The sequence below is a fragment of the Kiloniellales bacterium genome, assembly GCA_030066685.1.
Classification (GTDB): Bacteria; Pseudomonadota; Alphaproteobacteria; order Kiloniellales; family JAKSBE01; genus JAKSBE01.
The window spans coordinates 1-109,592 of record JASJBF010000040.1 but is presented as its reverse complement, the minus strand read 5'-3'; the positions used below and the strand labels follow the sequence as shown (position 1 = coordinate 109,592).

At 68.7% G+C, this 109,592-nt stretch carries 107 protein-coding genes; 43 read left to right on the top strand and 64 right to left on the bottom strand.

The window, feature by feature from the left end; genetic code table 11:
* On the bottom strand, positions 1 to 416 hold a 416-nt coding region (locus QNJ30_22775; GenBank protein ID MDJ0946285.1), incomplete at its 3' end, for a cytochrome P460 family protein.
* A gap of 123 nt (positions 417 to 539) precedes the next feature.
* Here QNJ30_22775 and QNJ30_22770 point away from each other — a divergent pair.
* The 7 genes from QNJ30_22770 to QNJ30_22740 all read left to right on the top strand — a co-directional run bounded on the left by QNJ30_22770 (position 540) and on the right by QNJ30_22740 (position 6,936).
* A complete protein-coding gene (locus QNJ30_22770) occupies positions 540 to 1,421 on the top strand; it encodes a LysR family transcriptional regulator (protein ID MDJ0946284.1) in 882 nt (293 codons plus the stop codon).
* A gap of 111 nt (positions 1,422 to 1,532) precedes the next feature.
* On the top strand, positions 1,533 to 2,237 hold the full coding sequence (locus QNJ30_22765) for an SDR family oxidoreductase (protein MDJ0946283.1): 705 nt from the start codon (positions 1,533 to 1,535) through the stop codon (positions 2,235 to 2,237).
* 119 nt (positions 2,238 to 2,356) lie between these two features.
* Positions 2,357 to 3,238 (top strand): methylated-DNA--[protein]-cysteine S-methyltransferase, encoded by an 882-nt coding sequence (locus QNJ30_22760; protein ID MDJ0946282.1) that lies wholly within the window; start codon positions 2,357 to 2,359, stop codon positions 3,236 to 3,238.
* 9 nt (positions 3,239 to 3,247) lie between these two features.
* Positions 3,248 to 3,850, top strand: a complete 603-nt coding sequence (locus QNJ30_22755) for a gamma carbonic anhydrase family protein (GenBank protein ID MDJ0946281.1) — start codon at positions 3,248 to 3,250, stop codon at positions 3,848 to 3,850.
* 51 nt (positions 3,851 to 3,901) lie between these two features.
* Positions 3,902 to 4,402 carry a GNAT family N-acetyltransferase gene (locus tag QNJ30_22750; GenBank protein MDJ0946280.1) on the top strand — a complete coding sequence of 167 codons (501 nt, stop codon included), beginning with the start codon at positions 3,902 to 3,904 and terminating at the stop codon, positions 4,400 to 4,402.
* Positions 4,403 to 4,513: 111 nt separating this feature from the next.
* Entirely contained in the window at positions 4,514 to 5,158 is a 645-nt protein-coding gene (locus tag QNJ30_22745) for a SprT family zinc-dependent metalloprotease (GenBank protein ID MDJ0946279.1), read from the top strand.
* Between the two features lie 20 nt (positions 5,159 to 5,178).
* Positions 5,179 to 6,936: a monovalent cation:proton antiporter-2 (CPA2) family protein gene (locus tag QNJ30_22740; protein MDJ0946278.1), complete on the top strand. Its 1,758-nt coding sequence runs from the start codon at positions 5,179 to 5,181 to the stop codon at positions 6,934 to 6,936.
* A gap of 21 nt (positions 6,937 to 6,957) precedes the next feature.
* Here the strand turns inward: QNJ30_22740 and QNJ30_22735 are convergent, their stop codons facing one another.
* The 9 genes from QNJ30_22735 to mutM form a co-directional block, all read right to left on the bottom strand.
* The gene (locus QNJ30_22735; protein MDJ0946277.1) at positions 6,958 to 8,967 is read right to left on the bottom strand and encodes a PBP1A family penicillin-binding protein; all 2,010 of its coding nucleotides are present in this window, start codon (positions 8,965 to 8,967) and stop codon (positions 6,958 to 6,960) included.
* A gap of 150 nt (positions 8,968 to 9,117) precedes the next feature.
* Positions 9,118 to 11,556, bottom strand: a complete 2,439-nt coding sequence (gyrB, locus tag QNJ30_22730; protein ID MDJ0946276.1) for a DNA topoisomerase (ATP-hydrolyzing) subunit B — start codon at positions 11,554 to 11,556, stop codon at positions 9,118 to 9,120.
* A gap of 49 nt (positions 11,557 to 11,605) precedes the next feature.
* On the bottom strand, positions 11,606 to 12,832 hold the full coding sequence (recF, locus tag QNJ30_22725) for a DNA replication/repair protein RecF (GenBank protein MDJ0946275.1): 1,227 nt from the start codon (positions 12,830 to 12,832) through the stop codon (positions 11,606 to 11,608).
* Positions 12,833 to 12,861: 29 nt separating this feature from the next.
* The gene (gene dnaN / locus QNJ30_22720) at positions 12,862 to 13,980 is read right to left on the bottom strand and encodes a DNA polymerase III subunit beta (GenBank protein MDJ0946274.1); all 1,119 of its coding nucleotides are present in this window, start codon (positions 13,978 to 13,980) and stop codon (positions 12,862 to 12,864) included.
* Positions 13,981 to 14,252: 272 nt separating this feature from the next.
* Complete coding sequence (dnaA, locus tag QNJ30_22715; GenBank protein ID MDJ0946273.1) at positions 14,253 to 15,656, bottom strand: chromosomal replication initiator protein DnaA; 1,404 nt, start codon at positions 15,654 to 15,656, stop codon at positions 14,253 to 14,255.
* Positions 15,657 to 16,239: 583 nt separating this feature from the next.
* Positions 16,240 to 16,503 (bottom strand): 30S ribosomal protein S20, encoded by a 264-nt coding sequence (rpsT, locus tag QNJ30_22710; protein MDJ0946272.1) that lies wholly within the window; start codon positions 16,501 to 16,503, stop codon positions 16,240 to 16,242.
* A 117-nt stretch (positions 16,504 to 16,620) separates the two neighbouring features.
* Positions 16,621 to 17,397: an enoyl-CoA hydratase gene (locus QNJ30_22705; protein MDJ0946271.1), complete on the bottom strand. Its 777-nt coding sequence runs from the start codon at positions 17,395 to 17,397 to the stop codon at positions 16,621 to 16,623.
* Between the two features lie 44 nt (positions 17,398 to 17,441).
* Entirely contained in the window at positions 17,442 to 17,822 is a 381-nt protein-coding gene (locus QNJ30_22700) for a hypothetical protein (protein ID MDJ0946270.1), read from the bottom strand.
* A gap of 13 nt (positions 17,823 to 17,835) precedes the next feature.
* A complete protein-coding gene (gene mutM / locus QNJ30_22695) occupies positions 17,836 to 18,690 on the bottom strand; it encodes a bifunctional DNA-formamidopyrimidine glycosylase/DNA-(apurinic or apyrimidinic site) lyase (GenBank protein MDJ0946269.1) in 855 nt (284 codons plus the stop codon).
* An 89-nt stretch (positions 18,691 to 18,779) separates the two neighbouring features.
* On the opposite strand from mutM, the gene QNJ30_22690 reads away from it, so the two are divergent.
* Positions 18,780 to 19,559, top strand: a complete 780-nt coding sequence (locus tag QNJ30_22690; GenBank protein MDJ0946268.1) for a class I SAM-dependent methyltransferase — start codon at positions 18,780 to 18,782, stop codon at positions 19,557 to 19,559.
* A 10-nt stretch (positions 19,560 to 19,569) separates the two neighbouring features.
* Positions 19,570 to 21,105 (top strand): 2-polyprenylphenol 6-hydroxylase, encoded by a 1,536-nt coding sequence (ubiB, locus tag QNJ30_22685; protein MDJ0946267.1) that lies wholly within the window; start codon positions 19,570 to 19,572, stop codon positions 21,103 to 21,105.
* Between the two features lie 3 nt (positions 21,106 to 21,108).
* Here the strand turns inward: ubiB and QNJ30_22680 are convergent, their stop codons facing one another.
* Positions 21,109 to 21,804, bottom strand: a complete 696-nt coding sequence (locus tag QNJ30_22680; GenBank protein ID MDJ0946266.1) for a hypothetical protein — start codon at positions 21,802 to 21,804, stop codon at positions 21,109 to 21,111.
* A gap of 208 nt (positions 21,805 to 22,012) precedes the next feature.
* Between QNJ30_22680 and coaBC the strand changes: the two genes are divergently transcribed.
* The 5 genes from coaBC to moeB are packed head-to-tail and all read left to right on the top strand — an operon-like array spanning position 22,013 to position 26,080.
* Positions 22,013 to 23,218 (top strand): bifunctional phosphopantothenoylcysteine decarboxylase/phosphopantothenate--cysteine ligase CoaBC, encoded by a 1,206-nt coding sequence (gene coaBC, locus QNJ30_22675; protein ID MDJ0946265.1) that lies wholly within the window; start codon positions 22,013 to 22,015, stop codon positions 23,216 to 23,218.
* A gap of 6 nt (positions 23,219 to 23,224) precedes the next feature.
* Complete coding sequence (gene dut, locus QNJ30_22670; protein MDJ0946264.1) at positions 23,225 to 23,704, top strand: dUTP diphosphatase; 480 nt, start codon at positions 23,225 to 23,227, stop codon at positions 23,702 to 23,704.
* Complete coding sequence (locus tag QNJ30_22665) at positions 23,704 to 24,159, top strand: Rrf2 family transcriptional regulator (protein ID MDJ0946263.1); 456 nt, start codon at positions 23,704 to 23,706, stop codon at positions 24,157 to 24,159. Before dut ends, QNJ30_22665 begins: the two co-directional genes overlap by 1 nt.
* 41 nt (positions 24,160 to 24,200) lie before the next feature.
* On the top strand, positions 24,201 to 25,196 hold the full coding sequence (cysK, locus tag QNJ30_22660) for a cysteine synthase A (GenBank protein MDJ0946262.1): 996 nt from the start codon (positions 24,201 to 24,203) through the stop codon (positions 25,194 to 25,196).
* A gap of 50 nt (positions 25,197 to 25,246) precedes the next feature.
* Positions 25,247 to 26,080, top strand: coding sequence for a molybdopterin-synthase adenylyltransferase MoeB (gene moeB, locus QNJ30_22655; GenBank protein MDJ0946261.1), 834 nt, complete (start codon positions 25,247 to 25,249; stop codon positions 26,078 to 26,080).
* 24 nt (positions 26,081 to 26,104) lie between these two features.
* Here moeB and QNJ30_22650 read toward each other — a convergent pair whose 3' ends face one another.
* A complete protein-coding gene (locus QNJ30_22650) occupies positions 26,105 to 26,536 on the bottom strand; it encodes a response regulator (protein MDJ0946260.1) in 432 nt (143 codons plus the stop codon).
* Between the two features lie 251 nt (positions 26,537 to 26,787).
* On the opposite strand from QNJ30_22650, the gene QNJ30_22645 reads away from it, so the two are divergent.
* Positions 26,788 to 27,087, top strand: a complete 300-nt coding sequence (locus QNJ30_22645; GenBank protein MDJ0946259.1) for a hypothetical protein — start codon at positions 26,788 to 26,790, stop codon at positions 27,085 to 27,087.
* 121 nt (positions 27,088 to 27,208) lie between these two features.
* Positions 27,209 to 28,612, top strand: a complete 1,404-nt coding sequence (secY, locus tag QNJ30_22640) for a preprotein translocase subunit SecY (GenBank protein ID MDJ0946258.1) — start codon at positions 27,209 to 27,211, stop codon at positions 28,610 to 28,612.
* A gap of 14 nt (positions 28,613 to 28,626) precedes the next feature.
* On the opposite strand, the gene QNJ30_22635 is transcribed toward secY, so the two are convergent.
* The gene (locus QNJ30_22635; protein MDJ0946257.1) at positions 28,627 to 29,613 is read right to left on the bottom strand and encodes a D-glycerate dehydrogenase; all 987 of its coding nucleotides are present in this window, start codon (positions 29,611 to 29,613) and stop codon (positions 28,627 to 28,629) included.
* 165 nt (positions 29,614 to 29,778) lie between these two features.
* Here QNJ30_22635 and QNJ30_22630 point away from each other — a divergent pair, with 165 nt between their 5' ends.
* Entirely contained in the window at positions 29,779 to 30,330 is a 552-nt protein-coding gene (locus QNJ30_22630; protein MDJ0946256.1) for an SH3 domain-containing protein, read from the top strand.
* A gap of 83 nt (positions 30,331 to 30,413) precedes the next feature.
* On the opposite strand, the gene QNJ30_22625 is transcribed toward QNJ30_22630, so the two are convergent.
* Positions 30,414 to 31,448: an AraC family transcriptional regulator gene (locus QNJ30_22625; GenBank protein ID MDJ0946255.1), complete on the bottom strand. Its 1,035-nt coding sequence runs from the start codon at positions 31,446 to 31,448 to the stop codon at positions 30,414 to 30,416.
* 282 nt (positions 31,449 to 31,730) lie between these two features.
* Between QNJ30_22625 and QNJ30_22620 the strand changes: the two genes are divergently transcribed.
* Together QNJ30_22620 and QNJ30_22615 are read left to right on the top strand one after the other, a co-directional pair.
* Positions 31,731 to 32,174, top strand: a complete 444-nt coding sequence (locus QNJ30_22620) for a response regulator (GenBank protein ID MDJ0946254.1) — start codon at positions 31,731 to 31,733, stop codon at positions 32,172 to 32,174.
* A complete protein-coding gene (locus QNJ30_22615; protein ID MDJ0946253.1) occupies positions 32,137 to 32,532 on the top strand; it encodes a hypothetical protein in 396 nt (131 codons plus the stop codon). Before QNJ30_22620 ends, QNJ30_22615 begins: the two co-directional genes overlap by 38 nt.
* Positions 32,533 to 32,681: 149 nt before the next feature.
* Here the strand turns inward: QNJ30_22615 and QNJ30_22610 are convergent, their stop codons facing one another.
* From QNJ30_22610 to QNJ30_22590, 5 genes are all read right to left on the bottom strand, one after another.
* Entirely contained in the window at positions 32,682 to 33,695 is a 1,014-nt protein-coding gene (locus QNJ30_22610; protein ID MDJ0946252.1) for an AraC family transcriptional regulator, read from the bottom strand.
* A gap of 447 nt (positions 33,696 to 34,142) precedes the next feature.
* Positions 34,143 to 34,733 (bottom strand): DUF3501 family protein, encoded by a 591-nt coding sequence (locus QNJ30_22605; protein ID MDJ0946251.1) that lies wholly within the window; start codon positions 34,731 to 34,733, stop codon positions 34,143 to 34,145.
* 35 nt (positions 34,734 to 34,768) lie between these two features.
* On the bottom strand, positions 34,769 to 36,112 hold the full coding sequence (locus QNJ30_22600) for a heterodisulfide reductase-related iron-sulfur binding cluster (protein ID MDJ0946250.1): 1,344 nt from the start codon (positions 36,110 to 36,112) through the stop codon (positions 34,769 to 34,771).
* A gap of 140 nt (positions 36,113 to 36,252) precedes the next feature.
* Complete coding sequence (locus QNJ30_22595) at positions 36,253 to 36,672, bottom strand: rubrerythrin family protein (protein MDJ0946249.1); 420 nt, start codon at positions 36,670 to 36,672, stop codon at positions 36,253 to 36,255.
* Positions 36,673 to 36,856: 184 nt separating this feature from the next.
* Complete coding sequence (locus tag QNJ30_22590; GenBank protein ID MDJ0946248.1) at positions 36,857 to 37,279, bottom strand: Fur family transcriptional regulator; 423 nt, start codon at positions 37,277 to 37,279, stop codon at positions 36,857 to 36,859.
* 308 nt (positions 37,280 to 37,587) lie between these two features.
* Here QNJ30_22590 and fabA point away from each other — a divergent pair, with 308 nt between their 5' ends.
* The 3 genes from fabA (at position 37,588) to QNJ30_22575 (ending at position 40,212) form a co-directional block, all read left to right on the top strand.
* The gene (fabA, locus tag QNJ30_22585; protein ID MDJ0946247.1) at positions 37,588 to 38,106 is read left to right on the top strand and encodes a 3-hydroxyacyl-[acyl-carrier-protein] dehydratase FabA; all 519 of its coding nucleotides are present in this window, start codon (positions 37,588 to 37,590) and stop codon (positions 38,104 to 38,106) included.
* Between the two features lie 13 nt (positions 38,107 to 38,119).
* Positions 38,120 to 39,343: a beta-ketoacyl-ACP synthase I gene (fabB, locus tag QNJ30_22580; GenBank protein ID MDJ0946246.1), complete on the top strand. Its 1,224-nt coding sequence runs from the start codon at positions 38,120 to 38,122 to the stop codon at positions 39,341 to 39,343.
* A 101-nt stretch (positions 39,344 to 39,444) separates the two neighbouring features.
* Positions 39,445 to 40,212, top strand: a complete 768-nt coding sequence (locus QNJ30_22575) for an SDR family oxidoreductase (protein ID MDJ0946245.1) — start codon at positions 39,445 to 39,447, stop codon at positions 40,210 to 40,212.
* Between the two features lie 10 nt (positions 40,213 to 40,222).
* On the opposite strand, the gene QNJ30_22570 is transcribed toward QNJ30_22575, so the two are convergent.
* From QNJ30_22570 to murJ, 30 genes are all read right to left on the bottom strand, one after another.
* Positions 40,223 to 40,993, bottom strand: a complete 771-nt coding sequence (locus QNJ30_22570; GenBank protein MDJ0946244.1) for a glycerophosphodiester phosphodiesterase family protein — start codon at positions 40,991 to 40,993, stop codon at positions 40,223 to 40,225.
* Positions 40,994 to 41,020: 27 nt separating this feature from the next.
* Complete coding sequence (pnp, locus tag QNJ30_22565) at positions 41,021 to 43,162, bottom strand: polyribonucleotide nucleotidyltransferase (GenBank protein MDJ0946243.1); 2,142 nt, start codon at positions 43,160 to 43,162, stop codon at positions 41,021 to 41,023.
* Positions 43,163 to 43,385: 223 nt separating this feature from the next.
* On the bottom strand, positions 43,386 to 43,655 hold the full coding sequence (gene rpsO, locus QNJ30_22560) for a 30S ribosomal protein S15 (GenBank protein MDJ0946242.1): 270 nt from the start codon (positions 43,653 to 43,655) through the stop codon (positions 43,386 to 43,388).
* A 34-nt stretch (positions 43,656 to 43,689) separates the two neighbouring features.
* On the bottom strand, positions 43,690 to 44,616 hold the full coding sequence (gene truB / locus QNJ30_22555) for a tRNA pseudouridine(55) synthase TruB (GenBank protein ID MDJ0946241.1): 927 nt from the start codon (positions 44,614 to 44,616) through the stop codon (positions 43,690 to 43,692).
* Complete coding sequence (gene rbfA / locus QNJ30_22550; protein MDJ0946240.1) at positions 44,606 to 45,058, bottom strand: 30S ribosome-binding factor RbfA; 453 nt, start codon at positions 45,056 to 45,058, stop codon at positions 44,606 to 44,608. Before rbfA ends, truB begins: the two co-directional genes overlap by 11 nt.
* Before the next feature lie 63 nt (positions 45,059 to 45,121).
* Positions 45,122 to 47,710, bottom strand: a complete 2,589-nt coding sequence (gene infB / locus QNJ30_22545) for a translation initiation factor IF-2 (protein MDJ0946239.1) — start codon at positions 47,708 to 47,710, stop codon at positions 45,122 to 45,124.
* 30 nt (positions 47,711 to 47,740) lie between these two features.
* A complete protein-coding gene (locus tag QNJ30_22540; protein MDJ0946238.1) occupies positions 47,741 to 48,367 on the bottom strand; it encodes an RNA-binding protein in 627 nt (208 codons plus the stop codon).
* Positions 48,368 to 48,410: 43 nt separating this feature from the next.
* Positions 48,411 to 49,985, bottom strand: coding sequence for a transcription termination factor NusA (nusA, locus tag QNJ30_22535; protein ID MDJ0946237.1), 1,575 nt, complete (start codon positions 49,983 to 49,985; stop codon positions 48,411 to 48,413).
* A gap of 3 nt (positions 49,986 to 49,988) precedes the next feature.
* Positions 49,989 to 50,516: a ribosome maturation factor RimP gene (rimP, locus tag QNJ30_22530; protein MDJ0946236.1), complete on the bottom strand. Its 528-nt coding sequence runs from the start codon at positions 50,514 to 50,516 to the stop codon at positions 49,989 to 49,991.
* Between the two features lie 200 nt (positions 50,517 to 50,716).
* Positions 50,717 to 51,478 carry a tRNA (guanosine(46)-N7)-methyltransferase TrmB gene (gene trmB / locus QNJ30_22525; protein ID MDJ0946235.1) on the bottom strand — a complete coding sequence of 254 codons (762 nt, stop codon included), beginning with the start codon at positions 51,476 to 51,478 and terminating at the stop codon, positions 50,717 to 50,719.
* A gap of 91 nt (positions 51,479 to 51,569) precedes the next feature.
* Positions 51,570 to 52,742 (bottom strand): methionine adenosyltransferase, encoded by a 1,173-nt coding sequence (gene metK / locus QNJ30_22520; protein MDJ0946234.1) that lies wholly within the window; start codon positions 52,740 to 52,742, stop codon positions 51,570 to 51,572.
* 268 nt (positions 52,743 to 53,010) lie between these two features.
* On the bottom strand, positions 53,011 to 53,493 hold the full coding sequence (locus QNJ30_22515) for a helix-turn-helix transcriptional regulator (protein ID MDJ0946233.1): 483 nt from the start codon (positions 53,491 to 53,493) through the stop codon (positions 53,011 to 53,013).
* Between the two features lie 105 nt (positions 53,494 to 53,598).
* A complete protein-coding gene (gene lnt, locus QNJ30_22510; GenBank protein MDJ0946232.1) occupies positions 53,599 to 55,215 on the bottom strand; it encodes an apolipoprotein N-acyltransferase in 1,617 nt (538 codons plus the stop codon).
* 32 nt (positions 55,216 to 55,247) lie between these two features.
* Positions 55,248 to 56,252 (bottom strand): hemolysin family protein, encoded by a 1,005-nt coding sequence (locus tag QNJ30_22505; protein ID MDJ0946231.1) that lies wholly within the window; start codon positions 56,250 to 56,252, stop codon positions 55,248 to 55,250.
* Between the two features lie 6 nt (positions 56,253 to 56,258).
* Positions 56,259 to 56,819 carry an rRNA maturation RNase YbeY gene (ybeY, locus tag QNJ30_22500; protein ID MDJ0946230.1) on the bottom strand — a complete coding sequence of 187 codons (561 nt, stop codon included), beginning with the start codon at positions 56,817 to 56,819 and terminating at the stop codon, positions 56,259 to 56,261.
* Between the two features lie 74 nt (positions 56,820 to 56,893).
* A complete protein-coding gene (locus tag QNJ30_22495) occupies positions 56,894 to 57,910 on the bottom strand; it encodes a PhoH family protein (GenBank protein ID MDJ0946229.1) in 1,017 nt (338 codons plus the stop codon).
* The gene (gene miaB, locus QNJ30_22490) at positions 57,904 to 59,292 is read right to left on the bottom strand and encodes a tRNA (N6-isopentenyl adenosine(37)-C2)-methylthiotransferase MiaB (GenBank protein ID MDJ0946228.1); all 1,389 of its coding nucleotides are present in this window, start codon (positions 59,290 to 59,292) and stop codon (positions 57,904 to 57,906) included. The genes QNJ30_22495 and miaB overlap by 7 nt, the downstream gene beginning before the upstream one ends.
* 55 nt (positions 59,293 to 59,347) lie before the next feature.
* Positions 59,348 to 60,178, bottom strand: a complete 831-nt coding sequence (locus QNJ30_22485) for a lysophospholipid acyltransferase family protein (GenBank protein MDJ0946227.1) — start codon at positions 60,176 to 60,178, stop codon at positions 59,348 to 59,350.
* A gap of 26 nt (positions 60,179 to 60,204) precedes the next feature.
* Entirely contained in the window at positions 60,205 to 61,026 is an 822-nt protein-coding gene (locus QNJ30_22480; GenBank protein MDJ0946226.1) for a GNAT family N-acyltransferase, read from the bottom strand.
* A 175-nt stretch (positions 61,027 to 61,201) separates the two neighbouring features.
* Entirely contained in the window at positions 61,202 to 61,636 is a 435-nt protein-coding gene (locus tag QNJ30_22475) for a Fur family transcriptional regulator (GenBank protein ID MDJ0946225.1), read from the bottom strand.
* Positions 61,637 to 61,856: 220 nt separating this feature from the next.
* A complete protein-coding gene (locus QNJ30_22470; protein MDJ0946224.1) occupies positions 61,857 to 62,273 on the bottom strand; it encodes a MucR family transcriptional regulator in 417 nt (138 codons plus the stop codon).
* Between the two features lie 274 nt (positions 62,274 to 62,547).
* A complete protein-coding gene (locus tag QNJ30_22465; protein ID MDJ0946223.1) occupies positions 62,548 to 63,033 on the bottom strand; it encodes a GNAT family N-acetyltransferase in 486 nt (161 codons plus the stop codon).
* Positions 63,030 to 63,719 carry a tRNA (adenosine(37)-N6)-threonylcarbamoyltransferase complex dimerization subunit type 1 TsaB gene (gene tsaB / locus QNJ30_22460; GenBank protein ID MDJ0946222.1) on the bottom strand — a complete coding sequence of 230 codons (690 nt, stop codon included), beginning with the start codon at positions 63,717 to 63,719 and terminating at the stop codon, positions 63,030 to 63,032. Before tsaB ends, QNJ30_22465 begins: the two co-directional genes overlap by 4 nt.
* A gap of 37 nt (positions 63,720 to 63,756) precedes the next feature.
* Positions 63,757 to 64,347 (bottom strand): malonic semialdehyde reductase, encoded by a 591-nt coding sequence (locus tag QNJ30_22455; GenBank protein ID MDJ0946221.1) that lies wholly within the window; start codon positions 64,345 to 64,347, stop codon positions 63,757 to 63,759.
* 169 nt (positions 64,348 to 64,516) lie between these two features.
* On the bottom strand, positions 64,517 to 65,071 hold the full coding sequence (locus QNJ30_22450; protein MDJ0946220.1) for a NifU family protein: 555 nt from the start codon (positions 65,069 to 65,071) through the stop codon (positions 64,517 to 64,519).
* Positions 65,072 to 65,197: 126 nt separating this feature from the next.
* Positions 65,198 to 65,683 (bottom strand): universal stress protein, encoded by a 486-nt coding sequence (locus tag QNJ30_22445; protein ID MDJ0946219.1) that lies wholly within the window; start codon positions 65,681 to 65,683, stop codon positions 65,198 to 65,200.
* An 11-nt stretch (positions 65,684 to 65,694) separates the two neighbouring features.
* Positions 65,695 to 66,432, bottom strand: a complete 738-nt coding sequence (locus QNJ30_22440; GenBank protein ID MDJ0946218.1) for a TIGR02186 family protein — start codon at positions 66,430 to 66,432, stop codon at positions 65,695 to 65,697.
* Entirely contained in the window at positions 66,429 to 67,343 is a 915-nt protein-coding gene (locus tag QNJ30_22435) for a sulfite exporter TauE/SafE family protein (protein ID MDJ0946217.1), read from the bottom strand. Before QNJ30_22435 ends, QNJ30_22440 begins: the two co-directional genes overlap by 4 nt.
* 249 nt (positions 67,344 to 67,592) lie before the next feature.
* Complete coding sequence (trpS, locus tag QNJ30_22430; protein MDJ0946216.1) at positions 67,593 to 68,633, bottom strand: tryptophan--tRNA ligase; 1,041 nt, start codon at positions 68,631 to 68,633, stop codon at positions 67,593 to 67,595.
* Positions 68,634 to 68,717: 84 nt separating this feature from the next.
* Complete coding sequence (gene murJ, locus QNJ30_22425) at positions 68,718 to 70,304, bottom strand: murein biosynthesis integral membrane protein MurJ (GenBank protein ID MDJ0946215.1); 1,587 nt, start codon at positions 70,302 to 70,304, stop codon at positions 68,718 to 68,720.
* Between the two features lie 135 nt (positions 70,305 to 70,439).
* On the opposite strand from murJ, the gene QNJ30_22420 reads away from it, so the two are divergent.
* From QNJ30_22420 to QNJ30_22410, 3 genes are read left to right on the top strand one after another with little or no spacing between them, the layout of a single operon-like run.
* Positions 70,440 to 70,988 (top strand): hypothetical protein, encoded by a 549-nt coding sequence (locus QNJ30_22420; protein MDJ0946214.1) that lies wholly within the window; start codon positions 70,440 to 70,442, stop codon positions 70,986 to 70,988.
* Complete coding sequence (locus QNJ30_22415; protein ID MDJ0946213.1) at positions 70,985 to 71,890, top strand: sigma-70 family RNA polymerase sigma factor; 906 nt, start codon at positions 70,985 to 70,987, stop codon at positions 71,888 to 71,890. Before QNJ30_22420 ends, QNJ30_22415 begins: the two co-directional genes overlap by 4 nt.
* Positions 71,891 to 71,949: 59 nt before the next feature.
* On the top strand, positions 71,950 to 73,368 hold the full coding sequence (locus QNJ30_22410; GenBank protein ID MDJ0946212.1) for a pyridoxal-dependent decarboxylase: 1,419 nt from the start codon (positions 71,950 to 71,952) through the stop codon (positions 73,366 to 73,368).
* A gap of 9 nt (positions 73,369 to 73,377) precedes the next feature.
* On the opposite strand, the gene map is transcribed toward QNJ30_22410, so the two are convergent.
* The 3 genes from map to QNJ30_22395 are packed head-to-tail and all read right to left on the bottom strand — an operon-like array spanning position 73,378 to position 77,474.
* Entirely contained in the window at positions 73,378 to 74,127 is a 750-nt protein-coding gene (gene map, locus QNJ30_22405; GenBank protein ID MDJ0946211.1) for a type I methionyl aminopeptidase, read from the bottom strand.
* The gene (locus tag QNJ30_22400) at positions 74,111 to 74,521 is read right to left on the bottom strand and encodes a hypothetical protein (protein ID MDJ0946210.1); all 411 of its coding nucleotides are present in this window, start codon (positions 74,519 to 74,521) and stop codon (positions 74,111 to 74,113) included. Before QNJ30_22400 ends, map begins: the two co-directional genes overlap by 17 nt.
* Positions 74,522 to 74,567: 46 nt before the next feature.
* Positions 74,568 to 77,474 (bottom strand): [protein-PII] uridylyltransferase, encoded by a 2,907-nt coding sequence (locus tag QNJ30_22395; GenBank protein MDJ0946209.1) that lies wholly within the window; start codon positions 77,472 to 77,474, stop codon positions 74,568 to 74,570.
* Between the two features lie 120 nt (positions 77,475 to 77,594).
* Here QNJ30_22395 and QNJ30_22390 point away from each other — a divergent pair, with 120 nt between their 5' ends.
* The 3 genes from QNJ30_22390 to QNJ30_22380 all read left to right on the top strand — a co-directional run bounded on the left by QNJ30_22390 (position 77,595) and on the right by QNJ30_22380 (position 79,468).
* Complete coding sequence (locus QNJ30_22390) at positions 77,595 to 77,975, top strand: hypothetical protein (protein MDJ0946208.1); 381 nt, start codon at positions 77,595 to 77,597, stop codon at positions 77,973 to 77,975.
* A gap of 183 nt (positions 77,976 to 78,158) precedes the next feature.
* Positions 78,159 to 78,713: a hypothetical protein gene (locus tag QNJ30_22385; GenBank protein ID MDJ0946207.1), complete on the top strand. Its 555-nt coding sequence runs from the start codon at positions 78,159 to 78,161 to the stop codon at positions 78,711 to 78,713.
* A gap of 200 nt (positions 78,714 to 78,913) precedes the next feature.
* Positions 78,914 to 79,468 carry a hypothetical protein gene (locus QNJ30_22380; protein MDJ0946206.1) on the top strand — a complete coding sequence of 185 codons (555 nt, stop codon included), beginning with the start codon at positions 78,914 to 78,916 and terminating at the stop codon, positions 79,466 to 79,468.
* A 7-nt stretch (positions 79,469 to 79,475) separates the two neighbouring features.
* On the opposite strand, the gene QNJ30_22375 is transcribed toward QNJ30_22380, so the two are convergent.
* Positions 79,476 to 80,024, bottom strand: a complete 549-nt coding sequence (locus QNJ30_22375; GenBank protein MDJ0946205.1) for a peroxidase-related enzyme — start codon at positions 80,022 to 80,024, stop codon at positions 79,476 to 79,478.
* A gap of 28 nt (positions 80,025 to 80,052) precedes the next feature.
* Entirely contained in the window at positions 80,053 to 82,662 is a 2,610-nt protein-coding gene (gene mutS, locus QNJ30_22370; protein MDJ0946204.1) for a DNA mismatch repair protein MutS, read from the bottom strand.
* 319 nt (positions 82,663 to 82,981) lie between these two features.
* Between mutS and QNJ30_22365 the strand changes: the two genes are divergently transcribed.
* The 8 genes from QNJ30_22365 (at position 82,982) to phoB (ending at position 93,330) form a co-directional block, all read left to right on the top strand.
* A complete protein-coding gene (locus tag QNJ30_22365; GenBank protein ID MDJ0946203.1) occupies positions 82,982 to 85,300 on the top strand; it encodes an NADP-dependent malic enzyme in 2,319 nt (772 codons plus the stop codon).
* A gap of 109 nt (positions 85,301 to 85,409) precedes the next feature.
* A complete protein-coding gene (locus tag QNJ30_22360) occupies positions 85,410 to 86,843 on the top strand; it encodes an ATP-binding protein (GenBank protein MDJ0946202.1) in 1,434 nt (477 codons plus the stop codon).
* 222 nt (positions 86,844 to 87,065) lie between these two features.
* Entirely contained in the window at positions 87,066 to 88,100 is a 1,035-nt protein-coding gene (locus tag QNJ30_22355) for a PstS family phosphate ABC transporter substrate-binding protein (protein ID MDJ0946201.1), read from the top strand.
* A 173-nt stretch (positions 88,101 to 88,273) separates the two neighbouring features.
* Positions 88,274 to 89,656 (top strand): phosphate ABC transporter permease subunit PstC, encoded by a 1,383-nt coding sequence (gene pstC / locus QNJ30_22350; protein ID MDJ0946200.1) that lies wholly within the window; start codon positions 88,274 to 88,276, stop codon positions 89,654 to 89,656.
* A complete protein-coding gene (gene pstA, locus QNJ30_22345) occupies positions 89,649 to 90,965 on the top strand; it encodes a phosphate ABC transporter permease PstA (protein ID MDJ0946199.1) in 1,317 nt (438 codons plus the stop codon). Before pstC ends, pstA begins: the two co-directional genes overlap by 8 nt.
* 103 nt (positions 90,966 to 91,068) lie before the next feature.
* On the top strand, positions 91,069 to 91,815 hold the full coding sequence (pstB, locus tag QNJ30_22340; GenBank protein ID MDJ0946198.1) for a phosphate ABC transporter ATP-binding protein PstB: 747 nt from the start codon (positions 91,069 to 91,071) through the stop codon (positions 91,813 to 91,815).
* Positions 91,816 to 91,846: 31 nt separating this feature from the next.
* Positions 91,847 to 92,629 carry a phosphate signaling complex protein PhoU gene (gene phoU, locus QNJ30_22335; protein ID MDJ0946197.1) on the top strand — a complete coding sequence of 261 codons (783 nt, stop codon included), beginning with the start codon at positions 91,847 to 91,849 and terminating at the stop codon, positions 92,627 to 92,629.
* A complete protein-coding gene (gene phoB, locus QNJ30_22330) occupies positions 92,626 to 93,330 on the top strand; it encodes a phosphate regulon transcriptional regulator PhoB (protein ID MDJ0946196.1) in 705 nt (234 codons plus the stop codon). The genes phoU and phoB overlap by 4 nt, the downstream gene beginning before the upstream one ends.
* 135 nt (positions 93,331 to 93,465) lie before the next feature.
* Here the strand turns inward: phoB and QNJ30_22325 are convergent, their stop codons facing one another.
* The 4 genes from QNJ30_22325 to QNJ30_22310 form a co-directional block, all read right to left on the bottom strand.
* Entirely contained in the window at positions 93,466 to 94,383 is a 918-nt protein-coding gene (locus tag QNJ30_22325; protein MDJ0946195.1) for an AEC family transporter, read from the bottom strand.
* 15 nt (positions 94,384 to 94,398) lie between these two features.
* On the bottom strand, positions 94,399 to 94,914 hold the full coding sequence (locus QNJ30_22320; GenBank protein ID MDJ0946194.1) for an O-acetyl-ADP-ribose deacetylase: 516 nt from the start codon (positions 94,912 to 94,914) through the stop codon (positions 94,399 to 94,401).
* On the bottom strand, positions 94,904 to 96,202 hold the full coding sequence (locus tag QNJ30_22315) for an MFS transporter (GenBank protein MDJ0946193.1): 1,299 nt from the start codon (positions 96,200 to 96,202) through the stop codon (positions 94,904 to 94,906). The genes QNJ30_22320 and QNJ30_22315 overlap by 11 nt, the downstream gene beginning before the upstream one ends.
* A 91-nt stretch (positions 96,203 to 96,293) precedes the next feature.
* Positions 96,294 to 97,298 (bottom strand): adenosine kinase, encoded by a 1,005-nt coding sequence (locus QNJ30_22310; GenBank protein MDJ0946192.1) that lies wholly within the window; start codon positions 97,296 to 97,298, stop codon positions 96,294 to 96,296.
* A 155-nt stretch (positions 97,299 to 97,453) separates the two neighbouring features.
* Here QNJ30_22310 and QNJ30_22305 point away from each other — a divergent pair, with 155 nt between their 5' ends.
* From QNJ30_22305 to QNJ30_22295, 3 genes are all read left to right on the top strand, one after another.
* Complete coding sequence (locus QNJ30_22305; GenBank protein ID MDJ0946191.1) at positions 97,454 to 98,170, top strand: EI24 domain-containing protein; 717 nt, start codon at positions 97,454 to 97,456, stop codon at positions 98,168 to 98,170.
* Between the two features lie 66 nt (positions 98,171 to 98,236).
* The gene (locus QNJ30_22300; GenBank protein ID MDJ0946190.1) at positions 98,237 to 98,866 is read left to right on the top strand and encodes a polymer-forming cytoskeletal protein; all 630 of its coding nucleotides are present in this window, start codon (positions 98,237 to 98,239) and stop codon (positions 98,864 to 98,866) included.
* 5 nt (positions 98,867 to 98,871) lie between these two features.
* The gene (locus QNJ30_22295) at positions 98,872 to 99,408 is read left to right on the top strand and encodes a hypothetical protein (GenBank protein MDJ0946189.1); all 537 of its coding nucleotides are present in this window, start codon (positions 98,872 to 98,874) and stop codon (positions 99,406 to 99,408) included.
* Between the two features lie 141 nt (positions 99,409 to 99,549).
* On the opposite strand, the gene nth is transcribed toward QNJ30_22295, so the two are convergent.
* Positions 99,550 to 100,281 (bottom strand): endonuclease III, encoded by a 732-nt coding sequence (nth, locus tag QNJ30_22290; GenBank protein MDJ0946188.1) that lies wholly within the window; start codon positions 100,279 to 100,281, stop codon positions 99,550 to 99,552.
* Positions 100,282 to 100,370: 89 nt separating this feature from the next.
* Between nth and QNJ30_22285 the strand changes: the two genes are divergently transcribed.
* Positions 100,371 to 100,877 carry a DUF2244 domain-containing protein gene (locus QNJ30_22285; protein ID MDJ0946187.1) on the top strand — a complete coding sequence of 169 codons (507 nt, stop codon included), beginning with the start codon at positions 100,371 to 100,373 and terminating at the stop codon, positions 100,875 to 100,877.
* A gap of 197 nt (positions 100,878 to 101,074) precedes the next feature.
* Here the strand turns inward: QNJ30_22285 and dapB are convergent, their stop codons facing one another.
* Positions 101,075 to 101,881 (bottom strand): 4-hydroxy-tetrahydrodipicolinate reductase, encoded by an 807-nt coding sequence (gene dapB / locus QNJ30_22280; GenBank protein ID MDJ0946186.1) that lies wholly within the window; start codon positions 101,879 to 101,881, stop codon positions 101,075 to 101,077.
* Positions 101,882 to 101,961: 80 nt separating this feature from the next.
* On the opposite strand from dapB, the gene QNJ30_22275 reads away from it, so the two are divergent.
* Entirely contained in the window at positions 101,962 to 102,615 is a 654-nt protein-coding gene (locus QNJ30_22275) for a TIGR02466 family protein (GenBank protein ID MDJ0946185.1), read from the top strand.
* Here QNJ30_22275 and QNJ30_22270 read toward each other — a convergent pair.
* From QNJ30_22270 to dnaK, 4 genes are all read right to left on the bottom strand, one after another.
* Complete coding sequence (locus tag QNJ30_22270; protein ID MDJ0946184.1) at positions 102,612 to 103,835, bottom strand: tetratricopeptide repeat protein; 1,224 nt, start codon at positions 103,833 to 103,835, stop codon at positions 102,612 to 102,614. The genes QNJ30_22275 and QNJ30_22270 overlap by 4 nt on opposite strands.
* Before the next feature lie 172 nt (positions 103,836 to 104,007).
* The gene (locus QNJ30_22265) at positions 104,008 to 104,967 is read right to left on the bottom strand and encodes a tetratricopeptide repeat protein (protein MDJ0946183.1); all 960 of its coding nucleotides are present in this window, start codon (positions 104,965 to 104,967) and stop codon (positions 104,008 to 104,010) included.
* A gap of 556 nt (positions 104,968 to 105,523) precedes the next feature.
* Positions 105,524 to 106,657, bottom strand: a complete 1,134-nt coding sequence (dnaJ, locus tag QNJ30_22260) for a molecular chaperone DnaJ (GenBank protein MDJ0946182.1) — start codon at positions 106,655 to 106,657, stop codon at positions 105,524 to 105,526.
* A gap of 115 nt (positions 106,658 to 106,772) precedes the next feature.
* Positions 106,773 to 108,698: a molecular chaperone DnaK gene (gene dnaK, locus QNJ30_22255; protein ID MDJ0946181.1), complete on the bottom strand. Its 1,926-nt coding sequence runs from the start codon at positions 108,696 to 108,698 to the stop codon at positions 106,773 to 106,775.
* Between the two features lie 285 nt (positions 108,699 to 108,983).
* On the opposite strand from dnaK, the gene QNJ30_22250 reads away from it, so the two are divergent.
* Positions 108,984 to 109,196, top strand: a complete 213-nt coding sequence (locus QNJ30_22250) for a hypothetical protein (protein ID MDJ0946180.1) — start codon at positions 108,984 to 108,986, stop codon at positions 109,194 to 109,196.
* A gap of 7 nt (positions 109,197 to 109,203) precedes the next feature.
* A partial coding sequence (locus QNJ30_22245; protein ID MDJ0946179.1) for a DUF1848 family protein occupies positions 109,204 to 109,592 on the top strand: 389 nt, incomplete at its 3' end.

Sequence of the window (109,592 nt, the reverse complement as noted above, 5' to 3'; positions counted from 1 at the left end):
GTGATCTCGAAGCCGTTGAACTCGCCCATGAAGTAGCCCCGCCCGCTGACCTCGTCGGTCGAGCCGTCGGGATGGGCGCCGTCCGGGGCCCGCACCCCGGCGAGCTCCTTGGCGATCACCGTGCCTTCGCGAAACGCCCCGGTCTTCTTGTAGTGGGCGAAGCTTTCCGGATCGATGTAGACGAGGTGGAACTCCGGAAAGGCCGCCGCCCCGCCGTTGAGGGCGTTGGGGGTCAGCGGCGTGCCGATCGTCGGCCATTCGCGCCAGATGTGGTCCTCCGGCAGCTTCAGCTCGCCGGCAGCGGTGAAGCTGGGCTTGTAGCCCTCCTGGGCGACGCCGCCGGCGGCAGGCAGCAGCGATAGCGCCAAGGCCCCGGCGAGGGCGCCAAGGCCGCGGGACAGTCGATGGCGTGTCATCCTGTTGGCTCCCGACTCCTGTTTCGGACAGGCCTTGAGGATGGAAGCTCGACCTCCCGCGCTGAAATTCCTATGGTTCATCGATTCGATAACCCCGAAACACGGCGGTTCAGGTAGAGCGCGATGGACCTGCGGCAGATCCGCTACTTCCTCGAGGTCTGCGAGACTCTCAACGTGACCAGGGCGGCCGAGAACTGCGGGGTCTCCCAGCCGGCCCTGACGAAAGCGGTCAAGGCCCTGGAAGAGGAGCTCGGCGGGCCCCTGTTCCACCGGGAGCGCAACCGCACCCACCTGACCGAGCTCGGCCGCGTGATGCGGGATCGCTTCACGGCGATCGACGACGAAGCCAAGGCGGCGAAGGAGGCCGCCCGGCAGGTGCTCGGCCTTGAGAACGCGATGCTCAGACTAGGGGTCATGTGCACCATCGGCCCGGCCCGCTTGATGCGCTTTCTGGCGGCCTTCCGGGCCGATCATCCGGGGATCGAGATCGATCTGCACGAGACCACCCCCGGCGAGCTGACCGGCGGCCTGCTGGACGGCGACCTCGACGCCTCGCTCCTGGGCCTGCCGACGCCGCTCCACGAACGCTTCGACTGCGAGGCGCTCTACCGCGAGCGCATGGTCGTGATCTTTCCGCCCGCGCACCGCTTCGCCGCTTTCGACGCGGTGCCGATCGCGGAGATCGCCGGGGAGCAATACCTCGATCGCCTCAACTGCGAGTTCCGGAGCATCTGGTTCGACATGCTGATGCAGCGCGGCATCGAGATCACCGTGCCCTACCGCAGCGAGCGGGAAGACTGGATCCAGACAATGGTCCAGGCCGGCTTCGGCGTCTCCCTGGTGCCGGAGTACTCGATCACGGTCGACGGCCTCGCCTTTCGCCCGGTCACCGAGCCCGAGATCGACCGCAAGGTGGAACTGGTGACCGTCGCCGGCCGCCGGCACTCGCCCCCCTTGGCCGCTTTCCTGGCCGCCTGCCGGGCGGCGTCCTGGATATCGGGCTAGCGATCCGGCGTCCCATCCCTCGGCGCAACCCTTCGACCGGGCCCGCTTGACCTGTCCCGGTTTCTGGTGCTGGCTTTCGAGCAAACAAGAAGCAAACCGGAAGGCAGGATCATGACCGAAGGACCCGTCGCCATCGTCACCGCCGCCGGCAGCGGCATGGGCGCCGCCATCGCCGAGGAACTGGCCGCACAAGGCTATCGCCTGGCGGTCCTGTCGTCCTCGGGCAAAGGCGAGGCCCTGGCCGAGCGGCTGGGCGGCATCGGGATCACCGGCTCCAACCTGGAGCCGGCGGACCTGGAGCGCCTGGTGACGGCGACCCTGGAGCGCTATGGCCGCATCGACGCGGTCGCCAACAGCGCCGGGCATGGGCCCAAGGGCGAGCTGCTGGAGATCAGCGACGCCGACTGGCAGCTGGGCATGGAGACCTATTTCCTCAACGTGGTGCGGATCTGCCGCCTCGTGACCCCGACGATGGAACAGCAGGGCAAGGGCGCGATCGTCAACATCTCGACCTATGCGACCTTCGAGCCGGAGTCCTTCTTCCCGACTTCGGGCGCCTTCCGCGCCAGCCTGGCGGCCTTCACCAAGCTCTACGCCGACCGCTACGGCCCCGCCGGCATCCGCATGAACAACATCCTGCCCGGCTTCATCGACAGCCTGCCGGAGAAGGAGATCTTCCGCAGCCGGATCCCCATGGAGCGCTACGGCACGGTCGCCGAGATCGCCAAGACCGCGGCCTTCCTGCTCTCCGACGACGCCGGCTACATCACCGGCCAGAACCTTCGGGTCGATGGCGGAATCACTCGCTCGGTTTGAGCAAAAAAGTCCTGGTTCCAAGGCATTGCAGCGGCTGGCCGCCGGTGCAAACTCCGGATAGCTGGCGGGGATCCTTTCGCGCATCCTCGGGCCCTGTCAGACTTGAAGGAGATGGAGTCATGTCGGGAACGGAGAGGATGACCAAGGCCAGGAGCGAAACCGCCCCGCCGCAGCAAGTCGACCTGGTGCGGGCGATCTGCGCCCACATCGACGCCCAGGAAGGCGAGCCGACGACCCTGGCCGCCCTGGCCGACCAGGCCGGGATCTCGCCCTGGCACCTGCAACGGGTCTTCAAGCGGGTCATGGGCGTCTCGCCGCGCGACTACGCCGACGCCCGGCGCAGCGAGCGCTTCCGTGCCGAGCTCAAGAGCGGCGAGTCGGTCGCCAGTGCCACCTACGGCGCCGGCTACGGCTCGGCCAGCCGGGTTTACGAGCGTGCCGCCCATCACCTCGGCATGACCCCGGCCTCCTACGCCAGGGGCGGCAAGGGCGCGCGCATCACCTACGCCCTGGTCGATTCGCCCCTGGGCCGCCTGCTGGTCGCGACCACGGTCAAGGGTATCTGCTTCCTCTGCCTGGGCGAGGACGACGGCGAGCTGGAAGCCGAGGTCCGGGCGGAGTTCCCCCAGGCCGAGGTTCTGGAGCGCGACGACGAGGCCCTGGCGCCGACCCTGGAGGTCGTGCTCGCCCACATCGCCGGCGACGCGCCGCACCTGGACCTGCCCCTGGACGTTCGGGCCACCGCCTTCCAGCGCCGGGTCTGGCAGGAGCTGGGCGCCATCCCCTACGGCGAGACCCGGAGCTACTCGGAGATCGCCGAGGCCCTGGGCGTGCCCAAGGGACAGCGCGCCGTCGGCCGCGCCTGCGCGACCAACCCGGTGTCGATCGTCATCCCCTGCCACCGGGCCCTGCGCGAGGACGGCCACCTGGGCGGCTACCGTTGGGGCCTGTCGCGCAAGCGGGCGCTGCTGCGCCTGGAGGCCGAGCAGAGCCCGGCCTAGGCCTTCGCCATGCTGATCGAGCACCAGGGCAAGGCCCCGAAGGTCCATGCCACGGCCCAGGTCGCCCGGACCGCCGTTCTGAGCGGCGAGGTGCGCCTGGGCCCGGGCAGCTGCGTCGGCTTCGGCGCCGTCATCACCGCCGAGGGCGGCCCGATTGAGATCGGCGAAAGCTGCGTGATCATGGAGAACGCCGTGATTCGGGCCAGCAGGCGCCACCCCACCCGAATCGGCGATCACGTCCTGGTCGGCCCCGGCGCCTATCTGACCGGCTGCAGCGTCGCGGAACGGGCTTTCCTGGCAACCCGCAGCTCCGTCTTCAACGGCGCCCGGGTCGAGGCCGGGGCCGCGGTCCGCATCAACGGCACCTTGCACGTCAACAGCCGACTGCCGGAAGGTGCGGTGGTGCCGATCGGCTGGGTCGCCGTCGGCGATCCGGCCGAGATCCTGCCGCCGGGTGAGCACGACGCCATTTGGGCCATCCAGAAGGGCCTGGATTTCTCCGGCACCTGCTTCGGCGTCGCCCGCCTGCCGGACGGCAGCCTCGACATGGTCGAGATCACCCGGCGCTACACGGCCTTCCTTCAGAAGCACAGCGACGACCGTATTCTCTGAGAGCGCGGCGGACTTGCGGGACGCCGCGGCGGGCGTAGACTGCGCGCCGCCATGGAGACCTCGTCGCCAGAGTTCCGGATCCGTCCCGCGGTCCGCGCGGACGCCGCCGCGGTCGCTGTGCTGGGCAACAAGCTGAACCTGCAACACGGCCTGCCGGAGAACTTCACCGAGGCCAGCATCCTGCGGGACGGCTTCGACGGCACCCAGAGGTTCTCGCTTCTGGTTGCCGAGCACCGGGCCCGGGTCGTCGGCTACGCGCTCTATCATCCGCAGTACAATTCGGACAAGCCGGGATGGGGCCTCTGGTTGGTCGATCTCTTCGTCGAGCCGGAGTTGCGGGGCCGGGGCCTTGGCCGCCGTCTGCTTGCCGCGGTCGCGGCCGAGGCCGTGGCGACCGGAGCGGTCAGTCTGTGGTGGGGCGTGGTCTCGGCCAACCGCAACGCGCGGGACTTCTACGCCGCCCTCGGCGCCCGGGACGAGGACGCGCGGATCCTCGAGCTCGACGGCACGGCCCTTGCGGCGCTGGCTGGGCAGGCGGAGCCCGAGGGCTAGCCGAATCCGATACTTGCCGCCGGATTCCGCGCTCGCTATACCAAATACATGCCTCGGGACGGAAAGGCACCCAACATCTTGTGGGTCGGTGACCGTGAGGTCCCCCTCGCCGTGCGCGTCCATCCGCGCGCGCGCCACATCGCCCTGGCGATCGACGGCGCTAGAGGCGGGGTCCGCCTGACCCTACCACCCGGAATCTCGGTCAAGACGGGGCTGCGTTTCGCAAGCAAGCACGCCGACTGGCTGGAATCAAAGCTCGCCGGCCTGCCGCCCCGGATTCCCTTCGCCCCCGGCGCCCGGATCCCCTTGCTCGGCCGTCCGCACGTGATCCACCACCTCCCCGAGGGCCGGGGCGGCGCCTGGTGCCAGGACGACCGCGTCTTCGTCTCGGGCCGGCCCGAGCATCTGGCACGGCGGGTCGCCGACTTCCTCAAGCGCGAGGCGCGCGAGACCATTGCACCCAAGGCCCATGACCTGGCCGCAGCCATCGATCGCAAGCCCGGCAAGATCACGGTGCGGGAGATGAAGAGCCGCTGGGGCAGCTGCTCCTCCGACGGCCGGCTGCGCTTCAACTGGCGCCTAGTCCTGGCCCCGGAAGCGATCCTCGACTACGTTGTGGCGCATGAGGTGGCGCACCTGGTCCACATGGACCACAGCCGCCGCTTCTGGCGCATCGTCGACCGCCTCTGCCCCGACGCCCCTACGGCGCGGCGCTGGCTGGCCAAGAACGGCAACGGTCTGATGCGCTACGGCTGATCGGGCGAGGGAGGTCCGGGTTGGCAGTACCGGAAAGCAGCGGGCTTCTGGTCGATGCCACGATCTATCTGGGCGCGGCGGTCCTGACCGTGCCGATCTTCAAGCGCCTGCGCCTTGGATCGGTGCTCGGTTACCTAGCCGCCGGCGCGGTGATCGGGCCGTCGCTTCTGGGCGTCGTCCGCAATCCGCAATCGGTCCTGCATTTCGCCGAGTTCGGCGTCGTGCTGCTGCTTTTCGTCATCGGGCTGGAGCTCAAGCCGCAGCGGCTCTGGGCCATGCGTCACGAAATTTTCGGCCTCGGTCTCTCCCAGGTGCTAATCACCGGCGCTGCGCTGGCCGGCATCGGCCTGGCAGTCGGTCTGCCGCTCGGCCCGGCCCTGGTTGCCGGCTTCGCCCTGGCCCTGTCCTCGACCGCATTTGCCCTGCAGATTCTCGACGAGCGCGGCGCACTCAACAGCCGCTTCGGCAACCTCTCCTTCTCCATCCTCCTGTTCCAGGACCTTGCCATCGTGCCCCTGCTGGCGCTGATTCCGATCCTGGCGCCGGGCGAGGAGGCGGCCGCCGGCTTCGACTGGTTCGGCGCGGGCAAGGCGATCGGTGCCATCGCCGGCGTCCTGCTGGTCGGCCACTATCTGCTGAACCCCTTCTTCCGGATCATCGCCCTGACCCGGGCCAGCGAGCTCTTCACCGCATCGGCCCTGCTGTTGGTCGTGGGGGCATCGCTGGTCATGGCCTGGGCCGGCCTGTCGATGGCTCTGGGCGCCTTCCTGGCCGGGGTGCTGCTGGCCGAGTCCGAGTACCGGCACCAGCTGGAGGCGGACATCGATCCCTTCCGCGGCCTTTTCCTCGGGCTGTTCTTCATCGCCGTCGGCATGTCCGTCGACTGGCGCTTCGTGCTCGAGAACGCCGGGGTCATTGCCGCGGCGGTCGCCGGCCTGATCGCGGTCAAAGTGGTCCTGATCTATGCCCTGACCCGGCTCTTCGGGGCCGCGAACCTGGATGCCCAGCGCAGCGCCGTGACCCTGTCCCAGGGCGGCGAGTTCGCCTTCGTGCTGTTTACGGTGGCCGTCGCCAATCGAGTCATGGAGGCGGAGCTGACCCAGCTCCTGACCGCCGCCGTGATCATCTCCATGGCGCTGACGCCGCTGCTCGGCGCGGTGCACGAGGCCCTGATCAAGGCCCTCGCCAAGCCCGGGACCGACGACCTCGAGCCGGTCTCGGCCGCGGACGGCGGCGAGGTCCTGGTGGTCGGCTATGGACGGGTCGGCCAGATCGTCGCCCAGATCCTGCGCGCCAGCGACTACGCGGTGACCGCCATCGATCGCGATCCGGAGCGAATCCGCATCGCGCGCGACTTCGGGGTCAAGGTCTATTTCGGCGACGTCACCCGGCTCGACGTCCTGGAGGCGGCGGGCGCCACCCGGGCGCGGGCCATCTTCATCTGCGTCAACGACCGCGCGGCCTGCAGCGCGGCGGCGCGGGCGCTGCGCGACCGCTGCCCCAACGCCCTGCTCCTGGCCCGGGCCTTCGATCGGGTTCACGTGATGGAGCTTCTGGAGCTGGGCGTCGACTACTTCGTGCGCGAGACCTTCGAGTCCAGCGTCCTGCTGGCGAGCGAGGGGATCCGCCGTCTGGGCTGCGAGGCCGACACGGTCGAGCACATCGTCCAACAGTTCCGGCACCGGGACCAGGAGCGCCTGATGCTGCAGCAGAAGGACGGCATGCTGGCCGGCCTGGACCAGCTCAACACGCCCTACGACCTGCCCGCCGACGACTGACCGGACGCCGAGCGACGATCGTCAGTCGTCGCGGCCGAAGAACCTCCGGCGCTGGACCGGCTCGACCGGTGCCGGCCGCTCGGACTCGGCCGAGCCGCCCACCAGATCGCTGAGGATTCGCTTGATGAAGTTGCCGCCCGACGGCTCCGGCCCGCGCGCCTGGGCGATGTCGCCGATGGGCAGGGGCTCGGGCTCCTTGTCCTGCAGGGCGCGGCGCATGACCCGGGCCCAGAGCTTGGCCGGCAGGCTGCTCCCGGTGACACCCTTCATGGGCGCCCCGTCGTCGTTGCCGACCCAGACGCCGGCGATCATCGAGGCGGTGAAGCCGACGAACCAGGCATCGCGGAAGCCCTGGCTGGTGCCGGTCTTGCCGGCCGCCGGCCATTCGAACTTGGCGCCCTTGCCGGTGCCCCATTCCACGGTGGCGCGCAGCAGGTCGTTCATCTGGTCGACCTGGCGGGCGCGGACCAGCTGCCCGGCGCCGCTGCTGACCCGGCGGTAGACGACCCGGCCCGAAGAGTCGCGGATCTCCTTGATGCCGTGCGGCCAGACGCCGAAGCCGCGGTTGGCGAAGACCGCGTAGGCGGTGGTCAGCTCGAGCAGGGAAACCTCCGAGGTCCCGAGCGCCAGGCTGGGCTGGGGGTCGAGATCGCTGGTGACGCCGAGCCGCCGCGCGGTGTCGGCCACGGTGTCGGGGCCGGTCGCCTGGGAGACCTGGACCGCGACCGAGTTCAGCGAACGGGCGAAGGCCTCCCGCAGGGTGACCTCACCGTAGTAGCGGTCGGCGTAGTTCTTGGGCGACCAGCGGCCGATCCGGATCGGCCCGTCGACGAAGCGGCGGTCCGGATAGAGGCCGCCCTCGAAGCTCGCCAGGTAGACGAAGAGCTTGAAGGCCGAGCCCGGCTGCCTCAGCGCTTGGGTCGCCCGGTTGAACTGGCTCTCGCCGTAGTCCCGGCCGCCGACCATGGCCCGCACCGAGCCGTCGGGGGTCATCACCACCATGGCCGCCTGGCTGGCTTCGCGGCCCTCGCCGTCCTGCTCCAGGGTCTTGCGGACTTCCTCCTGGGCGGCCTTCTGCAGCGGCAGGTCGAGGGTGGTCTGGACGATCAGGTCGCGGTCGCTGTAGCCAACATAGCTGCGGACCTCGTTGAGGATCCAGTCGGCGAAGTAGCGGGTCCCGGAACCGGCGATCGACGCCAGGTTGGTCTTCTTGGTCAATGCGGCGATGGCCTCGGCCTCGCCGATGAAGCCGGTCTCGACCATTGCCTGCAAGACCAGCTGCGCCCGGCCCTCGGCGGCACCCAGGTTGCGGGTCGGATTGTAGCGCGAGGGCGCCTTGAGGAGACCGGCCAGGACGGCGCCCTCGTAGAGCGTGATTTCCTTCGCCGACTTGCCGAAGTAGCGCCGCGCGGCGGCATCGACCCCGTAGGTCCCGGCGCCGAAGTAGACCCGGTTCAGATAGAGCGTCAGGATCTGGTCCTTGGAGAACTTCCGCTCCAGCCAGAAGGCGAGCAGGACCTCGCGCACCTTGCGGCGCAAGGTGCGGTCCGGCTGGAGGAAGAGATTCTTGGCCAGCTGCTGGGTGATGGTCGAGCCGCCCTGGACGATCCGGCCGGCCCGGATGTTGGCGAGCATCGCCCGCGCCAGGCCAAAGACGTCGACCCCGCCGTGGCTGTAGAAGCGCCGGTCCTCGACCGCGATCACCGCTTGGGGCACGTGGGGCGGCAGGTCGCCGACGTCGACCGCCTCGCCGTAGAGCTCGCCGTAGTTGGCGAGGACCGAACCGTCGGCGGCCAGCAGGGTCACGCTGGGCGCGCGGTTGGCGGCGGCGATCTGGGCGACGTCCGGCAGGTCGTAGGCGTAGTAGGCGACCAGGCCGCCGAGCGCCACCAGGCCCCAGACCGCGATCACCCCGGTCCAGACCAGGAGCCAGCGCCCGACCCGCCGCTTCGGGGCCCGCCGGCGCTGCCAGCTCGGTCTGCTGTCGCTACGAAGTCGGATACTCGGCTGTTTCCGCTTGGTCCCTGCCAAGTCGACCCCCTGGTTCTGCCGCTCCAAGCCTCAGGCCCAATCTTGGGTCTGGGCCGCTGCTTTCAAGATAGGCCCGCGCCGCGTCCAAGACAGGGCAGCAATGTGGCAGGGCTGTGACCGGATCGTCCGGCCCCGCCGCCGCGCTGGGTCTCAGACGTCCAGATTGGCAACTTCCAGGGCATGGGTCTGAATGAATTCGCGACGCGGCTCGACAACATCGCCCATGAGTGTTGCAAAAATGTCCTTGGCCTCGTCGACCTGCTTGACCCGGACCTGGAGCAGGGAGCGGACGTTGGGATCCAAGGTCGTCTCCCAGAGCTGGTCCGGGTTCATCTCGCCCAGGCCCTTGTACCGCGAAATCGTGATGCCCTTGCGGCCCAGCTCGAAGACGGCCTCGACCAGGCTGTTGGGCCCGGTGATGCGGTAGGATTTGTCCTTGGCCTGCAGTTCGCCGTGGCTCTGGTAGGTCTCCTGCAGCTCCTCCGCCATCCCGTCGAGGCGCCGGGCCTCCGAGCTGCGGATCAGGATGCCGTCGATCACCCGGCGCTCGGTGAAGCCGCGCAGGGTGCGACGGAAGGCCAGGCCGCCGTCGGGCGCCGCCTCGCCGATCCAGCCGCGCTCGTGCTCCGGGGCCAGGGCGTCGAGGCGCCGGGCAATGTAGCCCGCCGCCTGGGCGGCCCGTTCGGCATCCGGGATCAGGTCCGGATTGAGGGCGCCGGCGATGGCCGCCTGCTCGACCACGTCCCGGTTGCCGACCTTGTTGACCAGGTTGGCCATGAGGTGCCGGGCCCGGACCGCGTGCTCGACCAGCTCGGTCAAGGCCCCCGCAGCGACCTGGGCGCCGTCCTGGCCCAACAGGACAGCGTCGCGCACGCCGCTCTCGATCAGGAAGGCCTCGAGCTCCCGGTCGTCTTTCAGATAGCGCAGCGAGTCCGACTTCTTGGCGCGGTAGAGCGGCGGCTGGGCGATGTAGAGGTAGCCGCGCTCGATGATCTCGGGCATCTGCCGGAAGAAGAAGGTCAGCAGCAGGGTGCGGATGTGACTGCCGTCGACGTCCGCGTCGGTCATGATGATGATCTTGTGGTAGCGGATCTTCTCGATGTTGAACTCTTCCTTGCCGATCCCGGTGCCCAGCGCGGTGATCAGGGTGCCGATCTCCTGGCTGGAGAGCATCTTGTCGAAGCGCGCCCGCTCGACGTTCAGGATCTTGCCGCGGATCGGCAGGATTGCCTGGGTCTTGCGGTCGCGGGCCATCTTGGCCGAGCCGCCGGCGGAATCGCCCTCGACGATGAAGAGCTCGGCCCGCCCGGGATCGCGCTCCTGGCAGTCGGCGAGCTTGCCCGGCAGGTTAGAGACGTCGAGCACGCCCTTGCGCCGGGTCAGCTCGCGCGCCTTGCGGGCCGCCTCGCGGGCGGCCGCCGCCTCGACCACCTTGGCGACGATGCGTTTGGCCTCGTTGGGGTGCTCCTCGAAGTACTGGCCGAGGCGCTCGTTGACCACGCTCTCGACCACCGGCCGGACCTCCGAGGACACCAGCTTGTCCTTGGTCTGGCTGGAGAACTTCGGGTCCGGCAGCTTGACCGAGAGCACGCAGGTCAGGCCCTCGCGGGCGTCGTCGCCGCTGAGCGCGATCTTCTCCTTCCTGGCCAGGCCGGAGTCCGCCGCATAGGCGTTGATCTGCCGGGTCAGCGCGCCGCGGAAACCGGCCAGGTGGGTGCCGCCGTCGCGCTGCGGGATGTTGTTGGTGAAGCAGAGCATGGTCTCGTGATAGCTGTCGGTCCACTGCAGCGCGACCTCGACGCCGATCCCGTCGCGCTCCAGGGCGAAAGTGATGGGCTCCTCGATCAGCGAGGTCTTGGTCCGGTCCAGGTACTGGACGAAAGCCTTGAGGCCGCCTTCGTAGTGCAGCTCGACCGCCTTCTCCTCGGCATGGCGGTCGTCGACCAGGCGGATCTTCACGCCGGAGTTCAGGAAGGCGAGCTCGCGCAGGCGGTGCTCCAGGGTGTCGAAGTCGAACTCGGTGTTGGTGAAGACCGCCTCGGAGGGCTGGAAGGTGATCTCGGTGCCGCTGCGATCGGGTGCGGGCTCGCCGACGGCGAGCGGCGACTCGGCTTCCCCGTCCAGGAAGCGCATGGCGTGTTCGCGGCCGTCGCGCCAGATCCGCAGCTCCAGCGACTTCGACAGGGCGTTTACCACCGAGACCCCGACGCCGTGCAGGCCGCCGGAGACCTTGTAGGAGTTCTGGTCGAACTTCCCGCCGGCATGGAGCTGGGTCATGATGACCTCGGCCGCCGAGACGCCCTCCTCGGGATGGATGTCGACCGGAATGCCGCGGCCGTTGTCCTTGACCGTGACCGAGCCGTCGCCGTTGAGGACGATCTCGACCGCGTCGCAATAGCCGGCCAGGGCCTCGTCGATCGCGTTGTCGACCACCTCGTAGACCATGTGGTGCAGGCCGGTGCCGTCGTCGGTGTCGCCGATGTACATGCCGGGACGCTTGCGCACCGCCTCAAGGCCGCGCAGGACCTTGATCGACTCCGCACCGTAGTCGCCGTTGCCACCGTTGTTGGATCGTGTTTCGTCGGTCATGAGTGCATCACGCTGTTTCTTGCCAATGCGGAGCGGCGTCGCCGACGCGCTAGCGCGTCAGACGGGAGTCCCGGACGGTCACGAAGAGCGCCGCGGTGCCGAGGTCTTCGAAGAGGCCGCCGTCCGTGCCGGTCAACCAGGCCTGGGCGCCCAGGGACAGCAGCGCCTCGAACAGCGCCGCCCGCCGCTCGGCATCCAGGTGGGCGACGATCTCGTCCAGCAGAAGCAGCGGCGCCTGGCCCCGCTGCAGCGTCACCAGGCGCGCGTGGGCCAGGATGATCGAGATCAGCAGGGCCTTCTGCTCGCCGGTCGAGCACTGCGCCGCCGGCATCCGGCGCGCCAGGTGGCGGACCGCGAGGTCGCTTCGGTGCGGCCCGAGGGCGGCGCCGCCGGTCTCGGCGTCCTGGCGGCGGCCGGCCGCCAGGGCGGCCTTGAAGCGGTCCTCGGCCTCCAGGGCCGGCGCCTCCGCCAACCAGGACTCGAGGTCGCCGGCCAGGCCCAGTCCGGCCTTGGGAAAGGCGCCCTCGGCCTCGGCGCAGGCCGCGGCCAGGCGCCCGACCAGGTCCCGGCGGGCGGCCGCGATCGCGATCCCGCGCTCGGCCATGGTCTCCTCCAGGGCGGTCAGCCAGTCCGGGTCGGCGGGGCCGTTGTCGCCGCGCAGGATCCGCGCCCGCTCGCGCAGGGCCTGCTCGTAGGCGGTGATCCGCCCGGCATGGGCGGGATCGAAGGTCAGCACCAGACGGTCGAGGAACCGCCGGCGCCCCGGGGCGCCCTCAAGGAAGAGACGGTCCATCTGCGGCGTCAGCCAGACCGCGCCCAGGACGTCACCCAAAGCCTGCTGGCTGGAGACCAGGCTGCCGTCGACCTTGACCAGGCGGCGCTCCCGCCCGCTTGCAGCCGGATCCCGCCCGGTGCCGAGCTGGCGCGGCCCCTCAGGTGTCATCACTTCGGCAGCGACGGCCCAAGGACCAGAGGAATGACCCGCGCCCTTCCCTCCCACGGCCTCGGCCTCGGGGAGCCGGCGGTCGACCTCCGACAGCCGGGCGCCCCGCAGCCCGCGGCCCGGCACCAGGTAGGAGATCGCCTCCAGAAGGTTGGTCTTGCCGGCGCCGTTGGCCCCGGTCAGGACGACCGGGCGGCCGTCGGTCTCGAGCTCCGCCTCCGCGTAGCTGCGAAAGCTGCTGAGCCGGACGCGTGCGAGCCAGACGGACGGCGTCTCGGCCGGCGCTTCCGCCGAGCCGCTCCAGGCTCCATCGCTCGCTGTGGCCGGGCTCACCAAGTTCGCTGGTCCGATGGCGGCGCCGCTCAAACCCGCATCGGCATGAGCACGTAGAGCGCGTCGCCGTCGGCCGCATCGCGCACGATGGTGGGCGAGGAGGCGTCGGCCATCGCAAACTGGGCGCCCTCGCCTTCGATCTGCTGGGCGATGTCCAGCAGGTAGCGCGAGTTGAATCCGATCTCCAGCTCCTGGCCGCCGTAGTCGATCTCCAGCTCCTCGACTGCGGTGCCGTTCTCCGGGCTGTTGGCCGAGAGGGTCAAGCTGCCACCGTGCACGGAGAGCTTCACCGCCCGGCTCTTCTCGCTGGAGATCGTCGAGACCCGGTCCACCGCCTCGGCGAAGTCCTTGCAGCGGACCTCCATCATCTTGTCGTTGCCCGACGGAATCACCCTCTGATAGTCGGGGAAGGTGCCGTCGATCAGCTTGGAGGTCAGCAAGGTCGCGTCGAAGGCGAACTCGATCCGGGTGTCGGAGAGCGAGACCGTGACGGGATCCTCGGTCTCGTCGATCAGCTTGCGCACCTCGTTGACCGTCTTGCGCGGAATGATCGCGGCGGGCATGGCGGCTGCGCCCTCTGGAAGCGGCATCTGGAAGCGCGCCAGACGGTGTCCGTCGGTCGCCACCGCGCGCAGGACCTCGGTGCCATCGGCCTCCGCGGCGTGGAGATAGATCCCGTTGAGGTAGTAGCGGGTCTCCTCGGTCGAGATCGCGAAGCGGGTCCGGTCGATGATGTCGCGCAGCGCGCTGGCCTTGAGCTGGAAGCTCTGCGGCAGGTCGCCGCTGCCCATGGCCGGGAAGTCCTCCTTCGGCAGTGTCGACAGCGTAAACTCCGAACGGCCCGAGCGCAGCACCATGCGGCCGCTGTCGCCACCGGTCGAAAGCTCGACCTGGGCGCCGTCCGGCAGCTTGCGGACGATGTCGTAGAGCGTGTGCGCGGGGGCCGTGGTCGCACCGGCGTCGCCGATCTCGGCCGCCACTTCGTCGACGATGTTGAGGTCCATGTCCGTCGCGGTCAGCCGGAGCTTGCCGGCCTCCGCCTCGATCAGGACGTTGGCCAGTATCGGAATGGTGTTGCGGCGCTCGACGACACTCTGCACATGGCCCAAAGACCTGAGCAGCGCGGCGCGTTCAATGGTCAGCTTCATGATGCCCTGGAAAAATGCCCAAATTCAGCGTGATTTTGCCCTTGCGCGGTCCACGCAGCCCTACCCCTGCGAGTGGAGATTTCGGCCCCGGATCCGGACCGCGACCCGCCCCCGAGGGCTCCCGAATCGGACCCCTTCGGACAGGTCGCAAAGTATACCCGCCCGTGCCCGGAAAAGGTAGCTTTAATGGCGGTTTAGCCCGCCTTCGCAAGGTGCTTTCAAAGCCTTGACTCGGCCTGCAAATCCGGCCCCGGAGCGGCCCTCTGGCGGGCCTAGCTTTCGAGCATCCGGCGGAGCAGCTCGACATCGTCGGCGAAGCTGGAATCGATGGTCTTCAGCTCCTCGACCTTGCGCACCGCGTGCATCACCGTGGTGTGGTCCCGGCCGCCGAACTTGCGGCCGATCTCGGGCAGCGAGCGGGAGGTCAGCTGCTTGGCGAGATACATCGCGACCTGCCGCGGGCGGGCCACGGCGCGGGCCCGGCGCGCCGAATGCATGTCGGCCAGGCGGATGTTGTAGTGCTCGGCGACCCGCTTCTGGATCTCGTCGATGGTCACCCGGCGGTCGTTGGCGCGCAGCAGGTCGTGCAGCACCTCCTGGGTCGCCTCCAGGGTCACCGGCCGGCCGACCAGGGTCGCGTGGGCGACGATGCGGTTCAGCGCGCCTTCGAGCTCGCGCACGTTGGAGGGAATCTTGTGGGCCAGGAACTCCAGGACCTTGCCGGGAATCCCGGCGCCCAGCTGCTCGGCCTTGGACTGCAGGATCCCGAGGCGCAGCTCGTAGGTCGTCGGGTGGATGTCCGCGACCAGGCCCCAGCCGAGACGCGAGCGCATCCGCTCCTCCACGCCTTCCAGGTCCGAGGGACTCTTGTCCGCCGAGATCACGACCTGACGGTTGCGGTCGACCAGGGCGTTGAAGGTGTGGAAGAACTCCTCCTGGGTGGCCTCGCGTCCGCCGATGAACTGCACGTCGTCGATCATCAGCACGTCGACCGAGCGGAACTGCTCCTTGAAGGCCATGGTGTCCTTGGTGCGCAGGGCGCGGACGAACTGGTACATGAACTTCTCGGCAGAAAGGTAGATGATCCGCCGCTCGGGCCGCGATTTGGTGATGTGCCAGGCGATGGCGTTCATCAGGTGGGTCTTGCCCAGGCCGACGCCGCCGTAGAGGAACAGAGGATTGAAGGGCACGATCTCGGCCTCGGCGACCCGTCGCGCCGCGGCATAGGCGAGTTCGTTGGGCTTGCCGACCACGAAGTTCTCGAAGGTGAAGCGCGGATCGAGCGGCGCCGAGATCTCCCGCGGCGCGGCCTCCGGCGCGCTGGCGTAGAGGCCGGCGTCGCTCGGACGCGGCGCGACCTTGGCCGCCGGTGCCGCCTCCTCCGTGGCGCGCTTCGGACTCGGCCGCTCCGCCGGGCGGACCACGATCTCGACGGTCTTCACCCGCCGGTCCTCGCTGCACCACAGCGCCCGGATGCGGTCCGCGTAGTTTCCCGTCACCCAGTCGCGCATGAAGCGCGTCGGCACGGCCATACGCACGACGCCATTCTTGGAGGACATCAAGGTCAGCGGCTTCAGCCAGCTTCGGTAGGCGGATTCCCCGACATCGGCGCGCAACCGGCCCCGGACACGCGCCCACGCTTCCTGCAACTCAGGTACCCCGTCACTCTGGGTCATTTCGTTACCCCACGGCGGCATCTGCTGCGATCCGACACCGCGCCAAGGCACAGGCCGACCCCTCCTCCGCGCCCATCTTCGCGCGGATCGTCCACAGCAAATGGTCAACTCCGAGAAAGACTCCCGGGGCAGCTTTCTGGATCCCCGTTTCCAGATCGGTGCAATGCACGCCGCTGCTCCCCCTGTCGTCGTTTCGCTTATGTTTTTTCTTACAGCGCAAAAAAAGGAAGTCCCGAATCTTCCCGCGCCGAGTTTTGACACTACTAATTTGCCTACTTCATTAAGGCCAATAAGCTCCCGCGCGATCTAATGACTATCGCGCGCCCCTCCGACGATCCCTCTATTACTTTTGGAGCCGGACCCATTATTTGCCGTTCGCCCCCACTGGAACAGCGTAGTTAATGTACCTTTGGCGCCGGATGCTGGCAACGGGACCGAAAAGCGAACGGAATGTTTTTTTCGTCGCGGCCCCGGAATCGACCCGCCGATCCGGGCTGAACTCCGGCAAAGCAAAACCGATCGCGCCGGTCAAGTGCACGAGCAGGAGGATCCAAAAATGGACGGAAACCGGCGCGCGTTGCGCCTAGGCCAGCGCCTTCACCCGTGCCGAAAGTCGCGACAGCTTTCGCGCCACCGTGTTCTTGTGAAGTACGCCTTTGGTCACGCCGCGATGCAGTTCGGGCTGGGCCGCATGCAGGGCGGCGCGCGCCGCCTCCTTGTCGCCGCTGGCGACCGCCAACTCGACATTCTTGACGTGGGTGCGGATGCGGCTGATGCGGGCGCGATTGATCGCGGCCCTGCGGTCGTTGCGGCGGATCCGCTTCTTTGCCGATTTATGATGCGCCATAGGGCTCTGGAACCTGTCAGATCTGGAAATCTTCCGCGCGGGAAGCGGCCGGCGTTATAGACCCGGCCCGGGGACCCGTCAAGCACCCCGGAGCTCGGGCCCGGGACCCCTCCGGACTCAATTCTGCGACCATTTGGGCGGACGTTTCTCGGCGAAAGCCGTCATGCCCTCCTTGCGGTCCTCGATCGCAAAGGTGGAGTGAAACAGCCGCCGCTCGAAGAGAATGCCCTCGGCCAGGGTGGTCTCGTAGGCCCGGTTGACCGCCTCCTTGGCCATCATCACCACCGGACGAGACAGCGAAGCGATGCGCTCAGCCACGGCCAGGGCCTCGTCGAGCAGCGTCTCCGCCGGCACTATCCGGGCGACCAGTCCGGCCCGCTCCGCCTCCTCGGCGTCCATCATTCGGCCGGTCAGGCAGAGGTCCATGGCCTTGGCCTTGCCGACGAAGCGGGTCAGGCGCTGGGTCCCGCCGGAGCCCGGGATGGTGCCGATGGTGATCTCCGGCTGGCCAAACTTGGCGCTCTCGGCGGCGATGATCATGTCGCACATCATGGCGATCTCGCAGCCGCCCCCCAGGGCGTAGCCGGCCACCGCCGCGATGGTCGGCTTGCGGGCCTTGGACAGGCGCTCCCAGCCCTTGGTGATGAAGTCGCCCTTGTAGACCTCCATGTAGGTCTTATCGAGCATCTCCTTGATGTCGGCGCCGGCGGCGAAGGCCTTCTCGGAGCCGGTCACCACGATGGCGCCGATGGCCTCGTCGGCCTCGAGGTCGTCGATTGCCTGCTCGAGTTCGTCGATCAGGGCGGCGCAGAGCGCGTTCCGCGCCTGCGGCCGGTTGAGGGTGATCAGGCCGACGGCGTCGCGTTTCTCGACCAGGATGTTCTCGTAGGACATGCTGTTCTCCAGAGAAGGATCAAAGGGCGGCGCGGCGGATCCGGCTATTCCGGGTGCAAGGCGCAGCGCAAGGTGACGAAACCGCCGGCGGTCTCGACCTCGAGGTCAAGGACCTCGCCCTCGCGGCGGAAGCGCTTGGGTCCCGCAACCTCCCAGCCGAGTTGCGGCAGGGCGCGCCGGTAGAAGCGCAGCACCTCGTCCGCCGTGCCCGCACCCTGGGCGTAGACCTCGACGATCCGGCCTTCCGGCTTGTCGAAGCTGACGCCGGCCTCGGGCATCTCCGCCATGCCCGGCATCAGCGGCAGGTCCGGCAGCTCGGTGAAGTAGCGGCCGGGCTCCTGCGTCGCCGCCTGGCCGGGCGAAAGCGCGGGCAGCAGCAGGCACAGCAAGGCCAGAAGACTCAGGACGCGGGGAGTGGGCTTCATGCCCCTTCCTTACCTAGCGCTGCCGGCCGGGGCAATAGAAGGTGGCGCGGTTGGACTGCACGATGCGCCGGATCCCCCGCTTGCCGGACGCGTCCTCAACCGCGCCGCAATCGCAGCCGGGACAGGGCGCGCCCTCCCGGCCGTAGACCGCCCAGTGGTGTTGGAAGTAGCCGAGCTCGCCATCGGCCTGGACATAGTCCCTGAGCGAGGAACCGCCGGCGGCGATGGCCGCCTCCAGGACCCGGCGGACCGCCGCGGCCAGGCGCTCGGCCCGGGCGCCCTGAACCGTGTAGGCCTGGCGGCGCGGCGAGATCCCGGCGAAGAACAGGGCTTCGGAGACGTAGATGTTGCCCAGGCCGGCGACGACCTTCTGGTCGAGCAGGGCCGCCTTGATCGACGAGCGCCGTCCCTTCAGACGCGCCGCAAGCTCGGGACCGTTGAAGGCATTCGACAGCGGCTCGGGGCCCAGGTCCTTCAGGAGCCGATGGCGCTCCAGGTCCTCCGGCGCGACCAGGTCCATGATCCCGAAGCGGCGCGCGTCGTTGAAGCGGATCTCGCCGCCGTCGTCGGTGAAGAAGACGACGTGGTCGTGCGCGTCGAGCGGCCGCGTCTCGCCGTTCATCAGAACCATACGCCCCGACATGCCGAGATGGCAGAGCAGGACCTCGTCGCTGTCGAGATGCATGAGGATGTACTTGGCCCGGCGGTCGATGCGCGACACCCGCCGGCCTTCGAGGCGCTCGACGAAGGCCTCCGGCAGCGGGAAGCGCAGGTCGGGCCGGCGCTGCAGCACCCGCGTCAGCCGGCGGCCCTCGAGCTTGGGCCGCAGCCCGCGGCAGACGGTCTCGACTTCTGGGAGCTCGGGCATTCTTGGAAAGGTCCGATCTTGTGTCGGGCGCAGAGTAGCGCGCCCGGAGGGCGCGCGCTATGGTGCCGCCGAAGCGAGCCCGATCCCAGATGCCAGAGCCCAAATCCGATCACCCGGACCAAGAACGCAAGACATCCTTCGGCTACCGCGAGGTGCCTGAGGACGAGAAGGCACCGCTGGTGCGCGGCGTCTTCACCTCCGTCGCTTCGCGCTACGACCTGATGAACGACCTGATGTCGGGCGGCATTCACCGGCTTTGGAAGACCGCGATGATCGACTGGCTGATGCCGCGACCGGGACAGGCCTTCCTCGACCTGGCGGGCGGCACCGGCGACATCGCCTTTCGGATTCTCGACCGCTTGAGCCCGGCGGCACCGGGCCGCCTCGCGGTCTGCGATCTGACGCCCGGCATGATTGCGGTCGGGCGCGACCGCGCGCTGGACCGGGGCCGGCTGTCGGGCATCGACTGGGTCTGCGGCGATGCCGAGGACCTGCCCTTCGCGACGCAGGGCTACGATGCGGTGACCATCGCCTTCGGCCTGCGCAACGTCACCGACATCGACGAGGCCCTGGCCGAGGCGCGGCGCGTGCTCAAGCCGGGCGGCCGCTTTATCTGCCTCGAGTTCTCCCGGGTCGTGCTGCCGGTCCTGGCCGAGCTCTACGACCGCTATTCCTTCACCGTCCTGCCCTGGCTGGGCGAGATCGTCGCCGGCGACGCCGAGTCCTACCGCTACCTGGTCGAGAGCATCCGGCGCTTCCCGGCGCAGGACGAGCTGGCCGCGCGGATCGCGGCCGCCGGCCTGGACCAGGTCAAGGTCCGCAACCTCTCCGGCGGCATCGCCGCCCTGCATTCCGCCTGGCGGCTCTAGGACCGGCCCGATGCTGACACGACTGGGCGCCCCTTTCCGGCTGCTCTCGATCGCCCGGACCCTGGCCCGCCACGACGCGCTCGCGCCGCTGGAGGAGCTGGGCATCGCGCCGCTGCCGGTGACCCTGGCGCGCATGCTGTCGCGGCGCCGGGCCGAGGGCAGGCCGGGGCAGAAGCTGGCACGGGCCCTGACCGAGCTCGGCCCCGCCTTCATCAAGCTGGGCCAGTTCCTCTCGACCCGCTCGGACCTCCTGGGCGAGCAAGTCGCCGCCGACCTTTCCGACCTGCAGGACCGCCTCAAGCCCTTTCCCGGCGGCAAAGCCAAGGCCATCGTCGCCGAGGAGTTGGGCGCGCCGCTGGAGAAACTCTTCCAGAGCTTCGAGGAGGCGCCGGTCTCCGCCGCCTCGATCGCCCAGGTCCACATGGCGGTGACCAGCGACGGCGAGGAGGTCGCAGTCAAGGTCCTGCGCCCCGGGGTCGAGGCCGCCTTCAAGCGCGACCTGGACCTGCTCTGGGGCCTGGCCGAGGTCGTGGAGACCACCCAGCCGGCCCTGCGCCGCCTCAAGCCGGTGCAGGCGGTGCGGCTTTTCGCCGAGCAGACCCTGCTGGAGATGGACCTGCGCATGGAGGCGGCGGCCGCCTCGGAGCTGGCGCAGAACTTCGCCGGCGATCCCGACTACCGCCTGCCCGCGGTCGACTGGCAGCGGAGCTCGCGCCGGGTCCTGACCCTGGGCCGGCTTTCGGGCATCCCGATCGACGACCGCGAGGCCCTGGCCGCCGCCGGCCACGACCTGCAGGAGGTGCTGCGCAAGGCCGCGACCATCTTCTTCCTCCAGGTTTTCCGCGACGGCCTGTTCCACGGCGACCAGCACCCCGGCAACATGTTCGTCGACGCCCGCGGCAACATCGGGGCGGTCGACTTCGGCATCATGGGCCGGCTCGACATGAAGACCCGCAGCTACCTGGCCGACATGATGATCGCGCTCTTGGCCCGCGACTACCGGCGCCTGGCCGAGGTCCAGGTCGAGGTCGGCTTCCTGCCGGAAAGCCAGTCGCTGGACGGCTTCGCCCAGGCGCTGCGCGCGGTCTGCGAGCCGATCTTCGGGCGGCCGCTGAACGAGATCTCCTTCGCCCGCCTGCTCGGCCAGCTCTTCCGCCTCAGCGAGCGCTTCGCCTTGGAGGTGCAGCCGCAGCTCCTGCTGCTGCAGAAGAACATGGTCATGGCCGAGGGCATCAGCCGCCGGCTGATGCCGGAGCTCAACATCTGGACCCTGGCGCAGCCGCTGATCGAGCAGTGGGTGGTCGAGAACCGCGGCCCGGAGGCGCGGCTGCGCGACACCACTCAGGGCCTGCTCCAGGTCGCCGAGCGCCTGCCGGCCCTGATCAAGAACCTGGACAGCGTCTCCGAAGACCTGGCCGAGGGCGGCCTGCGCCTGCACCCGGACTCGGCCAAGGCGCTGGACGGTCGGAGCCGCGGCACGGCCTGGCACATCGGCGCCCTCTGGGCCGCGGTCGCCGCCCTGCTGCTGGTGCTGCTGCTCGACTGAGCTTCAGTGCTCCGAGACGAAGCCGTGCCCCGCGCGGCCCCAGAAGCGCAGCCAGGGGATCACAGCGCGGATCATGTCGATGCTGTCTTGGTCCTTGTCTGGCACATTCTTCAAGTAGTGGGCCAGCGACCAGGACATATCGTTGGCCAGATCCAGCATCTCCTTCGGCAAGCGGTCGAGGCCGAGCTCGCTGCTGTACTGAAGCTTCATCTCGGACGCGGCGTGTTCGGTGACGGCATTGTAATCGTCGTGAAGGTACCAGGCATCGAAGTCGTAGCAGCCTCCGTTGCCGACATAGCCCGCCAGGGCGTCCCGCCGGTCGGGGGCAGCCTCCTGAACGACATAGGGCGGATCCTCTGCAAGAAAGGAGGGCAAGACTTGCTGCAAGGGAAGGTGGTAGCGCTCGGCTTCCGCCAGGTAGTTCCGCCAGGCTCTCAGCTTCTTCTCATATTCTAGCCGCCTCCGATGGTCCGCACCCAGAAGGGCGTCGATGAAGGACCAACCACCGCGCTGCACAGGTGGCATGGTCGGCATAGGGCCAGGGAGGGGCCAGTACTTCCGCATCTCTTCACGGTGTTTCTCGAGCAAGGCGATCGATTCGGGTTCCTTGGGATCCAGGACACGTCGGCCCGCCGTCTCTGCCGGCGTCACGGTGCGGCCGTCGACGACCTTGTCTTGGATGACCCAGTCCAGTTGCATGATGCCCTTCCGTGGTGTCTCTTCGTTCCTTTTTTGTTCTTATTGATTCCGGACGCTTGTCTGGTTGTCAAGCGCAGGGACTCCTCAACCATGAGATCGTGGGCTTCGACGATCAGCGGGCCAGGAAGGCTCGCCGCTTGCCAGGCCCGAGCGCGGTCCCTAATTTTGAACCACAGTCAAGGCGCGTGAATTTGGTGATTTCACCTCCATGCTTAAGGGCAAACGCATACTCCTGGTCATCTCGGGCGGCATCGCCGCCTACAAGAGCCTGGAGCTGATCCGCCGCCTGCGGGAGCGCGGCGCGGCGGTGCGCGCGGTCCTGAGCCGCGGCGGGGCGGAGTTCGTGACCCCGCTGTCGGTCGCGGCGCTGACCGGCGACAAGGTCTACCAGGAGCTCTTCTCCCTGACCGACGAGGCCGAGATGGGCCACATCCAGCTGTCGCGCGACGCCGACCTGCTGGTGGTGGCGCCGGCCAGCGCCGACCTGCTGGCCAAGATGGCGACGGGCCGGGCCGACGACCTGGCCTCGACCGTCCTCCTGGCGACCGACAAGTCGGTCCTGGCGGCGCCGGCGATGAACGTTCGCATGTGGCTGCACCCGGCGACACAGGAGAACGTCGCGACCCTCGCGGCGCGCGGCCTGCACCTGGTCGGCCCCAACGAGGGCGACATGGCCTGCGGCGAGTATGGCCCGGGCCGCATGGCCGAGCCGGATGAGATCCTGGCCGCCATCGAGGCCTTCTTCGCCGCTGCCGCGCCCCTGTCGGGCCGCCGGGCGCTGGTGACCTCCGGCCCGACCCACGAGGCCATCGATCCGGTGCGCTACATCGCCAACCGCTCCTCCGGACGCCAGGGCCACGCCATCGCGACCGCCCTGGCCCGCCTGGGCGCCGAGACCACACTGGTCTCCGGCCCGACGGCCCTGCCCGATCCGCCGGGGGTGGCGGTCACCCGGGTCGAATCGGCCGCGCAGATGCTGGCCGCCTGCCAGGCCGCCCTGCCGGTGGACGTCGCGGTCTGCGCGGCCGCCGTCTCCGACTGGCGCCCGGCCAAGGCCGGCAACCAGAAGACCAAGAAGAACAGCAAGGCGCCGCCGACCCTCAAGCTGACCGAAAACCCCGACATCCTCGCGACCCTCTCCGAGGCCGGCAACCGGCGCCCGCAGCTGGTGATCGGCTTCGCCGCCGAGACCGAGAAGGTCATCGCCCACGCCAAGGCCAAGCGCGCCAGGAAGGGCTGCGACTGGATCCTGGCCAACGACGTCTCGCCGGACAGCGGCACCTTCGGAGGGGCCGAGAACCGCGTGCACCTGATCGACGCCGAGCGCGTTGAGGACTGGCCGCGCCTGTCCAAGGAGCTGGTCGCCGAGCGCCTGGGCCAGCGCATCGCCGCCTGGTTCGGCGGGGAGGCCTGAGCCGCCATGGGCCACCTCGCCGTGCAGGTGAAGCGGCTGCCGCACGGCGCCGACCTGCCCCTGCCGCACTACGCCACGCCGGACAGCGCGGGCGTCGACTTGGTCGCCGCGGTTGAGGACGCGGTGGTCCTGGCACCGGGCGAGCGCCGGCTGATCCCTACCGGCATCGCCATCGCCCTGCCGCCGGGGACCGAGGCCCAGGTCCGGCCGCGCTCCGGCCTGGCCCTGCGCCACGGCATCACCCTGCTGAACACGCCGGGCACGATCGACGCCGACTACCGCGGCGAGATCGGCGTGATCCTGATCAACCTGGGCCAGGAATCCTTCGCGATCGACCGCGGCATGCGGATCGCCCAGATGATCGTCGCGCCGGTGGTCCAGGTTGCCTGGGACGAAGTCGCCGAGCTGAGCGAGAGCCAGCGGGGCATCGGCGGCTTCGGCTCGACCGGCGTCGAGACCGCGGCGGCGAAGAGCGGCGAGCGCTGATGCTGCGCCTGTCGAAGAAGCTGCTCTTCGCGATCGAGGCGGTGGTCGACGTCGCCTACCACGCCGGCCCCAGCCCGGTGCGCTCCAACGAGATCTCGGAGCGGCAGAAGATCCCGCGGCGCTACCTGGAGCAGGTCCTGCAGCACCTGGTGCACAAGGAGATCCTGGCCGGCCAGCGCGGGCCGCGCGGCGGCTATCGCCTGGCGCGGGAGCGCCGCCGGATCACGGTCGGTGAGATCATCCGGGTGGTCCGCGAGCTGGAAGGCGCGCCCGACCCGATCGAGGAGAACGAGGGCTCGGCCATCGGCCTCAAGGTCGTGCGGCCGATCTGGGCCGAGATCCAGGAGGAGATGATGGCCCGCTTCGACGCCATGACCGTCGAGGAGCTCTGCAACCGCGCCCACGAGAGCGGAATCCGCCGCGAGGCCGCAGAGATCCCGGACTTCAGCATCTAGGCGCAGCGGCGCCTCGGCCAGTGGCAGAGGGAGTGGCGAAGGTGAGTGCAGACAGGGCAAAGGCGGCGACCACCCAGCCCGAGGCCAAAAGCGGCGAGTTCCGCGGCCGGATCTACGACTCGATCCTGGATACCATCGGCGCGACCCCGCTGGTCCGCCTCGGCAAGCTGGCCGCGGCCCACGGCGTCGAGGCCGAACTGGTCGGCAAGTGCGAGTTCTTCAACCCGGCGTCCTCGGTCAAGGACCGGATCGGCCTGGCCATGATCGAGGACCTGGAGGCCCGCGGGCGGCTCGAGCCGGGCAACGCGATCGTCGAGCCGACCAGCGGCAACACCGGCATCGCCCTGGCCTTTGTCTGCGCCGCCAAGGGCTACCGCCTGATCCTGACCATGCCCGAGACCATGTCGGTCGAGCGTCAGAAGATGCTGCGCCTGCTCGGCGCCGAGCTGGTCCTGACCGACGGCGGCCAGGGCATGCGCGGCGCCCTGGCCAAGGCCGAAGAACTGCTGGCCGAGATCCCCTGCGCGGTCATGCCGCAGCAGTTCGCCAACCCCGCCAACCCGGCGGTCCACCGCCGGACCACCGCCGAGGAGATCTGGCGCGACAGCGGCGGCCGGGTCGACGTGGTGGTCTCCGGGGTCGGCACCGGGGGCACCCTGACCGGGGTCGGCCAGGTCCTCAAGCCGCGCAAGCCGGGCCTGAAGATGGTCGCCGTGGAGCCAGAGGACAGCCCGGTGCTCTCCGGCGGCGCGCCGGGCGCGCACAAGATCCAGGGCATCGGCGCCGGCTTTCTACCAGAGATCCTGGACTGCGCGCTGATCGACGAGGTCATCCGGATCGGCAACAACACGGCCTTCACCCTGGCCCGGGAGGCCGCCCGCCTGGAGGGCCTGGCGGTCGGCATCTCCTCCGGCGCCGCCCTGGCCGCGGCCCTGGAGCTGGGCGCCCGGCCGGAGATGAAGGGCAAGCTGATCGTGACCATTCTGCCCTCCTTCGCCGAGCGCTACCTGACCACCCAGCTCTTCGAGGGTCTGTAAAACCGCAGCCGGCTTGGCGCAGAATTGAATCCGCAGGAGACGTGAGAGCCATGGATTTCACCGACGACCAGATCGACCGCTACGCCCGGCACCTGGTGCTGCCGGAGATCGGCGAGGAGGGCCAGGCCCGGCTGCTGGAGTCCAAGGTCCTGGTGATTGGCGCCGGCGGCCTGGGCTCGCCTCTGCTGCTCTACCTGGCCGCCGCCGGGGTCGGCACCCTGGGGGTGGTCGACGACGACGCGGTCGACCTCTCCAACCTGCAGCGCCAGATCCTGCACGCCACGGCGGACACCGGCCTGGCCAAGGTCGAGAGCGCGGTCAAGCGCCTGGCCGAGATCAATCCCGAGGTGACGGTGGTGCCGCACCGGACCCGGATCGGCCGCGGCAACGCCGCCGAGCTGGTCGCCGGCTACGACTTGGTCGCCGACGGCTCGGACAACTTCGCGACCCGTTACCTGGTCCACGACGCCTGCTACCTGGCCGGCAAGACCCTGGTCTCGGCAGCGATCATGCGCTTCGACGGCCAGATCTCGACCTTCAAGGCGCACCTGCGCGATGCCGCGGCGCCGGAAGCCCATCCCTGCTACCGCTGCGTCTTCGGGGAACAGCCGCCCAACCCCAAGGAGAGCTGCGCCGACGTCGGGGTGCTGGGCGCCCTGCCGGGCACCCTGGGGGCCCTGCAGGCAACCGAGGTGATCAAGGAGCTGGTGGGGATCGGCGAGAGCCTGTCTGGCCGCCTGCTGCTCTACGAGGGCCTGGCGGCCGCCTTCCGCAGCGTCCGGGTCAAGGCCGACCCGGCCTGCCCGCTCTGCGGCCCCCAAGCGACGATCCGCGACCTGGAGTCGATGGACTACGACGAAGCGGCGGTCTGCGCCGCGCAGTAGCCCGGCTGCGCGGCCGGCCGCGGCTCAGGCCGGGGCTTCGATCCCGACGATCTTCTCAAGGTGCAGGGCCAGGTCCTGGGCGGCCGCGCTGCGGGGCAGCACCTCAGTGGCGCCGCGCTGCAGGGCCCGATGGTAGACCTCGCCGTCCGCGTCCCGGGTCAGCAGCAGGATCGGCACCTCCCGGCAGGACAGAGTCCGGTCCCGCCGCACCGAGTCGCAGAACCGTAGGCCGTCGAGCTCCGCCATCTCGAGATCGCAGATCACCACGTCGGGATCGCCGCAGTTGAAGTCGCGCAGGATCGCGAGAGCCGTCTTGCCGTCGTCGGCCTCCCAGACGTCGACGATGCCCAGGGCCTTCAGGCGGTCGCGCAGCAGGTTGCGGGTCGGCCGCTTGTCGTCGACGACCAGGGCCCGGATCGGCCAGAAACGGGGGCGCGGGGAACCTCTCGGGAACATCGTCAACCTCCTTTCCGCTGCAGCAGCCTGCGCTGATCGTTCGGGTCGCAAAGCCGCCGTTGGAATACACGACGGGGATGCCGTCCGGTTAACACTGCAAGCCTAGGGGCCGACCCGCTAACGATCTGTAAATGCGAGAAATTTAGGCGTCGACGGGGCCTTTCCCTAGGGCGATTCGCCCTAGGCATTCCTTAACGTCCTGATGTCATTGATGGGCGGAGAGCCTTTTCGACCGCCCTGGAGAGCCCGTCTTGACCCGCGACGCGGAAACCGCCGCCCGGCCCATGACCCGCGACGAGCTCTGGGCCCGCGGTGCGCGCCTCTACGGCGCCGGGCGCTGGCAGTCGGCCCTGTCGCGCGAGCTCGGAGTCAACCCGCGCACCGTGCGCCGCTGGGCCGCCGGCGCGACGCCGGTGCCGCCGCCGGTGGCCACCTGCCTCAGGCTCATGACCTTCCTTGAGGAGCTCGAATGGCTCGGGGAGTGGCGCAAGCTGATCGCCGAGGAGCTGCGCTCCGGCTGGTACGGCGGCACGCCGGACCGGCGCTGGTGAGACACGAGCATCATCCCGCGTCGGCTGGCAAGCAACGGCCTTCTGGCAGGCCCGCAACACGCGGCTTCGGACTGCAGCTCAGCGGCTTGCAAAAAATGGTTGCCGCCCACAGGTCTTCTTCATGGGCGGCGATCTGAGCAAGCGCATCTGGTTTACCTTGGGCGCATTGCTGGTCTATCGGATCGGCACCCATGTGCCGATTCCAGGGATCGAGCCCGGAGGACACCTCTTTTCCTGCAGCATCCCGGGGCTGATCGTCGAGTTCTGCACTCCAGGCCCCTCGGGCCTGCCAAGGCTATTCAACGCGCTCACCGGCAGCGGCTTCGGGCGGATCTCGATCTTTGCCTTCAGCGTCCTTCCCTACCTGGCTGCCAGCGCCCTCATGTTGCTAGCGGCCGCCGTTTGGCCTGTGCTCGCTGCTTTGGAGAAGGACGGCGAGGTCGGACGGAGGCGGCTCTACCAGTACACCCGCTATCTGACCGTCCTATTGTCGGCCCTTCTGGCCTATTTTCTGGCCGTAGTGCTCGAGCAACACATTCCAGGCAATGCCAGCACTTCCCTTGTCCGCCACCCAGGGGTCGCATTTCGCCTAACCACCATTCTCACGCTTACCGCCGGCACGCTCTTCACTACGTGGCTGGCCGACCAGATTTCTCGGCGTGGGATTGGCTGTGGCATTGGGCTGATCCTCTTCTCCGGGCTCGCGGTCCACCTGCCCTCGGCCCTGGCGACGACCCTGGAGCTGGGCCGCACGGGGGCTCTGGGGGCGGGGATCATCATCGGCCTCCTGATCATGGCGGTGGCCGTGATCGCCTTCATCGTGTTCATGGAGCGGGCCCAGCGCCGGGTGATCGTGCAGTATCCGAAGCGCCAGGTCGGCTCGAAGATGTTCGGGGGCGAGCCCCCGCACCTGCCGCTGAAGCTGAACTCTGCGGGTGTGATCCCGCCGATCTTCGCGTCCTCGCTGCTGCTGATGCCGCTGACGGTGGCCGGCTTCTCGGGCGGCGGCGGGCCGGACTGGCTGACCCAGGTCACCGCCCTGCTCGGCCACGGCCAGCCGCTCTACCTGGTGATCTACGTCGGGATGATCGTGTTATTCGCTTTCCTTTGCGCTTCGAAGGCCCTCGATCCGAAAGCCACCGCGGAGAACCTGAAGGTCTCTGGCCGGTTCATTGCCGGTATCCGACCGGGAGTCGACACTGCCAGATTTCTGGGACGTTTACAGACTCGCTTGGCGCTCTTGGCCGCGACATATCTCGCTGCTGTCTGCCTGCTGCCCGAACTGCTGATTGCCCAATATGGCGTGACCGTCTACTTCAGTGGCGCGAACCTGATGATTATGGTCTGGGTAATCCTGGACACTATTGGCCAGATCCACATGCGTCTCCGCCCGCCGCCGGGCGGTCCGCCGGACGACTTGTCAGGTGCCGTCGGGGCGCGGATTGCTCCCGGCCAGAGAACCTCGGCTATCGGCGCTGTCCGCCGTCAAGATTCCTGCAACAGCATCGCTGCTGAGACCGATTGAGCCGCGGCGGTTCCTCAGAACATCGCCTCGACCACGCGGTCGGGCGGGGTGTGGCCGTCGACAAAGGTCTTGATGTTGATGATGACCTTCTCGCCCATGGCGATCCGGCCCTCGATGGTGGCCGAGCCCATGTGCGGCAGCAGGACCACGTTGTCGGCCTGCAGCAGCTTGGGGTTGACCGCGGGCTCGTGCTCGAAGACGTCGAGCCCCGCACCTGCGATCTCGCCTTTCTCGACCATACGCGCCAGGGCGTTCTCGTCGATCACCTCGCCGCGGCTGGTGTTGACGATGTAGGCCTGGGGCGGCAGCAGCTTGAGGCGGCGCGCCGAAAGCAGGTGATAGGTCGCCGGGGTGTGCGGACAGTTCACCGAGATGATGTCCATGCGGGCCAGCATCTGGTCGAGGCTCTCCCAGTAGGTGGCCTCGAGCTCGGCTTCCAGCTCCTCGTGGACCCGGCGCCGGTTGTGGTAGTGGATCGAAAGGCCGAAGCCCCGGGCCCGGCGCGCCACCGCGGTGCCGATCCGGCCCATGCCGACGATGCCCAGGCGCTTGCCCCAGATCCGGTGGCCGAGCATCCCGGTCGGGCTCCAGCCGGTCCAGTCGCCGCTGCGGATCAGGCGCTCGCCCTCGGCCAGGCGCCGCGGCACGGCCAGGATCAGGGCCATGGTCATGTCGGCCGTGTCCTCGGTCAGGACGCCGGGCGTGTTGGTGACCGTGATGCCGCGCTGGCGGGCGGTCTTGAGGTCGATGTGGTCGACCCCGGTGCCGAAGGACGCGATCAGGCGCAGCTTCTCGCCGGCCTGGGACAGGACCCCGGCGTCGATGCGATCGGTGACCGTCGGGACCAGGACCTCGGCGGTCTTGACCGCCTCGATCAGCTCGGCCTGGGACATCGCGTGGTCTTCGAGATTGAGACGCGCGTCGAAGAGCTCCATCATCCGCGTCTCGATCACGTCCGGCAGGCGACGCGTCACCACGACGACCGGCTTGTTCTGCGCCATCTGCTCCCTCCACCGCGCGCCCGATTGGCTTGGCATTATCAGGAGCGCGCTGGCCTTGTCCAGCCTGCCCGTCGCCGCAGGAGAAAGATGCGCCCGCCACGACGAGGATTCTTGACCGCGAGCCGCCCGCGGGTCTAACCATCGCGGCAAGGGGTGAGAACGACCATGGCCTGGCACATCAGGACGATCTGCTTACTGGCCGCAGCCCTGCTGCTCCAGGTGCCGCCGGCGAACGCCCAGGACGCCGCGGCCGGGGACGCCGCGCCCGCGGACACCGCCCGCCAGGCCGAGCGTCCGGGCCGCACCGGCCTGCCGCTGCCCCGCTTCGTCAGCCTGCGGGCGAACGAGGTCAACCTGCGCACCGGTCCGGGCGTGCGTTATCCCATCGACTGGGTCTACCGGCGCCGCGACCTGCCGGTCGAGATCATCGACGAGCACGAGACCTGGCGGCGAATCCGCGATTGGGAGGGGACCATCGGCTGGGTCCACCAGAGCATGCTGCAGGGCGCCCGCAAAGCCATGGTGACCGGCGAGCCCCGGACCCTCCGGAAGCTGCCGGAGCGCTCCGCCGATCCCATCGCCCGGGTCGAGCCGGGGGTGATCGCCCGCCTGGAAGCCTGCGAGGGCGGCTGGTGCGAAGTCTCCATCGACGGGCTGAGCGGTTGGCTCGAGCGCCACGAATTCTACGGCGTCTATCCCCGCGAGCGGGTCGACTAGATCAAACTGCGCTCAATTGGATTCAATTGAGCGCAGATACTTTGATCTGTTCCATATAGATAGAGCAGCCTGCCGCTGCCCGTTCAGGCCGGCTGCACGGCACTGCCGAGCCGGCGGCGGAACTCCAGCGGCGAGAGGCCGCTGCGCCGGCGAAACGCGCGGTCGAAGGCGCTGGCCTCGGAATAGCCGAGCAGGAAGGCGATCTCCGATATGCTGACCTCGCGCGCTTCGAGGTATTGCAGCGCCAGTTCGTGGCGCAGGTCGTCGACCAGCTTGTTGTAGGTCAGCCCTTGTTCGCCGAGGCGGCGCTGCAGGGTCCGGATGCTCATCCCGGCCGCCGAGGCAACCTCGGCGATGCCCGGCACGCCGGTGCCGATGGCATCCAGCACCTGGCGGCGGACCCGCTGGACCAGGTCCGGATCGGCACGGCGCCGCGACAGCTCCTCTTCCAGGAAGCCCTCCAGGATCCGCAGCAGCCGGCTGTCGGCGGTCGGAATCTCGGCTTCGAGCACCTCCTGGTCGAAGATCATGGCGTTCATGGCCTGCCCGAAGCGAACCTCGGCGCCGAAGATCTCGCGATGCGGCAGATGGTCGGCCGGCGCCGGATGCTCGAACAGCACCGCGCTGGGTGCCCAGTCGCTGCCCAGGACCAGGCGTATTCCACCGCAGATCCGCCCCAGCGCCATCTCGGCGTCCTGCCGGCGCAGACCGACCGAGCCGACCGCAAGCCGGTAGCGCAGGCGCGCCATGCTGTCCTCGACTTCAAGCATGACCCGGCAGTGATCGCGCATGACACCGAGGTAGCGCCCCACGTTCAGCAGACCGGCCCCGACGGTGGGCGAGTTGAGGGCGACGAAGCCCAGGGCGCCGTAGTCGCTGGGGTCGTAGCTGGCGCCAAAGCGCAGGCCGAAGCAATCATCGCCGCTGCGGTCGGCCGCGACCTCGAGCAGGTTGAGGTAGGCGTGCAAAGGAATCGAGGCGTCCGGATCCCGAAGCTCGGCCGGCCGCAAGCCGACCGCCTTGCAGATTTGGTCCGGATTGCAGCCGGCGCGGCGCAGGGCCTCCGGCAGCCCAATGATGGCCGCAACCTGAATGAACGCCTTCGGGTTCAAGGACATCGCCAACCCTTCACGCCGAGCGCCCAGCATCCGGACCATCCGGCAGCGACCGGGCCCTGGCCCTGGAGCACCCCTCACCCCGCACCGGGCATTCTGGCACGGGCTGTCAAAAATCTGTCATCCGAAGTCAAACAAACCTAAGCCCCCCGCCATATGTAATCCAGTGACAATGCCGACCGCTGCGCTGGCGCTGCATTATGTAAACGGTTCCATCGCCGCCGGTGGCTCAAAGGGCCGCTCGTCCGAGCGGAGCCCCAGGCAACACCTGAGAGGGACAGCGAGATGCCGACTCTGCTCATGATGGATGGCGACCAGGTTCTCCTGCGCGCTGTCGAGCGCACCGCTCGTTCGCTCGGCTTCGCGGTCTTCGCCGCCAGAACCAAATCCGAGTTTCAGGACCTCTATCGGAGCCATCTGCCGGACGTGATCCTGATCGGGATCGTCATGCCCGAGGTCGACGGCTTCGAGATCACCGCCTGGCTTTGCGAGGAAGGCGCGACGGCCCACCTGCTGCTGGTCTCGGCGCACACCCCCCTCTACGCCAAGTGGCTGACCCACCTCGTCGAGACCAACGGCCGCATGTCGGTCGAGATCCTTCACAAGCCCTTGGAGCAGGCCGATCTCGTCTCGGCGCTGGAGAGCCAACTCCGTTCACCGCTCCCGAGGACAATTCAGCAAGGAGGCAACAATGGCGACACTGATTCAACACCGCCAGGAAATGCCTGAGCGCGGCTTTACCTCGATCCGCGACAAGGCCGAAGAACTCAATCGGCTCTACAGGCAATGGGACGAGCTTAACGCCTTCGAGGCCTTGGACGTGGATGAGCGCATCGGCGCGATCGAGAGCGAGGTCACGGCCCTGCCGGCCGTGTGCCTGGCGGACGCGGCGGTCCAGCTGATGATCGCCACCGCCCACCTGGAGTACCTCCGCAGCGAGGCCGAGGACCTCGAACCGGCGCTCCTGGACGAGGCTAGAGTTCTGCTGCGCTCCTCGCTCAACGCGATCGCCGTGGTCGGGGGCCTCGAACTCCGGGCCCTGGGCGCCGAGCACTACCTGCCCGACTTCGCCAGCTCGAAGTTCTGACGCCGAACCGGTCGGTGGGGACCGCCTGCCAGTCCCCTTCGACCCGGCGAACCCGCCCGCATTCAAAGCCTCGGAGCAAGACGACGGCCCACGCGATGGGTGTCGGCCGCACCCGGTCCCGCCGGCCGAGCGCCGTCGGCGCCGCCGGCTCAGCCGCAGCGGGCCTGCTGCCGGAACGCCAGCGGCGAGGTGCCGTGCCAGCGCCGGAAGGCACGATCGAAGGCGCTGACCTCCGAGTAGCCCAGACGGTCGGCGATCTCGGAGATCTGCAGTTCGTCTTGGCGCAGGTGCCGGAAGGACTCTTCCCGTCGCACCTGCTCGACGATGTCGTTGTAGGCCAGCCCGCGGTCGCGAAGGCGTCGTTGCAGAGTGCGCGCGCCGAGGCCGAGCCGCCCGGCGACCGCCTTGAGGGCGGCGCCTTCGGCCAGGGCCACGGTGACTTCCTCGCGCACCTTCAGGATGAGGTCGTCTTCGCCCCGATCGGGCAGCAGCGCTTCCAGACGGTGCTTCAGGATCTGATAAAGCCGCTGGTCGGCCGCGGTGTTGCGGCGCTGCAGGTCGGCGCGGTCGAGGACCAAGCAGTTGGCTTCCATGCCAAAACGCGGGGCGACGCCGAAAAAGCTCTCGTGCTCGGCGAGCCCGGTCTGGCGATGGTGGGCGAAGTGCACCCGGCGCGGCGCCCAGTCCGGACCGACGAGATTGCGGATCCCCTTGCACAGCCGGGCCAGGGCCAGTTCCGCTTCGTGACACGGTATCTCCGGCGATCCCTTGACCGCATGAAAACGCACGCTGGCCGTCTCTCCCTCGACCTTCAAGGTGAAGCGGGCACCCTTGCGCATGACCCCGAAGTAGCGCACCAGGCTGGTCGCTGCCTCTCCGAGCGTCGCGCAGTTCAGCGTGGCATAGCCGAGGACCCCATAGTTCCGCAGGTCGAAGGCCGCGCCGACGTGAAGCCCGAAGCAATCGTCGCCGGTTGCCTCGCTGGCCAGCTCGAGCACCCGGCGATACTGCTCCTGAGGGACCCAGCGGCTAGGGTCCTTGATCTCCTCCAGGTCCAGCCCGGCACGGCGGAAGACCTGCTCGGCGTCGCCGCCCGCCGCGGCGATGCAAGTCCCGATCCCCGTCATCGTCGGGGCCCGGACCCCGGTTTCCGGACTTGACACCCTTCGCCTCCCCTACCTAGGAGCCCTTGTCGTTCGGCGGTTTCTATCACCCCTTTCGCTGACGCGCACGCCCGAAACGGGGGCGGCGGTCCAGGCAAGTCGCTGAAAGGTCGGGCTCGTTCCAGGCGTCCCGCCAAGTCTCGGAGGGCCCTCGAAGAGCCCTCCTCACGCCCAATCGCAACCCTGGCTGGCACCTTCTGTCAATAGTCTGTCGTGAAAGGTCAAGCCCGGCCAGCCGCACCTGGGCTATTTTCAATACCAGGGAAGCGCTTCTGCAAGAAGCGAAAGCGTCACCCGACTATCTGACCAGAGATGGTCGTGCCTGGATTCTGCGATCCGACCGGACCGCCTGGCCACCTTCAGCCCTGACCTCACCGGCCAGGTCCCGGGGGACCAGAATCCAGGCGGCCGTCCCGCGGGCTCCGCGCCGCGCGCCCCGATAGAAACTCAGTCGAAATCCTGCGCCAGGGCCTCACGGACCGCGTCCGGCATCACCGCCATATGCCCATAGGCCGGGTGCTCGAACCCGATCACGACCTGGGTACCGGCGGCGCGGAAGGCGACGATCTGCTCGGGCGTCAGGGCGAAGTGGATGAACTGGACCGAGGAAGCCTTGCCGTCGGCGGAGGTACGGTCGACGTCCGCTTCCGGCGTGCCGACGACGCGCTGGCCGGCGAACTCCAGGAAGGCGGTGTCCTCGACCCCGCCCAGCCGGGACAGGAAGGCCTTGCGCCGGATCGGATCGTCGATCTCGAACATCACCGTGGCGACCAGCTCTTTACCTTTTGGGATCAAGGGGTTATAGGCCCGCAGCTCGTCTTCGACCTGCTCCGCGCCGCCCTTCTCGATGAACAGCATCTCGTGGACTTGGTGCCACATGGTCTGGTAGTTCTCGAAGTAGAAGGTGCAGACGGGACCGACCTCGATGCGCCGGTGCCGTTTGACCTCGACCATCTGCGCGCGGCGAGCCTTGCGCTCCGCGGCATAGGTCTCCGGCGGCAGGATGTCGCCTTGGGTGATCTCGTGCTTGTTCGCCATCATCATCTTGTTCCCGAGGTTCTGGAGGGTTCCTTTCAGACCAAGCCGTAGGCCTTGGCCAGGAGCGCGATCGGATGTTCGGCCTGGGTCACCTCGACCTTGTTGTCGGCCTTGAGGCGCTCGATGCCCTGCAGGATGTGATCGCCGGCAAGGGGGCATTCCGACGCCACGTAGGCCTTGCCGCTGGTCCCCGCCTGGCGCGCCGCGGTCCGGCCGACCTTGAGGGCGGCTTCGAAGTTGTCCTTCATGATCCCCCAGGAGCCGCCGTGGCCCGAACAGCGCTCCACCACCTGCAGGTCGGCCTCCGGAATCAGCCGCAGCATCTCGGCCGCCTTAGGTCCCATGTTCTGGGCCCGGGCGTGGCAGGCCAAATGCAGCGCTACCCCGCCCGGCAAGGGCTTGAGGCCGTCGGCCAGGCCTTCCCGGCGGGCGATGTCCACGACGTACTCGCTGACGTCGAAGGTCGCCTGGGACAGGCGCTTCACGTTGACCTCGTGGGGCAGGATCAGAGGCCACTCGAACTTCAGCATCAGGGCGCAGGACGGCACCAGGGCCACGACGTCGAAGCCCTCGTCGACGTGGCGCAGCAGCTCCTCGGAGACCCGCCGCGCCGATTCGGCGACCTTGGCGATGTCGCCCTGCTCGAGCTGCGGCATGCCGCAGCACTGCGGGTAGACGACCCGGGTCTCGACGCCGTTGTGGGCGAGGACCGACCGAGCGGCCATGCCGATGTCCGGATTGTTGTAGTTGACGAAGCAGGTGGCGTAGAGCACCGCCTTGCGCCCGAAGCCCGGCGCCTCGCGGTTGACCGTCGGCGGCTCCTTCTTGTCCCGCAAAGCGAAGGTGCGGCCGTGGAACTTCGGTAGCGCAGCGTCGCGATGCACCTCCGCCGCTTTCTCGAGCAAGGGCCGGGTCACGCGGTTCTCGCGATCGCCCGCCCAGTTGCACAGGCCCGGCGCCATAGCGGCAAGTTTGCCGTTGCGGTCGGTCTTGGTGAGCTGGCGCTGGCCGAAGGGCACCTTGCCGGCCTGTTGCTCCGCGACCCGGTAGCGCAGCATCAGGTGCGGAAAATCGAGATTGAATTCGTGCGGCGGCACGTAGGGACAGTACGCCATAAAGCACATGTCGCAGAGCGTGCAAGCGTCTACGACCGGCTTGAAGTCCTTGCTGTCGACGCTGTCCAGCTCGCCGGTCTCGGACTCGTCGATCAGGTCGAAGAGCCGGGGAAACGATTCGCAGAGATTGAAGCAGCGTCGGCAACCGTGGCAGACGTCGAAGACGCGGCGCAGTTCGGCGTCAATGGCCGCGGGATCGGTGAACGCCGGGTTCTGCCAGTCGATGGGGTGGCGGGTCGGGGCTTCGAGGCTCCCTTCGCGCATGCCTGTCGTCCTCGTGTCTGAGAAAGCGGTCGGTCGGTGGAGCGAGAGGCCCCGGAGGTCGAGCCGAGGGGGCGGCGGAAGGCCTCACCGCTTCCGGGAGAGCCTTCCGTCGCCCTCGTTCGGACGGATCCGAAACGCGCTCAGTCGTTAAGGGTTTCGAGGGCCTTCTGGAAGCGCCCGGCGTGGCTCTTTTCGGCCTTGGCCAGGGTCTCGAACCAGTCGGCGATCTCGTCGAAGCCCTCTTCCCGCGCGGTCCGGGCCATGCCGGGATACATGTCGGTGTATTCGTGGGTCTCGCCGGCGATCGCGGCCTTGAGGTTCTTGTCGGTGCCGCCGATCGGCTCGCCGGTCGCGGGATCCCCGACCTCTTCGAGGAACTGAAGGTGGCCGTGGGCATGGCCGGTCTCGCCCTCGGCGGTCGAACGGAAGACCGCGGCAACGTCGTTGTAGCCTTCCACGTCCGCCTTCTGGGCGAAATAGAGGTAGCGCCGGTTGGCCATGCTCTCGCCGGCAAAGGCGTCTTTGAGATTCTGCTCTGTCTTGGAATCCTTGAGCGACATCAAACTCTCCTGTCAGCCGTCGTCTTCATTCTTGAGGGGTTTGAGGCCAAGACCTAGGACGGCTTGGCGCGCCGGCGGCGCGATCCCTGATCCCGAACCTAAACCCTAGATAGCTGTACGAAGAGTTCTTGTCAACGGATTGGAATGATTCCAGAAAAAAACTTAAATCTCGAATATAGAGGAATTACTTGGCGTCGTCTTCGAGCCGAATCACGACGTCGACGCGCTTCACCCGTGCCCCTTCGGGCGGGGTGGGGAGGCCCGGAAGCCGGATCGAGTCACCGGGGATATCCCGGAGCTCACCGGTCGCTTCGAAGAAGAAATGGTGGTGGTCGCTGGTGTTGGTATCGAAATAGGAGCGCCCGGCTTCGACCACGACCTCACGCAGCAGTCCGGCACGGGTGAACTGATGCAGGGTGTTGTAGACCGTGGCCAGCGAGACGCGCACGTCGGCGCCGAGCGCTTCGCCGTGGAGCTGCTCGGCGGAGAGGTGCCGGTCGCCGCTGTCGAACAGCAACCGAGCCAGGGCCAGCCGCTGCCGGGTCGGCCGCATGCCAGCCTGCTTCAGGCGGTCGATCAGACCGCTGTAGGGTCGGGTTCGCTTCATGGCGCTAATATAGTAACACCGCGGAAAGAAGAAAGGTCTAATTTCATAAAGCTCTGGCGATTCTTGGAACCTCTTTAATCATAAGTCCCTAGGCCCAGGTCGGGCTTGGCCGACAGCCAAGGGATCTGGGCGTCCGGACGGCGGATGCAAGGCCCTATCGCAAAGCGCGCGGTGGACGGAGACCGGAGGGCGCCGAGCAGGGCAAGCTGTTTGCTTGACCTTTGGCCGACTATATTATAGTGGGCCCTGTCGGATCGTGCGCGGCTCCGGCCGGTGGAGAATTGGCGCGGGGCTATTGGATCGAAGCAGTGGACGAACGCAAGAACAGCTATACCTACGAAGATCTCATCGCCTGCGCTCATGGCAAGCTCTTCGGGCCGGGCAATGCCCGCCTGCCCCTGCCGCCGATGCTGATGCTGGACCGCATCGTCAGGATCACCGACAAGGGCGGGGAGCACGGCAAGGGCGAGATCATCGCCGAGCTCGACCTGAAGCCGGACATGTGGTTCTTCGGCTGCCATTTCGAAAACGACCCGATCATGCCGGGCTGTCTCGGTCTGGATGCCCTTTGGCAACTGGTCGGGTTCTTCCTGGGCTGGCTGGGCGCGCCGGGCCGCGGCCGAGCCAGAGGCGTGGGCGAGGTCAAGTTTTTCGGAGAGGTCCTGCCGGGCGCGAAGAAGCTGACCTATCATCTCAATCTCAAGCGTGTCATCCTTCGCAAGCTGGTCCTCGGCATTGCCGACGGAATCATGAAGATCGACGGCAAGCCGGTCTACGAGGCCAAGGACTTGAAGGTCATCCTCGTCGCCGAACCCGAAACCGCCTGAATCGGAACACCTTATGCGCCGCGTCGTGATCACCGGGCTGGGCATCGTCTCCAGCATCGGCAACAACAAGGAAGAGGTGGTCCAGTCGCTGCGCGACGGCCGCTCCGGCATCGAGTTCAGCCAGGAATACGCCGACCTGGGCTTCCGCAGCCAGGTCCACGGCACGGTCAAGCTCGACCTCGACGCCGCGGTCGACCGCAAGGCGCGCCGCTTCATGGGCGACGGCGCCGCCTACAACTTCGTGGCCATGAAAGAGGCGATCGCGGACGCCGGCCTGACCGAGGCCGATGTCTCCAACGAGCGGACCGGGCTGATCATGGGCTCCGGGGGCCCTTCGACCCAGAATCAGGTCAAGGCCGCCGACCTGCTGCGCGAGAAGGGCTCCTCCAGGCGGGTCGGGCCCTACATGGTGCCACGCACCATGTCGAGCACCAACTCGGCGACCCTGTCGACCTGGTTCAAGATCAAGGGCCCGAGCTACTCGATCTCCTCGGCCTGCTCGACCTCGGCGCACTGCATCGGCAACGGCGCCGAGCTGATTCAGTGGGACAAGCAGGATATCGTCTTCGCCGGCGGCGGCGAGGAGCTGCACTGGACCCTCTCGGTGCTCTTCGACGCGATGCCGGCCATGTCCTCGGGCTTCAACGACCGGCCTGAGGCGGCCTCCCGCCCCTTCGACACCGCGCGCGACGGCTTCGTCATCGCCGGTGGCGGCGGGGTCGTCGTGCTCGAGGAACTGGAGCATGCCCGCGCCCGCGGCGCCAAGATCTACGGCGAGCTGGTCGGCTACGGGGCGACCTCCGACGGCTTCGACATGGTGCAACCCTCGGGCGATGGCGCGATCCGCTGCATGCGCCAGGCCCTGAGCGGCATCGGCAACACGCCAGTCGAGTACGTCAACACCCATGGCACCTCGACGCCGATCGGCGACGTGGTCGAACTGCGCGCGCTGAAGGAGGTCTTCGGCGAGCGGCTGCCCAAGATCAACTCGACGAAATCGCTGACCGGCCATGCCCTGGGTGCCGCCGGCGTCAACGAAGCGATCTACGCCCTCCTGATGATGGATCGAGGCTTCATTTCGGCCTCCGCCAACATCGACGACCTTGACCCGGAGGCCGAGGGTATGCCAGTGGTGCGGGAGCTGGAAGACAACGTCCAGTTGAGCTGCGTGATCTCCAATTCCTTCGGCTTCGGCGGAACCAACTGCACCCTGGCCTTCAAACGGTTCGAATCATGACGGCGGCGAACGAAACTCCGAAAGCGGCATTGGCGGAGCAGGCGGGGTCGGACAGCGGCAGCGAGGCGCAGGGCCTGCTGGCCGGCCGCCGCGGGCTGGTGATGGGCGTCGCCAACGACCACTCCATCGCCTGGGGCATCGCCACGGCCGCCCACGCGCAGGGCGCGAAGCTGGCCTTCACCTACCAGGGCGATGCCTTCGGCCGGCGGGTCAAGCCGCTGGCGGAGTCGCTTAGCTCGAAGCTGGTCCTGCCCTGCGACGTCGAGCGCGAAGCGGACCTGGACGAGGTCTTCTCGGCGGTCGAGCGCGACTGGGGCGCCCTGGACTTCCTGGTCCACGCCGTGGCCTTCTCGGACAAGACCGAGCTCAAGGGCCGCTACCTCGACACCACGCGGGCCAACTTCGCCCGGACCATGGCGATCTCCTGCTATTCCTTCACGGCGGCAGCGCGCCGGGCCGCGGCCTGCATGCCCGAGGGCGGCAGCCTGATCACGCTCAGCTACCTGGGCGCCGAGCGGGTCATGCCCAGCTACAACGTCATGGGCGTGGCCAAGGCCGCCCTGGAGGCGAGCGTGCGCTACCTCGCCGCCGACCTCGGAGGGAGCGGGGTCCGGGTCAACGCGATCTCGGCCGGGCCGATGCGGACCCTGGCCGGGTCGGCGGTTTCCGACGCCCGCTTCGTCTACAACTGGAGCCGCGACCACGCGCCCCTGAACCGCAACGTCAAGCTGGAGGAAGTCGGCGGCGCTGCCCTCTACCTCCTGAGCGACCTTTCCAAGGGCGTCACCGGCGAGGTCCACCACGTCGACAGCGGCTACCACGTCATGGGCATGCCGGCCCTGGCCCGCCTGACCCGGGACGAAGGTTAGGAAGAAGAGGTCAAGCCGGCGTTTCGCCCGGCCGCCAGGCGGCACCGAGCCCTTCCGGGTCGTCGGTGATCACGCAGTCCACGCCGCGTTCGAAAAGCGTCCGCGCCCGCCGCTCCCGGTTCACGGTAAAGCAGGACACGGCATAGCCGGTCGCGTGCACCTCGCGGAAGAGCTTTTCGCTGCCCCGACGATGGTGAACGTGGAAACAGGCGCATCCCAGGGCCTCGAGGGTTCGGCGCCACCGCGCCGGGATGCTGTCGACGACCAGGGCCCGCGGCCAATTCGGCGCCAGGGCCCGGGCCGCCGCGACGCTCATCGTGCTGTAGGAACTGAACAGCGGCGGCGGCCGGTCCCTCGGCCAGAGCGCCTTGAGCACCGCCACCGTCCGTTCGACCGTCTCGACGTCACGGCCGGGCGTCGGCTTGATCTCGACGTTGGGGCGCAGCCCCTCGGTCAATAGAACCTCGACCGCCTGCTCCAGGCTCGGCACCGGCGCGCCGGCGAAGTTCGGATGGAATCCGGCGCCGGCGTCCAGGTCCTTGACCGCGGCGTAGTCGGTCTCGGCCATCCGTCCCGGACAGCCGGTGGTCCGGCGCAGGGTTTCGTCGTGAAACAGCACCGGGACGGCGTCCCGGGTCAGCATGACGTCGAACTCGACCCAGGACAGACCGAGCCGGGCCGCTTCGCGCAGCCCGGCCAGGGTGTTCTCGGGCGCCCGTGCGGCCACGCCCCGGTGCCCCATGACCTTGGGAAGCGCGATGCGGGCCGGCGGCGCGGTCACGGCCGCCTCTCCCGCTTCGACTGGCGGTCAGCCGGCCTTGGCCGCCTCGCCGCCCTTGTCCTCGGCTTCCAGATCCTCGCCGGTCTCCTGGTCCACGCGCTTCATGGACAGTTTGACCTTGCCGCGGTCGTCCATGCCGATGCACTTGACCTTGACCATATCGCCTTCGGAGATGACGTCGTTGACGGTCTTGACCCGGTGCGGCGCAAGCTCGCTGATGTGCACCAGGCCGTCGCGGGCGCCGAGGAAGTTTACGAAGGCGCCGAAGTCGACGATCTTGACGACCTTGCCCTCGTAGATCACGCCGATCTCGGGCTCCGCCACGATCGAGCGGATCCAGTCGATGGCCTTCTGGGAGGCCTCGTTGTCGACCGCGGCCACCTTGACCGTGCCGTCGTCCTCGATGTCGATCTTGGCGCCGGTGGTCTCGCAGATCTCCCGGATCACCTTGCCGCCGGTGCCGATGACCTCGCGGATCTTGTCCTTGGGCACCGTGATCACGGTGATGCGCGGCGCCATGTCGGAGACGCCCTCGCGCGCCTGGGTCAGGGCCTTGGCCATCTCGCCCAGGATGTGAAGGCGGCCGTCGCGCGCCTGGTTCAGGGCGACTTCCATGATCTCTCGGGTGATCGAGGTGATCTTGATGTCCATCTGCAGCGAGGTCACGCCGGCATCGGTGCCGGCGACCTTGAAGTCCATGTCGCCCAGATGGTCCTCGTCGCCGAGGATGTCGGAGAGCACGGCGAAGTCGTCGCCTTCCTTGATCAGGCCCATGGCGATGCCCGCCACCGGCCGCGGCAGCGGCACGCCGGCGTCCATCAGCGACAGCGATGAGCCGCAGACCGTCGCCATGGAGGAGGAGCCGTTGGACTCGGTGATCTCGGAGACCACGCGGATCGTGTAGGGGAAGTCCTCCTTCTCGGGCAGCAGGGGCCGGATCGCCCGCCAGGCCAGCTTGCCGTGGCCGATCTCGCGGCGCCCCGGAGGCGCCATGCGACGCGCCTCGCCCACCGAATAGGGCGGGAAGTTGTAGTGCAGCAGGAAGTGCTGGCGGTACTCGCCCTCCAGCGCGTCCATGATCTGCTCGTCCTGGCCCGTGCCCAGGGTCGTGGTGACGAAGGCCTGGGTCTCGCCGCGGGTGAAGAGCGCCGAGCCGTGGGCCCGCGGCAGCACGCCGACCTCGCTGATGATCTGGCGGACGTCGCTGGTCGTGCGGCCGTCGATCCGCTTGCCGGTCTTGAGTATGCTGCCCCGGACGATGTCGCTTTCCAGCGCTTTGAAGACGCCGCCGGCGACGGCCAGCGAGGCCTCGTCCTCTTCGTCGAGGGAGGCCATCGCCTCTTCCTTGACCGCGGCAACCTTGTCGCGCCGGGTCATCTTGTCGACCTCGGTGTAGGCCTCCGCCAGGCTATCGCCAAACTCGGCCTGGAACTTCTCGCGCACCGTCTCGACCTCGGGCGCCGGCGGGGTCAGGTCCCAGGGCTCCTTGGCGCAGGCCTCGGCCAGGTCGATGATCGCGTCGATGACCGGCTGCATCTGCTCGTGGCCGAAGACCACGGCGCCGAGCATGACCTCTTCCGAGAGCTCCTGGGCTTCGGACTCGACCATCAGGACGCCTTCCTGCGTGCCGGCCAGGATGAGGTCCAGGTCGGACTCGGGCACCTCCGCCTGAAGCGGGTTGAGGATGTATTCGCCATCCTTGTAGCCGACCCGGCAGCCGCCGATCGGGCCGAGGAAGGGAATGCCGGAGATCGTCAGAGCCGCCGAGGCGCCGATCATGGCCACGATGTCGGGATCGTTCTCGAGGTCGTGGCTGAGCACGGTGCAGATGACCTGGGTCTCGTTCTTGTAGCCCTCGGCGAAGAGCGGCCGGATCGGCCGGTCGATCAGCCGCGAGGTCAGGACTTCCTTCTCGCTGGGCCGGCCTTCGCGCTTGAAAAAGCCGCCGGGAATCTTGCCGGCGGCGAAGGTCTTCTCCTGGTAGTGGACGGTCAGCGGGAAGAAGTCGAGGCCGGGACGCGGCGCTTTCTCCCCAACCACCGTGCAGAGCACGATGGTCTCGCCGTAGCGGACCAGCACGGCGCCGTCGGCCTGCCGCGCGATGCGCCCGCTCTCGAAGACGAGCGGACGCCCGCCCCAGGTGATCTCTTTCCTATGAATATCGAACATGTCGTTCAGTCCTTACGGTCTTGGGCCGGTTGTTCATGACTGCACACCGGACCCGCGAAAGGGGCGCGGCGAAATCTTCGCCCCTTGCGTCGGCCCGGCTTCGGAATACCCATCGCACCGGCCACTTTGGCGATGTTCCAAGACTGCGGTTCCTCTGGGCCGGCCGGCCACGCCGCGGGTCGGGCCCGAGTGCGCGCACCGCCGGTCTGGACCCTGCGCCACCTTAGCGGCGCAGCCCCAGACGTTGGATCAGGCCCTCGTAGCGGCTCTTGTCCTTGCCCTTGAGGTAGTCCAAGAGACGGCGCCGCTGACCCACCATGACCAGCAGGCCGCGCCGCGAGTGAAAGTCCTTCTTGTGGGTCTGCAGGTGCTCGGTCAGGTTCTTGATCCGCTCCGACAGGATCGCGACCTGGACCTCGGGGGACCCGGTATCGTCCTGCTTCTGGGCGTACTCGCCGATCAGCTCCTGCTTGCGTTCCATCGTAATCGACATCGTGTCTTCAGTCCTCTCGTTCGCCCCCGCGGGGCTACAGGTTCAAGACTCGCACCGGGTGCAGGTCGCCCGCCTCGTAGCGTGCCAGGGCCACCAGCTTCTCACCGGCCATGGCGCAGATCACCTCGCCATTGGTGAGTTCGGCAATGCGGTCCCGGTTTGCGCGGGCCAGCATGGATACGGCTTGTCCAAGCCGCAGCCGCTGCGCCTCGGTCTCGGTCAAGGCCAGGGCCGGGATGTCGTCCAGCGCGGTCTCGACCGGAAGAAGGTGCTCGAAAGCGGCGGCACTATGCCCGAGGGCCTCCAGAGAAGCCAGCGAAATCGAATCGGCCTCGGCGAAGGGTCCAACCGCGGTGCGCCGCAGCTCCCGGATGTGGGCCAGGGTCCCCAGGGCGGTGCCGAGGTCCCGGGCCAGGGCCCGCATGTAGGCGCCCTTGCCCGAGACCACCTCGAAGCGGGCCAGGTCCGGACCCGGACAGTCGAGCAGGCTGAGGCGCTCGATGGTGATCGGCCGCGGCGCCAGATCCGGAGCGGCGCCGTCGCGGGCCAGGTCGTAGGCCCGCTCGCCCGCCACCTTGATCGCCGAGAAGGCCGGCGGCACCTGCTCGATCTCGCCCTCGAAGCGCGGCAGGACGGCGGCGATCTCCGCCCTGCCGGGCCGGACCTCGGAGCGGGCTGTGACCTCGCCCTCGGCATCGTCGGTGCTGGTGGCCGCCCCCCACTGCAGGGTGAAGCTGTAGGTCTTGAGGCCCGCCATGACGTAGGACACGGTCTTGGTGGCCTCGCCCAGGGCGATCGGCAGGATCCCGCTGGCCAGGGGGTCCAGGGTCCCGCCGTGGCCCGCCTTCTGGGCGTCGAAGATCCGGCGGACCCGGCCGACCGCCTGGGTCGAGGTGACCCCGACGGGCTTGTCCAGCACGACCCAGCCGTGGACCGGCCGGCCGCGGCGCCTACGCCCCACGATCGGCCTCCTCCGCCTCCGGGTCCGCGGATTGCGGTCCAGGGGCCTCCGGGTCCGGAGCCTCGAGGTCCCGGCGCAGCCGGTCGCCGCGCAGCAGGGCGTCGATCCGCCCGGCCTCGTCGAAGGACAGGTCCGGCTCGAAGCTGAGACGCGGCGTGAAGCGGAGCTTCAGCCGGCGCGCCACCTCGCCGCGCAGAAAGGGCGCGGCGCGGCGCAGGGCGGCCACCTTGACCTCGAGGTCGGCGCCGCCCAAGGGCATCACGAAGGCGGTCGCGTTCTTCAGGTCCGGGCTGAGCCGGACCTCGGTGACCGTGATCGCGGCCTCGACCAGGTCCGGATCGCGCAGATGGGCCTCGCTGAGAACTTCGGAAAGGGCGTGACGCAGCTCTTCGCCGACGCGCAGCTGGCGTTGGCTGGGCGGCCGTCCGCGGCTTCTGGACATGACTGATAACTCCTCGGCCCCGGCTTCAAGGAACCGGGGCCACGAGGCAGAGCGGCGCGCGGGCTAGAGCTGGCGCGCCTTCTCCTCGACTTCGTAACACTCGATCTTGTCGCCGACCTGGATGTCCTGGTAGTTCTCGAAGGCCATGCCGCACTCGTAGCCGTCCTTGACCTCGCGCACCTCGTCCTTGAAGCGGCGCAGGGTCTTCAGGGTGCCGTCGTGGATCACCACGTCGTCGCGCAGCAGGCGGACCTTGGCGCCGCGCTTGACCTGGCCCTCGGTGATCATGCAGCCGGCGACCTTGCCGACCTTGGTGATGTTGAAGACCTCGCGGATCTCGGCGTAGCCAAGGAACTTCTCCTCGCGCGACGGCGCCAGCATGCCGCTCAGCGCCGCCTTCATCTCGTCGACGACGTTGTAGATGATCGAGTAGTAGCGGATCTCCACGTCGTCGCGCCGGGCCAGCTCGCGGGCCTGGGGATTGGCCCGGACGTTGAAGCCGATCACCATGGCGCCGGAGGCCCGGGCCAGGGTGATGTCGGATTCGTTGATGCCGCCGACGCCGGTGTGCAGCACCTGGACCGCGACCTCGTCGGTGCCCAGCTTCTCCAGGGCGCCGACGATGGCCTCGACCGAGCCCTGCACGTCCGACTTGATGACGACCGGCAGCCGCTTGGTCTCGCCTTCCTGGATCTTGGAGATCAGCTGCTCCAGGGAGACCCGGTTGGCGGCGGCGCCCTGGTCGCGCACCTTGCTCTTGCGGAAGCTGGCGATCTCGCGGGCCCGGGCTTCGCTTTCCACCACGACGAAGTCGTCGCCGGCCAGCGGCGTGCCGGCCAGGCCGAGGACCTCGACCGGCGCCGAGGGCCCGGCTTCCTCGACCTTCTCCCCGTGGTCGTTCAGCAGTGCGCGGACCCGGCCGGACTCGCTGCCGGTCACGAAGATGTCGCCGACCTTGAGGGTCCCGCGCTGGACCAGCACGGTGGCCACCGAGCCGCGGCCCTGCTCGAGCTTGGCCTCGATCACGACGCCCTCGGCGGCCCGCTCCGGATTGGCCTTGAGCTCGAGCAGCTCGGCCTGAAGCAGCAAGGCCTCGACCAGCTTGTCGAGACCGGTGCCTTCGACAGCCGACACGGGCACGGCGAGGATCTCGCCGCCCATGTCCTCAACCACGAGGTCGTGCTGCAGCAGCTCCTGCTTGACCCGGTCCGGGTTGGCCTCCGGCTTGTCGATCTTGTTGATCGCGACCACGATCGGCACCTTGGCCGCCTTGGCGTGGTTGATCGCCTCCACGGTCTGGTCCTTGATGCCGTCGTCGGCGGCAACCACCAGAACCACGATGTCGGTCACGTTGGCGCCGCGCGAGCGCATCTCGGTGAAGGCCGCGTGGCCCGGGGTGTCGATGAAGGTGACTTTGTCGCCGGACGCCAGGGTGACCTGATAGGCGCCGATGTGCTGGGTGATTCCGCCGGCTTCGTGGGCGACCACGTCGGTCGCCCGCAGGGCGTCCAGCAGCGAGGTCTTGCCGTGGTCGACGTGGCCCATCACGGTGACCACCGACGGCCTGGCCTTGAGGTCCTCCGCCTTGTCGTCATCGCCCTTGAGGCCGATCTCGACGTCGGCGGCGGAGACCCGCTTCAGCTTGTGGCCGAACTCGCTGACCACCAGCTCGGCGGTGTCGGCGTCGATCGTCTGGTTGATGGTCGCCATGACCCCCATCTTCATCAAGGTCTTGATAACCTCCGCGCCCCGCTCGGCCATGCGGTTGGCGAGCTCCTGCACGGTGATGGTCTCGGGGACCACGACCTCGCGGATGACCTTCTGCGGCAGGCCCTCCATGCCGCCGGCCTGGCGCTGACGCTCGCGCTCGCGCTGGCGCCGCACGGACGCGAGGGAGCGGACCCGCTCCATGCCGTCCTCGCCGGTCAGCGCCTGGGTGATGGTCAGCTTGCCGTGGCGCCGCCGCTCGTCGCCGCCGCGGCGCGGTGCCGGTGTCTTGGCCGGAGCGCCGCCACCCTTGCGGGGCTTCGTCTTCGCCGGCTCCTCTGCGGCAGCGGCCGGCTTCTTGGCCGCCGGCGCCGCCGGTTTCTCTGCGGGCGCCTCCTTGGATTTCGCCTTTTCCTCTTCCTCGAGCTGCTTGCGCGCCTCTTCCTCGATCCGGCGGCGCTCTTCGAGCTCGGCTCGGTTCTTCTCGGCCTCGGCCTCCGCGACCCTTTGCGCCTCGGCCTCCTGCTCGGCCCGGCGGGCCGCGTCCTCGGCTTCCCGCTGCCGCCTTTCGGCTTCCTGCTCGGCCTCGATCTGGCGCCGTTCCTCGTCGCGCTTGGCGGACTCCAGGGCGCGCATCCGGCCGGCGCGCTCGGCATCGGTCAGGGTGCGCGGGGCTTCCGTCGTGACCTCGGCCACGCCGAGGGCCTCGGCGGCTTCGGCCGTCGCCTGGTCGAAGCCTTCCGGCGGCGCCTTGACCTCGGCCATGCGCCCGCCCGCCCCGCGCTCGAAGCTGCGCGTGCGCTTGACCTCGACCGTGACCGCCTTGGTCCGGCCATGACTGAAGCTCTGCCGGACCTGCCCGGTCTCGACGGTCTTCTTCAGCTCGAGCCGCCCCGGGCGGTTGAGCTTCAGAGGCTTCTTGGCTTCGCCTTCCTTCGTCGTCATGTCATCCCTACGCTTAGCCGTCGTAGGTCCCTAATCCTCGGCCAGCACGCCGGCCAGACGTGCCGCCTCGACAATCAGCGCCTGCGCCAGGCCGCCGTCGGCGAGGGCGGCGTGGACCACCTTGTCCCGGCCGAGGGCGGCGCCCAGCTCGGCCGAGGAGAAGTCTTCGATCAGCGGCAGCCCCGGCCGCAGGCCCGTACCCAAGGCCTTAAGCCGCCGCCGCCCGTCGGCCGCGCCGTCCGCCGCGGCCAGCAGCACCCCGGCCCGACCCGAGGCGAGCCAGGGCCGGACCTGCTCGAAACCCGCCACCGCCTGTCCCGCCCGTTTGGCGAGGCCGATCAGATCCAGGCAACGACGACGCAGGAGCTGAGCCACCTGCAGAGGCAAGTCCTCGGGCACACGCACCGGTGCCCGCGCGGCTCTCGCGAAGAGCTGCCGTTTGCAGGCTTTGTCGATTATAGGACGCCGCGGCAGCAACCACAATCCGCGCCCGGGCAGTACGCCCTTGACGTCGGGAACCACCACGCCGCCGGGCCCGACCACGAATCGCAGAAGTTCGGGCTTCGGCCGCAGCTCGCCGGTCACGATGCAGCGCCGCAGCGGCCCCTCGGGGCGCCCCGGGCGGCGCTCCGGCGCTTCCGTCGTACCGTCCTGCATGGCGGCGGTCTCGATCACTGCGCGCTTGCCTCCTCAAACCCGATCAGGGCTCCTGGCCGGCGGCGGCCTCGGGCGCCTCGGCCGGCTCGGTGGGGGCCGGCTCGGCGGGAGCCGGCTCGTCGTCGAACCAATGGGCCCGTGCCGCCATGATGATGGTGTCGGCCTGTTCGGCCTTGGGCGCCAAGGCGCCCAGGTGTTCGATCAGCTCGTCGCTGGCGAGGTCCCCCAGGTCGTCCAGGGTCTTGACCCCGGCTTCGCCCAGCTTGACCAGCATCGCGGCGCTCAAGCCCTCGATCTCGGCCAGGGCGTCCTCCACCCCCAGTTCGCGCCGGCGCTCGTCCATCAGCCGGTCCTGCTCCTCGAGGTGGCCGCGCGCCCGCGCCCGCAGCTCCTCGGCGATCTCCTCGTCGAAGCCCTCGATCTGGGCCAGCTCGTCGACCGGCACGAAAGCGACCTGCTCGATGGTGCTGAAGCCCTCGGTGACCAGCAGGTGCGCGATGACGTCTTCGACGTCCAAGGCATCGATGAACATCTGCGAGCGGGTGCGGAACTCCTCCTGGCGGCGCTCCGATTCCTCGTCCTCGGTCAGGATGTCGATGTCCCAGCCGGAGAGCTGCGAGGCCAGCCGGACGTTCTGGCCGCGGCGGCCGATGGCCTGGGACAGCTGGTCGTCGGGGACGACCACCTCGATCCGGCCCTGTTCCTCGTCGAGCACGACCTTGCTGACCTCGGCCGGCGCCAGGGCGTTGACCACGAAGGTCGCGACGTCGTGGGACCAGGGAATGATGTCGATCTTCTCGCCCTGGAGCTCGCTGACCACGGCCTGAACCCGGCTGCCGCGCATGCCGACGCAGGCGCCCACCGGATCGATCGAGGAATCGTGCGACAGGACCGCGATCTTCGCCCGGCTGCCGGGGTCGCGGGCGACCGCCTTGATCTCGATGATGCTGTCGTAGATCTCGGGCACTTCCTGGGCGAAGAGCTTGGCCATGAACTGCGGGTGGGTCCGCGACAGGAAGATCTGCGGGCCGCGCAGCTCCTGGCGGACGTCGTAGATGTAGGCGCGCACCCGGTCGCCGGTGCGGAAGGATTCCCGCGGCAGGCTCTCGTCGCGGCGCATCATGGCCTCGGCGCGGCCGAGGTCGACGCTGACGTTGCCGAACTCGTTGCGCTTGACGATGCCGTTGACGATCTCGCCGACCCGGTCCTTGTACTCCTCGTACTGGCGCTGGCGCTCGGCTTCCCGGACCTTCTGGACGATCACCTGCTTCGCGGTCTGGGCCGCAATCCGCCCCAGGTCGATCGGTGGCAGCTCCTCGATGATGAAGTCGCCCGACTTGAGCTTGGAATCGCGGACCTGCGCGTCCTTGGTCAGGATCTGGGTGAACTCGTTCTCGATCTCCTCGACCACCTCCTGGTAGCGCTTGAGCTTGATCTCGCCGCTGGTCCGATCGATCTCGGCGCGGATATCGTGCTCGTGGCCGTACTTGGCCCGGCCCGCCTTGGTGATCGCCTGCTCCATCGCCTCGAGCACCTCCTCGCGGTCGATGCTCTTCTCGCGGGCGACGGCGTCCGCCACCTGCAGCAGTTCGGTTTTAAGTGCCGTTGCCGTTTCCATGGTTCAATCCGAACTCCGGTGTCCGTCCCTTGCCTTGTTCGCGTTCGCCGCCAGCAGCTCGTCGGTCAGGACCAGCTTCGCCCTCTGGATCAGGTCGAAGGGCAGCCGGACTTCGCCCTCCGGCAGCTCGACGCGAACCTCCTCCTTGTCCGTCCCCGCCAGCCGGCCGCGAAAGCGGCGGCGGCCGTCTCTTGGGACCGAAAGCTCCATCCGCGCCTCGAGGCCGGCGAAGCGGTCGAAGTCCGCCAGGCGGGTCAGCGGCCGGTCGATCCCGGGCGAGCTGACCTCCAGGTGGTAGCTGCCGCGGATCGGATCCTCGACGTCGAGCAGGGCCGAAACCGTACGGCTGATCTCGGCGCAATGATCGACGTTCATCTCCGAGCCGTCGCGGTGCTCGGCCATGATCTGCAGCCGCGGCCTCTGGTTGCCGCTCAGCTGGACCCGCACGATGTCGTAGCCCATCGCCGTCAAGGTCGGGGCGATCAGGCGCTCGACCTCGGCGGCCTTGCCCTCGCTGGTCTTCGATCGCAGAGCTGGCGCTCCCTCCGAACCGCTCTCTTCGTCCTGCGACCCCGCAGAAAGACGGTTCGTTAGATAAAAAAAAGTGGGCCCGTGGCCCACCCCTTCGGTAGCCGACAAGAAGCTGAGCACGTCTGCGCGCAGAGCAACTTGTCAAACCTTATGGTTCGCGCGGAACTTACCCTTCATATGGCAAGGCCCGCAAGACCTTTCTAGGGATTCGAGCGCGCTTTGCCGGCGCCCCCGTCGGATTTCGCCACGGCCCGGCCGCGGCGCCGGAAGCGCAGGTAGACCGGCCTCGCGCCCCTGGCCAGGGCCTTCTGCTCGTAGCGGCTTGCAGGCCAGTCGGCCGTGCGTTCCCGCCAGTCCGCGGCGCGGCGGGCGAGCCAGTCGAAGGCGGGATGCGCCGCGGTCTTCTCCAGCATCCAGGTCAGGTAGTCCGGATCGTCGGTGGCGAGGCGCAGCTCGCCGCCATCGCGCAACACCCGGGCCAGCTGATCGAGAGTCTCGGGCTGGAGGATGCGGCGACGCTGATGCCGCGCCTTGGGCCAGGGATCGGGGAAGAGCACCGCGACCCGCGCAAAGGCGGCCTCCGGCAGCGCCTCCAGCAGGTCGCGGCCGTCGCCCTGGTAGATCCGGACGTTGTCGAGGCCGGCCGCCTCGATCCGAGACAGCAGCGCGGCGATGCCGTTGACGAAGACCTCGGCGCCCAGGAAGCCGATCTCGGGCCGGGCGGCCGCCTGGGCCGCCAGGTGCTCGCCGGCGCCGAAGCCGATCTCCAGCCAGAGCTCCTCGGGCTCGGGCTCGAAGCGCGCGGTCAGAGCCGGAAGGCTGGCGGCCTCCTCCAGGGTCACGGCAAGCCGCGGCAAGAGGCTTTCCATGAGCCGCGCCCGGGCCGGCCGCAGCGGGCGGCCGTAGCGGCGGCCGTAAAACTGCCGTCGGGGCGGTTTGTCCTCTTGGCGGCGCTCGGTCATGACCCCTGGATCGAGGCAGCTTCGGCCGGAGGCGGTCCGAAGCTTGAAACCCGATCTCCCTTGGCACTTCGCCGCCGCCGTCGGCCTCGAGTCAGGCGTCGAAGGCGGAGGTCAGGTCGTCGACCAGGTCGAGGCGTTCCCAGGAGAAGCCGCCGTCGGCCTCGGCGGCCCGGCCGAAATGGCCGTAGGCCGCGGTGCGGGCATAGATCGGCCGGCTGAGCTTCAGGTGCTCGCGAATCCCGCGCGGCGACAGGTCGACGATCTCGCCGAGCCTGGTCGCCAGCTTCTCCTCGTCGACCCGGCCGGTCCCCTGAGTGTCGACGTAAATCGACAACGGCTTGGAGACGCCGATCGCGTAGGCGACCTGGATGATGCAGCGCTCGGCCAGGCCGGCGGCGACGACGTTCTTGGCCAGGTAGCGGCAGGCGTAGGCGGCCGAGCGGTCGACCTTGGTCGGGTCCTTGCCCGAGAAGGCGCCGCCGCCGTGCGGCGCCGCGCCGCCGTAGGTGTCGACGATGATCTTGCGGCCGGTCAGGCCGCAGTCGCCGTCCGGGCCGCCGATCACGAAGCGGCCGGTCGGGTTGACGTAGAACTCCGGCTCGTCGCACATCCAGCCCTCGGGCAGGACATTGACGACGTGGGGCCGGACGATCTCGCGGATCTCGTCCTGGTCCAGGTCTTCGCTGTGCTGGGTCGAGACGACGACCGATGTGGCCCGGCAGGGCTTGCCGTCGCGGTACTCCAGGGTCACCTGGCTCTTGGCATCGGGCCCGAGCTTGGGCTCGGCGCCGGAGTGACGCGCCTCTGCCAGGGATTTCAATATGTTATGGGCCAGGTAGATCGGCGCCGGCATGTAGTCTTCGGTCTCTTCGCAGGCGTAGCCGAACATGATCCCCTGGTCGCCGGCGCCTTCGTCCTTGTTGCCGAGCGCGTCGACGCCCATCGCGATGTCGCCCGACTGCTCGTGGATGTAGTTCTCGATCACGGCACGGCGCCAGTGAAAGCCCTTCTGCTCGTAGCCGATGTCACGCACCGCCGCACGCACGACTTCCTGCAGCAGTTCCGGCGTGACTTCCTTCGGACCGCGCACCTCGCCGGCCAGGACCACCCGGTTGGTCGTGGTCATGGTCTCGACGGCGACTCGGGACAGGGGGTCGTGGGCCAGAAAGGTATCCACGACGGCGTCCGAGATCCGATCGCAGACCTTGTCCGGATGGCCCTCGGAGACCGATTCGCTGGTGAAAAGATAGTTGCCTTGGCGCACGCCGCGTCCTCCTCGGGTTCAGTACGGTCAGCGGATTGCGGAGGCCAGAGGGGGCCTTTGGGCTCCGGACCGGGACAGGGCGGCTGAAAGGCGTCGACGACGGTCCCGGCGGCCGGGAATGTGCCGCCGAAGGAAAACCCCCGTCAAGAGCCAAACGGTCCCGCGCCGGAAAGATACATGCTGTCGTTGCAGGATGGCCGCGTCGGTCGTCGGGTTCCGCGCTCCCGGGGGCAAAGGCCCCGGGGCGCAAAACTCTCGCGGCAGGGCCTCAGGAGCCCTTGCCGTTCCTTTCGTCGTGACCTTCGGACGCGGCAAGCGCCTTGGTCAACTCGAAGATCCGCTTGCGGACCTTCGGACTGGAAATCCGGTAGTAGGCGCGGACGAGCTCAAGCGTCTCTCGCTTGGCCATGGGATCAAGCTCGGGGCCAATGGCCTCAAGCACCGGTTCCGTGCTGCCCCGGATCTGCCCCGGCGAGCTTCCGGCGACTTCTTCCGTCATTTCGTCGAAAAAGAAGCCGACGGGCACGTCGAGGACGCGCGACAAATCGTAGAGCCGGCTGGCGCCGACACGGTTTGCCCCACGTTCGTACTTCTGGACCTGCTGGAATGTCAGGCCGATCGCTTCCCCGAGTTTTTCTTGGCTCATGCCGAGCAGCGTACGGCGCAAGCGCACCCGGCTGCCGACATGGACATCGATCGGATTGGGACTTCCCAGGCGGTCCACACTACCTGATGAGCGGCCGCGAGCCATGCTGACCTCACCTGTCATGGTTCAACATTTAGGAGAATTTTTTTTAGTACGTCATGGCCCATCGGGTCAACCAAAGAGTGAAGCATTTCACACACGCAGTGCGATTTAGGATCTTTGACCTATAACTATGGTTAAAAGGGCGCCCAAACCAAGCAGAATCGCTAGGGTCAGATTGCCCAACGCCGCGAAGGGGGTACGGCCGTCCGCGGGCTGGGGCAATCCGGCATCGATCACGCCGCGAGCCCCCAAGGGTAGAAAGCCCCGCACACGCCCGTATCCGTCCACCACAGCGGAGATGCCCGAATTGGCTACACGCACCAGTGGCAGGCCTTCCTCGACGGCCCGCAGACGGGCGCTGACGAAATGCTGGTGGGGCCCGGAGCTCTCGCCGAACCAGGCGTCGTTGGTGAGGTTCAGCAGCCAGGCCGCCCGGCCCTCGCCGTCGGTCACCGCGCCGGGAAAGATCACCTCGTAGCAGATCAAGGGCGAGACCGGTGGCAGGCCCACGACCTCGAGGGTCCGGCGGCCGGGACCGCGGCTGAAGTCGACTCGCCCGTGGGTCAGCTTCGCCATGCCGAGGACCCGTGTGATCAGAGCCGGAACGAATTCCCCGAAGGGCACGAGGTGCTCCTTGTCATAGACGGCGGTCGCCGCCCCGGTGACGGACACCGCGGCCAGGCTGTTCCAGATCATCGGACGGCCCTGGGGATCGCGCGCCCAGCGCGGCAGGCCGGTGATCACCAGGCCATCTTGCGGGACCGCGGCGAGCAGGCCTTCCATGGCCTGGCCGTTCTCGCCGAGGGCGTAGGTGAAGGCCATCTCCGGCCAGACGACATGGGTGATCGGCCCGGCAGCGGCGGCGGCCTTCTCGGAGCCGTCGCCATTGCGGCTCAGCGTCACGAGATCGCGCAGATGGCCGAGGCGCAGTTCCGGCCGCCACTTCAGCTTCTGATCGACCGCGGGCTGCACCAGCCGCAGCGTCACCCCGGGCACCAGATCGCTGCCCGGCTGCGGCGCCCCCGCCAGGCGGAGCGCGCCGCCGGCCCAGACCAACGCCAGCAGGACAAGGCCGGCGGCGGGTAGGCCCCAGGCGGCCCAGGTGCTGACCCGGCCTGCCGCCCGGTCGGCCCGCTGGTCGGCCCGCCGGTCTACCAGGGTGGCAGGCGCGGCGGCGACCAGCACTGTCATGAAGGTCAGTCCCCAGATGCCGCCCAGGGCGGCGGCCTGAAGCATGGAGTCCGAGAAGGCCCAGACGCTGCCCGGCTGGTTCCAGGGGAAGCCGGTGAGGATCCAGCTGCGCAGCCATTCCAGGGCCAGCCATGCGGTCGCCAGGCCGACGACCCGAGCCGGTCCGCGCCAGAAGACGCGCCGGGCCGCCGCGGCGGCGGCGGCGGTGAACAGGGCCATGCCCGCCGGCAGCCCGAGCACCGCGAAGGGCAGGAACCACCAGAACTGCTCGGCAACCACCAGGACGGCGCTGCCGACCCAGAACAGGCCGGCCAGGTGGTAGCCGAAGCCGAAGCACCAGCCGACGGCCAGCGCCCGGCGGCTCCGCGCCGCCGCGTCGAGCAGCCAGACCAGGCCGGTAAAGGCCGGCCAGAGCAGGGGCACCAGGTAGAGCGGCGGCAGCGCCAGGGCGGCAAGCAGTCCGAGACCAAAGGCGGCGAGCGCCGCCCGGCCGGCCGACAGACCGGTCAGGGCTTCGGCCAAACGGGGCAGCATGGCCCGGCGCGTTGCGCCCACGGCCTCCGACGTCACCGCTCGGAAGCCCCGGGTTCGACCTCGGCGCCGGCCTCCGCTTCGCCTTCGGGTAGGGGCCTTGAAGCCTCGTCGGCGGCCGCCTCGGCCCCGTTCGGCGTGCGGCGAACGCGCAAGCGCTTGATCCGCCGCGGATCGGCCTCCATCACCTCGAAGCTGACGCCCGAGGAATGCAGGATCAATTCTCCCCGGGTCGGCACCCGGCCGGCGATGGTGGCGACCAGGCCGCCCAGGGTATCGATGTCCTCCTCGCGCTCTTCGGGGGTCAGAACGCGGCCGAAGTCCTCCTCGAACTCGTCGACGTCGACCCGGGCGTCGGCGACCAATGAGCCGTCCGGCCAGCGGACCAGGCGCGGGCCGGCTTCGGCGTCGTGCTCGTCCTCGATCTCGCCGACGATCTCCTCGACCAGGTCCTCGATGGTGATCAGGCCGTCGGTGCCGCCGAACTCGTCGACGACCAGGGCCAGGTGAACCCGGGACAGGCGCATCTGCAGCAGCAGATCGAGGACCCGCATGGAAGGCGCGACGAAGAGCACCCCCCGGGTCAGTCCGGCGAGGCCGAACTTGCGCTCGCTCTTGACCGCCGCCAGCACGTCCTTGATGTGCACGAACCCGACGACGTCGTCCAGATTGCCGCGGTAGACCGGGACCCTGGAATGGCCCTTGCCGCTGGTCGCCGTGATGACCTCGTCGAGGGGCGCCGAGATGTCGACGCCGACGATGTCGGCACGCGGCACCATGACGTCGTAGGCCGTCAGGTGGCGCAGCTTGAGGATGTTGCCGAGCATGACGCGCTCATGGCTGCCGATGGCGACATCGGCCTGCTCCTCGCGCTCGGTTTCCTCGATGATCTCCTCGATGGTGTCGCGCAGCCTGTTGTCGCCGTTGCGGCCCCGCAGCCAGCCGCGCAGCCGGCCCCAAAAGCCGGTCAGCGGCGCGTCGCCGCCGCGGCCTTCGGCCTTGGATTTCGAGAGATCAGATGTTTCGCTGGTCGCGCTCATTCGCATTTAGCCGGCGCCGCTTGCCTCCCGCTTCGACGGCGACCCGTTGTCCTCCACAAATCGATATGGGTCGGGCAAGCCCAGACTGCCAAGGATTCCTCGCTCCAGGTCCTCCATGACCCGGGCCTCGGCCTCGGCCTCGTGATCGTGGCCCAGCAGATGCAGGGTGCCGTGGACCACGAGGTGGCTGAAATGGTCCGCCAGGGGCTTGTTCTGGGCCGCGGCTTCGCGGCGCAGCGTCTCCCAGGCCAGCGCCAGGTCCCCGAGGGCCAGGGCCATGCCGGGCGGCGGCGCGCTGTTCGGCGCCATGTTGGGGAAGGCCAGGACGTTTGTCGGACGGTCCTGGCCCCGGTAGTCGCGGTTGAGCCGTCTCAGGGTCGCGTCGTCGGCGAGGAGGATGGAGACCTCGGCCCCTGCGAGGGCGGCCGGGTCTTCCGCGGCCGCGGTCAGAGCCGCGGCGACGGCGCGCTCGGCCAGGGCCTCGGCCTCGGGCAGGCCCAGCGCCCAGTCGCCGCCCTCGCGGCTGACCGGGACCAGGTAGCGTCTACTTCCGGGTTCGTCGCTCATTTCTGCCGGGGGCCTTCAGTCGGCATCCTCTTGCACCAAGCCCACCTCACGGACGCTGCCGCCGTCGCGGCGCCTCATCGCTTTGCATCCTTGCCCCGACCGGCAGTTTCGTCGGCCTTGTCCCGCGCCTCGTAGGCGCGGACGATCCGGGTCACCAGGTTGTGACGCACGACATCGACATCAGTGAACTGCACCAGGGCCACGGAGTCCATCCCCGTCAGAAGGTCGACGGCGTCGCGCAGCCCGGAGAGCTGGCCCCGGGGCAGGTCCACCTGGGACAGGTCGCCGGTCACCGCCATCCGCGAGTTTTCCCCCATACGGGTTAAGAACATCTTCATCTGGACCGGGGTGGCATTCTGCGCCTCATCCAGGATGATGAAGGAGTTTGCCAGGGTGCGCCCGCGCATGAAGGCCAGGGGCGCCACCTCGATCTCGCCGCTGGCCAGCCGGTTGGCGACTTGGTCGGCCGGCAACATGTCGTAGAGCGCATCGTAGAGCGGCCGGAGATAGGGATCGACCTTCTCTCTCAGGTCGCCGGGCAGGAAGCCCAGGCGCTCGCCGGCCTCGACCGCAGGGCGCGACAGGATGATCCGGTCGACCCGCCCCTCCAGCATCATGCTGACCGCGACCGCGACCGCCAGGTAGGTCTTGCCCGTGCCGGCCGGCCCGATCCCGAAGACCAGCTCGTGCTGGAGCAGGGCCTGGATGTAGCCGGCCTGGTTGGTCGAGCGCGGGGTCACTTGGCGCTTGCGGGTCTTGACCGTCAGCGCCTCCTCGTGCACCGCCGCGGCGCCGGCTTCGCCTTCGGGGCCGTCGCGGCTCAGGCGCACCACCGCGTCGACCTCGCCCTGGCCGACCTCCATGCCCTTCTCCAAGCGGGCGTAGAGCGCCTTGAGTGCATGCTGGGCGGCCCGTACCGAGTCCGGCGGCCCGGAGATCGACAGCCGGTTGCCGCGGGTCGCGACCGAGACCCCGAGCTGCGCCTCGAGGCGCGACAGGTTCTCGTCGTGCTGACCGAAGAGCTGCGGCAGCAGGTTGTTGTCGTCGAACTGGAGCGTCAGGGAATCGGCGTTCTGCGCCCGGCTCACGATGCCGCCTCCATGACGCCGGCCGCGGCGCCAGACCCCCGCTCGTCCGGGGCGCCGGCAAGCCGGCCGGCCAGGCTGTTGGGGTGGGCGCCTTCGATCCGGACCGGCAGCAGCCGGCCCTTGAGCCGGGCCGGCGCCGCGACGTGGACCGCCTGCATGAAGGGGCTGCGGCCCAGGAGCTGACCTTCCCGGCGGCCCTCGGCCTCGAAGAGCACCTCGAGCTCCCGCCCGACGCAGCCCTGGTTGAAGGCGGCCTGCTGCTCGGCCAGCAGGCCCTGAAGCGTGGCCAGGCGCTCGGCCTTGACGGGCTCCGGCACCTGGTCCGGCGCCTCGGCCGCCGGCGTTCCGGGGCGCGGGCTGTATTTGAAGGAGTAGGCCTGGGCGAAGCCGACGTCGGTGACCAGGCGCAGGGTGTCGGCGAAGTCCTGGTCGCTCTCATTCGGGAAGCCGACGATGAAGTCGGAGGACAGGGCAAGGTCGGGCCGCGCTGCGCGCAGGCACTCGACCACGCGGAGGTAGTCGGCGGCGCCGTGGCGCCGGTTCATCGCCGCCAGGACTTTGTCGGAGCCCGACTGCACCGGCAGGTGCAGGTAGGGCATCACCACCGGAAGGTCGCGGTGGGCGGCGATCAGCTCCTCGTCCATGTCGCGTGGATGCGAGGTGGTGTAGCGCAGGCGCGCCAGGCCCTCGATCTCGGCCAGGGCGCCAAGCAGCCGGCCGAGACCCCAGGTGCCGCCCGCCGGGCCTTCGCCGTGATAGGCGTTGACGTTCTGGCCGAGCAAGGTGATCTCACGCGCACCCGCAGCGACCAGGCGCCGGGCCTCGGCAATGACCGCCGCGGCCGGCCGCGAATGCTCGGCGCCCCTGGTATAGGGCACGACGCAGAAGGTGCAGAACTTGTCGCAGCCCTCCTGGACCGAGAGGTAGGCGGCGGCGCCCTGCGGCCGGGCCTCTTCCGGCAGGTGGTCGAACTTGGATTCCGAGGGGAAGCTGGTGTCGATCACGCCGACCTCGCTGCGGGCCGCTTCGGTCACCAAGGCCGCCAGGCGGTGATAGGTCTGCGGCCCAAAGACCAGGTCGACCTGAGGCGCCCGGCGCAGGATCTCCTCGCCTTCCGCCTGGGCCACGCAGCCGGCGACGGCGATCATCATCCGGCCGCCGCTCTCGGCCCGGGCCGTCTTGAGCCCGCGCAGGCGGCCGAGCTCTGAGAAGACCTTCTCGCTGGCCTTTTCGCGGATGTGGCAGGTGTTCAGGACCACGAGATCGGCGTCCTCCGGCGTCTCCGCCGTCCGGTAGCCGAGCGGTGCCAGAACGTCCGCCATCCTGAGGGAATCGTAGACGTTCATCTGGCAGCCGTAGGTCTTGATGAACAGCTTCTTGCTCACCTCTGGGGCTTCTCCTCTGGCCGGCGCGCGTCACGCCGCGTCGTCGCGGCGCGGCTTACGCGGCGGCGGTCTCCGGTACCTCCAGCCGCCGGGTTGGCCGGTCGGAGATCGCCGCGGCGACCCCTTCGCTCGCCGCTCTCTGGCAGTGTTCGCTCAGGGCCTTGCGTGAGCCGAATTCGGCGATCGTGACCGGGGGGTGGAACTCCACCACCACCGTACAGCGACCCAGCGCCAAGGCCTGCCAGAGATGGCCGGCCAGCTCCATGTCGCCGTACCAGGCGAAAAACGGCCTTAAATAGCGCCCCAGGGGCATGCCGTCGAGCTTCGTGTAGGCGATCGACACCGGCTGGACCACCACCGGCTGGCCGGCCACCTGCGACTGGGCGATGGCGAAGAGCGAGGACTTGAAGGGAAGGACCCCGTTACCGTCGCTGCTCGTGCCTTCTGGAAACAGGATCAGGTTGTCGCCGCCCTCCAGCCGGTCGAGCAGCTCGTTGCGATGGTCGGCGGCCCGGCGCGGCATGCGCTCGATGAAGACCGAGCGCTGCAGCCTGGCCATGATGCCGATCACCGGCCAGGTCCTGACCTCCGACTTGGCGACGAAGCAGCCGTCGACCAGCGCGCCGACGATCGGGATGTCGAAGTAGGACACGTGGTTGCAGACGAAGAGCGTCGGGTGCTCCCGCCGCGCTTGGCCGCGCACTTCGACCTTGAAACCGGCAATTCGGCAGTTGATGCCGTGATGCCAGAGGATCAGCGTCCGCTGCGGCACCTGGCCGAGCGGCCGGCAGACCACGAACACCGAGATGCTGGCCAGGCTCCAGACCGCGTAGAGCGTCAGCCTGACCAGGGCCCTGATGGGAGAACCGATAGGCGACCTGTTCATGATGACCGGCGGATCGTACCGACCCTCTAGGATTGCGGCTTGGCGGTGGATTTCCGCGCGTAGTGCTTGATGTACTTTTCGGTGACCCAGTCGGTCTTGACCATCACGCAAACGTCGGTCGTGTTGAAGTCGCGATCGATCACCGCACCGTCGCCGACATAGCCCCCGAGGCGCAGATAGCCCTTGATGAGCGGCGGCAGCATGGCCTTGGCTGCCTGTTCGTCGACCTCCTCGGGCGCGACCCGCCGCATGTCGACGTAGAGCTCCGGCAGCGCCGTCGCCCTCAGTTCCGGCGGGGCAAGATGGTTGTAGTAGAGGTAGGTCAGCGGCAGAGCGTTGGCATCGGGGTCGATCCCCGGCAGGCTGGCGCAGCCGAAGAGGATCCGGATGTCGTAGTGGAAGACGTATTCGGCGATGCCGCGCCACAGAAGCTGCATGGTCGAGCCCCGGCGGTAGTCCGGGTGCACGCAGGAGCGCCCGACTTCGAGCACCTCGCCCGGAACGGCCAGGATGTTTGACACGTCGTATTCGCTCGACGAATAGAACTGGCCCCGCCGCGCCGCCGCCGCACGGCGCATCATCCGATAGGTGGCGACCACCGCCTCTGGGCTGCTGCCTCGCTTCAGGTCGAAGACCAGAAGGTGCTCGCAGTGGGCATCGAAGGAATCGAACTCGCGCCTGGCCGCGGTCATCTCCGCCGTCGACTTGGAGCCCATCTCTTCGCAAAACACGTGATAGCGCAGCCCCTGTGCGGCGCGCACCTCGGCCGGCGATTCCGCCGTCCTGATCAGAAGATTGCCCGCGCGGACGTTGACCGGCTTGTCCGCTTCCGCCTCTGTCGCCCGCATCTTGCGTTCTTGCCCTTTCGAGATTTGTCCGGCCCGAATGTTCGGGTTCGGGGTCTGGAGGGCAGGTCCCAGAAGAGGTCTGCAGCCCGGAAAAGCAAGCCATCCGGCAAAGGCCGGAAAGGTTGTAGGACCCGAGAATCAAGGAGCCCTTATCACCTCGCTCGCCCAGGGAGTGTTACCTTTTCTTGAATTCCTCACCAGCCCCCGTCAGCCGGACGCCGTAAAGCTCCAGTCTGTGTCCTACCAGTCTATATCCAAGAGTCTCGGCAACATAGGCCTGAAGACGCTCAATTTCGTCATCGCGGAACTCGATCACCTCGCCGCTGTTCATGTCGATCAGGTGATCGTGATGCTCCTCCGGCCGCTCCTCGTAGCGGGCCCTACCGTCGCCGAAGTCGTGCCGATCGAGGATGTTGGCCTCTTCGAATAGCTTCACCGTGCGGTACACGGTGGCGATGGAAATCCGCGAATCGATCTTGCTGGCGCGCTGATAGAGCTGCTCGACGTCGGGATGATCGTCCGAGTCGGACAGGACCTTGGCGATGACCCGCCGCTGTTCGGTCATCTTCAAGCCCTTGTCGATGCAGAGCTGTTCCACCCGTGAAATCATCGTCGCCCGTAAGCCCTTCCCGAAGACCGCCGACCATCATAGCTCAAAGCGACGCCGGCACCCAAGGCGCCTGTCCAAGGATTGCCTATGTTCTGCAAGACTCGGGGCGATCCGGGCAAACGCGCTTCGCCGATCAACCGGAGGGGTGCAGGTCGCAAGCCTCCCTGGGACAGGCGCCTTGGGTGCCGGCCCGGCGGAACACTCGGGGAGGATCGGGAGCTCAGGCTTTCTTGCGACGCGCCCGGGTGCCCAAGCCGATCTGCTTCGCAAGCTTGCTCCGCTGCTTCGCGTAGTTGGGTGCGACCATCGGATAGTCCGGCGTCAGCCCCCAGCGATCGCGATACTCTTCCGGCGTCATGTTGTAGGCCGTCTTGAGATGGCGCTTCAGCATCTTGAGCTTCTTGCCATCCTCCAGGCAGACGATGTAGTCCGGAGTTACCGACTTCTTGATCGGGACCGCCGGGGTCGGCCGCTCCTGGACCGGGACGCCGGTGCCACCGACGGAGGCAAGCGTCTCGTAGACATCGCGGATAAGCTTCGGCAGGTCCGCCACCGCCACGGAATTGTTGGACACATGCGCGGCAACGACATTACTCGTCAGGGTTAGGATCTCACTTGGCTTCGCTTGTTCGGTCATGGCCTTCTCGCTTGTCCCCTGCTATGTGCTTTTTAATCTAAAGTATAAAAACCGTTAAATCAAGCTGGGCTATTGAGCAAGTATACCCCTGGCAATACCGGCGAAAGCAAGGGATTCTACTGGAAAGCTTGGAAAAGCGGGCGTTTGCGTCTCTCCGCTCTAGTGCCGAATGGCAGCAGGGCGGCCGAAGCCGAAATTAACCAAAGAAATCCACAAAAATCGCACAGAGACGCCGCCAAAATCCTTCAGTATCAAAGCTCTATTAGCTTCACCTTTACCTCGGGGTCAGCTGCATAGTCACCGCGTCGAGGGTGCGATTTGCCCGCCGGTAGTAGCCCGGTCGGCGTCCCACCTCCCGAAATCCGGCCGAAAGGTAGAGAGTCCGGGCGGCAGTATTGTCTTCTGCCACTTCAAGAAAGACCTTGCGGGCGCCCAGCGCCGCGGACCGGAACACCATGGCATCGACCAGGGCCCGGCCGACGCCTAGCCCCCTGGCCGCGGGCCGGACGCCCAGGGTCAGCAGTTCCGCCTCTTCGGCGGCGACCCGGCCCAGGACGAAGCCCAGAGGCGCCTCCCCGGCCTCGGCGATCAGCGCGAGAGCCCCGGGCATGGCGAGGAGCTCGGCCAGGGCTTCGGCGTCCCAGATCTCGGCGTCCGCCTGCGCATCGAAGGCGGCGCGGTGCAGGCCGGCCAGAAGCTCCAGGTCGAAGGCGCCGGCCTCGCGCAGCCGCGGCGCGCGCCCGGCGCCAGGGGCGCTCACGGTGCCCCCCCGGGCCGCGGCAGGGTCACGTCCGGCCCGCGCAGGTAGAGCGGCCGAGGCGGCGGCGTACCGGCCGGCGGCAGCGGGCGGGCCGCGGCCAAGGCGGCGAAACGCGCGGCATCGGCGTGACCGGCACCGGCGGCAAGGACCAAGCCGGGCCGCTCCAGCTGCGCCCTCGCTCGCGGCACGCCGTCGCCCGCAGCGATCAGCGGACCCGACGGCAAGGCCTCGGGCAGGTCCTCGGGCAGGAGCGAGCAGGGCGGGCCCAGAGGCGCGAGATCGGGCGCGAAGACCTGCAGATAGACTTCCGCCCGCTTGGCGTCGAGGCAGACCGCCAGCGGCAGGTCGCCGCGCCGGGCCTCGTCGACCGCCGCGGCGACCGCCTCGAAGCTGGTCAGGCCGAGCAGCGGCCGGCCGGTCGCCAGCGCCAGCCCGCGCGCGGCCGCCAGGCCGATCCGGACGCCGGTGAAGCCGCCGGGCCCGAGGGTGACCGCCAGGGCGTCGAGACCGGCGTAGTCGAGGCCGGCCTCCGCCATGACCTCCTCGATCATCGGCATAAGGCGCTCGGACTGGCCTCGGGCCATGGCTTCGAAGCGCGCCGCGGCGACCCGGCCGGTGTCCCAGATCGCCGCCGAACAGGCGGATCCGGCGCTGTCGAAAGCGAGCAGGCGGATGGCGCGGGTCATGGCTCGATCGTCGGCGCGATCTCCGGGCCGAGGCGGCCTAGACGATCTTGCAGACCTCGTCGAAGTCGAAGCGCGGCGAGCGCGGGAAGAGCTTCGACGGATCGCCGTAGCCGAGATTGCACAGGAAGTTGGACCTGACCTTGCCGTCCGGAAAGAAGGCCTGGTCCACCATCGCGTTGTCGAAGCCGGACATCGGCCCGCAATCCAGGCCCAGGGCCCGTGCCGCCAGGATGAAGTAGGCGCCCTGCAGGCTGCCGTTGCGGAAGGCCGTGGCCTCGATCAGCTCGTCGTTACCCAGGAACCAGGAGCGGGCGTCGGTGTGCGGAAAGAGCTTCGGCAGGTGCTCGTAGAACTCGAGGTCGTGGCCGAGGATCGCGGTCACCGGCGCCGCCATGGTCTTCTCGACGTTGCCCTCGATCAGCGCCGGCCGGAGCTTCTCCTTGGCGGCCTCGGTCCTGACGTAGACGATGCGCAGCGGCGAGCAGTTGGCCGAGGTCGGCCCCATCTTGGCGAGGTCGAAGACGGCCTGGAGCAGGACGTCGCTGACGTCCCCATCTGCCCAGCCGTTTTGGGTCCGGGCTTCGCGAAACAGGAGATCGAGGCCGGCATCGTTCAGGATGTCGCTCACGCCGTTTTCCTCCAGCCGTGGTGACAGGATCGGGGGCCGGCCTAAGTTGGCTTCCGCACGGCAGGGCCGCAAGCCAAAAGCCGCCAAGCCGGTCGTCCGACAGCCCGTCTTGATGCTGGTCGGTCGGAGCCCGGAACGGCCCTTGGGGTCCGCCGCCGGCTAGGCCCGGTCACATGACCGGGCGCACCTCGATGACTTCCGGGATGTAGTGACGGAGCATGTTCTCGATACCCATCTTCAGGGTCGCCGTGGAGGCCGGACAACCCTGGCAGGCGCCCATCATGTGCAGGTAGACGATACCCCGGTCGTAGCCCTGGAAGATGATGTCGCCACCGTCCTGGGCGACCGCCGGGCGGACCCGGGTGTCGAGCAGCTCCTTGATCTGGGCGACGATCTCGCTGTCCTCCTCGCGCACGTCTTCCTCCGGCGCGTCGGCGGCTTCCAGCAGGATTGGCCGGCCGGCGGTGAAGTGCTCCATGACCACGCCCAGGATCGCCGGCTTCAGCAGGTACCACTCGCGCTCGTCGGCCTTGGTGATCGAGATGAAGTCGCCGCCGAGGAAGACCCCGACCACGCCCTCGATCTGGAACAGGCGCTCGGCCAGCGGCGAGCGGCCGGCCTCGGCGGGATCGGTGAAGTTGGCCGTGCCTGCGCCCATGACCTCCCGTCCTGGAAGGAACTTGAGGGTGGCCGGATTCGGGGTCTGCTCGGTCTGGATGAACATGGCTGTTTTCCTGGCTTGAAGCCTCGATCTAACCCTGAATGTGGCGCAGATGCCGGGCGAGTTCAAGGCGGCCCGCCGTCCGCGGACCGCGTCCGCCGGGGCGCCCTCGGCGGCCGTCCCGGGGCCTCAGGCGATGGAATCGATGTCCTCGTCGGAAAGGTTGCCCGGGACGATGGTCATGGGGATCCGCAGGCGGCTCAGGAAGCGGCCGGTCAGCGCCGAGACCAGGGGGCCCGGGCCGCCCTGCTCGACGTTTGCGGCCAGGACCAGGATTTGGATGCTTGGCTCCTCGTCGATCAGCTTCAGCAGCTCGTCGCGGCGATCGCCCTCGCGCAGGTAGAGGATCGGCAGCTGGCCGGTCAGCTCGTTGACCCGGGTTGCGAGCCTCTGCAGCAGCTGCTCGGCTTCGCTGCGGGCCTCCTCGCGCATCAGGTCGCCGACCGTCATCCAGTGCTGGAAGTCGGCCGGCTCGATCACGTGCAGCATGGCGACCCGGCCGCCGGTGTGCTGGGCGCGCCGCGCCGCGAAGCGCAGGGCGACCTGCATCTCCTCTGACTGGTCGACAACCACCAGGAAGACACGCTGTTCCAGGCTTTCCGCGTTGTCCGGCATGAGGGGGATACTCAGGACCGTCCGAAGGCAAGGTGGGCGGTCCATCCTGCCATCAAGGCGAGGACCACCGCAATCAGGCCGTAGACCAGTGGATAGTTGTGGGCGAAGTCGAAGATCCAGGCCTCTGCACCGGTCTTCTCGACGAAGAGCGGGATGGTCTGGGCGCTTTGCACCTTGCCGTCGACCAGGCAGTAGGCGCTGGCCAGGTACTGCCCGGTCGGGACGTTGGAGGGCAGCCGCATCCGGGCCCGGAACAGGGTGTCGCCGAGAAAGGTCACGCTTCCGATGTTGCTGGGGTAGAGGCCGGTGCCGGCCATGTTGCGCAGCATGGCCTGCTTCCAGGCGTCGCGCACGTCCGGCGAGCCGACGCTGCGCGGCAGGTCGACGACATAGCCGACGCCGAGCTGGTGCAGGCTGAGCTCGGTCTCGGCGGCGATCTCCTCCAGGGGCCGGTTGGCGACGATGGAGAAGAAGCTGGGGGCCTCCTCGAAGGTCATGCTGGCGGCGTTGACCCAGATCCCCGCGACCCGCGCCTTGCGGAACATGACCACCGAGGACAGCGGGCCGCGCAGTGTGACCACGACGTCGCTGGGCTCGTCCACCGTGCCGAAGAGCAAGACCTCGCTGCCGGCGAAGCCGGTGGTGATGGGAATCCGGTGATCGGAGATGTCGAAGATGCAGGAGGCGCGCGCGGCCTCCGTCATCAGCAAGGTCGCGACCAGGGCGAGGAGCGAGGCCGGGCGGGTCATTTGATCGTCCCGATCGCATAGACATCGCTGGGCGGTATGGTCAGGTCGTAGACCAGCTTGGCACAGACCATGAGCACCATCACCGCCAGAAGGACGCGCAGCTGCTCGCCGTGCAGCCGGGTGCCGACCCGCGCGCCGAGCTGGGCGCCGATCACCGCGCCGGTCAGCAGCAGCAGCGCCAGGACCACGTCGACGGTCTGGTTGGCGGTGGCCTGCAGGACCGTGACGTTGGCGGTGACGAAGATGATCTGGAACAGCGAGGTGCCGACCACCACGGAGGTCGGCATGCCGAGCAGGTAGATCATCGCCGGCACCATGATGAAGCCGCCGCCCACACCCATGATCGCCGCCAGCACGCCGACCACGAAGCCGACCCCGATCGGCAGCAGCGCGCTGATGTAGAGGCGTGACCTGCGGAAGCGGGTCTTGAGCGGCAGGCCGTGGATCCAGGTGTGCTGGTGCAGCTTGCGCCGCTCGGCGGTCGGGTTGCGCCGCCGCAGCAGGGCGCGCACGCCCTCGACCAGCATCAGGCTGCCGATGATCCCCAGGAAGACGACGTAGGAGAGCCGGATCACGAGGTCGATCTGGCCGAGCTCGCGCAGCAGGGCGAAGAGCGCGACGCCCAAGGCCGAGCCGAGGAAGCCGCCGATCATCAGAACGAAACCCATCTTGAAGTCGACGTTGCCGCGGCGCCAGTGGGCCAGCACGCCGGACACCGAGGAGGCGACGATCTGATTGGCCTCGGTGCCGACGGCGACCGGCGCCGGCACGCCGATGAAGATCAGCGCGGGGGTCATGAGAAAGCCCCCACCGACGCCGAACATGCCTGAAAGGAAGCCGATCACCCCGCCCAGTCCGAGCAGCAGGAAGACGTTCACGGACAGCTCGGCGATGGGCAGGTAGATCTGCACGGCCGCCCGCCTTAGGGAGAGTTCGGATCGCGCCGCGGACTCATGGCTCGCGCGGGGCCTCTCGAAGAGCGCTCGGGTTCAGGTCGGAAGGCCGCCCGGCGGACGGCCGCCCTTCTGAGGAAGCCTAACGATCGAGCCCCGCGCCGCCAATGGCTTAGCCGTGGATTCCGCGCTGCAAAGCCGAGAAATAGCCGCAGTGTGGCCTCGTTGCACCGCTTCTTGCTGCGCTGCTCCCTCAAACGGGTGAGGTCAGGCGGAAGCCCTGGGCTGCAGGAAGCCGACGATGTCCTGGACCTCGGCCAGAACCGGCTCGGCGATCGCGCGGGCCCGCGCGGCGCCCTCGGCCAGCACCGCGTCGACCTGGCCGGGATCGCCCATCAGGCGCTTCATCTCCGCGCCCATGGGCCCCAGGGTGGCAACCGCCAGGTCAGTCAGCACCGCCTTGAAGTGGGAGAACTGGTTGCCCTCGAACTCGGCCAGGGTCTCGGCCAGGCTCTTGTCCGCCAGGGCGGCGTAGATCCGCATCAGGTTGTAGGCCTCGGGCCGCGCGGCCTCGGTCGCCTCCGGCAGCCGGCCCTGGTCGTCGAGGACCTCCGGTCCGGGCAGGGCGTCGGGGTCGGTCTTGGCCCGGCGGATCTTCTGCGCCACAGCCTCGGCGTCGTCGGCCATGGTGATCCGGCTCATGTCCGAAGGATCGGACTTGCTCATCTTCTTGCTGCCGTCGCGCAGGCTCATGATCCGGGTCGCCTCGCCTCCGATCAGCGGCTCGACGACCGGGAAGTAGTCGACGCCGAAGTCGTGGTTGAACTTCTGGGCGATGTCCCGGGTCAGCTCCAGGTGCTGCTTCTGGTCCTCGCCGGTCGGCACGTGGGTCGCCTTGTAGACCAGGATGTCGGCCGCCATGAGGACCGGGTAGTCGTAGAGGCCGACGCTGGCGTTCTCCCGGTGCTTGCCCGCCTTCTCCTTGAACTGGGTCATGCGGTTCAGCCAGCCCAGGCGCGCCACGCAGTTGAAGATCCAGGCCAGCTCGGCGTGCTGCGGCACCTGGCTCTGGTTGAAGATGATCGAGCGCGCCGGGTCGATCCCGGCGGCGAGATAGGCGGCGGTGACCTCGCGGGTGTTCCGGGTCAGCTCGGCCGGGTCCTGCCACACGGTGACGGCGTGCAGGTCGACGACGCCGAAGATGCAGTCGAAGTCGTCCTGCAGGCGCACGAAATTGCGGATCGCGCCCAGGTAGTTGCCGAGGTGCAGGTTGCCGGTCGGCTGCACGCCCGAGAAGATGCGCTTCATCGAAAGACACTCCGGAAGGCCGCCGATAGCGGCAGAAGCGGCCGGGTTATCGCCGCTGGCGCGGGCCCGGTCAAGGTGCGGGAGTCACGTTCCTGCCGGATCCGCGCCGGGCGCCTCGGCCGCCCGGCCGCGCCGGCGGCGCAGCAGGTCCTTCAGCTCGGCCAGGCTGCTGGCACCGGTCGCCAGCGCCAGCACCGCGAAGGCGCCGAGACCGCCGAAGACCAGCAGCAGCAGGGCTGCGGCCTTGAGGCCAAGACCGGCGTCGAGCCAGGGATCGAGCCAGAACCCGGCGAGCCAGAGGCCGAGGCCCATCAGCGCGCTGGCCAGCAGGATGCGCAGCAGGCGCCGCCCGAGGCGCGAATCGCCGCGCCAGAACCCGCGCCGCGCCAGACGCAGGGCCAGCAGTCCGACGTTGCCCCAGGCCGCGACCGCGGTCGCCAGCGCAATGCCGACGTGGGCCAGCCAGGGGAAGAGCGCGAGGCTGAGGGCGATGTTGACGGCCACCGAGACCGCCGCGAAGCGCAGCGGCGTCACCGTGTCCTCGCGGGCGAAGAAGGCCGGCTGGAAGACCTTGACCAGGACATAGGCCGGCAGGCCGAGGGCGAAGGCGACCAGGGCCGGCACCGTGGCCTCGCTGGCCAGGCGGTCGAAGGCGCCGCGCTCGAAGAGCACAACGATGATCGGCCGGGCGATGACCGCGATGGCGACCGCCGCCGGCAGGGTCAGCAGCATGGCGAACTCGATGCCGCGGTTGAGGCTGGCCAGGGCCTGGCCGTGGTCGCCGGCGCGCAGCTTGCGCGACAGCTCGGGCAGCAGCACGACGCCGAAGGCGATGCCGATCACCCCCAGGGGCAGCTGGTAGATCCGGTCGGCGTAGTAGAGGTAGGAGACCGCGCCGTCGCGGAAGGAAGCGATGATCGTGCCGATGATCAGGTTGAGCTGCAGCACCCCGGCCGAAAGCACGCCGGGGACCATCAGCACCACCAGGCGCCGCACCCCCGGGGTGAGGCGCGGCCGCGGCAGGCGGAGCGCCATGCCGGCGCGTCTGGCGGCAATCGCGACCACCAGGAACTGCGCGACCCCGGCCGCCGCCACGGTCCAGGCCAGGACATGGCCCGGCCGTTCGGTGAAGGGCACGATGCCCAGCAAGGCGGCGATGAAGAAGACGTTCAGCAGGATCGGCGCCGCGGCGGCGGCCTGGAAGCGGTAGAGCGAGTTCAGGACCCCGCCGAAGAAGGCCATCAGGGCCATGAACAGGAGGTAGGGAAAGGCGATCACGCTGAGCTGGACGGTCAGGGCGAACTTGTCGGGATCGTCGCGGAAGCCCGGCGCAATGACGTGCATCAGCCAGGGCATGGCGGCCATGGCCGCGACCGTCAGGGCCAGCAGCACGAAGAGGAAGACCGCCAGGGTCTCCTCGGCGAAGCGCCGCGCCGCCGCCTCGCCCTCCTCCTCCAGGCGGCGCGCGAAGAGCGGCACGAAGGCGGCGTTGAAGGCGCCCTCGGCGAAGATCCGCCGGAACATGTTGGGAAAGCGGAAGGCGACGAAGAAGGCGTCGGCCACCGCCCCGGTGCCCAGGACCGGGGCGATCAGCACGTCGCGGAGAAACCCGAGGACGCGGCTGCCGGCGGTCCAGCCGCTGACCGTCGCCACGTGACGAAGCAGGCCCATGGCGGCCAGTCTCTACGCGAAAGCGGCGAAAATAGGAAGCCTTGCGGCAGAAGGCGCGAGACGGCCTGTCACGAAACCCTCCGCCGTCTCGTCTGGGAGAGAGATCGCTTCCTTTCGCAGACAGGAGACAGCCACATGCTTCGGAAAACCCTCGCCCGCCGCGCGCTCAAAGCCTTCGCCGCGCGCTATGATTACGACGTGAGCTACATGGAGCACATGCTGAAGGCCTCGCCCGCCGCGTTCTTCGGGTTCGCAGGCCTCACCCGCCTCGCCAAGCACCGCGAGGCGGCGCCGGTGGAGGCCGTCTATGCGGCCAAGCTGGTCGGGGCTCTGGCCGAGGACTGCGGGCCCTGCACCCAGCTGGTGGTCGACATGGCGCGCGAGGCCGGGGTCGCCGAGGCGCAGATCGAGGCGATCCTGACCCGAGACCGCGATGCCATGACGCCGGACACCCGGCTCGGCTTTCGCTTCGCCGAGGCGATCGTCGGGCGCACGCGCGAGGCGACGGCGGCACGGGAAGCTGTCCGCCGGCGCTGGGGCGAGGCCGGCATGGTCGACCTCGTGCTGGCCGTGCAGATCGGCCGGGTCTTCCCCATGGTCAAGGCGGGCTTGGGCTTCGCCGAGACCTGCCAGCGGGTGTCCCTCGGCAACCGCCAGGTCGCGGTCGCCAGAGAGGCGGCATGACCGGGCGCGACGATCCCTTCGCCGCCTGCCGCGGCCGCCTGCTGGGGCTGGCCTACCGGATGCTGGGCAGCCGGGCCGACGCCGAGGATGTGCTGCAGGACGCCTACCTGCGCTTCCGGGGCGTCGACACGACCGCGATCCGCAGCGTCGAGGCCTTCCTCGTCACCACGGTGACCCGGCTCTGTCTCGACCGCCTGAAGAGCGCCCGGGCACAGCGGGAGATCTACGTCGGGCCCTGGCTGCCGGAGCCGGTGCTCGACTCCGACGCGCTGTCTCCCGAGACCGCGGCCGAGCTCGCCGACGACCTCTCCTTCGCGCTGATGCTGACCCTGGAGAAGCTCTCGGCGCCCGAGCGCGCCGCCTTCCTCCTGCACGACGTCTTCGACGCGCCCTTCGCGCAGATCGCCGAGTCCCTCGGCAGGAGCGAGGCCGCCTGCCGCCAGCTCGCCAGCCGCGCCCGGAAGGCGGTCCGGGGCGAACGGCCGTCCCGGCCCGCGCCGCCCGAAGCACATCAGGCCCTGCTGCAGCGCTTCGCGGAGGCGCTGTCGACCGGCGACGCCAGCCGCCTGGAGGCGCTTCTGACCGCCGATGCCGTCTCCTACTCCGACGGCGGCGGCCTAAAGACCGCCGCACGCCAGCCGGTCCGCGGCGCCGCGCGAATTGCACTCTTCTTCACCGGCCTGGTCCGCAAGCACCGGGCCCGGGGCGGTACCAGTGCCTTCCATCCCGCCGAGATCAACGGTGCGCCCGGATTCGTCGTCTACGTGGACGGCGAACTCGACCACACTTTCAGCATCGAGGTGCGGGACGATCGCATCGCCGCGATCTACGTCGTGCGCAACCCCGAGAAGCTCGCCGCGGTCGCCGCAGCCTTCGAAGGATCCGACGCGGCTGTCTGTTGAGTTTCAGGAGGCGCGGCCGCTAGCCTTCGGGACCGCCATCCTCGAAGGAAAGATTCTCCATGTCCGAATCCGAAATCCTCCAGCGTGCCGCGGCCCACGCGCTGGACTATCTGGAGGGCCTGGACCACCGCCCGGTCGGCGCAACGGCCGATGCCGAGACGCTGCGGGCGCGCCTGGGCGGCCCGCTGCCCGAGACCGGCGCCCCGGCAACGCAGGTCATCGACGACCTGGTCCGTGACGTCGAGGGCGGGATTCTCGACTCCACTGGCGGGCGTTTCTTCGGCTGGGTGATCGGCGGCAGCCACCCGGCAGCGCTGGCCGCCGACTGGCTGGCCGCGGCCTGGGACCAGAACGCCGCCGCCTTCGCCTGCAGCCCGGCGGCGGCCGTGGTCGAGGAGGTCTGCGGCGCCTGGCTGAAGGAACTTCTCGGCCTGCCCGCCGATGCCTCCTTCGGTTTCGTGACCGGCTGCCAGGGGGCCCACGCCACGGCCCTGGCCGCCGCCCGCAACCGGCTGCTGCGGGAGCGCGGCTGGGACGTCGAGCGCCGGGGCCTGGCCGGCGCCCCGCCGCTGCGGGGCCTGGCCGGCGCCCCGCCGCTGCGGGTCCTGACCAGCGCGAACCGGCACGAATCCCTGCTGCGCGCCGTCCGCCTGCTGGGCTTCGGCAGCGACGCGCTCGAGATCGTCCCTTCGGACGACGGCGGCCGCATCGGCCTGGGCGAGCTCGAGACGGCGCTCGAGACCGAGCCGGAACGCCCGGTCATCCTGGTGCTGCAGGCCGGGGATCTGAACTGCGGCGTCTTCGATCCCTTCGGACCGGCCTGCGCCCTGGCCAAGGCGGCCGGCGCCTGGGTCCACGTCGACGGTGCCTTCGGGCTCTGGGCCGCGACCTCCCCGCGCTTCCGTCATCTGCTCGAGGGCGTCGCGGAGGCCGATTCCTGGGCAACCGACGGCCACAAGTGGCTGAACCTGCCCTTCGATTCGGGCTTCGTCTTCGTCGCCGACCCGGAGGCGCACCGCGCCGCCTTCACCCAGACGGCGAGCTATTCCCAGCCGGTCGAAGGCGCCCGCAACCAGAAGGACTGGAACCCCGAATGGTCGCGCCGCGCCCGGGGCTTCCCCGCCTACGCCGCGATTCGTGCCCTTGGCCGGGCGGGCATTGCCGGGATCGTCGAGCGCTGCTGCGACCACGCCGCCCGCCTGGTGGGCGAGATCGGTGCCCTGCCCGGGGTCGAGATCCTGGCCCGCCCGGTGATCAACCAGGGCCTGCTGCGCTTCCTCGACGAAGCCGGCGACCACGACCGCCGCACGGACGCGGTGATCGTCCGCCTCCAGGCCGAAGGCACGGCCTGGTTCGGCGGCACCACCTGGAACGGCAAGCGCGCCATGCGGGTCTCGGTCTGCAACTGGCGCACGACCGAGGACGACGTGACGCGGACCGTTGCTGCGGTGAAGCGGGTGCTGGCCGAAGGTCTCTGAGCGCTCCGGTCAGTTCGGCAAGGTCACTACCAGGGCGCCGCGGTCCGTGGCGACCAGGGTGTGCTCGTACTGGACCGTCGGCTTGCCCGTGTCGGCCAGGAGGGTCCAGCCGTCGCCGGCCTCGACCGCCCAGGACGAGCCCAGGGACAGGAAGGGCTCGATGGTAAAGACCGCGCCGCGGTGAATCGCGCGGCGCTCGCCAGCATCGCGCCAGGTCGGGATCGCGGTCGGATCCTCGTGCAACGCGCCGCCGACCCCGTGGCTGGCCAGGTTGCGGATCAGCGAGTAGCGGCCGCGGCGGGCGAAGTCCTCGACCGCCTCGCCGATCCTCGCCAAGCGCGCGCCCGAGCGGACCGCCTTGATCCCCGACCAGAGCGCCCGGCGTCCGTCGCGGCAGAGCCGACGGAGCCTCTGCGGCGCCGGCGGGATCACGAAGCTCGCCCCAGTGTCGGCGAAGTAGCCCTCCAGCACGGCCGAGACGTCGATGTTGACCAGGTCACCCGCCTCGAGCTTCCGGTCCCCCGGAACGCCGTGGGCGATCTGCGGAAAGACGCTGATGCAGGTAGCCCCCGGAAAGCCGTAGGTGATTTCCGGCGCCGGGCGTGCACCCTCGCGCGCCAGCAGCGCTCGGCCGATGTCATCCAGCTCCCGGGTCGTCATGCCGGGTTCCAGCTTCTCGCCCATGGCCGCTAGAGTGCGCGCCACGACCCGGCCCGCCTTGCGCAGCTTCTCGAGTTGCTCGTCACGGGAGATCGTCATTTCGACCTTCGTCCGATGCTTCGTCGTCAGTGGGAGCTTTCCCAGCGGCCGGAGCCCTCAGGCGGCTTTGCACAGCGTCCGCAATGTGATCGATGATGACTTCGATGAGCGGCTTGTCGAACTTCTGGCGGAATAGCTCCGCAATACCGACGATCCTCTCTTCCTCGTCACCGAACTTGAGCGCTACATAGTTATCTTCCTGCTGTATACCGTCCCACCACTGGCGATGCCAGATCAGCTCCAAGTCGCCTTTCCAGGGAACAGAGAGGATCATGCGCGCCGGGACGTAGGCCGAATCAGAGTCCTCGATCGTGACCGATCGCACGCCGATCCGTTCCAATCGCTTGACCAGGCGATCGACCGCCTTTCGCTGATTCAAGAACAGCCAGGACAATTTGACACCTTATCAAACTCCGAGCGGGTCTTCTCAGGCTTCGGTTCTAAGCCGGCGTAGCGCCTTCGCGGCGGCGCTTGGCCGCCGGTTTGGTCTTGCCGTCGCCCGCGAGATTGCGGCCCTTCGCCGTATCCTTGCGCGCCTTGCCGGCGGCCGATTTGTCCTTCGGCGCCACGGGGGCGCAGTCCGGGTCTTCCAGGGCGGCCAGGAGCTTCTTGCGGATCGAGAGCAGGCGGCGCTCGTCCTCGATCTTATCGCCAAGGGGGCCGTTGACGTAGAAGGTGTCGACCACCCGCTCGCCGAAGGTCGAGATCCGCGCCGAGTGGATGATCAGGTTGAGGCGGGTCAGCGCCCAAGTGACCTGGTGCAGCAGGCCCGGCCGGTCGCGGCCGTTGACCTCGATCACCGTGTGGCGGCGGCTCGCCTTGTTGTCGATCAGGACTCGCGGCGGCACCTTGAAGACCCGCAGGCGGCTGGGGATGGTCGAGCGCTTGGCGGCCAGCTCCTGGGTCACCTTCAGGCGGCCGTCCAGTGCCTTCTCGATCGCCGAGGCCAGACGGGCCAGCTGGTCCGAGCGATCGAAGGGGCCGTCCTGGGCCGAGCGGACCCAGAAGGTGTCCAGCGCCTTGCCGTTGGAAAGGGTGAAGATCCGTGCCGCGTCGATGCTGGCCCCGGCCACCGCCATGGCGCCGGCGATGCGGCTGAACAGGCCCGGGTGGTCGGCGGTGTAGATGGTGACCTCGGTGACCTCGCGGTAGCGGTCGATCCGCCAGTCGACGGTCAGGGGCCGCTTCTCGACCTCTGCGGCGCGGACCAGGCGGGCGTGTCGGGCGTGGGTCTCGGTGTCGCAGGACAGCCAGTAGGGCGCGTAGCCGCGCCGCAGGTGGGCGTCGATGTCCTTCTTCGGCCAGTCCGGCAAGGCGGCGACCAGGGCCTGCTTGGCGGCGTCGATCCGGGCCTTGCGTCCGACCCCGGTGACGCCGCCGGTCAGCACCTCCTCCGTGCGCCAGTAGAGGTCGCGCAGCAGGGCCGCCTTCCAGGCGTTCCAGGTGCCCGGGCCGACCGCGCGGATGTCGGCCACGGTCAGGACCAGCAGCAGGCGCAGGCGCTCGACCGACTGCATCAGGCGGGCGAAGTCCTCGATGGTCTTGGGATCGTCCAGGTCGCGCTTGAAGGCGACGTTGCTCATCGAGAGGTGATAGCGCACCAGCCAGGCGACGGTCTCGGTCTCCTCCTCGCTGAGGCCGAGGCGCGGGCAAAGCGTCTCGGCGACGTCGGCGCCGAGCTCGGAGTGGTCGCCGTTGCGGCCCTTGGCGATGTCGTGCAGCAGGACCGCGACGTAGAGCGCGCGGCGCGACAGCGCCTTGTGCACCACCTCGCTGGCGATCGGCGCCTCTTCCTTCAGGCGGCCCTGCTCGATGGCGTGCAGGATGCCGATCGCCATGATGGTGTGCTCGTCCACCGTGAAGTGGTGGTACATGTTGTACTGCATCTGCGCCACGACCCGGCCGAAGTCGGGCACGAAGCGGCCGAAGACGCCGGCCTCGTTGAGCCGGCGCAGGGTGGTCTCGGGGTCCTTCTCCGAGGTCAGCATCTGCAGGAAGGTCCGGTTGGCCAGCGGGTCCTCGCGCAGCGCGCGGTCGATCAGCTTGAGGTTCTGGGTGACCCAGCGCAGCGCTTTGGGATGGACGTCCAGGTCGTGGGCTTGGGCGACCTGGAACAGCCGCAGCAGCTTGACCGGCTCGGCCTTGAAGTCCTCCGGGCCCTTCACGGCGATCCGGTCGCCCTCGACCGGGAAGCCGCCGACCCGCCGGCGCCGGCCGATCAGGGCCTTGCCCTTGATGCGAAAGCGGGCGCCGCGGCCGTGCTCCATCTCCAGCGCCGCGCAGAAGATCCGGGTCAGGGAGCCGACGTCCTTGGCGACCAGGAAGTAGCGCTTCATGAAGCGCTCGACGGCGCTGAGCCCGGCGTGGTCGCTGAAGCCCATGCGCGGGGCGATGGCCGTCTGCAGGTCGAAGGTCAGGCGCTCCTCGGCGCGCCCGGCCAGGTAGTGAAGGTGGCAGCGCAGGGTCCAGAGGAAGTTCTGCGCCTTGATGAAGCGCTGCGCCTCGGCGCGGGTGAAGAGGCCGCGCTCGACCAGGCGGCCGATGTCGTCGACGTGGTAGAGGTTCTTGGCGATCCAGAACAGGGTGTGCAGGTCGCGCAGGCCGCCCTTGCCCTCCTTGATGTTGGGCTCCAGCGCGTAGCGCGAGCCGCCCAGGCGCTTGTGCCGGGCGTCGCGCTCCCCCAGCTTGGACTCGATGAAGCGGACCGGCGCCCGGCCCTCGACCTCGCGGCGGTAGCGCTGGCGCAGCTCCCGATAGAGCGCCTGCTCGCCCCAGAGCCAGCGCGCCTCCAGCAGGCTGGTGCGGATCACCATGTCGGACTTGGCGAGGCGAATGCATTCGTCGACCGAGCGCACGGCCTGGCCGACCTTGAGGCCCAGGTCCCAGAGGAAATAGAGCAGCTCCTCGACCACCTGCTCGCTGCGCGGAGTCATCTTGTAGGGCAGCAGGAACAGGAGATCGATGTCGGAATGGGGCGCCAGCTCGCCGCGCCCGTAGCCGCCCAGGGCGACCAGGGTCAGCCGTTCCCCCGCGGAGGGGTTGGCCAGCGGGTAGACCTTCTCGGTGACGTAGTCGTAAAGCACCCGGATCAGCTGATCTGCGAGGTAGCAGTTGGCCTTGACCGTGGCGCTGCCACCGGCGCCGGCCTCGAAGCGCCGCCGCACCTCGGCCCGGCCGTCGTCGAGCGCGGCCTTGGCGGCGGCCAGGATCTGCGCCCGCTTCTCGCCCTCGGCGAGCTCCGCAGCGAAGCTCGCCTCCAGGCGCGCCGCGAGAGCGCGGCGATCGATGATCGCCCGCGGCTTTTCGATGGCGCCTTCGATCGGCTCTTTGAGCAGGCCCGAATCCATATCCGTTATTTGATCTCCATCAACCCCGAGGCAAGGGGCCGGCTGGCAGTATTGCACGAATGGCAGGCGGCGTCCCCGGTGCGGGCGGGCTGCCGCCCGATCACAAGCGGGAGCCGCCCCATGCCGCGTCGCGGTCTGCTCTTCGTCGCCCTCTTGCTCGCCGCCGCCTGTGCCGTACCCGAAAGCGAGCCGGAGATGACCGTCTCTGCCGACCTGGTCGGGGCGCCGGTGCCGGCGGTGCGTGTCCTCGTCGAGGCGGTGCCTAAGGGGCGGCCGATCGAGCGGATCATCCTCGCCGGGCCGGATGGCACCACCGTCGAGGCCGAGCGTCCGCCGCTGGCCATCGGCAAGGCCCGGGACAGCCGGAGCGTGACGGCTCGCATTCCCTTGCCGGATCCGGCAGGCTACCGCGCGTCGCCCGAGGGCTGGATCGTGATCATCGTCACCAGAAACCTCCGCGGCCGCACCATCTCCTACCAGTTTCCAGCACCGCGGCCCTGAGGTGCGCCCGAAGGGCCGGACGACCGTGCGGGTCGCGGCCGCCCCCCGGATGCCCCTTATTTGACCCTTCAACATCGAGGCCCGAGCGGTCACTGTGACACCGCAAGGATCGCCCTGCGCCCTGCCGCCCAGCCGAAGCCGCCGGCGAGGCCTGCAGCGGCCGGGACACAAGGGTTTTCTCCGATGATGCCGCGCAACGGTCTCCGCATTGCCCTTCTCGCCGTCCTGTTCGGAGCGGGCGCCTGCGGATCCAGCTCGAAGCCGCCGCCGCCGGCGACGATGGTCCTGGCGGGCCTGGTCGGCGACCCTCCGACGGCGGTCGAGGTCGAGATCGAGAACCTGCCGCCCACGCAGCGGATCGAACGGGTCTTCCTCGTCGACCGCCGCGGTACCGAGGTCGAAGCGAGCCGGCTCGAGCGGCGCGCGCCGCAAGGCGACCGGGGACCAGACGTCCTGCCCCAGGTCAGCGTCGGAATCGGCGGCGGGGTCCGTTCCTCGGTCGGCATCGGCGTGCCGCTGGGAAGCAGCGAGGAACCCGAAGCGCGAAGCAGCGTGACCACGCAGATTCCCCTGCCCGACCCGGAAGCCTACCTCGCGGCGCCGGACGACTGGACCGTGGTCGTCAAGGGCCGGGACCGCCGCGGCCTGCCGGTGACCTACCGGGTGCCGGCGCCGCGGCGTCCGGGGACCACCTACCAGATTCCGGCCACCCGGGCGAGCCAGCCCCCCACGCCGTGAGATCCGAAAGCGAGCGGTCGCCAGGCCGGCTCCGACCGTTGCGGCCTGGACCCGGCGTTTCAGTGCTAGCCCGCATTTCTCACCGTGACCACGGTGGGAAATGCGGACTAGGTCCATCGCGGCGATCGCTGTAGTCTAAAGCCATGGGTCCGGCCCCGCGTTCTTGGACCGGCGGGCGGGCAGAGGGGGGACGCGTCCTCATGGCCTTGCGCAGCCTTGTCCATCTCGTCCTGATCGCCATCCTGCTCTCGCCGCTTGCCTGCGCGCCGAGCCGGAAGCCTGCGCCGCATTCGACGACGGTCCTGGCGAGCCTTGTCGGCAGCCCGCCGTCGGCGGTCGAGGTCCAGGTCGAGAACCTGCCGCCGACGCAGCACGTCGAGCGGGTCTTCCTGGTCGACCGCCAAGGCCGCAAGGTGACGGCGGCCGAACTGGAAAACAGCCAGGAGCCGAGCGCTCCCCAGGCCCCGGAACGACCCCCGGTGACCTTCGGGGTCGGCTTCATGTCTTCGCTCGTCATCGCCGTCCCGCGCAGAAAGGCCGAAGCGCCGGAAGGGCCGCGCAGCGTGACCGCGCAGATCCCGCTGTCCGACCGGGAGGCCTACCTCGCCGACCCGGAGGCCTGGACCGTGGTGGTCGAGGGCTGGAGGCGCAATGGGGCGCCCCTGCGCTATCGGGTGCCAGCGCCCCGGCTGCCGGAGTCCGAAGGCGGGATCCCGGCGGGCGAGCGGCCTCCGCTGCCGGGCCGCAAGCCCTGACGCCGAGTCAGGCCTGGGGCAAGGCCTCGGCCATGGCGGCGTAGCCGCCGGTCGAGAGCCGCTCCGCCGCCGCCTCGAAGTAGGCGGCATCGGCCTCGATGCCCAGGCCGTTGACCAGCCGGTTCATCAGGTTGTAGAGCGCACAGATCGCGACCGCGTCGAAAAGCGCCTGCTCGGGCCAGCCGGCGGCCAGCACCGCCTCGGCGTCGGCCTCGGAAACGCTCGCGGCGTCCTGCGTCAGCTTTTCGACGTAGGCCAGCACGGGCCGCAGCTCGGCGCTTTCCCGCGCGCCTAGAGGGTCACCGAGGACCGCCGCGACCCGCGCCGGCGCTTCGCCCAGGGCCCGCGCGGTCGCCGCGTGCACGCCCTCGCAGTAGCCGCAGCGGTTGCGCCGCGAGACGACAGCCGCAATCAGCTCCCGCTCGCCTTCGGTGAAGGGCGAGGGCCCGCGCATCAGCACCTCGTGGTAGAGCAGCAGGGGCCGGGAGCTCGCCGGAAAGCGCTTGAAGACGTCGAGCAGGGTGGCCTTCTCGGGCAGTGACGGCAGTTGGGGCATGGTGGGCCTCCCGGGCAAGCGGCGCGTTTCAGTCCCGCTGCAGCGCCTTGAGCTCGTAGAGCAGCTCCAGGGCCTGGCGCGGGGTCAGCTCGTCGGGCTGGATCTCCGAGAGCCGGGCCTCGACCTCGGAGGGTTTCGCGGCGGCCGGGGCCGGCGCCGCTGCGGCGGAGAAGAGCGGCAGGTCCTCGGCCAGGCGGGCCAGGTTGCCGGCCTGCTCGCCCTGCTCGAGCTGGGCCAGGACCTCTTCCGCGCGGGCCACGGCGGCGGCCGGCAGGCCGGCCAGCTTGGCGACGTGAATGCCGTAGGAGCGGTCGGCGGCACCGGCCGCGACCTCGTGCAGGAAGACCACCTCGCCCTGCCATTCCTTGACCCGCATGGCGTGGCAGGACAGTGCCGGCAGTTTCGAGGTTAAGGAGGTCAGCTCGTGATAGTGAGTGGCGAAGAGCGCCCGGCAGCGGTTGACCTCGTGCAGGTGCTCCAGCGCCGCCCAAGCGATCGACAGGCCGTCGAAGGTCGCCGTGCCGCGGCCGATCTCGTCCAGTATGACCAGCGCCCGCGGGCCGGCCTGGTTCAGGATCACGGCGGTCTCGACCATCTCGACCATGAAGGTCGAGCGCCCCCGGGCCAGGTCGTCGGCCGCCCCGACCCGGCTGAACAGACGGTCGACCGCGCCGATCCGCGCCGCCGCCGCGGGCACGTAGGACCCGATCTGGGCCAGGACCGCGATGAGCGCGTTCTGGCGCAGGAAGGTCGACTTGCCCGCCATGTTGGGGCCGGTCACCAGCCAGAGCCGGCGCTCCCGGTCCAGGCGGCAGTCGTTGGCGACAAAGCCCGGCTCACCCGCCGCCTCCAGGGCCGCCTCGACCACCGGATGGCGGCCGCCCTCGATCTCAAAGGCCGTGGAGTCCTCGATCAGGGGCCGGGTCCAGCGCCGCTCCTCGGCCAGCTCGGCCAGGCCCGCGGCGAGGTCGACCTCGGCCAGGGCGCGCGCGGCCAGGGCGGTTTCCTCGGCCCGCGCCGTGGCCTCGGTCACCAGGTCGGCGAAGAGCTCGAGCTCCAGCGCCAGGGCGCGCTCCGCCGCCGAGGCGATCTTGCGCTCCAGCTCGGACAGTTCGACCGTGGTGAAGCGCATGGCGCTGGCCATGGTCTGGCGGTGGATGAAGGCGCCCTCCTTGGGCACCTTGCCGGCCTGGACCTGGGTCACCTCGATGAAGTAGCCGAGCACGTTGTTGTGCCGGATCTTCAGGGAGGCGATGTCGAGCTCCTTGGCATAGCGCGCCTGCAGGCCGGCGATCAGCTTTCGGCTCTCGTCGCGCAGGGCGACCAAATCGTCCAGGTCCGGCGCGTAGCCGGCCCGGATGAAGCCGCCGTCTCGCGCCAGCAGCGGCAGCTCGTCCCTCAGCGCCCGGTCGAGGCGCGCGATCAGGGTCTCGTGAAAGCCGAGGTCGCGGGCCACCGCCATCAGGGAGTCCGGCGGCGGCGGCTCGGCGGCCTCCAGGGCGGCGCGCAGGGCGCCGGCCTCGCGCAGCCCGTCGCGCAGCGCCGCCAGGTCGCGGGGGCCGCCGCGTCCCAGGGTCAGGCGCGACAGCGCCCGCTCGACCTCAGGCGCCCGGCGCAGGTGGTCCCGCAGCACCGCGCGCAGGTTCGCCTGGTCGAGCAGATAGCCGAGCCGGTCCTGACGCTCGGCGATGGCGGCCGGATCGGTCAGGGGCGCTAGAAGGCGCGCCGCCAGCAGCCGCGCGCCGGCACCGGTCACGCTGCGGTCGATGGTCGCCAGCAGGCTGCCCTTGCGGCCGCCGGACAGGGCCTCGACCAGCTCCAGGTTGCGTTGGGTCGCGGCGTCGATCTCCATGACCGCGCCGGGCGTGACCTGGCGGGGCGGCGACAGCCGCGGCAGCCGGCCCTTCTGGGTCAGGGCGACGTAGTCGACCAGGGTGCCGCAGGCGGCGACGGCCGGCCGGCCGAAGTCGCCGAAGGCATCCAGCGCCTTGACGCCGTAGAGCGCCTCGAGCCGGCGCCGGGCGTTGTCACTGTCGAAGCGGGCCGAGGGCAGCGGCGTCAGCGCCGCCTTCCACTCCCCAAAGACCTCGAAGAGCCGCTGATCCTGCAGCAGCGGCTCGGGACAGAGCAGCTCGCTGGGCCGTAGGCGGGCGAGCAGGGCGGCGAGCTCGGCCGGGGCCAGGGCCTGGACCTGGAAGCCACCGGTCGAGATGTCCAACCACGCCAGGGCGAAGTCGCCGCCGACGCAGGCCAGGGCTGCGAGGTAGTTGTGCGCCCGGGCGTCGAGCAGCTCGTCCTCGGTGATCGTCCCCGGCGTGACGATGCGCACGACGTCGCGGCGGACCACCGACTTGCCGCCGCGCTTCTTGGCCGCTGCGGGATCCTCCATCTGTTCGCAGATCGCGACCTTGAAGCCCTGGCGGATCAGGCGGGAAAGATAGGCCTCGGCGGCGTGCACCGGGACGCCGCACATGGGGATGTCCTCGCCCAGGTGCTGACCGCGCTTGGTCAACGCGATGTCGAGCGCCGCGGCGGCCCGGCGGGCGTCCTCGAAGAAGAGCTCGTAGAAGTCGCCCATGCGGTAGAACAGCAGGCTGTCCGGATGGGCGCGCTTGATTTCCAGGTACTGGGCCATCATCGGCGTCGGGCGCGCGCCGTCGGGGCGCAGTCGGGCCGGGCGTTGGCGCAGGCCGCCGGCGTCGCGCACCGCCGCCTCCTCGGGAGATTCGGCGGCCTTGCTTGGGGAGGATCTCGGCTGATCGTTCACGGCGACGGCTGTGCTCGCTTCCTGCCGGTGTGGATGGCGCGGAGGTTTCCGGGGTCGGCGCCTTTCTTAGCACAGCGCCCCGGCCGACGGGATAGCCGAAGCGGCTTTCCCCCATGACTTGCAGGGCCTTTGACGCCCCGAGCGGCGCTCTCTACGATTTCCCACCGCATAGCCAGCTGGAAAGACCAAGATGAACGATAAGCGGCAGACGCCGAAGGGGAAGGCAACCTCCAAGAAAAAGAGCCAACCGGATCTCCACGCCCTGGACGAGGAAGCGCTGCGCCTCCACGCCAGCGGCCGGCCGGGGAAGCTCGAGATCCGCGCCACCAAGGCCCTGACGACCCAGCACGACCTGTCGCTGGCCTATTCGCCCGGTGTCGCGGCGCCCTGCCTGAAGATCCACGAGGACCCGAGCCTCGCCTACGACTACACCTCCAAGGGCAACATGGTCGCGGTGATCTCAAACGGCACCGCGATCCTCGGCCTGGGCGACCTGGGCGCGCTGGCGGCCAAGCCGGTGATGGAGGGCAAGTCGGTGCTCTTCAAGCGCTTCGCCGACGTCGACGGCATCGACCTGCTGGTCGACACCCGCGACGTCGACGAGTTCGTCAACTGCGTGCGCTTCTTGGGCCCGGCCTTCGGCGGGATCAACCTGGAGGACATCAAGGCGCCGGAATGCTTCATCATCGAGCAGCGCCTGAAGGAGCTGCTGGACATCCCGGTGTTCCACGACGACCAGCACGGCACCGCGATCATCGCCGCGGCGGGGCTGATCAACGCGGTCCAGCTCACCGGCCGCAAGCTCCAGGACATCAGGATGGTGATCAACGGTGCCGGCTCGGCCGGCATCGCCTGCGCCGAGCTCCTGAAGGCCATGGGCGTGCCGAACGAAGCCATCCTGCTCTGCGACACCCGGGGCGTGATTTACCGGGGCCGCGAGGCCGGCATGAACCAGTGGAAATCGGCCCACGCCGTGCCGAGCGAGGCGCGCAGCCTGGCCGACGCCCTCGAGGGCGCCGACGTCTTCTTCGGGCTCTCGGTCAAGGGCGCGGTCAGCCAGGACATGGTGCGTTCCATGGCCGACAAGCCGATCATCTTCGCCATGGCCAACCCCGACCCGGAGATCGCACCCGAAGCGGTCAAGGAGGTGCGGTCCGACGCGATCATCGCCACAGGGCGCTCGGATTATCCGAACCAGGTCAACAACGTGCTCGGCTTCCCCTACATCTTCCGCGGCGCCCTCGATGTCCGCGCCTCGACCATCAACATGGAGATGAAGATCGCCGCCGCCGAAGCCCTGGCCAAGCTGGCCCGCGAGGATGTGCCGGACGAGGTTGACCGGGCCTATGCCGGACGGCGCCTGCGCTACGGCCCGGACTACATCATCCCGGCGCCCTTCGATCCGCGCCTGATCGTCGCCGTGCCCAAGGCGGTGGCCGAGGCGGCGCTGGCGACCGGGGTCGCGCGCAAGCCGCCGGCCGACATTGAGGTTTACCGCAAGCAGCTCTCCGCTCGCCTCGACCTCTCGGCCGCCTCGCTGCAGCTGATCTTCGACCGGGTCCAGGCGCATCCCAAGCGCATGGTCTTCGCCGAGGGCGAGGAGCGGAAGTCGATCCGCGCCGCGCTGGCCTACCAGAACGCCGGCTACGGCCAGGCGGTCCTGATCGCCCGCGAGGAGAAGGTCGCCGAGGCGGCCCAGGCCATGGGCGTCGCCATCGACAACCTGGAGATCCACAACGCGCGGCTGTCCGAGCGCAACGAGGCCTACACCCAGTTCCTCTACGCGCGCCTGCAACGCAAGGGCAAGCTCTACCGCGACTGCCAGCGCATGGTGAACCAGAACCGCAACGTCTTCGCCGCCTGCATGGTTGCCAAGGGCGACGCCGACGGCATGGTCACAGGCCTGACCCGCAGCTTCGGCGTGTCCTTCGACGACCTGCGCCGGGTCATCGATCCCAAGCCCGGGCACCGGGCCTTCGGCCTGACCATCTTCGCCCAGCGCAATCGGACGGTCTTTCTCGCGGATACCTCGGTCCACGAGCTGCCGACCCCCGAGCAGCTCGCCGACATCGCGATCCAGAGCGCGGAACAGGCCCGTGCCATGGGCCACGAGCCCCGGGTCGCGCTGCTGTCCTTCTCCAACTTCGGCAATCCCATGCGCGAGAAGGCGCAGCGCATCCGCGAAGCCGTGCAGGTCCTGGACGGACGCGACGTCGATTTCGAGTACGACGGTGAGATGCAGGCCAACGTTGCCCTGGACCACACCTTGATGACCAACCTTTATCCCTTCTGCCGGCTGACCGGCCCGGCCAACGTCCTGGTCATGCCGGCGCTGCACTCGGCCAACATTTCCGGCAAGCTGCTGCAGCTCCTGGGCGGCGGCACGGTGATCGGCCCCCTGCTGATCGGGCTGTCCAAGCCGGCCCAGATCGTCACCACCGGAGCGACCGTCAACGAGATGGTGACAGCCGCCGCAATCGCCGCCTATGAGGCCGTCGGCGCGGAATAGCCGCCCGGGGATGTTGCCCGAAGTGCGAAGGGGCGACTAGTCTGAACGGAAGGGCGGCTTTGTGGCCGGACCCCAGGGACGGCCGCTCGACAGAGGCCAGGCGCAAACCATGGTGAGACGCTCCGGCGCCTTCAGTCAGAGGATTCAGGCGACTTTGGTCGTCGCGGCACCCGGCGTGCTGGCCCTGGCGATCCTGCTGGCCGCCGGTCAGGTCGGCTGGGTCGCGGCCCTGGCCGCCGTCGCCGCAATCCTGCTGGCCAGCGCGCCGGTCGCCGCCTGGCAGCTGCGTCGCCTGGAGCGCTTGCTGCAGAGGATCCGTCACCTGGCGGAGAGCGGTACGCAAGACCTCTCCGATGACGAGGCCCTGTCGACGCGGATCGGGCCACCGCTGGAACCTGCGGTCGCCGAGGCCGACGAGAGGCTGCGTCAGCGCGAGGCGGCCCTGCACGCGAAGCTGGCCAGCAGCGAGGCCGTGCTCTCGGCCCTGCCCGATCCGATGATCCTGCTCAACGCCGAGACCCGCCTGCTGCGCCTCAACACCGCGGCCGAGGCGCTTTTCGGCCAACGCAGGGAGGGCCGCGGCCTGGTCGAGATCCTGCGCCACCCCGGGGTCGTGGAGGCGGCGGAGCGCGCCTGCCGGGGCGAGACCGTTGCGGGCGTCGAGTTTCAGTTGCCCGGCGCGATCGAACGCTCCTTCCAGGCGCGGCTGATCCCGCTCGACGGTGCCGGCGAGGAGGCTGCGGTCCTCAGCCTGCACGAGCTGACGGCGATCCGCCGGGCGGAGCGCCTGCGTGGCGACTTCGTCGCCAATGCCAGCCATGAGCTGCGCACGCCACTGGCCAGCCTGGTCGGCTTCATCGAGACCTTGCGCGGCCCGGCACGCGACGACGCGACGGCGCGGGCCCGCTTCCTGTCGATCATGGAAGAGCAGGCCCAGCGCATGGCCCGCCTGATCGAGGACCTGCTGTCGCTGTCGCGGATCGAGCTGGACGAGCACACCCCGCCCAAGGACCGGGTCGATCTGGGCCAGATCCTGCGCAGCACCGTCAGCGCCCTGGAGATCCAGGCCCGCAAGAAGCAGATGCGCATTCAGCTCGAGCTGGAGGGCGCGCCGGAGGTTCTGGGCAACGAAGACGAGCTGAACCAGCTGTTCCAGAACCTGGTCGACAACGCGGTCAAGTATGGCCGGCCGCAGACCGAGGTCCGGGTGGTCGTGGCGCCCGTCGCAATCCCAAGCGAGATCAGCGGCCGGGAAGACTCCGCCGGGGTCAAGGTCTCGGTCATCGACCAGGGAGAAGGCATCGCTCGCGCCGACATCCCGCGCCTGACAGAACGCTTCTACCGGGTCGACAAGGCCCGCTCGCGCGCCCTCGGCGGCACCGGCCTGGGCCTAGCCATCGTCAAGCACATCGCCAACCGCCATCGCGGTCGGCTGACCATCGAAAGCCAGCCGGGCGAGGGATCGTGCTTCTCGATCCAGCTGCCGCTGGCCGGCAACGCGCCGGCGCAGGTCGGTCGCAGCGCCCAGCCTGCGGCGGAATAGCTGCCCTGCGGGAAGCGCAGATCAAAGCGGCGGACGCCCGGTCGGGGCCGTCAAAAAACTGTAACATAATTGTAGTAATTCCATCGCCGTGCCCGAATACCGTCGGCGCGTCCGAGCGGATTGCAGGACTGGTCAGCGCATGGCCAGGGCATGGGAGGAACGATGCCCGTTCCCCGCGTCTTCGGGCCCCAACAAGAGATTGAAAACCTGGGAGTACATCTCGTGATCAAGAAGTCTCTCGCTGTGGCCATGCTTGCCGGCATGGTGACCGCGGCCTTCGCAGCCCCCTCCGCGGCACGGGATCAGATCCGGATCGTCGGATCCTCGACCGTGTTTCCCTTCTCCACCGCCGTCGCCGAGCAGTTCGGCAAGACCACCAAGTTCAAGACCCCGGTGGTCGAGAGCACCGGCTCCGGCGGCGGCATGAAGCTGTTCTGCAGCGGCATCGGTGTCGAGCACCCCGACATCACCAATTCCTCGCGGCGCATCAAGTCGTCCGAGTTCGAGACCTGCACCAAGAACGGCATCAAGATCACCGAGGTGAAGATCGGCTTTGACGGCATCGTGCTGGCCAACGCCAAGAGCGGCCCGGCGCTGAAGCTGACCAAGAAGCAGATCTTCATGGCCCTGGCCAAGGAACTGCCGGTCGACGGCAAGATGGTCGCAAATCCCTACGAGAAGTGGAGCGACATCGATCCCGCGCTGCCCGACAGCAAGATCGAGGTTCTGGGCCCGCCGCCGACCAGCGGCACCCGCGACGCCTTCGTCGAGCTGGCCATGGAAGGCGGCGCCAAGGGCTTCGAATCCCTGGCCGCGCTGCGCAAGAGCGACAAGAAGGCCTTTAAGGCGGCCGCGCACACCATCCGCGAGGACGGCGCCTTCATCGAGGCCGGCGAGAACGACAACCTGATCGTCCAAAAGCTCGAGGCCAATCCCAACGCCATCGGCATCTTCGGCTTCAGCTTCCTCGACCAGAACGGCGACAAGATCAAGGGCGCGACCGTCGACGGCGCCCAGCCGACCTTCGACAACATCGCCGGCGGCGAGTACGGCGTCTCGCGTTCGCTCTACTTCTACGTCAAGCAGCAGCATGTCGGAGTGGTTCCCGGCATCGCCGAGTACGTGGCCGAGTTCACCAGCGACAAGGCCTGGGGCGACGAAGGTTATCTGGTCGACAAGGGGCTGATCCCGTTGCCCACCGCCGATCGCAAGACGGTCGCGGAGGGTGCGCGCAATCTGGCGCCGCTGTCCATGTAACCGCCGGGGCGAGCGTCGGCAGCCGAGAGCGTTCTCGCGGCTGCCGGCGTTCGGCCGGTCCCGCGTCACCGCACACTAGTTTATTGCGGTTCGCGGAAGTCACTCTCTTGGGCATTTGGGGGCGCCGAGACCCATAAAACCGGGCCGGCGCCGGGAATGAGAAGACGGGCGGAATGGGAGCTCTCGTTTTCCTCGCCACCTTCGGTGTGCTCTGCGCCTTCGGGTTCTACCTCGGGCGCAGCCGCGCCCTGGTGACGGCCGGCGGCTTTGCGCATACGCTCCACTCGCGGCCGCACTACTACGGCTTCTACGTCGCCCTTTGGTGCGGCCTGCCGGCCCTGCTGGTGGCCTTGGCTTGGCTGGTTCTCGAGCCGATCATCGCGGGCTGGGTGCTTTCGGCCAATCTTCCCGCCAGCGCCGCGACCATGAGCGAAGGTCAGCTCTCTCTGCTGATCACCGACATCAAGAACCTGGCGTCCGGCAACGCCACCAGCCGCGCCGCCGATCCGGAGCTGATCGCCGCGGCGGAGTCCTACGCCAGCTTTCGCGACATCGGCCGCCTCGCCGTCTTCGGGGTCATGCTCGCCGCGGCCATCGGCGGGCTCGGCCTGGCCCGGCAGCGCGTGCTGCCGCAATTGCGGGCCCGCAACAGCGTCGAGCGGGTCGCCATGGTGACCATGCAGGTGGCCTCGACCATCGCCATCCTGACCACCATCGGCATCGTGGGATCCCTGCTGTTCGAGGCGCTGCGCTTCTTCGCCGAGGTGCCGGTGTCCGAGTTCCTCTTCGGCCTGGACTGGAGCCCGCAGACCGCGCTGCGGGCCGATCAGGTCGGCGCCTCCGGGGCCTTCGGCGCGATCCCGCTTTTCGCCGGCACCTTGTTGATCACGGTCATCGCGATGTTTGTTGCGGTGCCCATTGGTCTGTTCTCCGCGATCTACATGTCGGAGTACGCGACACCCAAGATCCGGGCCACGGTCAAGCCGGTGCTCGAGGTTCTCGCGGGCGTGCCCACCGTGGTCTACGGTTTCTTCGCTGCCCTGACGGTGGCGCCTTTCTTTCGCAACTTCGGCGAAAGCCTGGGCCTGACCGTGTCCTCGGAGTCCGCCTTGGCGGCGGGCATGGTCATGGGGATCATGATCATTCCCTTCGTGTCCTCACTGTCCGACGACGTCATGAATGCGGTGCCGCAATCCTTGCGCGACGGCGCCTACGCCCTGGGTGCCACCAAGGCGGAAACCATCAAGCAGGTGATCGTGCCGGCCGCCCTGCCCGGCATCGTCGGCGGCGTCCTGCTGGCGGTCAGCCGTGCGATCGGCGAGACCATGATCGTGGTCATGGCCGCCGGCCTGGCCGCCAACCTGACCGCCAATCCGCTGGAGGCGGTGACGACGGTCACGGTTCAGATCGTGACCCTGCTGGTCGGCGACCAGGAGTTCGACAGCGCCAAGACCCTGGCCGCCTTCGCCCTGGGCCTGATGCTCTTCGCCGTCACGCTGGCGCTCAACGTCGTGGCCCTTCACGTCGTCCGCAAGTACCGAGAGAAGTATGACTGACACCGCCGTTCCCCTGTCGGACAAGATCGGGTCCAGCGCCTGGGACAAGCGCCTGCAGCGCCGCTACGCCGCCGAGCGCCGCTTCCGCTTCTACGGCGCCCTGGCAATCGCCACCGCGATCGGCGTCCTGGCGCTGCTGCTGGTCAGCATCGTCAGCAAGGGCTACACGGCCTTCTGGCAGACCGAGGTCGCACTGGAGATCACCTTCGATGGCGAGGCCATCGACCCGGAGGGCACAGGCGATCCCGAGGTTCTTGCCCTGGGCGACTACCAGAGGCTGCTGCGCACGGCGATCCGCGACCGTTTCCCCGAGGTGTCCGAACGGCGCGAGCGGCGCAAGCTGAGCCGCCTGCTGTCCTCTGGCGCCGACACGACCCTGCGCGACATGGTGCTCTCGGATCCGAGCATCATCGGCAGCACGCAGCGGGTCTGGGTTCTGACCTCGGACGACGTCGACAGCTTCAACAAGGGCAAGATCGACCGAAATGTGCTGGAGGCGGACCGCCGGGTCAGCGACCAGGAGATCGCCTGGCTCGACGCCCTGGACGCCGGGGGCGAGCTGCGCAGCAGCTTCAACACCGTCTTCTTTACCAGGGGCGACAGCCGCGAGCCCGAGCAGGCGGGCATCTGGGGCGCCGTGGTCGGCTCAGCCCTGACCCTGCTCGTGACCCTGGCGCTCAGCTTCCCGATCGGGGTCCTGAGCGCGGTCTACCTGGAGGAGTTCGCGCCCAAGAACCGCTGGACCGATCTGATCGAGGTCAACATCAACAACCTGGCGGCCGTGCCTTCGGTGGTCTTCGGCCTGCTCGGCCTGGCGGTCTTCCTCGGCCCCGTGGGCCGCTACGTCGGGCTGGAGCGCTCGATGCCACTGGTCGGCGGCATGGTGCTGGCGCTGATGACCCTGCCCACGATCATCATCGCGGCGCGGGCGGCCATCAAGGCGGTGCCGCCGTCGATCCGCGAGGCGGCGCTGGGCGTCGGCGCCTCCAAGCTGCAGGTCATGACCCACCATGTCCTGCCGCTGGCCATGCCCGGGATCCTGACCGGAACCATTATCGGCATGGCCCAGGCGCTGGGCGAGACCGCGCCGCTCCTGATGATCGGCATGGTCGCCTTCATCGTCGACATCCCGGGCTGGATCGACGATTCGGCGACCGTCCTGCCGGTGCAGATCTTCATCTGGGCCGACAGCCCCGAGCGCGCCTTCGTCGAGCGCACCTCGGCGGCGATTATGGTCCTGCTCGGTTTCCTGATATTCATGAACGCGCTGGCTGTGCTGCTGCGCAAGCGCTTCGAACGCCGCTGGTAGGAGGAGAAGACCGATGGCCGCAGTCGAGACGACCGTCGCTGCCGAAAGCGCGAACCGGAACCTGCCGCCTAGCGCCGCCGAGCCCGAGCCGGCCGCGGTGAAGATGGTGAGCCGCGAGGTCAGCGTCTACTACGGCCAGAAGCAGGCCCTCAAGGACGTCAGCCTGGACATCAACGCCAACCAGGTGATCGCCCTGATCGGGCCCTCGGGCTGCGGCAAGTCGACCTACCTGCGCTGCCTGAACCGAATGAACGATGTGATCGAGGGCTGCCGGGTCGACGGCCGTATCACCCTCGACGGCAACGACATCTACGATCCCAAGCTCGACGTCGTGCAGCTGCGCGCCCGGGTCGGCATGGTCTTCCAGAAGCCCAATCCCTTTCCGAAATCCATCTACGACAATATCGCCTATGGTCCGCGCATCCACGGGCTGGCCGACAACCGGGCCCAATTGGACCAGGTGGTCGAGACCAGCCTGCGCAAGGCCGGGCTCTGGGAGGAGGTCAAGGATCGCCTGGAACAGCCCGGGACCGGCCTGTCCGGCGGCCAGCAGCAGCGCCTCTGCATCGCGCGGGCGATCGCGGTCAGCCCCGAAGTGATCCTCATGGACGAGCCCTGCTCGGCCCTCGATCCCATCGCCACCGCAAGGATCGAAGAGCTGATGGACGAGCTCAGGGAGAACTACACCATCGTCATCGTGACCCACTCGATGCAGCAGGCCGCGCGGGTCTCCCAGCGCACCGCCTTCTTCCACCTGGGCAACCTGGTCGAGCAGGGCGAGACCGAGCAGATCTTCACCAATCCCAAGGACGAGCGGACCCAGGGCTATATCACCGGCCGCTTCGGTTGATCCAGCCCGAATCCCCGACACGGAGGTCGCCGTGACCAAGCCAGCCGATCACATCGTCAAGGCCTTCGACGAACAGCTCGAGGAGATGCGCCGCACGATCGTGCGCATGGGCGGTATGGTCGAGGCCGAGCTGTCCGGCGCCGTCGAGGCCCTGACCAGGCGCGACAGCGAGATGGCGCAGCGGATCATCGAATCCGATCAGGAGGTCGACGTCCTCGAGCAGAAAGTCGACGAGCTGGTGATCCGCCTGCTCGCCCTGCGCCAGCCCATGGCGGTCGACCTGCGCGAGGTGCTTTGCGCCCTGAAGGTCGCGACCGACCTGGAGCGCATCGGCGACTACGCCTGCAACATCGCCAAGCGGGCCATGGCGCTCAGCCAGATGCGCCCGATTCGCTCCCTGCATTCGCCCAAGCGCATGGCGCGGCTGGTCCAGTCCCAGATCAAGAAGGTGGTCGACGCCTACGTCGAGCGCGACGGCGCGAAGGCCCTCGAGGTCTGGCGCGGCGACGAGGAAGTTGACGAGATGTACACCAGCCTGTTCCGCGAGCTCCTGACCTACATGATGGAGGACCCGCGGGACATCACGCCGGGCACCCACCTGCTCTTCGTCGCGCGCAACATCGAACGGATCGGCGACCACGCGACCAACGTTGCGGAATACATCTACTACCTGGACACCGGCGAGCGGATCACCTTCGGACGGCCCAAGGCCGATACTTCGAGCTTCTCCGTCGTGGAGCCGCCGGAGCCCGGCGTGGTCGAAACCCTGAAGAGCGCGCGCGGCAAGGACGACAGCGGAACATCTGAGGCATGACACCGTTGATTCTGATCGTTGAAGACGAAATCCCCCTGGTCACCCTGCTCCGCTATAACCTCGAACGCGAGGGCTTCCGCGTTGCCGAAGCCCACGACGGCGAGGAGGCCCTGCTTGCGGTCAAGGAAGAGACGCCGGAACTGATCCTGCTGGATTGGATGCTGCCGCACCTCTCGGGCCTCGAGGTCTGCCGCCAGCTGCGCCGCCACAACGGGGCGCGCGAGGTGCCGATCATCATGCTGACCGCCCGCGGCGAGGAGACCGACAAGCTGCGCGGCCTGGACAGCGGCGCCGACGACTACATCACCAAGCCCTTCTCGCCGGCCGAGCTGATTGCCCGGATCCGCGCCGTGCTGCGGCGCGCCCAGCCGGCCGTGGCCAGCGAGATCCTGCAGTTCGAAGACCTGATCATGGACCTGGCCGCGCACCGGGTCCGGCGCGGCGCCCGCGAGGTCCGGCTCGGTCCGACCGAGTTCCGCCTGCTGCGCCACCTGCTGCGCTCGCCAGGCCGGGTCTACAGCCGGGAGCAGCTTCTGGACGCGGTCTGGGGCCGCGACATCTACGTCGAGCCGCGCACCGTCGACGTCCACATCCGCCGCCTGCGCAAGGCACTCAACGCCGACGAGGAGCCTGACCTCATCCGCACCGTGCGTGCCGCAGGCTACGCGCTCGACCGCCCCAACGTCGTCGGCCGGGTCTGACCAGTCGGCGTCTAGCGCACTTCCCGATCAGACGCATTCGCGTCTGGCCGGGAGTAGTGCGCTAACACGTTGAAACGAGGGCATTACATCCGGCCAGATGGATCGCAAAGCGATTCCATCTGATCGGATAATGCCCTAGTAGGCGCGGGTCATCACGACTGCCAGGGTGATCACGACCGGGCTCAGCACGGTCGAGACCACGACCGTGGCCGAGGCGAGCTCCGCGCCCCGGCCGTACTGGGCACAGAAGATCGCCAGCAGGACCCCGACCGGCACACAGCTGCCCACGATCAGCAGGTCGCGCAGCTCGACCGGCAGGCCGGGCAGAAGCAGGACCGCCAGGGTGGTCAGAAGGGGCGCCACGCAAAGCCGCAAGACCACGCCCCAGGCCACCGCCCGGCCGGAGATCGCCCAGCCGCTGGCCGCGAGCTGGGCGCCCAGGCCGAAAAGCGCGACCGCGACGTAGGCGCTGCCGACAACCTGCAGCGGCTGGGCGACGACCCGCGGCAGGGCTAGGTCGAAGGCGTTGAGCAGCAGCCCGAGGGCCACGGCCGGGATCAGCGGGGTGGCGAAGAGCTCCTTGAGCGCGCTGAGAAGGCTGAGCCGGCCCTCGGCCAGCATGACCGGCAGCACGACCAGGATCAGGATCCCCAGGATGGCCGTGATCACCGCCTGGTGCAGCACGTAGGCGGGGCCGAAGGCGAGCTCGATCACCGGGATGCCGAAGTTGCCCGAGTTGGCGAAGGCCGCCGAAAGCGCGACCACCGGCCGGGCCCCGGCGGCGAGCCCCGCGCCCCTGGCGACCAGCCAGCCAACGCCGAGCAGGACGAAGAACTGCACCACGGTGAAGATCGCCGTGGTCCGGACCTGGGACAGCGGCAGCTCCGCCGTCGCCAGGCTGTGGACCAGGAAGCAGGGCAGTGTGACGTAGATCAGCAGGCGGTTGAGGGTCGCGATATCGAAGCCGACGCGACGCTGCATGACGAAGCCGAAGGCGGCGATCAGGACCACGGGCAGAGTGATGTCGACGACGACGTCGAGCAGGATCTGCATCGTCTGCCGGAGAGGTCAGCGGCCGAGGACGCGGCGGTAGGCGGCCTCGGCCTCGGCGCCGAAGACCGCGAAGACGACCCGCTCGAGGCTGGTCTCGCCCGCCAGGTGCGCGCGGCAGGTGGCGACCGCGATCTCCGTCGCCCGGTCCAGCGGGAAGCCGTAGATCCCTGTCGAGATCGCCGGGACGGCGATCGAGGCGAGGCCCGCTTGCGCAGCCAGCGCCAAAGAGCTCCGGTAGGCGCCGGCCAGGGCCGCCTCTTCCCCCTGGTCGCCGCCGCGCCAGATCGGCCCCACGGCGTGGATCACGTGGCGGGCCGCGAGATCGAAGCCCGGCGTGATCCGGGCCTCGCCGGTCGGGCAGCCGCCCAGCGCCCGGCAGGCCCGGGCCAGTTCCGGCCCCGCCGCGCGGTGGATCGCCCCACAGACCCCGCCGCCCGGCGCCAAGCGGTCGTTGGCGGCGTTGACGATGGCATCCACGTCCAGGGTTGTGATGTCGCCCTGAAAGATCTCGAGTCGCTCGTCAGACGGCACTTCGGCTGCGCTCCAGCTCCCTGCGTTCCCGGCGCAGAAAATACATCACCAGCAGGATCGCCGGCAGCCCCAGAATCGAGGCATAGATGAAGAAATCGACATAGCCGTGGGCGTCAACGACCACACCGGAGAACCCGCCCACGACCTTTCCCGGCAAAGTGAACAGCGAGGAGAAAAGTGCGTACTGCGTCGCGGTGTAGGCGCGGTTCGTCAGGCTCGAAAGATAGGCGATGAAGGAAGAGCCTGCGAGGCCGGCGCTCAGGTTGTCCGCGCTGATCGTGACGGTGAGGAACGCGACATTGGGTTCGCCGATCGCGGCGAGCCAGGCAAAGAGCAGGTTCGTCGTGGCCACGAGGACGGCGCCCAGGAGCAGCGGGCGCAGGATGCCGAAACGCGCGACCAGCAACCCGCCCAGGAAGGCGCCGAGAATCGTCATGAAGAGTCCGAAGACCTTGGAGATCGAAGCGACCTCGGACTTGGTGAACCCGACGTCGACGTAGAAGGGGTTGGCCATGATTCCCATGGTGATGTCGGACAGACGATAGAAGCCAACCAAGGCCAAGATAATGATTGCGAGTTGACCATTGCGCCGAAAGAAGTCGACCAGTGGACCGACGACGGCGACGGCGATCCAGTCGAGCAGACGTTGGCTGCGACCGGATGCGGCAATGCGCCGGTGCACCGCGTCCTTGAGCTCTGCCTCTCTCAGAAGCGTTGCCTCGTCGCGAACGACTTTGGGCTCGCCCACGATGAGCACCGTGATGATTCCGACCATCATCAAGCTGGCCATGGTGACGTAGGCCGCTGGCCAGGAGAAAAAATCTGCAACGTAGAGCGCGCCAGCGCCGGCGGCGAGCAGGGCAATCCGGTAGCCAAGCTGGTAAGTCGCCGCCATGGCGCCTTGAAGGTCTTCTTCCACGGCTTCGATTCGGTAGGCATCGATACCGATATCCTGGGTCGCGGAACAGAAGGCGACAGCCAACGCCAGGATCGCAATCGCCGCCGTGTTCTGCGCCGGATCGATCGCAGCTATCCCCAGGAGGGCCAGCGCAATTCCAAGCTGGGCCGCCAAGATCCAAGAGCGACGCTTGCCGAGCGTAGAGGTCAGCACCGGTATCGCCGTGCGGTCCACGACCGGCGCCCAGAGCACCTTGATCGAGAAGGTGATGCCGACCCAGGAAAAGAAGCCGATCGTGCTGCGCTCGATGCCGGCCTCGCGTAGCCAGAACGACAGGGTCGAGAAGATCAGCAGAAACGGCAGGCCCGCCGAGAAGCCGAGGAAGGCCATGGCGATGACCCGGCGGTGGGCGTAGACCGCCAGGGACTCGCGCCAGCTGCGGCCGGCCTCTGCGGTTCGGGGCCTCGCCGCGCTTTGGGCCTCAGTCACCTGGGGCGGCCATGCAGTCTTCGAGGTGCCGGGCCAGGTCGACCTCGGGCCGGGCCCCGAAGTGCGAGATGATCTCGGCGGCGGCGATGGCGCCGATGCGCCCGCAGTCGTAGAGCGAATCGCCCCGGGTGTAGCCGAAGAGGAAGCCGGCCGCATAGAGATCGCCGGCGCCGGTGGTGTCGACCAGGCGGTCCAGGGGCGCCGCGTCGACCACGTGGACCTCGTCGCCGGCCAGGACCACGGAGCCGCGCGCGCTGCGGGTCAGGGCCGCGACCTCGCAGTGCCTGCGCACCGCCTGCAGGGCGGCGTCGAAGTCGGCCACCTCGTAGAGCGCGCAGATCTCGTGTTCGTTGGCGAAGAGGATGTCGATGTGGTGCTCGACCAGGTCGCGGAAGGCCGCCCGGTGGCGCTCGACGCAGAAGGGATCCGACAGGGTCAGAGAGACCTTGCGGCCCGCGCTTCGCGCGATCTCAGCCGCCTTGACGAAGGCCCTCTGGGCCGCCGGCGGGTCGAAGAGGTAGCCCTCCATGTAGGTCACCTTGGCGGCCGCGATGACCTCGGCATCGACGTCCTCGGGCCCGAGCTCGTTCGCGGCGCCGAGAAAGGTCGCCATGGTGCGCTGGGCGTCCGGGGTGACGAAGATCAGGCAGCGCCCGCTGGGCGGGCCGGAGGTCGCCGGCGGAGTCTCGAAGTGCACCCCGGCGGCGCGGATGTCGTGGCGGAAGATTCCGCCCAGCTGGTCGTTGCGGACCTTGCCGATGAAGGCGGCGCGGCCGCCCAGCGAGGCGACCCCGGCCAGGGTGTTGGCCGCCGAGCCGCCGGAGACCTCCCGCGCCGGGCCCATCTGATCGTAGAGCTCCTCCGCCCGGGGCCCGTCGATCAGGGTCATGCTGCCCTTGGGCAACTGCTGGGCCTTGACCAGGGCGTCGTCGGCTTGGGTCAGCACGTCGACGATCGCGTTCCCGATCCCGACGACATCGAAGGACAGTTCCGGCATGGCGGCTCTCGGTGGTTCACGTGGCAGGCGGCGGGAGTGTATCGCCGGCCCCCGAGGGCCACAAGCGGCGCCAAGAGCCGCGGCGCGGGCCGCAGCCTTCCGCGTCCCAGGTAAGGCTCTTGCTGCACCAGGCGCGGCGGGCTACACCCCCGGCCATGTTCTCGCAGCTGGCAAAGGCCTTCGGGCAACTGGGCGATCCCCGGATCCGCGGCCTGGTCCTGGTCGCGATCCTGGCCGCTCTGGCGGTTCTGGCGGCGTTGTCCTTCGTCGCCTCCTACCTGCTGATGTGGGGCGGCGACCTCCTGAGCGAATGGATCTTCGCGGGCGAGGGCGACTCCTGGCTGCGCGGCCTGGCCGAGTGGCTGGTCGATGCCGCCAGCGTCGCGGCCGTGGTCTTTGCGAGCTTCCTTCTGTTCCCGGCGGCGATCGGGCTGGTCCTGAGCCTGTTCCTGGAGCGGGTCGCCGCGGCGGTCGAGGCGCGGCACTACCCGGCGCTGCCGCCGGCCCGCGACCAGCCCCTGGGCGAGGCGGTCTGGAGCGCCCTGGTCTTCGCCGCCGTAACCATCGCGGTGAACCTGCTGGCCCTGCCCTTCTACCTGCTGCTGCTGTTTTTACCGCCCTTCAACCTTCTCCTGTTCTATATGGTTAACGGTTACCTGCTGGGCCGCGAGTATTTCGAGGTGGTGGCCCTGCGGCGGCTCGACGCGGCGGCGGCCAAGCGCCTGCGGCGGGCCTCGAGGGTCCGGGTTTTCCTGGCCGGCGTGGTGGTCGCCCTGTTGCTGACGATTCCGATCGTCAACATCGTGACGCCGGTGGTCGCGACCGCTTTCATGGTGCACGTCTTTCACCGCTTGAGAGAGCGCACCGCCTGAGCATTTTGTGCTAACAAGAACCGAGAGTGCGAGCCGGGGGGCATCGAGGTCCAGAGGAGAGTGACTATGTTCGGCAAATCCAAGCACGGAGACGCCAAATCCGCCGGCAGCGGTCCGGAGGCCACCTCGCGGCGCGGCAATGCGACCCAGGGCGCCGAGACCGGTGGCCAAGCGCAGCGCGACCTGGGCGGACCGCGCGTCACCGACATGACCCGCCGGCCCTTCGAGGCCTCCGAGGCCGGTTTCCCGGGCGGCGAGACCGAGGGTAAGAAGCTGATCGTCGGGCGCGAGATCTGCCTGTCCGGCGAGATCAAGACCTGCGACCAGCTGGTCGTGGAGGGCAAGGTCGAGGCGACCCTGACCGACAGCCGCCGGCTCGAGATTGCCAGCACCGGGTTCTTCAAAGGCACCGCGAACATCCAGGAGGCCGACATCTCCGGGCGCTATCAGGGCGACCTGACCGTGATCGGCTGCCTGAGGATCCGCGCGACCGGCTCGGTCGAGGGCGAGGTCAGCTACGGCGAACTGGAGGTCGAGCGCGGCGGCCGGCTCTCGGGCACGGTCGAGCTTGACGAGGATGAACAAGAGCGCAAGGCAAAGCGCCTTTCGGCGGCGGAATTCGTACAGGCGGCAGCGACGGACGGAAGCATGCAGGCGGCGGCACCGGCTGAGAAGACACGATCGGCAAGGAGCTGAACAGCATGGCCAAGTGCGCCACCCGGAACGCTTCCGGGACGGAGGGGCTGCGCCTGACCCCGACGGCCGCAGCGCTGCTTCTGGGCTTGACCCTGGCGGCCTGCGCGACCGGATCGCCGAAATCCGGGGAGACCGGCGCGGCGACGAAGGGAACCGCCGACGCCGCGGAGGCAAGCGCCGCGGCCCTGGCCAGCGAGACCGAGGACCAGATCGACCCGACCGGGCCGACACCGCCGATCCTGGCGGCCGCGCCGGCGATCAAGCCGGCCATCGACCACGATCCCAAGGCCTTGATCGGCCTCGACCGCAGCGGGCTGTCAAAGCTCCTGGGCGAGCCGCGCCTGGTCCGACGGGAGACTCCGGCGGAGATCTGGCAGTACGTCGGCACGGAATGCGTCTTCGACGTCTTCCTCTACGAAGAGCAGGGCGCCTACCGGGTGATCCACGCGGAGGCGCGGGACGACGAGGTGCCCCTGAAGACCGAGCCGCGCACCTGCCTGAACCAGCTCCTGCGCGAGCGGCAGGACAAGCCGGTCAGCTGACAACTGAAGAGGATGGCGCGGCTCAGGCCTAGAGCATGATCGTGTCACGCCGCAGCGGTGTGACACGTGACTCATGCTCTAACCTGTTAAAGTAGATCAAGATTCACGGCACAGATTGAGTCAATCTGAGCCGATCTTGATCTAGCCGCGCAGCGCCCGCGCCCGCCGGGTGCTGGCGCCGCTGCGCTTGGATCCCGCCCCCGCTTTCCTGGCCTTCTTGGCGGGCTTCGCCGGCGCCTCCAGGGTGGTCTTGGCCTTGTAGGCGCAGAGGTCGCGGACCACACAGGCGGGGCAGTCCGGCTTGCGCGCCTTGCAGACGTAGCGTCCGTGCAGGATCAGCCAGTGGTGGGCGTGGAGCCGCCGCTCTTTCGGCACCCGCTTCTCGAGAAGCTGCTCGACCGCCAGGGGCGTCTTGCCCGGCGCCAGGCTGGTGCGGTTGCCGACCCGGAAGATGTGGGTGTCGACGGCGATGGTCGGCTCGCCGAAGGCGATGTTGAGGACCACGTTCGCGGTCTTGCGCCCGACCCCCGGCAGGGTCTCCAGCACCGCCCGGTCCCGCGGCACCTCGCCGCCGTGATCCCGGAGCAGGATCCCGGACAGCGCGATGACGTTCTTGGCCTTGCTGTTGTAGAGCCCGATGGTCTTGATGTGGTCCTTGAGGCGCGCCTCGCCCAGGTCGACCATCTTCTGCGCCGTGTCGGCGACCTTGAAAAGGCCGTGGGTCGCCTTGTTGACCCCGACGTCGGTCGCCTGGGCCGAGAGCACCACGGCGACCAGCAGGGTGTAGGGGTTGACGTAGTCCAGCTCGCCGCGCGGTTCCGGGTTCGCGGCGGCGAGACGGTCGAAGAACTCAGCGATCTGGGCCTTTTTCATGGCCGGCAGTCTAGCCAGGGCCTCGGGTCCGGCCAACGGGCAAGACGGCGGTTTTGACCGGCTCCTGACAGAGTCCTATCTTCCAAGCCATGATCGGGAACCCCGAAAGCGAGGCCGGCGCGGAAGAGGTGCTCTTCGATGCCGAGCTGACGCCGCACCGCAGCCTGCCGCCGGAAGGCTTCGTCCTGTTGATGGGGCTGATCGGCCTGGTCAGCTTCGCAGCCGGTGCCATGTTCTTCGTCGTCGGCGCCTGGCCGGTGGTCGGCTTCCTCGGCCTCGACCTGCTGCTGATCTATCTCGCCTTCCGGGCCAGCTACCGCAGCGGACGGGCTTACGAAACCCTGCGCCTGACCCGGCGCGACCTGACCCTCAAGCGGGTCGACAGCTGGGGCCGGGCGCAGCGCTGGCGGCTGCCCTCGACCTGGCTGCAGGTCCTGGTCGACGACACCCCTCACCACCAAAGCCGGCTGACCCTACGCTCCCACGGCCGCAGCCTGGTCGTCGGCAGCTTTCTTACCCCCGAAGAGCGGATCGACCTGGCCCGCGCCCTGCGCCAGGCCCTGGCCAGGGCCAACTGCGCGCCGGCGCCGCGGTGAGGAGCCGAGAGACCTGGCCACGGCCGGGCACGGGACCCCGACACCACTCCTCCGTCACTGCCAGGGCGCCTGAGGGACGTAGCACAGTGCTTCGCACCGCTTCGCGCGACCCGGCAATCCATGGCGCGGCGGGACAATTGATCACCGGATCAAGTCCGGTGATGACAGTCGTGTGTTGGGTGCGAACCTCCGACCGCTTAGATCCCGAGCACGTCGCGCATGGAGTAGAGGCCGGGTTTTTTGTCCTTGGCCCAGAGGGCGGCCTTGACCGCGCCCTTGGCGAAGACCTCGCGGCTGGTCGCCCGGTGCTCCAGGATAATGCGCTCGCCGGGCCCGGCGAAGACCACGCTGTGGTCGCCGGCGACGTCGCCGCCGCGCAGGGTGGCGAAGCCGATGTCGCCCGGCCTGCGCGGCCCGGTGATGCCGTCGCGGCTGCGCACCGCGGCCTGCTCCAGTTCGACCCCGCGGCCGGCCGCCGCCGCCGCGCCCAGGGCCAGGGCGGTGCCGGAGGGCGCGTCGGCCTTGTGCCGGTGGTGCATCTCCAGGACCTCGATGTCGTAGTCCGTGTCCAGCGCCCGGGCGACCTGCTCGACCAGGCCGAGCAGCAGGTTGACGCCCAGGCTCATGTTGGCGGCGCGGACCACCGCGGTGTGCTTGGCGGCGAGGGTGATCCGCTGCTCCTGCGCCGGCTCCAGGCCGGTGGTGCCGACCACGTGGACCGCGTGGGCCTGCGCGGCGAGGTCGGCGTGGGCCGCCGTGGCCTCGGGCGTGGTGAAGTCGATCACCGCGTCGGAGCGGGCGAAGAGGGTCACCGTGTCGTCGCTGACCGGCAGGCCGAGCTCGCCGATCCCGGCCAGCACGCCGAGGTCGCTGCCGATCGCGCCGCAGTCCGGCCGGTCGCTGCCGCCGGACAGGGCGCAGCCCTCGGTCTCCTGGACGATGCGGGCGATCATCCGCCCCATGCGCCCGGCGCAGCCGACGACCCCGATCCTGTAGCTCTCCATGGCGGCGCCTCCCTGCCTCTGTCCGTCGCCGCGATGTAGCACGCCTTGTCCGGCCGGCAAAGCCGGTGCAGGCTGGCTCCATGGTCTCCTCCTCGGATCCCCCCGCCCCCGGCGGGTTTCGCAGCCTCTGGCCGACCATCCTGGTCGAGCGCGAGCTGCCCGGCCACGAGGCCGCGAACGCGGCCCTGCTCGACCTAATCGAGGGCCTGGAGCGGGACAACGCGGCGCTGACCACCGACTACCTCGGCGGCAACCTCCTGGCCGGCGAGCACCCGGCCGTGGCCTGGCTGCGCGACTGCATCAACAAGACGGTGGTCGACTACTTCCGCCACCTGGGCATGGACTACGCGCTGAACTGGTCCCTGCAGGGCTGGGCCAACGTCAACCGCCTGGGCGACTACCACGACGCCCACAACCACCCCCACGCCTACCTGAGCGGCACCTACTACGTGAAGGTCCCGGCGGGCTCCGCCGAGATCGGCCGGCGCCGCGACCGGCGCTCCGGCTGCATCAGCTTCTACGATCCGCGCGGCGCGGTGAACATGACCGCGGTCAAGCGCGATCCCTACATCGAGGCGGAATACACGATCCGGCCCCGGCCGGGGCTGATCCTGCTCTGGCCGGCCTTCCTGCACCACTTCGTGCACCCGAACCTGAGCGAGGAGACCCGGGTCAGCATCTCCTACAACGTCGTCCTGAAGTGGTCCGACGACTACTTGCCGAAGCAGGATTAGTGCTGGATGGCCTGGAACTCCGGGGCCGGGCTGCCGGGGGTCCAGACGGCGGCCTGGGCCTCAGTCTCCTCGACGACCGCCTCGGGCAGCATCTCCCGTAGCTCGAGCGCCTGGAGCGTGATCTCGATGACCCCGAAGGTTATGGCCACCAGCGCCCAGAAGTAGGCCGCTTCGTACTCACCCAACTCGGTGTAGGCGAGGCTGGCGTAGGCCATGCCGTCGGGCCGGCCGGCGACCGCGGCGACCACGAAGAACTGCAGCGCGACCTCCTGGTCCTTCTCGACCCCGGTGCCCTCGTAGTACAGCAGGCCCAAGCCGGCGCCCGCCTCCTCGACGCCGGCGTCCATCGCGCTCTCGTACCAGTGGGCGGCTTCCTCGTAGTCCTGCTCGACGCCCGCCCCCTCGTGGTACATCGATCCCAGGCCGAGCATGGCCTCCGGCACGCCGGCCAGGGCCGCGATGCGGTAGTAGTAGACCGCCTTGGTGTCGTCCTCGGGAACCAAGGCGCCCTCGTCGTAGATGACCGCAAGGCTGTAGAACGCCATCTCGTCGCCAGCCTCGCCCGCCCAGACGTACCAGCGGATGGCGATCACAATGTCCGGGGCGACGCCCTTGCCGTCCCGGAAGGAGTCGCCGACCTTGCGCATCGCCGTCGGCTCTCCGGCCTCGGCTGCCTTCATGTACCAGGCCGTCGCCTCGGCCTCGTCGGCCTCGACGTGGTGGCCTTCGTCGTAGAGCCAGGCGAGCTTGGACATGCCGAGCGGCGAGCCCGCGTCGGCGGCCTTGCGGTACCAGGCATGGGCCTTCTCCAGGCCATCCTCGGCCCAGCCTTCCTCGAGGCCGGCGCGGACCTCCTGGTCGCCCAGGGCGATCATGGCCAGGGGATCGCCCGCCGCGGCGCCCTTTTGCCAGGCCCCGATCGCGGCCTCGTCGCGGCCGTTGGCGTATTCCTGCAGGCCGAGGTAGGTGTCGCGCGTGCCCGGGCGCTCGGTCTTGAAGGCCGCCTCGCCGCTGCAGCGCGCCACCACCGGGTTCAGATCGGCGGTGTAGCGGTCCTCGCCCTGGGGCAGGCCCCAATGCTCGGTGAAGGTGTCGGTCATGACCTGGCCGCAGGTCGGCCCCGCCGCCAGGGCACCACCGGCGAGCAACGCGGACAGGCAGACGCCGGCCAGAGCGAGAGGAGTCGCGGAAACGCCGATACGTCTTGGCCTGTCGATCATGATTGTCCCCCTTCTGCGAGCCGCCACCCGCGGCCCAAACGCGACCGCGGCAGATTCACCTTCCGGTTTCAGTTTACACCAAGATTAATCGCAGATGAAGGCGTCGTCGCGCGGCCGTCCCCCGAATCGCAGGGGACGACGGAAGTGGGCTTTCGGACAGCGCTCCTTGGTATCAGAGCTCGGGCAGCGGGGTGCCCGGCGTCCAGGCGAAGGCCTGCGCCTCGGTCTCGGCCATGACCGCATCGGGCAGCAGGGCCTGCAGCTCGACCAGGCGGAAGGCGATCTGGCTCATGCCGTTCTTGGTCGCCAGGACGGTCCAGAAGTAGGCCGCACGATAAGCGCCAATTTCCATATAGACCGTGCTCGCGTTGGCCATGGCCTCGGGCTTGCCGGCGATTGCGGCCAGAAGGAAGTACCGCAACGCTGTCTCGAGGTTTTTCTCGACTCCCGCGCCCTCGTAGTAGATCGCGCCCAGGTTTGCGCCGGCGTCGTGGAAACCGGCGTCGATCGCCCTTTCGTACCAGTAGATCGCCTCCGCGTAGTCGCGGTCCACGCCGGCCCCATGCTTGTACATCCAGCCCAGGTTGACCATGGCCTCGGGGTAGCCGCCGTAGGCGGCGAGCCGGTAATAGTGAACGGCCTTGCTGTCATCCTTAGAGACCTCGCGGCCCTCGTCGTAGAGCACGCCGAGGTTGTGATAGGATTCCGCCGAGCCCGCCTGGCCGGCCCATTCGTACCAGCGCATCGCGGTGTCGATGTCCTTCGCAACCGCCTTGCCGTTTGCGAAGAAATAGCCGACGTTGTGCATCGCAGTCGGCTCTCCTGCCTCGGCCGCGGCCAGGTACCAGGCCAGGGCCTCGGCCGGATCCTGCGCCACGTGATAGCCCTCGTCGTATAACCAGGCCAGCTTCGACATGCCCAGGGGCGCCCCAGTTTCGGCCGCCCGGCGGTACCAGCCGTAGGCTTTTCTCAAGCCATCGTCGATCCGATCCTCGGCAGCCCCGGAACGGATAGCCAGGTCGCCCAGGGCGATCATGGCCAAGGTATTGCCGTCCCCTGCGCCGCTCTCCCACGCGCGCATGGCAGCAGAGACACGGCCTTCGACGAACTCGTGAAAGCCGATATAGGCCATCTGGGTGCCAGGGACGTCACCTTTGAAGGCGGAACCGTCGTCGGCCGTGCAGCGGCCGCTGCTTGAATCGAGGTCGACCTCGTGTTTCTCTCGGGGCAGCCCCCAGAATTCAATGAACGCGGCTTCCAGGAGCCGACCACAACTCGGTTCCGAGGCGCTCGCCGGTCCGAGCCCGAGAGACACCGAAATCCATAAAATGAATATGAAACAAACTTTTATGGCGCCGCAAAAGCGCCTCGACCCGCCAGGCATAACCTTCCCCCCTTGCGCCGCCGTCCTCTTCTCCCAGGGGACGGCAGGAGACTTCTTGTCTGGGTCCAGGTTACAACAAAGGCGTGCAGGAGTGAAGCCGCAGCCGCGAGACGCGGCCGGCGCCGGGTTCGGACCGGAAAGCGGATCAAGGTGGACCGGGCGCATCCGCATCAGAGCCGCCCTGATGGATGATGCCGAGGCTTGCGCGGGGATCCATCTCAAGGCCCGACGCGCGATGGCGAGAACACCGAAAAGGAGATCCCGGACCGCCTGTTAATCTGGCGACCGCGGCCGGCGGGTGCGTTCAGTCCTTGAGGTCGTCCCAGAGCTCCTTGACCCGGGAGAAGAAGCCTTCCGACTCGGGGCTCGTCGAGCGGCCCTTGGAAGCCGTCTCGAACTCCTTCAGGAGCTCCTTCTGGCGCTTGGTCAGGTTGACCGGGGTCTCGACCTGAACCTCGATGTAGTGGTCGCCGCGCTGGCTGCTGCGCAGCACGGACATGCCCTTGCCCTTGAGCCGGAAGCGATGGGCGTTCTGGGTGCCCGCAGGCACCGTAACCCGGACCCGCTTGCCGTCGATGCCGGGCACCTCAACGGTGCCGCCTAGGCTGGCCGTGGTCATGGGGATCGGCACCTTGCTCAGGATGTCGGCGCCGCCGCGCTGGAAGAAACGGTGCGGCGCCACCGTGATGAAGATGTAGAGGTCGCCGGCGGGCCCGCCGCGCAGGCCGGCCTCGCCCTCGCCGGCCAGGCGAATCCGCGTCCCGTCATCGACTCCGGCCGGGATGTTGACCTGCAGGGTCTTTTCCCGCTGGACCCGGCCGGCCCCGCCGCAGGCCTGGCAGGGGTTCTCGATCACCCGGCCGTTGCCGTGGCAGGTCGGACAGGTCCGCTCGACCGTGAAGAAGCCGGACTGGGAGCGCACCCGGCCGTGCCCGCCGCAGGTCGTGCAGGTGACCGGCGCCGCGCCCTTCTCGGCGCCGCTGCCGTGACAGTCGTCGCAGCTGACGCTGGCCGGCACCCGGATCTCCGCTTCCTTGCCGCCGAAGGCCTCTTCCAGGGAGATTTCCATGTTGTAGCGCAGGTCGGCGCCGTGGACCTCGCGGCCGCGCCGGCCGCCACCGGTGAAGTCCCCGAACATCTCGTCGAAGATGTCGGCGAAGCCGCTGGCGAAGTTGAAGTCGAAGCCACCGGCCCCGGGGCCCGCGCCGCCGTTCTCGAAGGCGGCATGGCCGAAGCGGTCGTAGGCCGCACGCTTCTGCTCGTCCTTGAGGACGCCGTAGGCCTCGTTGACCTCCTTCAGCTTGTGCTCGGCTTCCTCGTCCCCCGGATTGCGGTCCGGGTGGTACTGCATCGCGAGCTTGCGGTAGGCCTTCTTGATCTCGTCGAGGCTGGCCTTGCGGTCGACGCCGAGCCGTTCGTAGTAGTCCTGGGTCGCCATCGCCCCCTCAGGCCTCGGCCGCTAGGCGGCCGCGGCGGTGCAGTGGCGGCACCGCGCGCCCGCTGTGTTCGCTCAGGAACGGCATGCTGCGCGCCCTTGATCCGGGGCCGGCCGTCTACGCCGTCTTGCCCTTCTTGTCGTCGTCGACCTCCTCGAAGTCGGCATCGACGACACCCTCTTCGGGCTGGGCCTCGCCCTGGCCGGGCGCGTCGGGCCCGCCGGCCGCAGACTCTTCCTGGGTCGCCTTGTAGAGCGCTTCACCCAGCTTCATCGAGGCCTCGGCCAAGGCCGTGGTCTTCTGCTGGATCGTCTCGACGTCCTCGCCGTCCTTGACCGACTTCAGGTCCTGGACCGCCGCCTCGACGGCCTCCTTGTCGCCGGCGGAAACCTTGTCGCCGGCGTCCGCGATCGAGCGCTCGGCGGTGTGGATCGCCGCCTCGGCGTGGTTGCGGGCCTCGACCAGCTCGCGCCGCTTCTTGTCCTCGGTCGCGTGCTCCTCGGCTTCGCGGACCATGCGATCGATATCCTCGTCGGCGAGCCCGCCCGAGGCCTGGATGCGGATTTGCTGCTCCTTGCCGGTGGCCTTGTCCTTGGCCGAGACGTTGACGATGCCGTTGGCGTCGATGTCGAAAGTGACCTCGACCTGCGGCATGCCGCGCGGCGCCGGCGGGATACCGACCAGGTCGAACTGGCCGAGCAGCTTGTTATCTGCGGCCATCTCGCGCTCGCCCTGGAAGACCCGGATGGTCACCGCGGTCTGGTTGTCCTCGGCGGTCGAGAAGGTCTGGCTCTTCTTGGTCGGGATCGTCGTGTTGCGGTCGATCAGGCGGGTGAAGACGCCGCCCAGGGTCTCGATGCCCAGGGACAGCGGGGTCACGTCCAGAAGCAGCACATCCTTGACGTCGCCGCGCAGGACGCCGCCCTGGATCGCGGCGCCGATCGCCACGACCTCGTCCGGGTTGACGCCGCGGTGCGGCTCCTTGCCGAAGTAGGTCTTCACGGTCTCGCTGACCTTCGGCATGCGGGTCATGCCGCCAACCAGGATCACCTCGTCGATCTCGCCGGGGCTGAGGCCGGCATCCTTGAGCGCCGCCTTGCAGGGCCCGACCGTGCGCTGGACCAGGTCGTCGACCAGGGCCTCCAGCTTAGCGCGGGTCAGCTTGATGTTGAGGTGCTTGGGGCCGCTCTGGTCGGCGGTGATGAAGGGCAGGGTGACCTCGGTCTGGGTCGCCGAGCTAAGCTCGATCTTGGCCTTCTCGGCCGCCTCCTTGAGGCGCTGCAGCGCCAGCTTGTCGGCGCGCAGGTCGATGCTCTGCTCCTTTTTGAACTCGTCGGCCAGGTAGTCGATGATCCGCTTGTCGAAGTCCTCGCCGCCCAGGAAGGTGTCGCCGTTGGTCGACTTCACCTCGAAGACGCCGTCGCCGATCTCCAGGATCGAAACGTCGAAGGTGCCGCCGCCCAGGTCGTAGACTGCGATGGTGCCGCTCTTCTTCTTTTCCAGGCCGTAGGCCAGGGCGGCCGCCGTCGGCTCGTTGATGATGCGCAGCACCTCGAGCCCGGCGATTTTGCCGGCATCCTTGGTCGCCTGGCGCTGGGAGTCGTTGAAATAGGCGGGCACCGTGATAACCGCCTGGGTGACCGTCTCGCCGAGGAAGGCCTCGGCGGTCTCCTTCATCTTCTGCAGGATGAAGGCCGAGATCTGGCTCGGGCTGTAGTCCTTGCCCTCGGCCTTGACCCAGGCGTCGCCGTTGTCGGCCTTGATGATCTCGTAGGGCACCAGGCCCTTGTCCTTCTCGACCATCGGATCGTCGTAGCGGCGGCCGATCAGCCGCTTGATGGCGAAGAGCGTGTTCTCGGGGTTGGTGACCGCCTGCCGCTTGGCGGGCTGGCCGACCAGGCGCTCGCCGGACTCGGAGAAGGCGACCATGGAGGGCGTGGTCCGGACGCCTTCGGCGTTCTCGATGACCTTCGCCTGGGAACCTTCCATCACGGCGACGCAAGAATTCGTCGTGCCAAGATCGATACCGATGACCTTGCTCATTGCATACCTCTTGTTTCAGCAGACCGCCCGGCGGCCTCGATGGCGGTGAGCACCGCGCCCGGGTCCCTGGTTGGGTGACTCAGAATCAGAGACTTACCGCCGGATATATAAGCACGGGCCCCGATCCTGCAAGGAGGGAGATGTCCAGAAACCGTAATTTCCTTGGGTGTTTGGCCCTCGTCCCAGCGCCCGGAACCAGGGCGCGACGCGGCCTTGCGAGCACCGCAGGGAGGGACCAGATTGGGCTGGATTGGAACCGCCGGACAGCCCCGGAGGAGGCCCGCCGTGAACCCACCGCCCGACCCGATCTACCGGATCATCCTCTGGGTGCTGGTCGCCGACGTGGTGATCGGCGCCTGCCTGGCCCTGGCCGGAGAGTTCATCTGGCCCAGCGACGCGCTGCGCTACTCCGGCGCCGGCCTGGCCGTCCTCGCCGGCCTGCTCTACCTCTTCTTCCGCTGGCTGGGCCGCCGGGCGGGCCGCCGCGAGTGGCCTTGACTGCGGCATGATCGTCTCGGCCAGCTACCGCAGCGACATCCCGGCGTTCTACGCCGAGTGGTTCGCCCGGCGAAGGGCGGCCGGCTTCTGCCGGGTCGCCAACCCCTACGGCGGCACACCCTACCGGGTGCCCCTGGCCGGGCCCGAGGTCGAGGGCTTCGTGTTCTGGACCCGCAACGCCGGCCCCTTCCTGCCGGCCCTCGAGGACCTGGCGGCCGAGGGCCTGCCCTTCGTGGTCCAGTACACGGTCACCGGCTATCCCCGTGCCCTGGAACCGGCCGTTCCGGAGGCGGCGCGCGGTGTCGCCCTGATCCGCGAGTTGGCCGCGCGCTATGGGCCGCGGGTCGCGGTCTGGCGCTACGACCCGGTGATGATCACCGGCCTGACCGAAGACGC

Bases quoted from the DNA above. Each gene is read 5' to 3' on its own strand.
- dapB (MDJ0946186.1), bottom strand. From the start codon at position 101,881: ATGGAGAGCTACAGGATCGGGGTCGTCGGCTGCGCCGGGCGCATGGGG.
- QNJ30_22300 (MDJ0946190.1), top strand. From the start codon at position 98,237: ATGTTCGGCAAATCCAAGCACGGAGACGCCAAATCCGCCGGCAGCGGT.
- QNJ30_22375 (MDJ0946205.1), bottom strand. From the start codon at position 80,024: ATGCCCCAACTGCCGTCACTGCCCGAGAAGGCCACCCTGCTCGACGTC.
- QNJ30_22690 (MDJ0946268.1), top strand. From the start codon at position 18,780: ATGCCAGAGCCCAAATCCGATCACCCGGACCAAGAACGCAAGACATCC.
- QNJ30_22765 (MDJ0946283.1), top strand. From the start codon at position 1,533: ATGACCGAAGGACCCGTCGCCATCGTCACCGCCGCCGGCAGCGGCATG.
- QNJ30_22770 (MDJ0946284.1), top strand. From the start codon at position 540: ATGGACCTGCGGCAGATCCGCTACTTCCTCGAGGTCTGCGAGACTCTC.
- QNJ30_22365 (MDJ0946203.1), top strand. From the start codon at position 82,982: ATGAACGATAAGCGGCAGACGCCGAAGGGGAAGGCAACCTCCAAGAAA.
- trpS (MDJ0946216.1), bottom strand. From the start codon at position 68,633: ATGAAGCGCATCTTCTCGGGCGTGCAGCCGACCGGCAACCTGCACCTC.
- moeB (MDJ0946261.1), top strand. From the start codon at position 25,247: ATGGATTTCACCGACGACCAGATCGACCGCTACGCCCGGCACCTGGTG.
- QNJ30_22480 (MDJ0946226.1), bottom strand. From the start codon at position 61,026: ATGCGGGCGACAGAGGCGGAAGCGGACAAGCCGGTCAACGTCCGCGCG.
- QNJ30_22475 (MDJ0946225.1), bottom strand. From the start codon at position 61,636: ATGATTTCACGGGTGGAACAGCTCTGCATCGACAAGGGCTTGAAGATG.
- QNJ30_22315 (MDJ0946193.1), bottom strand. From the start codon at position 96,202: ATGGCCTTCCTCGGCTTCTCGGCGGGCCTGCCGTTTCTGCTGATCTTC.
- QNJ30_22450 (MDJ0946220.1), bottom strand. From the start codon at position 65,071: ATGTTCATCCAGACCGAGCAGACCCCGAATCCGGCCACCCTCAAGTTC.
- QNJ30_22625 (MDJ0946255.1), bottom strand. From the start codon at position 31,448: ATGTCCTTGAACCCGAAGGCGTTCATTCAGGTTGCGGCCATCATTGGG.
- murJ (MDJ0946215.1), bottom strand. From the start codon at position 70,304: ATGGGCCTGCTTCGTCACGTGGCGACGGTCAGCGGCTGGACCGCCGGC.
- QNJ30_22665 (MDJ0946263.1), top strand. From the start codon at position 23,704: ATGCTGCGCCTGTCGAAGAAGCTGCTCTTCGCGATCGAGGCGGTGGTC.
- QNJ30_22285 (MDJ0946187.1), top strand. From the start codon at position 100,371: ATGATCGGGAACCCCGAAAGCGAGGCCGGCGCGGAAGAGGTGCTCTTC.
- pstC (MDJ0946200.1), top strand. From the start codon at position 88,274: ATGGGAGCTCTCGTTTTCCTCGCCACCTTCGGTGTGCTCTGCGCCTTC.
- QNJ30_22680 (MDJ0946266.1), bottom strand. From the start codon at position 21,804: ATGCAACTGGACTGGGTCATCCAAGACAAGGTCGTCGACGGCCGCACC.
- QNJ30_22605 (MDJ0946251.1), bottom strand. From the start codon at position 34,733: ATGGCGAACAAGCACGAGATCACCCAAGGCGACATCCTGCCGCCGGAG.
- secY (MDJ0946258.1), top strand. From the start codon at position 27,209: ATGGGCGGCGATCTGAGCAAGCGCATCTGGTTTACCTTGGGCGCATTG.
- QNJ30_22295 (MDJ0946189.1), top strand. From the start codon at position 98,872: ATGGCCAAGTGCGCCACCCGGAACGCTTCCGGGACGGAGGGGCTGCGC.
- QNJ30_22325 (MDJ0946195.1), bottom strand. From the start codon at position 94,383: ATGCAGATCCTGCTCGACGTCGTCGTCGACATCACTCTGCCCGTGGTC.
- QNJ30_22705 (MDJ0946271.1), bottom strand. From the start codon at position 17,397: ATGTCCTACGAGAACATCCTGGTCGAGAAACGCGACGCCGTCGGCCTG.
- gyrB (MDJ0946276.1), bottom strand. From the start codon at position 11,556: ATGACCGACGAAACACGATCCAACAACGGTGGCAACGGCGACTACGGT.
- QNJ30_22700 (MDJ0946270.1), bottom strand. From the start codon at position 17,822: ATGAAGCCCACTCCCCGCGTCCTGAGTCTTCTGGCCTTGCTGTGCCTG.
- tsaB (MDJ0946222.1), bottom strand. From the start codon at position 63,719: ATGACCCGCGCCATCCGCCTGCTCGCTTTCGACAGCGCCGGATCCGCC.
- QNJ30_22615 (MDJ0946253.1), top strand. From the start codon at position 32,137: ATGGCGACACTGATTCAACACCGCCAGGAAATGCCTGAGCGCGGCTTT.
- dnaK (MDJ0946181.1), bottom strand. From the start codon at position 108,698: ATGAGCAAGGTCATCGGTATCGATCTTGGCACGACGAATTCTTGCGTC.
- QNJ30_22385 (MDJ0946207.1), top strand. From the start codon at position 78,159: ATGATGCCGCGCAACGGTCTCCGCATTGCCCTTCTCGCCGTCCTGTTC.
- trmB (MDJ0946235.1), bottom strand. From the start codon at position 51,478: ATGACCGAGCGCCGCCAAGAGGACAAACCGCCCCGACGGCAGTTTTAC.
- QNJ30_22410 (MDJ0946212.1), top strand. From the start codon at position 71,950: ATGTCCGAATCCGAAATCCTCCAGCGTGCCGCGGCCCACGCGCTGGAC.
- fabB (MDJ0946246.1), top strand. From the start codon at position 38,120: ATGCGCCGCGTCGTGATCACCGGGCTGGGCATCGTCTCCAGCATCGGC.
- rbfA (MDJ0946240.1), bottom strand. From the start codon at position 45,058: ATGTCCAGAAGCCGCGGACGGCCGCCCAGCCAACGCCAGCTGCGCGTC.
- QNJ30_22395 (MDJ0946209.1), bottom strand. From the start codon at position 77,474: ATGGATTCGGGCCTGCTCAAAGAGCCGATCGAAGGCGCCATCGAAAAG.
- dnaJ (MDJ0946182.1), bottom strand. From the start codon at position 106,657: ATGGCGACCCAGGACTACTACGAACGGCTCGGCGTCGACCGCAAGGCC.
- QNJ30_22360 (MDJ0946202.1), top strand. From the start codon at position 85,410: ATGGTGAGACGCTCCGGCGCCTTCAGTCAGAGGATTCAGGCGACTTTG.
- QNJ30_22750 (MDJ0946280.1), top strand. From the start codon at position 3,902: ATGGAGACCTCGTCGCCAGAGTTCCGGATCCGTCCCGCGGTCCGCGCG.
- QNJ30_22635 (MDJ0946257.1), bottom strand. From the start codon at position 29,613: ATGGCGCAGAACAAGCCGGTCGTCGTGGTGACGCGTCGCCTGCCGGAC.
- QNJ30_22310 (MDJ0946192.1), bottom strand. From the start codon at position 97,298: ATGCCGGAACTGTCCTTCGATGTCGTCGGGATCGGGAACGCGATCGTC.
- QNJ30_22590 (MDJ0946248.1), bottom strand. From the start codon at position 37,279: ATGAAGCGAACCCGACCCTACAGCGGTCTGATCGACCGCCTGAAGCAG.
- QNJ30_22650 (MDJ0946260.1), bottom strand. From the start codon at position 26,536: ATGTTCCCGAGAGGTTCCCCGCGCCCCCGTTTCTGGCCGATCCGGGCC.
- infB (MDJ0946239.1), bottom strand. From the start codon at position 47,710: ATGACGACGAAGGAAGGCGAAGCCAAGAAGCCTCTGAAGCTCAACCGC.
- dnaA (MDJ0946273.1), bottom strand. From the start codon at position 15,656: ATGACCCAGAGTGACGGGGTACCTGAGTTGCAGGAAGCGTGGGCGCGT.
- QNJ30_22575 (MDJ0946245.1), top strand. From the start codon at position 39,445: ATGGGCGTCGCCAACGACCACTCCATCGCCTGGGGCATCGCCACGGCC.
- pstA (MDJ0946199.1), top strand. From the start codon at position 89,649: ATGACTGACACCGCCGTTCCCCTGTCGGACAAGATCGGGTCCAGCGCC.
- mutM (MDJ0946269.1), bottom strand. From the start codon at position 18,690: ATGCCCGAGCTCCCAGAAGTCGAGACCGTCTGCCGCGGGCTGCGGCCC.
- QNJ30_22270 (MDJ0946184.1), bottom strand. From the start codon at position 103,835: ATGATCGACAGGCCAAGACGTATCGGCGTTTCCGCGACTCCTCTCGCT.
- lnt (MDJ0946232.1), bottom strand. From the start codon at position 55,215: ATGCTGCCCCGTTTGGCCGAAGCCCTGACCGGTCTGTCGGCCGGCCGG.
- QNJ30_22440 (MDJ0946218.1), bottom strand. From the start codon at position 66,432: ATGACCCGCCCGGCCTCGCTCCTCGCCCTGGTCGCGACCTTGCTGATG.
- phoB (MDJ0946196.1), top strand. From the start codon at position 92,626: ATGACACCGTTGATTCTGATCGTTGAAGACGAAATCCCCCTGGTCACC.
- QNJ30_22305 (MDJ0946191.1), top strand. From the start codon at position 97,454: ATGTTCTCGCAGCTGGCAAAGGCCTTCGGGCAACTGGGCGATCCCCGG.
- QNJ30_22445 (MDJ0946219.1), bottom strand. From the start codon at position 65,683: ATGCCGGACAACGCGGAAAGCCTGGAACAGCGTGTCTTCCTGGTGGTT.
- QNJ30_22275 (MDJ0946185.1), top strand. From the start codon at position 101,962: ATGGTCTCCTCCTCGGATCCCCCCGCCCCCGGCGGGTTTCGCAGCCTC.
- QNJ30_22620 (MDJ0946254.1), top strand. From the start codon at position 31,731: ATGCCGACTCTGCTCATGATGGATGGCGACCAGGTTCTCCTGCGCGCT.
- rpsO (MDJ0946242.1), bottom strand. From the start codon at position 43,655: ATGTCGATTACGATGGAACGCAAGCAGGAGCTGATCGGCGAGTACGCC.
- QNJ30_22380 (MDJ0946206.1), top strand. From the start codon at position 78,914: ATGGCCTTGCGCAGCCTTGTCCATCTCGTCCTGATCGCCATCCTGCTC.
- QNJ30_22595 (MDJ0946249.1), bottom strand. From the start codon at position 36,672: ATGTCGCTCAAGGATTCCAAGACAGAGCAGAATCTCAAAGACGCCTTT.
- mutS (MDJ0946204.1), bottom strand. From the start codon at position 82,662: ATGATGGCCCAGTACCTGGAAATCAAGCGCGCCCATCCGGACAGCCTG.
- QNJ30_22470 (MDJ0946224.1), bottom strand. From the start codon at position 62,273: ATGACCGAACAAGCGAAGCCAAGTGAGATCCTAACCCTGACGAGTAAT.
- ubiB (MDJ0946267.1), top strand. From the start codon at position 19,570: ATGCTGACACGACTGGGCGCCCCTTTCCGGCTGCTCTCGATCGCCCGG.
- QNJ30_22540 (MDJ0946238.1), bottom strand. From the start codon at position 48,367: ATGCAGGACGGTACGACGGAAGCGCCGGAGCGCCGCCCGGGGCGCCCC.
- QNJ30_22420 (MDJ0946214.1), top strand. From the start codon at position 70,440: ATGCTTCGGAAAACCCTCGCCCGCCGCGCGCTCAAAGCCTTCGCCGCG.
- coaBC (MDJ0946265.1), top strand. From the start codon at position 22,013: ATGCTTAAGGGCAAACGCATACTCCTGGTCATCTCGGGCGGCATCGCC.
- ybeY (MDJ0946230.1), bottom strand. From the start codon at position 56,819: ATGAGCGACGAACCCGGAAGTAGACGCTACCTGGTCCCGGTCAGCCGC.
- QNJ30_22390 (MDJ0946208.1), top strand. From the start codon at position 77,595: ATGCCGCGTCGCGGTCTGCTCTTCGTCGCCCTCTTGCTCGCCGCCGCC.
- nusA (MDJ0946237.1), bottom strand. From the start codon at position 49,985: ATGGAAACGGCAACGGCACTTAAAACCGAACTGCTGCAGGTGGCGGAC.
- dnaN (MDJ0946274.1), bottom strand. From the start codon at position 13,980: ATGAAGCTGACCATTGAACGCGCCGCGCTGCTCAGGTCTTTGGGCCAT.
- QNJ30_22415 (MDJ0946213.1), top strand. From the start codon at position 70,985: ATGACCGGGCGCGACGATCCCTTCGCCGCCTGCCGCGGCCGCCTGCTG.
- QNJ30_22755 (MDJ0946281.1), top strand. From the start codon at position 3,248: ATGCTGATCGAGCACCAGGGCAAGGCCCCGAAGGTCCATGCCACGGCC.
- QNJ30_22630 (MDJ0946256.1), top strand. From the start codon at position 29,779: ATGGCCTGGCACATCAGGACGATCTGCTTACTGGCCGCAGCCCTGCTG.
- QNJ30_22505 (MDJ0946231.1), bottom strand. From the start codon at position 56,252: ATGAGCGCGACCAGCGAAACATCTGATCTCTCGAAATCCAAGGCCGAA.
- QNJ30_22265 (MDJ0946183.1), bottom strand. From the start codon at position 104,967: ATGGCCTATATCGGCTTTCACGAGTTCGTCGAAGGCCGTGTCTCTGCT.
- QNJ30_22515 (MDJ0946233.1), bottom strand. From the start codon at position 53,493: ATGGCTCGCGGCCGCTCATCAGGTAGTGTGGACCGCCTGGGAAGTCCC.
- map (MDJ0946211.1), bottom strand. From the start codon at position 74,127: ATGACGATCTCCCGTGACGAGCAACTCGAGAAGCTGCGCAAGGCGGGC.
- pstB (MDJ0946198.1), top strand. From the start codon at position 91,069: ATGGTGAGCCGCGAGGTCAGCGTCTACTACGGCCAGAAGCAGGCCCTC.
- QNJ30_22600 (MDJ0946250.1), bottom strand. From the start codon at position 36,112: ATGCGCGAAGGGAGCCTCGAAGCCCCGACCCGCCACCCCATCGACTGG.
- dut (MDJ0946264.1), top strand. From the start codon at position 23,225: ATGGGCCACCTCGCCGTGCAGGTGAAGCGGCTGCCGCACGGCGCCGAC.
- pnp (MDJ0946243.1), bottom strand. From the start codon at position 43,162: ATGTTCGATATTCATAGGAAAGAGATCACCTGGGGCGGGCGTCCGCTC.
- nth (MDJ0946188.1), bottom strand. From the start codon at position 100,281: ATGAAAAAGGCCCAGATCGCTGAGTTCTTCGACCGTCTCGCCGCCGCG.
- QNJ30_22485 (MDJ0946227.1), bottom strand. From the start codon at position 60,178: ATGAACAGGTCGCCTATCGGTTCTCCCATCAGGGCCCTGGTCAGGCTG.
- rpsT (MDJ0946272.1), bottom strand. From the start codon at position 16,503: ATGGCGCATCATAAATCGGCAAAGAAGCGGATCCGCCGCAACGACCGC.
- QNJ30_22760 (MDJ0946282.1), top strand. From the start codon at position 2,357: ATGTCGGGAACGGAGAGGATGACCAAGGCCAGGAGCGAAACCGCCCCG.